The following is a 112,261-nucleotide window of genomic DNA, read 5'->3' as shown; positions in this document are numbered from 1 at the left end:
TCAGCGTGTGGCAACGGAACTCGGCCGTGTCGCGGAAGTAGGCCAGCGTGTCTTCGGCGATCTGGCCGTTCTGGCGCGCGCCCTGCAGGTGCGCGAAGCGCTGTGCCTCGGCCGGGTTGGCGTTGATGAGGCTGGCCGCGTGCTGGTAGAGCAGCCGCGCCTGGCCGATCAGGTCCAGGCTGTTGTTGGCCAGCGCCAGGTCTTCTTCGAGGACGGGGCCGTGGCCGCACCATTCGGCGTTGCGCTGGCCCAGCACCAGGGCGTTGTCGGCCAGGTGCAATACATAGTCCACTGGAGCCCCCACGCTCCCCGCTTCGCCCCGGCTTGCCGCTTCGAGCGGCGAGGCGCTTGGTTCGCTGCCCCCCGTGGGGGCGCTCGCTTGCTTGGGGCGGCCCTGCGCGGCGCTCGGTTCGGTTGCCGCCATCACATGTGCCCCACTTTTTCGGGGATTTCGTAGAAGGTCGGGTGGCGGTAGATCTTGTCGGCCGCCGGATCGAAGAAGCTGTCCTTGCTGTCGGGTTCGCTGGCGGTGATGGCGTTGGATGGCAGCACCCAGATGCTCACGCCTTCCTGGCGGCGCGTGTAGACGTCGCGCGCCATCTGCAGCGCGTGTTGTGCGTCACTGGCGTGCAGGCTGCCGCAGTGTTTGTGTTCCAGGCCCTGCTTGCTGCGGACGAACACTTCCCAGAGCGGCCATTCTTTCAGTGCGGGTGTCGATGCGGGCGCGTTCATGCGGCCTCCTTCAGGTTGCGGGCTTGCTGTTTGGCGGCGTGGGCCATGGCGGCTTCCCGCACCCAGGCGCCTTGTTCGTGGGCTTTCACGCGGGTGGCCAGGCGCTCCATGTTGCAGGGGCCGTTGCCGTTGACCACGGCCCAGAACTCGTCCCAGTCGATCTGGCCGTAGTCCCAGTGGCCGCGCGCCTCGTTCCACTTCAGGTCGGGGTCGGGCAGGGTCACGCCCAGCACCTCGGCCTGCGGCACGGTGGCGTCCACGAACTTCTGGCGCAGGTCGTCGTTCGAGATGCGCTTGATGCCCCAGCGCATGCCTTGCACGCTGTTGGGGCTGTCGGCGTCGGGTGGGCCGAACATGGCGAGGCACTTCCACCAGTAGCGGTTGACGGCGTCCTGCACCATGGCCTTCTGCTCGGCCGTGCCCTGCATCATCACCAGCAGGGCCTCGTAGCCCTGGCGCTGGTGGAAGCTCTCTTCCTTGCAGACGCGGATCATGGCGCGGGCGTAAGGGCCGTAGCTGCAGCGGCACAGCGGGATCTGGTTCATGATCGCCGCGCCGTCCACCAGCCAGCCAATCACACCCACGTCGGCCCAGTTGATCGTCGGGTAGTTGAAGATGGAGCTGTACTTGGCTTTGCCGCTGTGCAGGCCGTCGAGCATCTGTTCGCGGCTGGTGCCGAGCGTCTCGGCGGCGCTGTAGAGGTAGAGGCCGTGGCCGCCTTCGTCCTGCACCTTGGCGATCAGGATGGCCTTGCGTTTCAGGCTGGGCGCGCGGCTGATCCAGTTGCCCTCGGGCAGCATGCCCACGATCTCGCTGTGGGCGTGCTGGCTGATCTGGCGCACGAGGGTCTTGCGGTAGCCGTCGGGCATCCAGTCGCGCGGTTCGATCTTGCCGTCGGCGTCGATCACGGCATCGAAATGGGTTTGCAATGCGGCGTCTTCGGCGCTGGCCGGTGCCGCCACGGCCTTCAGGCCGGGCTTGGCCTCGCCGTCGGCGACCGAAAAAGATTGGGTGTACATGCGCGTCTCCTGACCCCGAAACCGGGTGTCGAGTGGGGGTGAGACGGCAGTATATGCAATTAACCGACCGATCGGTTGGTTAATTGCCCGGTGTGGACTCAGGGTTTATCCGGGGAGGGACTTTGCGCGAGGGGCAGGGTGCACAAGGCGTTCCTTTCCGTACAGTCGGATCCATGTCCCCCACTGACAGGCTTTTCCCTTTTTGCGCAGGCTCCTGGTCGCAACGCTGCGCCAGGTTCACGGTCGCGTTGCTGGCGGGGCTGACGGCGGGTGTGGGTCACAGCGGCCCGGCGGCGGTCAGCGGGACAACGGCCCAGTGGGTGTTTGTCGCGGACCGTGCTTCCGAAGATGTGCCTCTGGATGCCAGCACCGCTTGCGGGCTGCCGGGCTTTCAGACAACGCTGGTTCAGCGCCTCAACGCCGCGCGGGCCGTGGCCCGCTCCTGCGGGAACTCGGTCATGCCGGCTGCTGGCCCGCTGGTGTGGAATCAACGCCTGTTTGCAGCCGCGGCCCACCATGCCCGTGACATGGCCACCTGGAACTATTTCTCCCACACCAGCCGGGACGGGCGTTCCCTGGCCCAGCGGGTCGCGGCCGAGGGCTACCTCTGGACATCGGTGGGCGAGAACCTGGCGGGCGGGCAAGCCACGGTGGACGGCGTCATCGCCGGCTGGCTCTCCAGCCCCGGGCATTGCAGCAACCTCATGAGCCGCCAGTTCGAGGCGGTGGGCGTGAGCTGTGTGCGGCAAGCGCGCAGCCGGTTTGGCCACTACTGGGTCATGGTGCTGGCCCGGCCCTGAATCCCGGTGCCAGGGCCTTGGCGCCGCCGTGCGTCGGCTTCAGCCGCCGGTGTCGAGGGTCTGGCCTTTGCCGCGGCCCCGACCGAGGTGGGTCAGCAACTGGGGCAAGGCCACCTGCAGCGCCGCTTTCAGCGTGTGGGGCGGGTTGATGACGAACATGCCGCTGGCCGTGAGGCCGGGCCGGTCGTCCGGGCCGTGGGTGGGGTCCTGCCCGATGGCCAGCGTCGCGTTCAGCCAGGGCCGTTGCGCCTGGTTGCTCAGGGTCTTCAGCCGGCGCGGCAAATCGTGCGCCTCCGGGCGCGGAATGATCGGGTACCACACCAGGTAGGTGCCGGTCGGAAAGCGGCGGATGAGTTCCTGTATGCAGGCGCTCACTTTGCCGTAATCGCTCTTGATCTCGTAACTGGGGTCGATCAGCACCGCGGCGCGCTTGGAGCCGGTGGCCGACGGTGGCGGCGGGAGCAAGGGCTTGACGCCTTCAAAGCCGTCCTGCAGCGCCACGGCGATCTGGCGCCCCGCTTCGAGCTGGGCGATGTTGGCGTTGAGGGTGCGGCTGTCGGTCGGGTGCAGCTCGAACAATTTGAGCTTGTCGCGCGATTCGGTGCGCAGCAGCGAATGCAGCACAAAGGGCGAACCCGGGTAGACACGCAGCAGACCCGAGGGGTTGTAGCTGGCGATCAGGTCCAGGTAATCGTCGATCACCGGCGCGGCGGCCACGGGCGCGGCACCCGCCGGACGCAGGGCGGCCATCAGTTTGACCACGCCGTCCTTGGCTTCGCCCCCGGTCTCCGTGTAGTCACCGTCCAGACGGTACAGCCCGGCGCCCGCGTGTGTGTCGATCAGGGTGATGCCGGCCTCTTTCTGCATCAGATGGCGCAGCGTGGCGATCAGGGTGATGTGTTTGAGCACGTCGGCGTGGTTGCCGGCGTGGAAGGCGTGTCGGTAACTAAACATAGGGTCCGATGGTAGCGTCCCCGGGCGACCCGGTCACACGCCGTTCATCCGCAGCTTGCCAATCGGTGCCGATATTTCGTACAATGGAAAGCTTCGCAGCGAAACGCAAGGCTCCGCGACGAAGACCGCACACCGGGCAACCGGGGTGCAAAACCCCACCTAAGAGTGTTCCGACAGAGAACAACCGACCGTGGAAAAGAGCCGCCAAACCCTCCTTCAAAGAGAAAACTCATGACCAAAACGTTCAGCGCAAAAGCAGCTGACGTGACGCACGAGTGGTTTGTGATTGACGCGACCGACAAGGTCCTCGGACGAGTTGCCAGTGAAGTGGCTCTCCGTTTGCGCGGCAAACACAAGGCCATTTACACGCCTCACGTCGATACCGGTGACTACATCGTCATCATCAACGCGTCCAAAATCCGCGTGACGGGCACCAAGGCCCTCGACAAGATTTACTACCGTCACTCGGGTTACCCGGGCGGTATCTACGCCACCAACTTCCGCGACATGCAGGCCAAGCACCCTGGCCGCGCGATCGAGAAGGCCGTCAAGGGCATGCTGCCCAAGGGTCCGCTTGGCTACGCTATGATCAAGAAGCTCAAGGTGTACGGCGGTGCTGAGCATCCCCACACCGCCCAACAGCCGCAAGTGCTGGAACTCTAAAGGAGCCTTGAGATGATTGGTGAATGGAACAATGGCACCGGCCGTCGCAAATCCAGCGTCGCCCGCGTGTTTCTGAAAAAAGGCTCCGGCCAGATCGTGGTCAACGGCAAGGACATCCAGTCCTACTTCGGCCGTGAAACCTCGATCATGATCGCCAAGCAGCCGCTGATGCTGACCAACCACGCCGACACCTTCGACGTGATGGTCAATGTGCACGGTGGCGGCGAGTCCGGCCAGGCCGGCGCTGTGCGTCACGGCATCACCCGCGCCCTGATCGACTACGACGCGACGCTCAAGCCGAGCCTGTCGCAAGCCGGCTTCGTCACGCGCGATGCGCGTGAAGTCGAGCGTAAGAAGGTCGGTCTGCGTTCCGCACGCCGCGCCAAGCAGTTCAGCAAGCGCTAAAGCGCCTGGCTTCTGCCGCAAAAACCGCCTGCAAGCTTGTCTTGGGGCGGTTTTTGCATTTTGGGGTCGTGTGATCCGGGTTCTCAATTCCCAATCGAAAGGTGTCTGAATGAGGTTGCGTCTCCTGCGACGAAGACTCACGGTCAGCGCGCCCCGGGTGTCGGTGCGCAGCGCCATGCCCTGGCCCTTCCGCTGGCTGCTGGGTGCCGTGGTGCTCGGCTTTTCGGGCGCCCTGGCGCTCTGGGCTTTTGAGGTGGGCAAAGACATCGCCGGCCTGGACCGCAATGCCAAACAGGAACTGGAGCGCCTGCGCAACGAGGCGCAGGACCTGCGTGCCGAACTGGGCCGGGCGCAGTCCATCGCCAACACCTCTGAAAGCCTGCTAACGGCGGAGAAAGCGGCCCAGGAGCAACTGGTGCAGCAGATTCGCCAGCTGGAGGCGGACAACCAGGTGCTGCGCAGCGACCTGGGATTTTTTGAGCGCCTGATCCCGGGGTCGGGGAGTGGCGCACTGAACATTCGCGGCCTGCAGGTCGATCGTCTGGCGCAGAACCAGCTCAAGTGGCAGGTGCTGTTGATCCAGGCCACCAAGAACGCTCCCGAAGTCAGGGGCGTTCTGGAGGTGACTTTTACCGGCACGCTGGAAGGCAAACCCTGGTCAGCCATTCAGGAGCCGTCGCCGCAACCGGTGCTGATCAAGGGCTATCTGCGCCAGGAGGGGCTGGTGAACGTTCCCGAACAGGCCGTGGTAAAAACCGTGACCGCAAAAATCCTGCAGGACGGCGCGGTGTTGGCCCTGCACACCATCAAGCTGTAATCAACTGTCGTTTCGGAGAACTCCATGTTTGGCAAGAAGAAGCAACCCCCCATCAAAAGCCTGATCGCCCATGGAACGCGCATCGAAGGCCATGTGTTGTTCCACGACGGACTGCGGGTGGATGGCGAAGTGGTGGGCGACATCCGTGCCAGCGATGAACAGTCCAGCATCCTGGTGATCAGCGAATCGGCCAGCGTGACCGGCCAGATCCATGCAGACCACGTCATCATCAACGGCAGCGTCAAGGGCCCCGTGTTTGCGTTTGACCTGCTGGAACTGCAGCCCAAAGCCCGGATTGAGGGCGACGTGTCCTACAAGGCTCTGGAGATGCACCAGGGCGCCACGATATCGGGTCAGCTCAAACCCATGGCCGCAGGCCTGGAAGACAAACCCACATTGAAACTGGCGGCAAACAACGGCTGAGCGCAAACCCGAGCGATTTGCTATAGCATTGCTTCAGATGTGGACGAATGGCGTCCACCAGCCGCGTTCAGGAAGCCCCCCGGAAGCGGCCCAAGACCTATGTCAGGACACCCCATGAGCGCAGTTGCAGAAAACATCCAGACCGACATGCCAGCACCGCTGGTCTTCACCGACAGCGCCGCGGCCAAAGTGGCCGAGCTGGTGGCCGAAGAGGGCAACCCGGACCTCAAGCTGCGCGTGTTTGTGCAGGGCGGTGGCTGCTCGGGTTTCCAGTACGGTTTCACCTTTGACGAGGTGGTCAACGAAGACGACACCACCATGACGAAGAACGGTGTTTCGCTGTTGATCGATGCCATGAGCTACCAGTACCTGGTCGGCGCCGAGATCGACTACAAGGAAGACTTGGAGGGTGCCCAGTTCGTCATCAAGAACCCCAATGCCTCGACCACCTGTGGTTGTGGCTCCAGCTTCAGCGTCTGATCGGGCGCAGTCGAAGCGCCCGGCGCTTCCCGGCCAACAAAAAGCCCCGTCAGATTGACGGGGCTTTTTTATGGGTGCGACCCGGACTTCAGCGCCAGTTGCGATCCCATTGTTCGTTCTCGCGATCCCGGCGATGGCCGCGGTACACCTCCGGATACTGGCGTGTTCCACCGATGTAGACCACTTCGGGTTCCGCCGGGGGCGCCGGGCGGTATTGCATCTGCTGCCGCGGTGCGGGCGCGGCGATGACGGGTTGCACGTTCACATGGACGTAACGGCCCGGTTCTTCGGGCATCTGCACGTTGTAGCGCCGGCCAGCGTACTCATACTCCACGTCGTAGGCCACGGTCTGGTTTTCGTAGAAGGTCTGGGTGCTGCACTGCTGCACGGTCTGCGTGCGGGGCTGTCCGCGGCCTTCGATGTGGTTGCCGAGCACGGCACCACCGAACAGGCCGATGGCTGTGGCCACTGCGCGGCCGCTGCCACCGCCGATGGCGTTGCCCATGGCGCCACCGGCGATGCCGCCGATCAGCGCACCGGCGCCCGACTTGTGGCCGGGTACGGTCACGGTCTGGTTCTGGCACACCTCGCGCGGCGTCGCCACTTGCTGGATGATGGGTTTGCTGCTGAGCACGCGGGCGCGTTCATCCTGGGCCTGGACGGCACCGGCGCCTGCGAGGGCGATCACACCGGTGAGGACGGGGAGGAGGATGGAACGGTCAGGGGATTTCATGGAAAGCTCCTTGGTTGAGGAGCCTCCATCGTGCGGGGCTCGTGTCAAGCCGTTGCACAGCCTGTGTAAAGCTGCCGCCAGACATGTAACGTCTGGTGTCGGCTTCAAGCTTGCGCAGGAATCCCGAGCAGATCGCGGGCCAGCGCTTCGGCGACTTTGATGCCGTCCACGCCCGCGGAGAGGATGCCGCCAGCGTAGCCCGCGCCCTCGCCCGCCGGGTACAGGCCCCGGGTGTTCAGGCTCTGGCAGTCCGTCCCGCGCGTGATGCGCAGCGGCGACGAGGTGCGCGTTTCCACGCCGGTGAGCACGGCATCGGCCATGTCGTAACCCTTGATCTTGCGGCCGAAGACGGGAATGGCTTCGCGCATGGCCTCGATGGCGAAATCCGGCAGAGCGGGTGCGAGGTTGCCGAGCTTCACGCCTGGCTTGTACGACGGATCCACCGTGCCGAGCGCTGTGGACGGTGTCTGGGCCACGAAGTCGCCCACCAGCTGACCGGGGGCTTCGTAGGTGCCGCCGCCGAGCTCGTAGGCCCGGGCTTCCAGCTGGCGCTGCAGCACGATGCCAGCCAGCGGGTGCGTCTGGCCTTGTGCGGCCATGGCCTGGGCCTGTGTGGCGTAGCGCGCGCCATCGGCCTCACCGAAGGCGGCGGTCCATAGCGGCGCGTCTTGCGGAAAGGACTGCGGGAAGTCAGCCACGTCGATGCCCACCACCAGGCCGGCGTTGGCGTTGCGCTCGTTGCGCGAGTACTGACTCATGCCGTTGGTGACCACGCGACCCGGCTCGGAGGTGGCCGCCACCACGGTGCCGCCCGGGCACATGCAGAAGCTGTAGACCGCGCGGCCATTTTTCGCGTGGTGCACCAGCTTGTAGTCCGCGGCACCGAGCAGCGGGTGGCCGGCGTGGCGGCCCCAGCGCGCGCGGTCGATCACGCTTTGCGGGTGCTCGATGCGAAAGCCCACCGAGAACGGTTTGGCTTCGAGGAACACGCCCGCATCGTGCAGCAAGGCGAAGGTGTCGCGCGAGCTGTGGCCGAGCGCCAGAACGGCGCGCCGCGCGGGCAGTTCGGTGATCGCCCCGCTGTCCAGCTGCAGCACGCGCAGGCCAGTCAGTTGCTGCTGACCGCCATTGGAGGGTGCCAGCGTGAGGCCCACCACCTGCTGCTGGAAGCGGATTTCGCCACCCAGCGCGATGATCTTTTCGCGCATCGCCTCGACCACCTTGACCAGCTTGAAGGTGCCGATGTGCGGGTGCGCCTGGTACAGGATTTCGGGTGGCCCGCCAGCGTCCACAAACTCCTGCATCACCTTGCGGCCGAGGAAGCGTGGGTCCTTGATCTGGCTGTAGAGCTTGCCGTCGGAAAACAGGCCGGCGCCGCCTTCGCCGTACTGCACATTGCTCTGCGGGTTCAGCACCTTCTTGCGCCACAGGCCCCAGGTGTCCTTGGTGCGCTCGCGCACCGGCTTGCCACGCTCCAGCACGATGGGGCGCAGGCCCATCTGCGCCAGCGCCAGCGCGGTGAACAGGCCGCAAGGACCGAGGCCAACCACCACCGGGCGATCCGCCTCGTCGGCGGGCCAGCCGGTGGGCGCGTGACCGGGCGCGTGCCAGGCCATGTCGGGCGTGGGCTGGATGTGCGGGTTCTTCTCGTGTTGCGCCAGCAGGCTGGGTTCCAGCGCCGGGTCGGCCAGCGTCACGTCCACGATATACACGGCCAGCAGTTCGGCCTTGCGGGCGTCGAAGCTGCGTTTGAACACGTGCAGGTGGGCGATGCCGTCGGCCTCGATGCCCACCGCCTGGGCGGCGAGCCGGGCGAGGGCCTCGACCGGGTGCGGCGGCGGGATGCGGTCTTCGTCGGTTTCGGACGGTGCGTCGGAGGCGCGGCGGTGTTCGGCCGGCACGTCGGCCAGCGGGAGCTTGAGTTCGGAGAGTCGGATCATGATGAAGAGGGCTTGTGTTTATCAAGCAAAGGGTCCCTATTGTCGTCAAAGCCGCGACCGGTTTTGTGGTGCGCGAGGCCTCCGGTGGACTGTTGTAAATAAATCCGGGTAAAATAATAAAACCCGTATAAAATACGCGCCATGAACACCGTCACCACCGCCACCTGCACCGCTTTTCTGGGTCACCGCCGCGTCGCCAACGGCTCCTACGCCGAGGTGGACCAGGCGCTGCGCGCGCTGGACCTGAGCGCTGGAGGCCTGCTGGTGTTTGACGACGCCAGCGGCGCCCTGGTGGACCACCCCTGGCCAGCCGGCTATGCCCCCGCGCAGCCCGCCGGCGGTCCCCCGGACGAGTCCGAAGTGGTGACCGTCGCGCAGGGCGTGGGCCGGCCGCGTCTCGGCGTGGTGGCGCGCGAGGTCACGCTGCTGCCGCGCCACTGGGAGTGGCTCGCACAGCAACGTGGCGGCGCTTCGGCCGCTCTGCGCCGTCTGGTGGAAGAAGCCCGGCGATGCCAGGGCAATCAGGACGTGCAGCGCCAGGCCAAGGAACGGGTGTACCGATTCATGAGCGCCATTGGCGGTGGCCTGCCCGGCTTCGAGGAGGCTTCGCGTGCGCTGTTTGCGCAGGACAGCGAGGTGTTTGCCCGCCGCACGGCCCACTGGCCCGCCGACGTGAAAGCCTATCTCGCCTGGCTGGCCCGCGATGCATTTGCCGATCGTTCCCCGCCACCAGTTTCTGGACTTTGAAGGAGTTTTGCATGTCGACTGTGCACATTGTTTACGGCCCGCAAGGCGCTGGAAAGTCCACCTATGCCATGGCGTTGTGCGAACGCGAGCGAGCCATGCGGCTGTCCATCGACGTCTGGATGGCCGAGCTCTTCGGCCCTGACGTGCCGCAGCAAGGCACGATGGGCTGGATCATGACCCGCGTGGCACGCTGCGAATCGCGCATCTGGCAGACGGCCCGCGAGGTGGCGCAAAGAGGTGTTCCGGTGGTGCTGGACCTGGGCTTCATGAGGGCCAGTGACCGTACGCGCTTTGCCAGCCTGGCCGCGCAGGACGGTCTGCCGGTGCAGCGCCACTTTGTCTCTGCCGACGCTGGTGTGCGCCGAGCGCGCGTGCTGGAACGCAACCAGGTTCGTGGCGCCACATTTGCATTCGAGGTCACGCCCGCCATGTTTGACGCGATGGACCCGCATTTCGAGGTGCCGTCGATGGAAGAGCTCGCCGCCTCGTTCGTGCATTCGTCCTGATGCTTTCCTGATGTCCCGCAGTTCCCACACATGCAAAACCAACCTTCGGCGGCGCAACGACCCCTCTGGCGCATCTACCTGGTGTTTCTCGCGCCCATGGTGCTGTCCAACTTCCTGCAGAGCTTCTCGGGCACCCTCAACGGCATCTTCATCGGCCAGATGCTCGGCACCCACGCGCTGGCGGCGGTGTCGGGCATGTTCCCGATCTTCTTTTTCTTCATCTCGCTGGTGATCGGCCTGGGTGCGGGCGCGTCGGTGCTGATCGGCCAGGCCTGGGGCGCGCGCGAGCCCGAGAAGGTCAAGGCCATCGCTGGCTCCGCGCTGGCACTGGGCGCCTTGATCGGCATCGTGGCGGCGCTGCTGGGCAGTGTGTTTGCGCGAGAGGGCATGCAACTGCTGGGCACGCCGGCCGACGTGCTCGACGATGCCACCGCCTACGCGCGGGTGATGATGTTGCTGATGCCGCTGCTGCTGGTGGTCATCCTCTACACGCAGCTGCTGCGCGGCGTGAGCGACACGGTGACGCCGCTGCAGGCCCTGCTGCTGTCCACCGGCGTCGGTCTGCTGCTGACGCCGGCCCTGATCAAAGGCTGGCTGGGGCTGCCGCCCATGGGCATCCAGAGCGCAGCGCTGGCGGGCTTTGTGTCCCAGGCTGCATCGCTGGGCTTCCTGGTCTGGCGCCTGCGGGGCAAGCGCAGCGTGCTCGCGCCGGACCGGATGCTGCTCCAGTCCCTGCGGCTGGACGGCAAGATCCTGGCCCAGGTGATGCGCATCGGTCTGCCCACCGGGCTGCAGATGGTGGTGATCTCGATCTCCGAGCTGGTGATCCTGTCGCTGGTCAACGGCCATGGCTCGCAGGCCACGGCGGCCTATGGCGCGGTGACGCAGATCGTCAACTACGTGCAGTTCCCCGCGCTGTCCATCGCCATCACCGCGTCCATCCTCGGCGCGCAGGCCATCGGCGCGGGCCGGGTGGAGCGCCTGGGGGCCATCCTGCGCACGGGGCTGTGGATGAACGTGTGCGTGACCGGCTCGCTGGTGCTGCTGGGCTACGCGCTTTCAAACTGGTTGCTGGGTCTGTTCATCACGCAGCCCGAGGTGCTGGCGCAGGCCGAGCACCTGCTGCACATCATGTTGTGGAGCATGCTGCTGTTCGGCTTCCAGTCGGTGGTGGGCGGCATCATGCGCGCCAGCGGCGTGGTGCTGATGCCGGTGGCGATTTCCATCGCCTGCATCCTGCTGGTGCAGCTGCCGGTGGCCTACGGGCTGAACCAGCGCTTCGGGCTGGAGGGCGTGTGGATGGCCTTCCCCGTGACCTACGCGGCCATGCTGGCGCTGCAGACCGGCTACCACCAGCTGGTGTGGCGCTACAAGAAGATCGAACGCCTGGTTTGAAGGGTCGGCAGGACGATCCGCCGCCGGGCCGCCCCAAGGCGGATCAGCCCCCTCGGGGGGCAGCGACCCGCGCAGCGGTGGAGCGTGGGGGCCTTTCCATTGGATAATCGCTGGGTGAAGCGCGCCAGGCCGTCGCTGGCACAGCCCGCAAGGGAGCCCGAAAGGGAGTGCTGGAGGAACGTCCGGACTGCACAGGACAGCGTAGGAGGTAACACCTCTCCACCGACAAGCCGCAAGGCCCTAAGGTGAGGATCAGAGCAACAGAGACGAGCCGCTTCAGTGCGGGTGAAACGGGCAATCTCTACGCGCAGCAATACCAAATAGGCCAGCGTTGACGTGGTTCCGCGGAGCTGGCGGGTAGGTAGCACCGAGCCGGGTGGGTGACCCCCGGCCCAGATGAATGACGGTCACGTTCAGGGCAACCTGGGCGCACAAAATCCGGCGTATCGGCGCGCTTCACACTATTTTCAGATCCGGCGGTTCAACGGCCGCCGTCCACCAGCCAGCGCACAAAGCGCTCGGCCTCCTCGGCGCTCAGGCGCTCATGGGCCGGCACACCGCCAAACAGGTGGTGTTCGCGCAGATGCTCGATCTTTCCCTCGATCTGGGTTTCCTGCCCTTTGAGGGACGCGTACCGTTCAGCCAGCTGGGCGATGGTCGGCGCCTTGCCGCGTGGCGGTGAGCCGTGGCAGGAAAGGCAACCTTTGTCGAGGGCCAGGTTCATGCTGGCCAGCGCAGGCAGGGTTGTCAGGGCCAGGGCCAGTGCGATCCCCGTCGCGAGGCGGCCTGTGGCGTTTTTCATGCGTGCTCCCTGCATGGGTGATGCTCGCCAGTGGCTACAGGTTGAAGCCGCCCAGGCTCTGGATGCGCTCGACGTGCGCGAGCAGGGAGCGCTTGGCCACGGGCCACAGGCGCTCGGGCACGTCGTCGTAGGCGATCTTCACCCAGTCGTCCATCGTGCCTTCGGGCTTCGCCTGCATGGCGCGCGCCACCTTGGCTTCGCGCGCCAGGCGGTGGGCTTTCAGGTGCGCGATGGCCGCGCGGGCGCCGCCGTGTTCCGGTGCGCTCGGGTTGTCGGTCGTTCGGCGCAGGTCGCCGAGCACGTAACCGTGTGCGGGCAGGATGAAATCGACCCCATGTTGCTCGCAGAGTCGATCCAGCTTGTCCAGTGATTCGAGATACGCGCCCATGTTGCCGTCGGGCGGGTCGATCACGGTGGTGCTGCCGTTGAGGATGTGGTCGCCGCTGAACAGCAAGCCGTCTTCTTCGAGCAACAGACAGAGGTGGTTGGCGGCGTGGCCGGGGGTGTGCACCACCTGCAGCGTGTGCGTGGCGCCATCCTGGCCCTGCAGCACGATACGTTCACCGTCGGTTAATGCGCGCTCGGGCGTGAAGCGGCTGTTTTCGCGCGCCGTGGGCGCGCTGGGCCGGCCCAGGATGGCGGGCGCCTCGCGGCCTGCCGCCGTGCACAACCCTTGCAGCCGCGCCGCTCCCGGCGAATGGTCGGGGTGGGAATGGGTGCAGACGATGGCGCGGATGTCGCCGCCCGCGGCGCGCCAGAGGCGCTCGATGTGCTCCGGAATGTCCGGACCGGGATCGATGGCGATGTGGCCGCCTGCCGGGTCGCCCACCAGGTAGCTGTTGGTGCCCGGGCCGGTCATGAAGCCGGGGTTGGGTGCGGTGAGCCGTTGCACGTTCTTGAGCAGCGGCACCGGGCGCTCGGTCTGCCAGCCCAGTTCGTGCACGATCTGGCCGTCCGGGCAGACCAGGGTCAGTTCGCCGAACGGCGGCTCGTGCTCCATGTGGCGCGATTCGTGGCCGTTCATCAGGCCGGCGCGCGGGCAACTGGTGAACAGCGGTTCGTCGTTGATGGCACAGGCGTCGAGCACCGCTTGCACCGTCGGATAGGCCTGCAGCCGCTCCAGCGTGCGGATGGTCGGGAAGATGATGAAGAAGTCGCCCGTGGCATGGCGCGCCAGCGCGTCGGTCGGACGCACCCACACGGGTTCGAACTGCTCGGCCTCGTCGGCCACGGGTTGCTGGCCTGCGGGCATGCGCGCCACCAGAAAGGGCACGTCGAAGCGGCGCGGCAGGTCGCGGTCGGTGATCCAGTGGGCAAGCACGAACACTTCGCCACCCGACAGCGTGAGGCCTTGTGCCGTGCACTGGCCGGCAAACGGTGCCTGGCGGTCCAGCGCAGCAATCTCGTCGGTTCCGAGGTGAGAACCGTCGGTCCGACGGGCCAGCAGCACGCCCAGTTCCTCGAAGCTCTCGCGGATGGCGGCGATGGCCTGGGTCAGGTGCAAGTCGCTTTGCGTGGCGCGGCGGGTGGACTGGTTGTGCGCCAGCACGTCGGTGGCGTCGATGCCGCCGCCCGGGAACACGTAGGCGCCGGGCGCGAACGAGGCCGTCATCGAGCGGCGCGTCATGAGCACTTCGACGCCCTGGGGGCCGTCGCGCAGCAGCAGCACGGTGGCGGCAGGGCGCACGGAGGCGGGCGTGCGGGCGGGGTGAAGCAGTTGGGTGGGGCGGGCCATCCGGGCATTGTGCGTCAGCGGGCGTGAACCGGCTGTCACCTCCCGGGCAGGTTCAGGCCGCCTGGGTCGGCGCGAGCGCGAGCATCTCGGGTGACAGCCCCTGCCAGGCGATGTCGAAACCCGGGGTGCTGCGCGCCGGCGGCAGTGGTGGCGTGCGCAGCGCCCAGTGGGTGCCGGCGGTGACGCTGTCGATCACCGGCACGGGCACATCGCCCTGGATGGCGGTCGCCATGCCGGCCAGACCGGCGCCGCCGAGGATGACGGCCTGCACGCCGAGCTGGTGGGCCGCGTCGCGGCAGGCCTGGGCCAGCAGGCGGTGGGCGGCGGCCGGGTCGGCGGCGAGCTGTGCTCCGGTGGGCACCACGGTGTGGATGCCGGCGAGCTGTTGCGCCTGGCCGAGTGCTTGCGCGAGGCGCTGCAGCATCGGGCCCCAGCGCTCGCCACCGGTGACGATGGCGTAGCGGCCGTGGCGAGCGGCCTCGATGAAGGCGGCTTCGGCCAGGCCGGTGACCGGCGCCGTGCTGGACTCGCGCAGCGCCATCAGCCCCGGGTCGCCGAAGCAGCCGATCAGCACGGCGTCGGGTGCGGGTTCGGGGCTGGTCAGCGCGGCGGCCCAGGCGTCGAGCGCGGCGTGGGCGGCCACGGCGTAGCTCGCTTCGTCGGCGATGTAGGGCGCGCCGAAGCGCGCGGTCACGGTGCGGACCTGTACGTGCAGGCCGGCTGCGGTTTGCACATGGGTCTGCAGCAGCGCGCTCACGCGCTCCGAGGTGTTGGGGTTGATGACCAGCAGCTGTTTCATGTTCAGCCGAACAGTTGCAGCAGATCGGGCGTGGCTTCGCGCGCCGGTGCAAAGCTCAGTTGCGACTCCAGTCGCTCCAGGTGCTCGCGCATCAGGCGTGCCGCCTCGCGCGCATCGCGCAGCTTGAGCGCCGCGAGCAGGGCGCGGTGCTCCTGGCAGCCGCAGGCGGTGGCGTCTTCACGTGCCTGGCTGTGCGGCGCGCTGTAGGTCATGAGGATCAGCGAGGTGCGCGAGACCAGCTCGCGCAGGATGCGGCCCAGCGTACCGTGGCCGGCGTGGTCGGCGATGTGCAGGTGGAAGTCGCCCGAGAGGCGGATCGCACGGCGCATGTCGCCCGCAGCGCGCGCGGCTTCTTCGTCGCGGATGCAGCGCGTGAGGGTCTGCATGTCGGCCGCTGTGGCCACCGCCACGAAGCGCTCGACCAGCGTCGGCTCGATCAAACGCCGCACCTCGAACACCTCGCGCGCCTCCTGCTCGCTGGGCTGGGCGATGGACGCGCCGCGGTTGGGCGTGAGCGTGACCACCTGCTCGTTGGCCAGGCGCACCAGCACCGGCCGGATGCGCGTGCGCGAGACACCGAAGGCCTCGGCCAGCCGGTCTTCGACCAGCTTGGTGCCGGGCGGGAGCTGGTGGTCGAGGATGGCCGAGACCATGCGCTCGTAGATGTCGTTGTCCGACAGCGGCGCGAGGGCCACGTCGGCGGTCTTGCGGGCGCGGGTGGCGCTCATCCGGCGCGACCCTTCTTGTGCCGGCCCAGCAGCATGGCCAGACCCACGGTGACGCCGATCACCGCGAACGACACCACGGTGGTCACGGTGCCCAGCGCATAGATGGCCGGGGTGGTGACGGTGGACGTGAGGCCTTGCAGTTCCAGCGGCAGCGTGTTGACGTCGCCGATGGCCTGCGAGGTGCGGGCGATCTCGTCCCAGCTCAGCGTGAAGCCGAACATGCCGATGCCCACCACCGACGGCCCGATCAGCGGCAGCACCACGTGGCGGAAGGTTTGCCAGGGCGTGGCACCCAGGTCGCGCGCCGCTTCTTCGTACGCCGGGTTGAAGCGGTTGAACACCGCGAACATGATCAGCAGGCCGAAGGGCAGGGTCCAGGTGAGGTGCGCGCCGAGCGCCGAGGTGAACAGGCCGAGCGCGGTGCCGTACTCCTCCAGCGTGGTGGTGGCGCCCACCGCTTCAAGCAGCCACTTGAGGCCGCCGTCGAGCAGGCGGAACTGCAGGCCGATGCCCAGCGACACGATGATGGACGGGATGATCAGGCTGGCCACCGTCACGTAAAACAACGCGTTGCCGCCGCTCAGCTTCTTGCGGAACGCCAGACCCGCCAGCACCGAGAGCAACACGGTGAACAGCATCACCACGCCGCCGAGCATGAGCGAGCGCAGGAACGCCGCGCCGATGTCCACCGTGCCCAGGCCCTCGGCGAGCTGGCGGAACCAGTGCAGCGACAGACCCCGCAGCGGGAATGTGAGGCCACCCTCCGGGCCCTGGAACGAGAGCACGAAGATGACGAACATCGGGCCGTACATGAACAGCACGAAGAGCGCGAAGACGGCGGCCAAGGGCCAGTAGCCCGGCGCGCGCGATTCGGAGGAATGGGCCATGGTCAGAGTTCCTTCCGGATGTCGACGAGGCGCGTGAGGCCCCAGATGATCATCAGCACCACCGAGAGCAGGATCACCGCGTTGGCCGCGGCCAGCGGGAACTGCAGGTAGCTGGTCTGCACCTGGATGATCTTGCCGACCGAGGCGATCTGCTGGCCGCCCATGACACCGATGGTGACGAAGTCGCCCATGACGATGGTGATGACGAAGATGGAGCCGATGATGATGCCGGTCTTGCTCAGCGGCACGATCACGTTCCACAGCGTCTGCCAGCCGCTGGCACCGGCGTCGCTGGCTGCTTCGAGCAGGCTGCGGTCGATGCGCATCATGCTGTTGAAGATGGGCACGATCATGAACATGGTGTAGAGGTGCACGAAGGCCAGCACGACCGAGAAGTCGGAGAACAGCAGCCACTCGATGGGCTCGTCGATCAGCCCGACGCCTTGCAGCGACTGGTTGACCAGGCCGTTGCGCCCGAGCAGCGGCACCCAGGAAATCATGCGGATCACGTTGGACGTCCAGAACGGCACGGTGCACAGAATGAACAGCGCCGTCTGCATGCCCGAGGAGCGAACGTGAAAGGCCAGGAAATACGCCACCGCAAAACCCAGCACCAGGGTGATGCCCCAGACCAGCAGGCTGAACTTCAGCGTGGACAAATAGGTGGAGAGCGAAACGCAGAAATCACCGTGTTCGGTGAGCACGGAGCAGCCTTCGAAGATGGCGAAGTAGTTGCGCAGCGTGAACGCTGGGAGCAGCTCGTACTCGTTGAAGTCCCAGAAGCTGACCATCACGATCAGCCCCAGCGGAATGAGGAAGAACAGCACAAACACCAGCGTGAACGGCGCGGCCTGCCACCAGGCGTGCAGCGTGCGGTTCGGGCTGTCGGCGACCAGCGCCGCAGTGGAGGTGGAGGGACTGCTCATGGGTTCACGCAATCAAACAAAGATGGATGGGGGAGGGGAACTCGCGCGGCGAGCGCAGCGAAGCCCCCTCCAGGCCACCGCGGAACCGGCTTTGCCGGGCCGCCAGTGGTGCCCCCCTTTGGGGGGAGACGCCGCAGGCGGCGCGGGGGGGAATTCGTCACGCAGCGACGAATTCATTCCACTTCCTCACCATGTACTCGTTCTCATCCATCACAGCGTTCCAGCACGCAATGCCGCCCATGCGCGCTTCGTAGCTGCCGCCGTCGCGCACCGCGCCGGCTTTGGCCAGCACGTCGCCGTTCGGGCTCTTGATGTCCTGCGCGGCGGGCTTGCCTTCCATCCAGTAGGCCCACTCGTAGGCTTCCATCTTGGCCTTGGCGGTGTCGAGCACGGCGCTGTAGTAGCCCTGGCGGTTCAGGTAGGCGCCGGCCCAGCCGTCGAGGAACCAGTTGATGAACTCGTAGGCGCCGTCGAGCTTGCGACCACTCAGCGTGGCGGGCAGGCCGAAGCCGGCGGCCCAGGCGCGATACCCTTCTTTCAGCGGCTGGAAGTTGCAGGCGATGCCCTTGGTGCGCACGGCGGTCACGGCCGGGCTCCACATCGACTGGATCACCACTTCGCCCGAGGCCATCAGGTTGACGGATTCGTTGAAGTCCTTCCACAGCGCGCGGAACTGGCCGGCCTTCTTGGCTTCGATCAGGGTCTTGATCGTGAGGTCGATCTCGGCCTTGGTCATGTTGCCCTTGTCGGGGTACTTGTAGAGGCCCATGGCTTCGACCACCATGGCGGCGTCCATGATGCCGATCGACGGGATGTTCAGGATCGCGGTCTTGCCCTTGAATTCGGGGTTCAGCAGCTCGGCCCAGGAGTTGATGGGGCGCTTGATCAGGTCGGGGCGGATGCCCAGCGTGTCGGCGTTGTAGACGGTGGGGATCAGCGACATGAACTGCGTCGGCGATTTGGCGAAGACCTTGCTCTTTTCGCCTTCGAGGAAGATCACCTTCTTGGGCGCGGTGCCCTGGTCGCCCACGGCCTTGCCGGCAACGCTGCCAGTGGTGAACAGCGGGGTGATCTTGTCGGCGTTTTTGATCTTCTTGACGTCGATGCCCTTGAGGTTGCCGGTGGGCACGATCTTCTTCAGCGAGAAGTACTCGGTGTCGATCAGGTCGAAGCTGTTGGGCGCGGTGACGGCGCGCTTGGTCACGTCGTCCGTGGTCACGGCCACGTACTGGATCTTGATACCGGTGTCTTTTTCGAACTTGTCGCCGATGGCCTTGTCCTGGTTCACCGCGGTGCCCAGGTAGCGCAGGGTGATCTTTTCCTGGCCGATGGCCGGCGAGATGCCGCTGGCCAGGATGCCGGCCATGCCGGCGGTGCCTTGCAGCAGGCGGCGGCGCGACAGGCCGGTGAGGGTGTCGGTGTTGTCTTTGATCGAATTGGACATGGGTCGAGCTCCAGTGGGTTGGGTTGCGGGGGAGGAAAACGAGAGGAAAAAAGGAGGGCCGCGCGGGTTCAGGCCGCCGTGGCGACCGGCGCGTCGAGCACTGGCGGAAAGGTGTGGGCCTGCCAGGGAGCCCAGGTCAGGTTCACGCTGTCGCCGGGGGCGTAGGGCTGTTGCACGAATGCGGCTTCGGGCAGCATCACCGAGACGCTGTCGTCGGTGCCGTTCAGCTTCAGGCCCAGCAGCACATAGGTGCCCTGGTACTCCACGTCACTGATCGTCGCCAGCCAACCGCTGCCGCTGTGGGCGGGTGCAAGCTGGATGTGGTCGTTGCGAACAGCCACCTTGCCGTCGGTGGTGTTGAGCACGTTGTGGCCACCCATGAAGCGCGCCACGAACTCGCTGGCGGGCCGGTTGTAGACGGTGTGGGGCGGACCCACCTGTTCGATGCGGCCGTGGTTCATCACCACCATGGTGTCGGCCAGGGCCATCGCCTCTTCCTGCGAATGGGTCACATGGATGAAAGTCAGGCCCAGCTCCTTTTGCCAGTGGCGCAGCTCGGCGCGCATCTGGATGCGCAGGAAGGGGTCGAGCGCGGAGAGGGGCTCGTCGAGCAGCAACACGCGCGGCTGGGTGATCAGCGCGCGGGCGAGCGCCACGCGTTGCTGCTGGCCACCGGAGAGTTCGCCCGGTTTGCGTTGCGCCAGGTGGCCCATGGCCACGCGTTCCAGCAGGTCCTGCGCCTGTTTCAGCCGCGTGGTTTTGTCCACGCCCTTCATCTTCAGACTGAAGGCCACGTTGTCCAGCGCCGAGAGGTGCGGGAACAGCGCGAAGCTCTGGAACATCATGGCCGTGCCGCGCGCGGCGGCGGGCAGGCTGGTGATGTTGCGGTTCTCCAGCAGGATGTCGCCGCTGGTGGTGCTCTCGTGGCCGGCGATCATGCGCAGTGTGGTGCTCTTGCCGCAGCCCGAGGGGCCGAGCAGGCAGCAGTAGCTGTTGGGCGCGATGCGCAGATCGATGCTGTCCACGGCCACGCTGCCCTGGGCGTAGCGCTTGGTGAGTGCAATGAGTTCGACGGCGGCAGGCTGGGGTGTGTGGTCATCCATGACTGCCGTAGTGCATCAACCGTGCCAGTTGTTTTGTATGCAATGTGCACCGGATTGCATACAAAACAGCACAGACTTTGTGCGCAAAGTGGTCTGGGGGTGGGGCGGAGGGCCGTCGCGGTGCGTGTGCACCGGTGTGAAGCGCACCACGCTGCGGCGATGCGGCCTGCCGGTGCGCACCGCTCTGGACGGATAATCCGCCCATGCACATCCGGTTCACCAAAATGCAGGGCGCGGGCAACGATTTTGTCGTGCTCGACGAGACGCGTGGTCGTCTGGGCCTGACCCACGCGCAATACCGCTGGCTGGCCGACCGGCATTTCGGCGTCGGCGCCGACCAGATCCTCAGCGTGCGGCCTTCCCCCGGACCCGGGCTGGACTTTGAATACGTGATCCACAACGCCGACGGCGGCGAGGTCGAACATTGCGGCAACGGGGCGCGCTGCTTCGTGCGCTACGTGCACGACAAGGGCCTGACCACCGCCAACCCGGTGCGGGTGAAGGTGAAGCAGGGCGAGATCAGCCTGGCACTGAACGATGACGGCCGCGTCACGGTCGACATGGGCGCGCCGGTGTTTGCGCTGGAGCGCGTGCCGTTCGACGCCAGCGGCCTCGTTTCAACGACGATGGGCAATATCGAGCGCTGGCCGCTGGCCTTGCCCGGTGGCGGCGAGGCGCTGGTGTGTGTGCTGTCCATGGGCAACCCGCACGCGGTGCAGCTGGTGGACAACGTGGACACCACGCCAGTGCTGAGCCAGGGGCCGCTGATCGAGCTGCATGCCCGCTTCCCGGCCCGCGTGAACGCGGGTTTCCTGCAGATCGTCAACCGCGGCCGGGTGCGCCTGCGCGTGTTTGAGCGCGGCGCGGGCGAGACGCTGGCCTGCGGCACCGGGGCCTGCGCTGCTGTCGTGGCCGGTATCCGACTGGGCCTGCTGGATTCGACAGTCGATGTGCACACGCACGGCGGCGTGCTCACCATTCAATGGCAGGACACCCCGGCGCACGACGCCCCGGTGTTCATGACCGGCCCCGCCACCACCGTCTTCGAAGGCGAGATCGACGTACCCGACCTCGCCTGAACCCCCACCGAACCGAACCACCATGACCCATCAGTCCATCCCCCCGATCACCGAAGACGACATCGCCAACTACCTGGCCAACACGCCGGACTTCTTCGAGCGCCACGCCGATGTGCTGGGAACGGTGCAGCTCACCAGTCCGCACGGCAAGCGCGCCGTCAGCCTGCAGGAGCGGCAGGCCGAGATGCTGCGCGAGAAGATCAAGGGGCTTGAACTCAAGGCCGCTGAAATGATCCGCCACGGCCAGGACAACACGACCATTGCCGACAAGCTGCAGCGCTGGACGCGAGAGCTCTTGCTCACGCGCCTGGCCAGCGACCTGCCCGCCGTTGCGGCGCGCGGCATTGCCGACCAGTTCCTGGTGCCGCAGGTGGCCATCAAGGTCTGGGGCGTTGCGCCCGAGTTCGCGGCCGAGCCCTATGCACAGGGAGCCAGCGAGGACGTGATGGCGTTCGCCTCGTCGCTCACGCTGCCGTACTGCGGCGCCAACCCGGGGCTGGAGGCCGCGCAGTGGCTGGCCGACCCGGCTGCTGCGGCCTCGCTGGCCTTGATTCCCCTGCGCGCCGGGATCGCGCCCCAGGCTTTTGGCCTGCTGGTACTGGCATCGCCCGATGCCCAGCGTTTTTCGGCGGACATGGGCACCGACTTCCTGGAGCGCATTGGCGAACTCACCAGCGCAGCGCTCTCGCGCCTGCGACCGGTGATCCCGGCCACCACGGTCTGAGGACATGACCCCCACGCTGGTCACTTCGTGGCGTGCGCTGCCCACCGGGGGGACTGGCCTGCCTTGGGGCGGCCCGGCGGCAGTCAGATCCCACACATGAACGCCACCACCAGCGACGACGACGCCGCTCTGGTGCGGGCCTACCTGACCCATGTGCGGGTGGAGAAACGCCTCGCCGATCGCACGGTGGCGCTCTACACCCTCGACCTTGAAAAACTGGTGCAGCAGGCGCAGGCCACCGGTGTGGCGCTGCGCCGCGTGCAGAACGCCCACATCCGCCGCTGGGTGGCGCAGATGCACAGCGGCGGGCGCAGTGCACGCGGCATCGCACTCATTCTCTCGGGCTGGCGCGGCCTTTACGTCTGGCTCGGCCGCCAGGGGCTGATGGATCACAACCCGGTGCAGGACGTGCGTGCGCCCAAGGCCGGCAAGCCGCTGCCCAAGGCGCTGGGCGTGGACGAATCGGTGCAGCTGGCTTCACATGTCGAAGAGGCCGACGACCCGCGGCTCGAAGCGCGTGACCGCTGCATCACCGAACTGCTTTACGGTTGCGGCCTGCGCATCGGCGAACTGGTGGGGCTGGACGCGGTAGCGAGTGGCAGCGCGCGCGGCTGGATCGACGCTGAGGCCGGCGAGGCCCACGTGCTGGGCAAAGGCTCGAAACGCCGCAGCGTGCCAGTGGGCCGCGCCGCGCTCACCGCGCTGGAGCAGTGGATGGCTGTGCGCGGCGTCTGGGCGAAGGACGATCCGGCGCTGTTCATCGGCAGCCGAGGCCAGCGCCTGACGCCGCAACACATACGTGTGCGCCTGAAGCGGCGTTCCTTGCTGGCCGGGCTGGCCACACCGGTTCACCCGCACATGCTGCGCCATTCGTTTGCCAGCCACGTGCTGCAGTCCAGCGGCGACCTGCGCGCGGTGCAGGAACTGCTCGGCCACGCCAGCATCAGCACCACACAGGTTTACACCCGGCTCGATTTCCAGCACCTGGCGCAGGTGTACGACGCAGCCCACCCGCGGGCACAGGCGCGTGCCGGGGATGCTGGCGGCGATGGCCCTGCCAGCCCGCCCGCCGTGGGGGCACCACCGGTGCGCAAGCCCGGGCGCTGACCGGCCCGGAACGCCGGACCCGGATGGGTGAGCGGTAGGGCGGGTTATCCCTGTAGGATTTGCCGCCCCAGCCTTGACAATTGCTCCATAAGCAATTGCTTTATTTTTGATTTCAGGAGACCACCATGTTCAAGTTCCTCATTGCCTTCAAGTCGTTGCTGCTCGCGGCGGTCATGGCCACCTCGCTGTCGGCGCAGGCGGCTGATGATGTCATCAAGACCGTCTATCACATGAGTGAGGGCATTCCCCAGGCCTCGCGTGCGATCAACAACATCCGCAACCACCTGGCGGCCGATCCCAAAGCCAAGATCGTGGTCGTGACCCATGGCCTGGGCATCGACTTCCTGCTCGACGGCGCCACCAACCAGATGGAGCAGCCTTTTGCGGGTTCCATTGGCGAACTGGCGGCCAAAGGGGTGGAGTTCCGCGTCTGCAACAACACCCTGGTCTCGCGCAAGATCGACGCCGCCAAGGTGGCCATGGAAGCCAAGATCGTGCCGTCGGGTGTGGCCGAAGTCGCCAGGTTGCAGGCGCGCGAAGGTTTTGTGTACCTGCGTCCTTGACCTGGCCCTCCCCCGCCGCGCTGCGCGCGACCCCCTCAAGGGGGCAACGCGGTGCGGCCCGGCAAAGCCGGTTCCGCCGCGTTCTGGGTTCTGGCACTTCGCTTCGGAGATGTGTTAAATCCCCGAGCTGCCTGCCTCGGTAGGTACCTATCACTTCGCAGAACAGAGGGGTAGTCCACCCAGGGCACCGCCGGGCCGGCTTTGCCGGACGGCCAGTGCCGCCTCCTGGGGGGGTGACGCCGCAGGCGGCGCGGGGGGAGCCACAATCCCCACATGAAAACCATTCGACTCAAGCCCGGCAAAGAACGCTCGCTGCAGCGCCGTCACCCCTGGGTGTTTGACGGCGCTGTCGCCCGCGGTGGCGGCGATGCCGGGGAGACCGTGCGCGTCGAAAGCCACGAGGGCCAGTTCCTGGCCTGGGGTGCGTTCTCGCCGAACTCGCGCATCCGCGTGCGGGCCTGGAGTTTTGACGAGGCGCAACGCATCGATGCCGCCTTTTTTCGCGACACGCTGGCGCGTGCCATCGACCTGCGCACGCGTCTGGGCATCGAGAGCAACGGCATCCGCCTGGTTCACGGCGAGTCCGACGGCCTGCCGGGCCTGATCGTGGACCGCTACGGCGACACGCTGGTGGCGCAGTTCACGGCCTGCGGCGTGGAGCGCTGGAAGGCGGTGATTGCCGACGCGCTGATCGAACTCACAGGCTGCCCGCGCCTGTACGAACGCTCCGACACCAGCAGCCGCAAGCTCGAAGGCTTGCCCGACGCCACCGGCTGGCTGCGCGGCAGCGGCGACACCGCGCTGGAATTGCAGGAACACGGCTGGCGCCTGGGGCTGGACATCGCTCACGGCCACAAGACCGGTTATTACCTCGACCAGCGCGACAGCCGCCTGGCGCTGTACCAGTACACGAAGCGCCTGGTGTTCGCGCAGGTGCTCAACTGCTTCAGCTACACCGGCGGCTTCAGCGTGGCCGCGCTGGCGGGCGGGGCGGGGCACGTGACCAGCATCGACTCGTCGGGCCCGGCGCTGGAGCAGGCGCGCGCGAACCTGCTGCTCAACGGGCTGGACCCGGCGCAGGCCAGCTTCATGGACGCCGACGTCAACACCTCGCTGCGCCAGTTCGTGGCCGAGGGCCGATGCTTCGACGCCATCGTGCTCGATCCGCCCAAGTTCGCCCCCACGGCGGCACATGCCGAGCGCGCCGCCCGGGCCTACAAAGACCTGAACCGCCAGGCCTTCAAGCTGCTCACGCCCGGTGGCGTGCTGTTCACCTTCTCCTGCTCGGGTGGCATCGGGGTGGAACTGTTCCACAAGATCGTGGCCTCGGCCGGGCTGGACGCCGGCGTGGACGGCGCCATCCTGCAGCGCCTGGGCGGCGCCTGCGACCACCCGATGACGATCAACTTCCCCGAAGGCGAATACCTCAAGGGTCTGGTGGTGATGAAAAAGGCGTAGAACCAGCAGGTCGCATACACTCCCCCGCTGTCGCGTTCCCGTTCCCCCGTTGCAGGAGTTTTTCCCGCCATGTCCCTGATCCCCGCCACCATCCTCACCGGCTTCCTCGGCTCAGGAAAAACCACGCTGCTCAAGCGCGTGCTGACGGAAGCCCACGGCCAGAAGATCGCGGTGATCGAGAACGAGTTCGGCGAAGAGAACATCGACAACGAAATCCTGGTCGCCGACACGCAGGAAAACATCATCCAGATGAGCAACGGCTGCATCTGCTGCACCATCCGCGACGACCTGCGTGCCACGCTGCACGACCTGGCCGAAAAGAAGCGCAAGGGCGAACTGCAGTTCGACCGCGTGGTGATCGAAACCACCGGCCTGGCCGATCCCGGTCCGGTGGCGCAAACTTTCTTCATGGACGACGAAGTCGCCGAGCAGTACCTGCTGGACTCCATCCTGACCCTGGTGGACGCCAAACACGCAGCCGACCAGCTCAACGACCGCCAGGAAGCGCGCCGCCAGGTGGGCTTTGCCGACCAGATCTTCATCAGCAAGGCAGACCTGGTGGACAAAGACGAGCTGGATGCGCTGGTCCACCGCCTGAAGCACATGAACCCGCGCGCGCCGATGCGACCGGTGCATTTCGGCGAAGTGGCGCTCAGCGAGGTGTTTGACCTGCGCGGTTTCAACCTCAACGCCAAGCTCGACATCGACCCGGACTTCCTCAAGGCCGATGACGACCACGATCACGACCACCACGATCATGAGCATGGCGAGCAATGCAACCACCCCTCGCACCAGCACGGCCACGAAGGGCATGGCCACCACCACCATCACGACGACGACGTGAAGAGCTTCGTCTACCGCGCCACCCGACCCTTCAACCCGGCCAAGCTGGAAGACTTCCTGGGCGCCATCGTGCAGGTGTACGGTCCGCGCATGCTGCGCTACAAAGGCGTGCTGGACATGCAGGGCACCGATCGCAAGGTGATCTTCCAGGGCGTGCACCAGCTCATGGGCAGCGACCTGGGTCCGGCCTGGGCCGAGGGTGAGCCGCGTGTGAGCAAGATGGTGTTCATCGGGCTGGAGTTGCCCCAGGACATCCTGGTCCAGGGCCTGGACCAGTCGCTGGTGTGAGCCGGTGGCCGCCAGTTTCCACACACCGAACCCGACCGAACGTGCTGTTTGTCGCGCTTCTCCAACGCCTGGGCTTTCGATCGGATGCTGTGTCAGTGCCCACTCCGCCGTCATCGATACAATCGCCCCCCAAGTCGGGCGCCCAGCGCCCGGCCAGGCCTGCTTCAAGTCTGCGGGCTGCGCGCAGTCCGGCGGCGGACCGCAAACGGGGTATAACAACAAAGCAGCCGGCACCGCCGGTGGATGGTGCTGCGCCACGGACACCGGTTCGCGGCAGCGCACAACCCCAAGACCAGGCATTGACAGGCACTGAGAGGAGACACCTTGTGAAAGCCCCGGCTACCAGGACAGCGAAAACCACCCCAACCGCGACCAAGGCGGCCAAGGGGCGGGTATCGCCGGTGTCGACCCAGAAAAAGCCAGCCGTGCCCTCAAAATCCGTGCCCAAAGCGCCTGCCAAGGCCGTGACAAAAACCACCACCAAACCCGCTGCGAAGCCAGGGAGTGCGCCTTCGGCGGTCAGCAAGCCGGTCGCGAAAAAGGCTGCGCTGGTCAAGAAGACTTCTGTCGCCAAAGCTGTGACCGTGGTATCCACCAGCCGCTCGGCGACCCAGACAAAATCTGGCACCAAGGCCGTGGACACCCGGGCGGGCGCAGCGAAGCCTGCAGCCAAAATACCGGCGTCGGCGAAAGCCCTGGCCAAGGTGGCGCCGGCTGTGAAAGTCCGGTCAGAAACCAAGGCGGTCGCGCCTCCCGCGGCAACCGTCCCATCCAGCAAGCCCACCCGGCCCGTCGCCACGGTGGCGTCGGCGCCTGTTGCCAAGCGGCACCCTCCCGCTCCCGCACCCGTTGTGGTCGAATCGACGCCACGCCCTCTGGGCAAGCGCGCGGCCAAGAAGGTGATGATGGAGCAGATGACGCAGGCCGCGGTGGTCCCCACCCATGCACCCGATGCCGTCAAGGCGACCTTCTCCACCATGAACGAACGCGTAATGACCCCTCCCGTGCCATCCTCCATCCAGAAAGATCCCAAGCGGGTCAACAACTGGAAGAACCTGCCGGTTGAGCAGCTGACCGACCCGGACGTGCAGGCCATGCCCGACGACGAGTACATGAACGAGGTACAGCTGGCTTTCTTCCGCCGCAAGCTGTCCTTGCTCAAGGCCGACATGCTGGCCAATGCCGGTGAAACCACCGAGCACCTGCGTGAAGACACCGTGGTCGTTCCCGATCCCGCCGACCGCGCTACGATTGAAGAAGAACATGCGCTGGAACTCCGGACCCGCGATCGCGAACGCAAGCTGCTCAAGAAGATCGAACAGGCGATTGCCCGCATCGACTCGGGCGACTATGGTTACTGCGAAGAAACGGGTGAAGCCATTGGCGTGGCGCGCCTGATGGCCCGCCCGACCGCTAGTCTGTCGCTTGAAGCGCAGCAGCGGCGCGAACTCAAGCAGAAGATGTTCGGGGATTGACCCCCCGGTCTGGAACACTTTCCACCCTCAACCCCTCGGCGCTGAGCTCTCATGTCCAAGGACGACTCCAACGGCGGCTTCCTGTCCAAGGTGGTGAAGTTTGTTCGCCACCCGACCACGAGCTGGTGGGATCTGGACACCCGCAGCGTGGATCGCGAGAGCGAGTACAGCAAAGCGGCCCTGAAGGAAATGATCGAGCGCAAACGGCGCAACGACTTCGTGCGCAAGCGCGAGTTCGACATGCTGCGCAAGATCCGGAGCCGCGAAGGACCCAGTGAAGGCTGGCAGGGAGTTCGGCCCTCGTTCTTCCAGAGCAGCCTGCCGTCCAAGCCGGACGACAGGGCTATGACGCTCAAGAAGATCGACGAGATCGAGGCACAGATGTCGATGCAATGGTGGAAGACCAAGGGATCTGACTCCCATACCACCGGCTCCACCCTGAATTCGGGTGCCCACAGCACCGGGGGCACACCGCTGGATCGCAAGGGTGTTTCCACCAAGACCGACGCATTGGTCGATCCACTGGCCCGTCGTCGCGCTGTGCAGTACAACGAAACGGAGGCATCGCCTCTGATCGATCCGGCCTCGACTTTGCCGGCCCCATCACCATCCGCACCCGGTGCGGACTCCGGGATGGCCGCCACGCGCTCCGGAAGCCGAGCAGACAGCGTGCCAGCGGCGAACGCGCCAGCGCCAGCGCCTGCCCCTGCGGCCGCGCGCATCGGCCTGATGGCGCCCACACTGCGTGGCGAGCCGAGCGGATCGGGTCCGGCTTTTTCCGCGTCGCACTTCTTCGCGCTGGACGTTCATGAAATTGCCCAGGACCCGGAGGTGGAAGAAGCCGCCATCCGCTTTGCCAACGGCGACGATGCCGGGGCCGAACAAGGCTTGCTGGATACCCTGGGTGAGGCGCAGGGTGGCGAGGACCGTCTCGACAACTGGCTGGCCCTGTTCGACCTGTACCGGGCGACGGGCCAACTCGCTCCGTTTGAGAGCCAGGCGCTGGATTTTGTGAACCGTTTTGGCCGTTCGGCACCGCAGTGGGAGGACATGCTTGGGGCGGTTTCGGCCATGACCGGCAAGGCCTACAAACCATCGGTGACCAATGGTCGCGCGGTCTGGGCGTGCGAGCCCGAACTCGATGCGCACGCCGTGGGAACCTTGCAGAAAGTGCTGTTGCGGGCCAACCAGCCCTGGGTGCTGGATTGGGAACCGCTGGAGGCCGTTGATGTCAAGGCCGCCCGTGCACTGCTGGGCATCTTTACCCTTTGGGGTGATCAGGACGTGGAGCTGTGTTTCATCGGATCGAGCAAGCTGCTCGATCTGCTCAAGTCCCTGACGCCCTCCGGCCGGCGCGACGTGGAGCAGCTGTGGTGGGAGCTGCGCATGGCCGTGCTGCGGGTCATGGACCGCCCGGACGAATTCGAGTTGACCGCGCTGGACTTCTGCGTCACCTACGAGGTGTCACCGCCGGGGTGGGAGAAGTCACGTTGCCATTTCCGTGCCTTGTCGGGCGAATCTTCGGAGAGCGGCTCGTCCGTGCTGGGCGAAGTGGTCCTGGAACAGATGCCTTCGGTTTTTCCGGGAGACTCTGTGATGGAGAGTCTCAGCTCAGGGCTCAATCAGCTTGGTCTGGTGGAGCTGTCGGGTGAAATCAGGGGCGATCCCCAGGCCACACTGGAGAACCTGGAAAAGCGGTTGCAGGGCGCCGATGTGCTCATCATTTCCTGTCGCAACCTGATTCGAGTCGATTTTTCCGCAGCCGGCACCCTGCTCAACTGGGTCTCGGGCCACCATGCCGAAGGCCGCATGATCCAGTTCGTGGATGCGCACCGCCTGGTGTCCGCTTTTTTCCACGTCATCGGCATCACCGAATACGCCAAAGTGGTGGTGCGGAACGATTGAGCAGGACCCCCCCCCGCGCCGCCTGCGGCGTCACCCCCCAGGGGGCGGCACTGGCGGCCCGGCGGAGCCGGTTCCGCGGTGCCCTTGGAAAGACACCCCCTCGATCTGCCACCGGGCTTGTGAACCTTCTGGTCATCCCCATCTCTTGCTCATATGGAATCATTTCACGGAACCACCATCGTCTGCGTGCGGCGCGAGACGCCTGAAGGTGTGCAGGTGGCCATTGGCGGTGACGGCCAGGTCACTCTGGGCAACATCGTCGTCAAGGGCACGGCGCGCAAGGTGCGCAAGCTCTACCACGACAAGGTCCTGGCCGGATTTGCCGGTGCCACGGCGGACGCATTCACCCTGTTTGAACGCTTTGAGGCCAAGCTCGAAAAACACCAGGGTCATCTGGTGCGCGCCGCCATCGAATTGACCCGCGACTGGCGCACCGATCGCGTTTTGCGCCGGCTCGAAGCCATGCTGGCGGTGGCCGACCACAGTGCTGCGTTGATCATCACCGGCAACGGTGATGTGCTGGAGCCCGAGCACGGGGTCGTTGCCATCGGTTCGGGCGGCGCCTATGCCCAGGCCGCTGCCCGCGCCCTGACGCAGCACACGGCGCTGAGTGCCGAAGAGGTGGTGCGGCAGTCGCTCGCGATCGCGGGCGAGATCTGCATCTACACCAACATGAACCACACCATTGAAACACTGGATTGAAGCCATGAGCGCAGCGCAGGGCCGCCCCAAGCAAGCTCGCGCCCCCTCGGGGGGCAGCGAAGTACACGAAGTGACAAGCGTGGGGGCACCATGTCTTCCATGACCCCCCAGGAGATCGTCTCCGAACTCGATCGCTTCATCATTGGTCAGAAAGGCGCCAAGCGCGCGGTGGCCATTGCATTGCGCAACCGCTGGCGCCGCCAGCAGGTGGACGAGAAGCTGCGTCCCGAGATCACGCCCAAGAACATCCTGATGATCGGACCCACCGGTGTCGGCAAGACCGAGATCGCGCGTCGGCTGGCCCGACTCGCCGATGCGCCCTTCATCAAGGTCGAAGCCACCAAGTTCACCGAAGTGGGCTATGTGGGCAAGGACGTGGACGCCATCATCCGCGACCTGGCCGAGATCGCCGTCAAGCAGACGCGTGAGGTCGAGATGCGCAGCCAGCGCGTGCGTGCCGAAGACGCGGCCGAGGAGCGCATCCTTGATGCGCTGTTGCCACCACCGCGCAGCACCGGCGCCGAGCCAGTGGCCATTCCCGAAAGCACCGCACGGCAGTCCTTTCGCAAGAAGCTGCGCGAAGGTCAGCTCGATGACCGGGAGATCGAGATCGAGCTGGCGGAGCCTCGGCCCTCAATGGAAATCATGGGCCCTGCCGGCATGGAAGACATGGCCGAGCAGTTGCGCGGCATGTTCAGTCAGATGGGACAGGACAAGCGCCGCTCGCGCAAACTCAAGATCGCCGAAGCGATGAAACTCCTGGTTGACGAAGAAGCGGGCAAGCTGGTCAACGAGGAAGAGATCAAGGTGCGCGCCCTGCACAACGCCGAGCAGAACGGCATCGTCTTCATCGACGAGATCGACAAGGTGACCTCGCGCAGCGATACGGGTGGCGCCGAGGTGTCGCGCCAGGGCGTGCAGCGCGACCTGTTGCCGCTGGTGGAGGGCACGACCGTGTCCACCAAATACGGCATGGTCAAGACCGATCACATCCTGTTCATCGCCAGCGGCGCGTTCCACCTGTCCAAGCCGAGTGACCTGATTCCCGAGCTGCAGGGGCGTTTCCCGATCCGGGTCGAACTGCAGTCGCTGTCGGTGGACGATTTTGAAGCCATCCTGACCCAGACCCATGCCTCGCTGGTGCGCCAGTACCAGGCGTTGCTGGCCACCGAAGGTGTGACGCTGGAATTCACGCCTGAAGGCATCCGCCGCCTGGCGCAGATCGCCTGCGACGTGAACGAGCGCACCGAGAACATCGGCGCTCGCCGCCTGGCCACGGTGATGGAGCACCTGCTGGACGAAGTGAGTTTCGGTGCCACCGGGCTGCAGGGGCAGACGGTCCAGGTGGATGCGGCCTATGTGGACGGCCGCCTGGGCGAGCTCAGCCGCAATGAGGACTTGTCCCGCTACATCCTCTGAGGTCCACGGACTTCGCGAAACCGCGCTCGCCGTCCCGGCGACCGCGGTTTTTTTCTGGTTGGCGGAACGTGCCCGATGAGCGGCGCCGGGGCGTGCCACACGCCACCCGTCCCGTCCGTCGGGAATCCCCATGTGTAACAGGGCTTTCAAGCATCACATTCATAGGCCGCTGTAAGTGCTTGCTTTTGCTGCATTTTTAAGCAAGAAGTTGCTTCAAAATGTGTCCTAAGTGGTTGATTTCATTGGAAAAAATATCTGGCCACCGGCTTGCATGCGACGGATTTCCTGATAAAGTGGAAAAAAGTGCAATTAAGTGGTGAAAAGTGTTTTCCAAGGGCTGATCACGGTGTTCCAGGGTGCTTCCTCTCTCAGTCTCGATGCCAAGGGTCGGCTCTCCATGCCGACCCGGCACCGTGACGCCCTGAGCACGGCCGCCGGTCAACTCACGATCACCAAGCATCCGCACGGCTGCCTGATGGTATTCCCTCGCGACGAGTGGGAAAAGTTCCGTTCCCGCATCGCCGCCCTGCCCATGGATGCGCAATGGTGGCGGCGCATTTTCCTCGGTAATGCCATGGATGTGGAGATGGATGCGTCGGGCCGTGTGCTGGTGTCGCCCGAACTGCGTGCCGCCGCCGGCATTGCCAAGGACGCCGTGTTGCTGGGCATGGGTTCCTACCTGGAACTGTGGGATGCCCCGACCTACGCCGCCAAGGAAGCCGAAGCGATGCAGGCCGAGATGCCCGATGTTCTCAAGGATTTCTCGTTCTGAGGCCCCATGGTTCAAGACGCATGGCAACACCAGACGGTTCTGCTGCACGAGGCTGTCGACGCCTTGGGCATCCAGCCGGACGGGCATTATGTCGACGCCACCTTCGGACGCGGTGGGCACTCGCGCCTGATCCTGGAGAAGCTGTCAGCGAGCGGACGCCTCACGGCGTTCGACAAGGACCCGCAGGCCGTGGCGGCTGCGCAGGAACTGGCGGCCAGCGATGGCCGCTTTTCCATCCGGCACCAGGGTTTCTGCCATCTGGGCGAACTGGGGGCCAGCACGGCGGATGGGGTACTGATGGATCTGGGCGTGAGTTCGCCCCAGATCGACGACCCCGAAAGGGGTTTTTCTTTTCGTCACGATGGACCTCTGGACATGCGCATGGACACCACGCGCGGCCAGAGCGTGGCGCAGTGGCTGGAAACGGCCGAAGTCTCCACCCTCGCGGAGGTGATACGTGAATATGGCGAAGAACGGTTTGCTCAACAGGTTGCAAAGGCGATTGATCGTCGCCGACAGGAACGGGGCCCTATTCGAACCACCCGCGAGCTGGCCGAAGTCGTGGCTGGCGCGGTCAAAACCCGCGAGCCGGGCAAGGACCCTGCAACGCGCACATTTCAGGCTTTTCGGATTTTCATCAACGCCGAGCTTGAAGAGCTGCAACAAGCGCTAGAGGCCAGCCTGCATGTCCTGCGTCCCGGAGGTCAACTGGTGGTGATCAGCTTCCATTCGCTGGAAGACCGCATGGTCAAGCAGTTCATGGCGCGGCATTCGCGCGCCGTGGTGGACCGCCGCGTGCCCTTCGCCGAACCGGCCGAGATGCAGCTGGTCCAGGTGCGCCGCGTGATGCCCTCGGCCGCCGAAGTGCAGGGCAACCCGCGTTCGCGCAGCGCCGTGATGCGCGTGGCCGAACGCACGGAGGCACCGGCATGATCCGCCTGAACCTGATGCTGCTGGCCGCGGTGATGGTGAGCGCCTTCTATCTCGTGCACACCCAGTATGAGTTTCGCCGGCTCTACACCGCGGTGGACCGGGCCCAGTCGCAGTCGCGCCGGCTCGAAGCCGACCACGAACAGCTGCGTGTGCAGAAGCAGGCGCAGGCCACGTCGGCGCGTGTGCAGCAGATCGCCACACGGCAGCTGAAGATGCGGCCGGTCAATCCCGGCATCACGGAGTATGTGACGGTGCACGCTGCACCAGCGGTAGCGGTCGCCGGGGAGGGCCGGCCATGAGCCCGCGCGGCAGCCGCAGCATCAACTACAGCGCCAGCCCTTTGCTGGCGAGCAAGACGCCGGTCTGGCGCAGCAAGTTCATCGTCGCTGCGCTGGCGCTGGCGTTTGCCGGCCTGGGTGCTCGCGCGGCGTATGTGCAGGTGTTTGGCAACGACTTTTTCCAGCGCCAGGGCGAGGTGCGGTTTGCTCGCACCCTGGAACTGCCGGCCAACCGCGGTCGCGTGCTGGATCGCAACGGCCTGATCCTGGCGACCAGCGTCGTGGCGCAAAGCCTCTGGGCCATTCCCGAAGACGTGGACAAGGCCGATCCGAAGCTCCGGACGCTGGCCCGGTTGCTGGGCCAGCCCCTGTCCGAGCTGAAGAAAAAGCTGGCCAACGAGGACAAGACCTTTGTCTGGGTTCAGCGCCAGGTGGACGAGCCGGTTGCCAAGGAAATCGCCGCGCTGGGCATCAAGGGCATCTACCAGACCCGCGAATACAAGCGCCAGTACCCCGAAGGCGAGGCCGCGGCGCACGTGGTGGGCTTCACCAACGTGGAAGATCGGGGGCAGGAGGGCGTGGAGCTGGCCTTCAACAAGCAGCTGTCGGGCCGCAACGGTTCGCGCCGGGTGATCAAGGACCGCCTGGGCCGCGTGGTCGAGGACGTGCGCGATGTCGTGCCGCCGGTGGACGGCCCGGACCTGCAGCTCTCCATTGACAGCAAGGTGCAGTATTTCGCTTACCAGAAGCTGCGTGACGCGGTGCTCTCGCACAAGGCCAAGGCCGGCAGCGTGGTGGTGCTGGACACCCAGACGGGCGAGGTGCTGGCGCTGGCCAACTACCCGAGCTACGACCCCAACCGACGGGGCAAGCTCAGCGGCGAACAGCTGCGAAACCGTGTGCTGACCGACAGTTTCGAGCCCGGCTCCACGATGAAGCCTTTCATCGCGGCGTTGGCGCTCGACAAGGGGCTGGTCAGGCCGGAGACGCAGATACAGACCGCACCGGGCCGCATCATGATCGGTGGCTCCAGCATTGGCGATTCCCACCCGCATGGCATCCTGACGGTCAATGAAATCATCCAGAAATCGAGCAACGTGGGCACGGTCAAGATGGCCATGCAGATGCATCCACGCGAGATGTGGGAAATCTTTGCCCAGGCAGGTTTTGGCCAGAAGCCGCAGGTGCCATTCCCTGGCGCAGTGAGTGGGCGCCTGCGCCCTTACAAGACCTGGCGTCCGATCGAGCAGGCGACCATGAGCTACGGCTACGGGCTCTCCACCTCGCTGTTCCAGCTGGCGCAGGCCTACACCATCTTCGCGCGCGACGGTGAGTTGATCCCGGTCACGCTGCTCAGGGCCGAGATGCCGGCAACCGGGGTGCGCGTCTTCAGCGAGAAGAACGCGATCGCGGTGCGCAAGATGCTGGGCATGGCCACCAGTCCCGGCGGCACGGCCACGAAGGCGCAGACCATGGGCTATTCGGTGGGAGGCAAGACCGGCACCGCCCACAAGCAGGAAGGCAAGGGCTATGCGGCCAGGAAGTACCGCAGCTTCTTTGTCGGCCTGGCGCCGGTGGAAGCCCCGCGCATCGTGGTGGCGGTGATGGTGGACGAGCCGAGCAATGGGCAGTACTTCGGCGGTCTGGTGGCTGCGCCGGTTTTCAGCGAAACCGTACAGCAGACGCTGCGGATTCTTGGTGTGCAGCCCGACATGAACGTGATGCCACAGATCGTGACCGAGATCGTGGAGGAGTCGTTCTGATGCAGACGATCCAGCATCCCCAGGCCGTGGCCGGTTGGTTGCGCGAGCGCGTGCGTGGTCATCTGCAATGCGACAGCCGCGTTGTGCAGCCGGGCGATGGTTTTGTGGCCTGGCCCGGAGCCGCCACGGACGGGCGCCGCTACGTGGCGGGTGCGCTGCAGGCGGGCGCGGCCGCGGTGCTGGTCGAGCGCGACGGCGTGGAAGTCTTCGATTTCGACGATGAACGTGTGGCTGCCGTGCCCGGGCTCAAGTCCCAGGCCGGTCCGATCGCGAGTGCGTTTTATGCCGAGCCCAGCGCAGGGCTCGACGTGGTGGCATTCACCGGCACCAACGGCAAGACCTCCAGCGCCTGGTGGATGGCCCAGTTGCTGTCGGCCGTGGGCCGGCCCTGTGCGGTGGTGGGCACCCTGGGCGTTGGCCAGCCGCCGCTGGCGGGCGACGAGGGCCATGCCCTGGTGCCCACCGGTCTGACCACGCCCGATCCGGTGCTGCTGCAGGCGCGCCTGCGGGGCATGGTGGACGCGGGGCTGAAAGCCTGCGCCATTGAAGCCTCGTCCATCGGCCTGATCGAGGGCCGTCTCAACGCCACCCAGATCCGCGTCGCGGTCTTCACCAATTTCACGCAGGACCACCTGGACTTCCACGGCAGCATGGCCGACTACTGGGCCGCCAAGGCCGCCCTGTTCGACTGGCCGGGCCTGGCCCATGCGGTGCTGAACATGGACGATCCACAGGGTGCCTCGCTGGCGTCCTTGCTGCGGGGCAGGGGCCTGGACCTCTGGACGGTGGGCATCGAGGCCGTGGGCGTGTCAAGCACTCCGCGGGTTTTCGCACGTGACATCGGCTTCACCGACCACGGCATGCGCTTGACCGTGGGGGAGCGCAACGCGGCGGGTGGTGAGATCGAGTCCCACGGGTTGAGTCTGCCGCTGGTCGGCCGGTACAACGTGTCCAACCTGCTGGGTGTGCTGGCCTCGGCCCGCGCGCTCGGTGTGTCGCTGGCCGATGCGGTGCGTGCCTGCGATGCGCTCACGCCGGTGCCAGGCCGCATGGAGCAGGTGGCGGCCGCAGCGGGCCAGCCGCTGGTGCTGGTGGACTACGCCCACACGCCGGATGCGCTGGAAAAAGCCTTGCAGGCGTTGCAGCCGCTGGCGCAGCAGCGCGGCGGTGCCCTCTGGGTGGTGGCGGGTTGCGGCGGCGACCGCGATGCCGGCAAGCGCCCGCTCATGGCCGCCGTGGCCGAGCGCGAGGCGCAGCACGTGGTGTTGACCAGCGACAACCCCCGCACCGAAGACCCGCTGGTCATCCTGAAACAGATGGTGGCCGGGCTGTCCGAACCCGCCAAAGCGCTGCTCGAAGCCGACCGGGCCGCGGCCATCACGCAGGCTGTGCGGCGCGCCGCTGCCGGCGATGTGGTGCTGATCGCGGGCAAGGGCCACGAGGACTACCAGGACGTGATGGGTGTGAAGAAGCCGTTCTCCGATCTGGTGCAGGCGCGCGAGGCGCTCGCGCAGCGCGCCGCAGCGCGCCGCAGCGCCGGGAGCTTCCGCATGAAGAACTTGAACCAGCTGATGCTGCAACTCGGTGGCGCCCGTGCCGTGGGAGCGCCCGATGCGGCCATCCAGCGCGTTCACACCGACACCCGCAGCCTGCAGCCGGGCGACCTGTTTGTGGCCCTCAAAGGCGAACGCTTCGATGCGCATCACTTCCTGCCGCAGGCGCGCGCGGCCGGTGCCGTGGCCGCCATCGCGCACAGCGGTCTGGCGACTGCCGGCCTGCCCGGCGTGGAAGTGCCCGACACGCGCCTGGCGCTGGGCGAGCTGGCCCGCCTGTGGCGCGAGCAGTTCAGCCTGCCGTTGATCGCCGTGACCGGCAGCAACGGCAAGACCACCGTGACGCAGATGGTCGCGGCCATCCTGCGCGCCGCGGCCGGCGACGCTGCCCACGCCACGCAGGGCAACCTGAACAACGACATTGGCGTGCCGCTCACGTTGCTGCGCCTGCGCGAGACGCACCGGCTGGCGGTGATCGAACTGGGCATGAACCACCCGGGCGAAATTGCCTACCTGGCCGCGTTGACCCAGCCCAGGGTGGCGCTGGTGAACAACGCCCAGCGCGAACACCAGGAATTCATGGGCACGGTCGAAGCCGTGGCGCGCGAAAACGGGCAGGTGATCACGGCCCTGCGCAGTGGCGGTGTGGCCGTCTTCCCCAGCGACGACGAATACACCTGGGTCTGGCGCGAACTGGCCGCGGGGCAGCGCGTGCTGACCTTCAGCGACAGCGATGCGGCCGCCGATGTGCGAGCGCTCAGCGCCGACTGGTTGGACGGTGCCTGGGCCTTGCGCTTCACCACGCCGTCGGGCGCGCAGGCTTGCCGCCTGCGCATCGCCGGCCGGCACAACGTGCGCAATGCGCTGGCGGCGGCGGCCTGTGCGCTGGCAGCGGGTGTGTCGCTCGCCGACATCGGGCGCGGGCTGGATGCGTTCGAACCCGTGGGAGGCCGCTCGCGCGCGCTCTCGCTGGCGCTGCCGGACCGCCATGTCACCCTGATCGACGACACCTACAACGCCAACCCCGATTCCGTGGTCGCGGCCATCCAGGTGCTGGCCGAACTGCCCGGCCCGCGCCTGCTGGTGCTGGGCGACATGGGCGAGGTGGGTGAGCAGGGTCTCGCCTTTCATCTGGAGGTGTTGCGCCTGGCGCAGGCCAGTGGCATCGAGGCCGTGCATTGCGCGGGCGACTGGATGCAGCAGGCTGTCACCGCCCTGAACGCCGCCGGCGAAAACGCCCCCACCCACTGGAGCGACGTGCCCGCACTGGCCGTGCATGCGTGCGCCCTGGTCGCGGCCACGCCAGCGCCCGCGGTGCGCAGCGTGCTGGTGAAGGGCTCTCGATTCATGCGCATGGAGCGCGTGGTGCAGGGCCTGTTGGCCCTGACCGCGCCCGCGCCACAAGAACAAAAGGATTCCACCCATGCTGCTTAGCCTGACCCAATGGCTGCAGAGTCTCGGACCCGAATTCGGGTTCCTGCGGGTCTTTCAGTACCTGACCTTCCGCGCCGTGATGGCCGCGCTCACCGCGCTCATCGTCGGTCTGGTGGCGGGTCCGTTTTTCATCCGCCGTCTCGCTGCACTCAAGATCGGGCAGCCAATCCGCGAATACGCGATGCAGAGCCACATCAGCAAGGGCGGCACGCCCACCATGGGTGGTGTGCTGATCCTGTTTGCGATCGCCCTGTCCACGCTGCTGTGGTTCGACTGGTCCAACCGCTTCACCTGGATCGTGCTGCTGGTGACGCTGGGTTTCGGCGCCATCGGCTGGGTGGACGACTGGCGCAAGGTGGTCAACAAGGACCCCGAGGGCATGCGCTCGCGCGAGAAGTATTTCTGGCAGTCGGTGATCGGTCTGGTGGCCGCGTTCTACCTGGCCTTCAGCGTGGCCGAGACCAGCAACCTGCGCGTGCTGCAGCTGTTCTTCAACTGGGTGGCCTCGGGCTTCACGCTCGAACTGCCGCCGCGTGCCGGCCTGATGGTGCCCTTCTTCAAGGAAGTGGCCTACCCGCTGGGTGTGTTTGGCTTCGTGGTCATGACCTACCTGGTGATCGTGGGGTCGAGCAACGCGGTGAACCTCACCGACGGGCTGGACGGCCTGGCGATCATGCCGGTGGTGATGGTGGGATCGGCGCTCGGCGTGTTCGCCTACGTGACCGGCAGCGCCGTGTTCTCGCGCTACCTGCTGTTGCCGCACATTCCCGGGGCTGGCGAACTGCTGATTTTCTGCGCCGCCATGGCCGGTGCCGGTCTGGCCTTCCTGTGGTTCAACACCCACCCCGCGCAGGTCTTCATGGGCGACGTGGGCGCGCTCGCGCTGGGTGGCGCGCTGGGCACCATCGCCGTCATCGTGCGCCAGGAAATCGTGCTCGCGATCATGGGTGGCATCTTCGTGGTGGAGGCGCTGTCGGTGATGCTGCAGGTGAGCTACTTCAAATACACCAAGCGCCGCTTCGGCCAGGGCCGCCGCCTGTTCCAGATGGCGCCGCTGCACCACCACTTCGAGAAGAAGGGCTGGAAGGAGACGCAGGTCGTGGTCCGTTTCTGGATCATCACCATGCTGCTGTGCCTGGTCGGTTTGTCGACTTTGAAACTCCGATGAACGCGCTCAAAGACCAACACGTTCTCATCCTGGGCCTGGGCATCTCCGGCCTGGCGATGGCGCGCTGGTGCGTGCGCCACGGGGCGGTGGTGACGGTGGCGGACACGCGCGAGAACCCGCCTTCGCTGGCCGCGCTGCGCGCCGAGTGCCCGCAGGCCGCGTTCGTGGCCGGCCCGTTCGATGACAGCCTGCTGGTGCGCCAGCCCTGGGCCGTGATCGCGCGCAGCCCCGGCCTGCCGCCCGAACAGCTGGCACCGGCACGCGCCTGGGCGCAGCAACACGGTGCCGCCTTCGTCGGCGAGCTCGACCTGTTTGCGCAGGCGCTGCAAGACCTGTCGGCGCGCGAGCGCCTGCCCTACAAACCCCAGGTGCTCGCGATCACCGGCACCAACGGCAAGACCACCGTGACCTCGCTCACCGGCCTGCTGCTGCAGCGCTGTGGCCTGAACGTCGCTGTGGCCGGCAACATCGGCCCGGCGCTGCTGGACGTGCTGGGCGCGGCGCTGGACACCGAAGCGCAGGCCGAGGCCGCCGAACGGGCGGAAGCCGAAGCGGCACAGCAGGCCGAGCAGGACAGGCTGGACGCCCAGCCCGCCGCCGAACCGTTGGAGTCGTCGCCTGCCGGGGACGTTTCTGAGCCAGCGTCCGTCGAAGATGGCACCCGGCCCGTTCTGGAAAACCAGGACGAATTGCTGCCCGCTGACGCAGAAGATCCCTTGCCGGTTCCGGGCGAAGACGACGACGCGCCGTTGATGCTGGTGCCTCCGCCCATCGAGCCGCCGGCGCCCCCGCACCTGCCCGTGGTCTGGGTGCTTGAACTCTCCAGCTTCCAGCTCGACGGCACCGCCGGGGGCGCCTGGGACAGCGTGCCCACGGCAGCCACCGTGCTCAACATCACCGAAGACCACCTGGACTGGCACGGGTCGCTGGCCGCCTATGCGCGGGCCAAGGCCGCGGTGTACGGCGCGCAGGCGCTGATGCTGCTCAACCGCGACGACGCCCAGGTCATGGCCATGAAGCCGGGCAACGTGACCGTGAAGGTCGGCGGCCGCAACCGCCAGCAGCCGGCCCGGCCTTACGCCTCCTTCGGCCTGGAGACGCCCACGCGCCCGGGCGACTGGGGCATCGAGTCGGTCAACGGCATGACCTGGCTGGTGCGCGCGCTCGCGCTGGACGAAACCCGCAAACGCGGTCGTGCGGCGGACGAAGAGGAGGAGATCTACTTCCAGCGCCTGATGCCGGTGGACGCCCTGCGCATCCGCGGCCGCCACAACGCGGCCAACGCGCTGGCCGCGCTCGCGCTGGCCACCTCCACCGGTGCGCCGTTGGGTCCGATGCTGCACGGTCTGCGCGAGTACCGCGGTGAACCCCACCGTGTGGAGCCGGTGGCCATCATCAACGGGGTCGAGTACTTCGACGACAGCAAGGGCACCAACGTGGGCGCGACGCTGGCCGCCATCAACGGCCTGGGCGCTGACCGGCGCCTGGTCGTGATCCTGGGGGGTGACGGCAAGGGCCAGGATTTCACGCCCCTGGACCAGCCCCTGGCCCGCCACGCACGCGCCGTGCTGCTGATCGGCCGCGACGCGGCCGCCATCCGCGCCCAGGTGGCGCACGCCGCCGAGGAAGCCGGCATCCCCCTGCTGGACGCCAGCAGCCTGCCCGAGGCCGTCGCACTGGCGGCGCAGCAGGCGCAGTCGGGCGATGCCGTGCTGCTGTCACCCGCCTGCGCCAGCCTGGACATGTTCAAGGACTACAAGCACCGCGCCGCGGTGTTCGTCGAGGCGGTCGCGGCGTTGGCGCATGAACAGGGCGTGGAACTGGAGGGTGGGCTGTGAGCAACCGCCTGAGCGCCACCCTGAACAGCCTGCGCGCCGCGCTGGGCGGGCTGCTGCCGCGCCTGGTGGGCCTCGGCCCGGCCGGCGGTGACGGCTTGCCGGTGCGACTGTCCAACCGCACCTACGCGGGCATGCGCCAGGGCCAGGTTCGTGAACTCGGGTTCGATCAGCCGCTGCTCTGGGTCGTCGTGGCGCTGATGGCCTGGGGTCTGGTGATGGTGTACTCGGCCTCGATCGCCTTGCCCGACAACCCGCGCTTCGCCAACTACGCGCACACGCATTTTGTGGTGCGCCACGGCATCTCCATCATCATCGGCCTCGTGGCCGCGCTGATGGCCTTCCAGTTTCCGTTGCGCACCTGGGAAAAGCTCGCGCCCTGGCTGTTTGCGGGGGCGTTGCTGTTGCTGGTGCTGGTGTTGATTCCCGGCATTGGCAAAGGTGTGAACGGCGCCCGGCGCTGGATCTCGCTGGGCATCATGAACTTCCAGCCCTCGGAGCTGGGCAAGCTCGCTGTGCTGCTCTACGCGGCCGACTACATGGTGCGCAAGATGGAAGTGAAGGAGCGCTTCTTCCGCGCCGTGGCGCCGATGGCCGTGGCCCTCGCTGTGGTGGGCATGTTGTTGCTGGCTGAACCCGACATGGGCGCCTTCATGGTGATCGTGGTCATCGCCATGGGCATCCTGTTCCTGGGTGGTGTCAACGCCCGCATGTTTTTCCTGATCGCCCTGGTGGTGGTGGGTGCCTTTGCGCTCATGGTCATGGCCAGCGAATGGCGGCGGGCGCGCATTTTTGCCTACCTCGATCCCTGGAGCGCCGAACACGCGCTGGGCAAGGGTTACCAGCTCTCGCACTCGCTGATCGCCTTTGGACGCGGCGAGATCTTTGGCGTCGGCCTGGGAGGCAGTGTCGAAAAACTGCACTGGCTGCCCGAGGCCCATACCGACTTCCTGCTCGCGGTGATCGGCGAGGAATTCGGGCTGGTGGGGGTGTTGATCGTGATCGCCCTGTTCCTCTGGCTCACGCGCCGCATCATGCACATCGGCCGCCAGGCCATTGCGCTCGACCAGGTGTTTGCCGGTCTGGTGGCGCAGGGTGTGGGTGTGTGGATGGGCTTTCAGGCCTTCATCAACATTGGCGTGAACCTGGGTGCCTTGCCCACCAAGGGCCTGACCTTGCCACTGATGAGCTACGGGGGGTCGGCCATCCTGCTGGAGCTGGTTGCACTCGCGATCGTGCTGCGGGTGGATTATGAAAACCGCCAGCTCATGAAAGGTGGGCGGTCATGAGCAAGACGCCTTGCGCCCTGATCATGGCCGGCGGCACCGGTGGCCACATCTTCCCGGGTCTGGCGGTGGCCGAGGCCCTGCGAGAGCGCGGCTGGCGTGTGCACTGGCTGGGCGCGCCCGGCAGCATGGAGAGCCGCCTGGTGCCGCCGCGCGGTTTCCCGCTGGAGCTGATCGACTTCGGCGGTGTGCGCGGCAAGGGCCTGAAAACGCTGTTCCTGCTGCCGCTGCGCCTGTTGCGCGCCTTCTGGCAGGCGTTGCAGGTGGTGCGCCGCGTCAAGCCCGACGTGCTGGTTGGCCTGGGCGGCTACATCACCTTCCCCGGCGGCATGATGGGCACCTTGCTCGGCAAGCCGCTGGTGCTGCACGAGCAGAACTCGGTGGCCGGCATGGCCAACAAGGTGCTGGCCGGCATCGCCGACCGTGTGTTCACCGCCTTCCCCGGCGTGTTCAAGAAGGCCGAGTGGGTGGGCAACCCGCTGCGCGCCGGGTTCCTGCGCCAGCCGGCGCCCGAAGTGCGCTTCGCCGGTCGCAGCGGCCCCTTGCGCCTGCTGGTGGTGGGCGGCAGCCTGGGTGCCAAGGCGCTCAACGACACCGTGCCGCTCGCGCTGGCATTGATCCCCTCGGCGCAGCGCCCGCAGGTGACTCACCAGAGCGGCGAGAAACAGATCGAAGCCTTGCGCGCCAACTACACGGCCGCCGGTGTGCTGGCCGAACTCACGCCCTTCATCGACGACACGGCGCAGGCCTTTGCCGATGCCGACCTGATCGTCTGCCGGGCCGGTGCGAGCACCGTCACCGAGATCGCTGCCGTGGGCGCGGCGGCACTGTTCGTGCCCTTCCCCCATGCGGTGGACGACCACCAGACCAGTAACGCACGCTTCCTGTGCGACAGCGGCGGCGCCTGGCTGGTGCCACAGACCGAACTCACGCCCGCCTCGCTGGCGCAGAAGCTGCAGACCCTGCAGCGCGAACAATTGATGGAGATGGCCGGCAAGGCCAAGCAGATGGAAAAGACAAACGCCGTGGCGGCCGTGGTGTCCGCCTGCGAGCAACTCGCGAAGGTGAAACCGGCATGAAACACGCGATTCGCCACATCCACTTTGTCGGTATCGGCGGCAGCGGCATGAGCGGCATCGCCGAAGTGCTGCTCAACCAGGGCTACCGCATCTCCGGCAGCGACCTGAGCGAGAACGCCGCCACGCGGCGCCTCGTGTCCATGGGGGCCGAGGTGTTTGCCGGTCACGATGCGAAGTACATCGAAGGCGCCGACGCCATCGTCACCTCCACTGCGGTGAAGGAGGACAACCCCGAGGTGGTCGCCGCGCACGCCAAGCTGGTGCCGGTGGTGCCGCGCGCCGTGATGCTGGCCGAGCTGATGCGCATGAAAAAAGGCGTGGCGATTGCCGGCACACACGGCAAGACCACCACGACCAGCCTGGTCGCCAGCGTGCTGGCCGCGGCGAACCTGGACCCGACCTTCGTGATCGGAGGCCGCCTCAACAGCGCGGGTGCCAACGCCCAGCTCGGCTCCGGCGAGTACATCGTGGTCGAAGCCGACGAGTCGGATGCTTCGTTCCTGAACCTGCTGCCGGTGTTGTCGGTCGTCACCAACATCGACGCCGACCACATGGACACCTACGGCCACGACTTCGGGCGCCTCAAGGCTGCCTTTGTGGAGTTCCTGCACAAGATGCCGTTCTACGGTACCGCCGTGGTGTGCGTGGACGATCCGTCGATCCGCGAGATCCTGCCGCAGATCGCACGCCCCATCACGGGGTACGGTTTCTCGGAAGACGCCCAACTGCGTGCGGTGAACGTGCGTGCCGCTGGCGGCCAGATGCACTTCACGGTACAGCGCAAGAACGGCACCCAGATGCCCGACCTGGACGTGGTGCTCAACCTGCCAGGGGAGCACAACGTGCTCAACGCGCTGGCCGCCATCGGTATCGCGTTGGAGCTGGGCGTGCCCGATGCTGCCGTGCAGCAGGCGCTGGCCGAATTCAAGGGCGTGGGCCGGCGTTTCCAGCGCTACGGCGAAGCGGCCCTGCCATCGGGTGGCCAGGCAACCATCGTCGACGACTACGGCCACCACCCGGTGGAAATGGCGGCCACGTTGTCGGCTGCGCGCGGCGCTTTTCCGGACCGCCGTCTGGTGCTGGCCTTCCAGCCGCACCGTTTCAGCCGCACACGCGACTGTTTTGAAGATTTCGTGAAGGTGATCGGCAACGCCGACGCCGTGTTGCTGGCGGAGGTGTACGCCGCCGGCGAGGCCCCCATTGTCGCGGCCGATGGCCGTTCGCTGGCGCGCGCGCTGCGCGTGGCAGGCAAGCTGGAGCCGGTGTTTGTGGACGACATCGGCGCCATGCCGCAGGCCATCCTGGACAACGCGCGCGATGGCGACGTGGTGCTCTGCATGGGCGCGGGTTCCATTGGAGCGGTGGCCGGGCAGGTGGTTGAGTTGGCGCAGAAGGACAGGACATGAACGCAGGGGTGAAGACCGTGAACATCGACGTCAAGGCACTGGGCCAGGTGGCCGTGCTCATGGGGGGGCGATCGGCCGAGCGCGAGGTGTCGCTCATGTCGGGCACGGGCGTGCTGGCCGCGTTGCGCTCCAAAGGGGTGGACGCCCATGCTTTTGATCCGGCCGAGCGCGATCTGGGTGACTTGAAGCGTGAAGGTTTTGCGCGCTGCTTCATCGCGCTGCATGGCCGCTTCGGCGAAGACGGCACCGTGCAGGGCGCGCTGGAGCTGCTGGGCATTCCCTACACCGGCCCCGGCGTGATGGCGTCGGCGGTGGCCATGGACAAGCTCATGACCAAGCGCATCTGGCTGGCCGAAGGCCTGTCCACCCCGGCCTGGCGCCAGGTGCACAGCGCCGAAGAAGCCCGCGCCGCCTTTGCGGCCCTGGGCTCGCCGATGATCGTGAAGCCGGTGCGTGAGGGGTCCACCATCGGCCTGAGCAAGGTCCTGACGCTCGAAGCATGCGAGACCGCCTACGCGCTGGCTTCGGGCCAGGACCCGATGGTGATGTGCGAACAGTTCATCGCCGGCGACGAGGTCACCTGCCCGGTGCTGGGCACGGGCTCGACAGCCCGCGCGCTGCCGGTGATCCGCATCGTGGCGCCCGACGGTAACTACGACTACCAGCACAAGTACTTCACCGACGACACGAAATACCTCGTGCCCGCCGGTCTGCCCGAAGGCGAAGAGGCTGCCATCCAGGCGCTGGTGCTCAAGGCTTATCTCACGCTGGACTGCCGTGGCTGGGCACGCGCCGACGTGATGATCGACGCCGCCACCCGCAAGCCGTACCTGCTGGAGATCAACACCTCGCCGGGCATGACCGGGCATTCGCTGGTGCCGATGTCGGCGCGCGCCACCGGGCTGTCCTACGAAGACCTTTGCCTGAGCGTGCTGGCCGGCGCCTCGCTGGACAACCCGGCACAAGGACCAGGCTGAAAGAAACGCCATGACCCAGCCCGACCTGCCCCTGGACGTCAAGCTCATGACCATGGTGACCCACGCCCTGGTGATGGTGTTTGTCGTGCTGTGCCTGGGCGCGTTGGCCAACTGGGTGCTGCGCCACCCGGTCTGGGCGGTGCGGGCGATCGCGGTGCACGGCGAGGTGGACCACCAGAATGCGGTGAGCCTGCGCGCCCAGCTCGCGTCCCAGATGAGGAGCCGGCTGTCCGGTGGCCTGCTGGCGATGGACCTGCAACCGGTGCGGCAGATGTTCGAGGTCGTGCCCTGGGTGCGCCATGCGCTGGTGCAGCGCGAGTTTCCGAACCGGTTGCGCGTCACGCTGGAAGAGCACCGGGCGGTGGCCTGGTGGGGGCAGGCCGGTGCAGGGCAACTGGTCAACCACCTGGGCGAGATCTTTGATGCCAGCCCGGACGACGGCGACGGCCTGCCCGAGCTGGCCGGCCCCTCTGAGCGGGTGGCCGAAGTCTGGGCCCTGTACCAGTTGCTCAGTGCCGAGCTCAATCGACTGGACCTCGGCATCGAGCGGCTGGAGCTCAGCGAACGCGGCAGCTGGCGCGCGACGCTGGACAACGGCGCCCGCATGGAGCTGGGGCGTGGCACAACCGAAGAACTGCTGGCGCGTGCGCGACGCTTCACCGCCACCGTGAGCCAGCTCGCCGAACGCTACCCCGGCGCGGTGCAGTCCGTCGATCTGCGCTACCCCAACGGTTACGCCCTGCGCATGCGCGGCGTCACCACCGTGAACGAAGCAGACGCGAAACCTGCGAACAACACCCGGTAATCAAGAAAGCATCATGGCCAAGGAATACAAAGATCTGGTGGTTGGACTCGACATCGGCACCGCCAAAATCATGGTGGTGGTGGCCGAAGTGCAGGCCAACGGCGAACTCAAGCTCGCGGGCCTGGGGGTGTCGGCCAGCCACGGCCTGAAACGCGGCGTGGTGGTCAACATCGACGCCACGGTGCAGAGCATCCAGGCGGCCCTGAAAGAGGCCGAGCTGATGGCCGACTGCCGCATCGCCCGGGTCTACACCGGCATCACCGGCAGCCACATCCGCGGCATCAACTCCAGCGGCATGGTGGCGATCAAGGACCGCGAGGTCACGCCGGCCGACGTGGCGCGCGTCATCGAGACCGCCAAGGCGATCAACATCTCGACCGACCAGCGCCTGCTGCTGGTGGAGCCGCAGGAGTTCGTGATCGACGGCCAGGAAGTGAAAGAGCCCATCGGCATGAGCGGCATCCGGCTCGAAGCCAAGGTGCACATCGTCACCGGTGCGCAGAGCGCGGCTGAAAACATCATCAAGTGCGTGCGCCGCTGCGGGCTGGAGGTGGATCAGCTCATGCTCAACCCGCTGGCGTCCAGCCAGGCGGTGCTGACCGACGACGAGAAGGAGTTGGGCGTGGCCTTGGTCGACATCGGCGCCGGCACCACCGACGTGGCCATCTTTGCCGGCGGTGCGATCCGCCACACCGCGGTGATCCCGATCGCGGGCGACCTGATTACCAGCGACATCGCCATGGCGCTGCGCACGCCCACCAAGGACGCCGAAGACATCAAGGTCGAATACGGCTGCGCCAAGCAGTTGCTGGCCGACCCCGACACCCAGGTCGAGGTGCCCGGTCTGGGCGACCGCGGTCCTCGTCTGCTCGGTCGCCAGGCGCTGGCCGGGGTGATCGAGCCGCGGGTGGAAGAGATTTTTGCACTGGTGCAGCAGGTGGTGCGCGACTCCGGCTTCGAGGAGGTCCTGTCTTCGGGCATCGTGCTCACGGGCGGCAGTGCCGTCATGCACGGCATGGTCGAGCTGGGCGAAGACATCTTTCTGAAGCCGGTGCGCCGCGGCATGCCGCACTACGCGAGCGCCCTCTCCGACATGGTCGCCCAACCCCGGGCGGCCACGGTGATGGGCCTGCTGGAAGAAGCGCGCCTGGCGCGCGTCCGGGGCCACAAGGTCGCGCAGAAGGCGGGCTCCATGCAGAGCGCGCTGGAACGCATGAAAAACTGGTTTGTGGGGACTTTCTGATCATGAATCACACACACACGATGAGCGGTTTGTTCGGATCCCCTGCCCGCCCCGCGCGCCATGGCGCCGCGGGCCACTACCCGGTGCACCGATGTACGGAATGCACCGGGCCGCCTGGGTGATGCCGGGGCCGCGCCGCGGCCACCCCTCTGATCCATGCAACGAATTTTTATTGAAACAACGCCCGGCACCTCAGGTTCAAGGGCAACAACAGGAGAGAAAAATGAGCATCGAAATGATTGAAGTGGAAGAGTTCAACCTGGGCACCCAGATCAAGGTCATCGGCGTGGGTGGTGGCGGCGGCAACGCCGTGGAACACATGATCTCCCGCGGCGTGCAAGGGGTTGAGTTCATCTGTGCCAACACCGACGCGCAGGCCCTGGCGCGCAGCGCCACCAGCCGCACCATCCAGCTCGGCACCAGCGGTTTGGGCGCTGGCAGCAAGCCGGAAAAAGGCCGTGATGCGGCCGAACTGGCGATCGACGAAATCCGTACCGCCATCGACGGCGCCCACATGCTGTTCATCACCGCCGGCATGGGTGGTGGCACCGGCACCGGCGCGGCGCCCGTGATCGCCCGCGTGGCCAAGGAAATGGGCATCCTCACCGTCGGCGTGGTCACCAAGCCCTTCGACTGGGAAGGCGGCCGCCGCATGACCAACGCCGACAGCGGCCTGGCCGAGCTCGAAGCCAACGTGGACTCGCTGATCGTGATCCTGAACGAGAAGCTGCTCGAAGTGCTGGGCGACGACGTGACGCAGGACGAAGCCTTTGCCCACGCCAACGACGTGCTGAAAAACGCTGTGGGCGGCATCGCCGAGATCATCAATGAGTACGGCAACGTGAACGTCGACTTTGAAGACGTGCGCACCGTGATGGGTGAACCCGGCAAGGCCATGATGGGCACCGCGGTGGCCGCTGGCCCGGACCGTGCACGCATCGCCGCCGAAGAGGCCGTGGCCTGCCCGCTGCTCGAAGGCATCGACCTGTCGGGCGCCAAGGGCGTGCTGGTGCTGGTCACGGCGGCCAAGGGTTCGCTCAAGCTGTCCGAGTCCAAGCTGGCGATGAACACCATCCGCGCCTACGCTTCTCCCGATGCACACGTCATCTACGGCGCGGCCTACGACGACAGCCTGGGCGACGAGATGCGTGTCACCGTGGTGGCCACGGGCCTGTCCCGCCAGGGCGCCCGCCGCACCGCGCCGCCGCTGCAGGTGCTGCGCACCGGTACCGACAACGTGGCGTTCAACATCCCGACAGTGAACACGGCGGTGGGTGGCCAGGGTGCCGGACAGCCCGACTACAACTCCATGGCTGTGCCCAGTGTCTGGCGCACCAACCGCACCCAGGCGGCGGCCAAGGTGGATGCGCTGGCTTCGGGTGGCATGGACGATTTCGAGATCCCTGCTTTCCTTCGCAAACAAGCGGATTGATCGACGTAAAGCTACTGCGCCCTCCGATCTGACGCCTGCAGTGCTCGCCGTACGGGTGTACGGCTCCGCGCTTCAGCGTCACCTCGGAGCGCTCGCTACGCTTTCCGTTCGACCAATCTCTTTGGTGGTGTGCCCGGTTCAATCGCTGGGATAGCTTTCTCTGTCAACGCGAAACCGCTCGGAAAAATTAGAATCACCGGATGCTTGCTCAACGAACCCTGAAATCTCTCACCAAGGCGGTGGGCGTCGGCCTGCACAGTGGCCAACGGGTCGAGCTGACGCTGCGCCCGGCCGCGCCGGACACCGGCATCGTGTTCCGCCGCGTGGACCTGCCCGAGCCGGTGGAGATTCCGGTGAACGCCGATGCCGTGTCCGACACGCGTCTGGCGTCAACCATCGCCAAGGGCGGCGCCAAGGTGCACACCATCGAGCACCTGATGAGTGCCGCTGCGGGCCTGGGGCTGGACAACCTGTATGTGGACATCACAGCCGAAGAAGTGCCGATCCTGGACGGTTCTTCGGCCTCGTTCGTTTACCTGCTGCAGAGCGCGGGCATCGTGACGCAGAAGGCGCCCAAGCGCTTCATCCGGGTGACCAAACCCGTGGAGGTGCGCGAAGGGGAGGGCAGCAACCTCAAGTGGGCGCGGCTGGACCCGTACCACGGCTACAAGCTGAGTTTCGAGATCGAGTTCAACCACCCGGCGGTGAATTCCAGCGGCCAGCGGGTCGAGTTCGACATGGGCAGCGGCCGCTACGCGAGGGAGATCGCCCGGGCCCGCACCTTCGGCTTCACGCGCGATGTGGAGATGATGCGTTCCCATGGCCTGGCGCTGGGCGGCGGCCTGGACAACGCCATCGTCATGGACGATGTGAAGGTGCTCAACGCCGACGGTCTGCGCTACCAGGACGAGTTCGTCAAGCACAAGATCCTCGACGCCATCGGCGATCTCTACATCATTGGCAAGCCGCTGCTGGCCGCCTACAGCGCCTTCCGCTCGGGTCACGCCATGAACAACCAGCTGCTGCGTGCGCTGCTGGCCCGACCCGATGCTTACGAGATCGTGAGCTTCGAGCAGGAGCGTGAAGCGCCCACCGGCTTCGCGCAACTCGCTCCCGCCTGGTAAGCGCCAGCCGGCGCCCAAGGCTTCACCGAAAAACAAGCCATGCTGCTGTTTCGCTGGACCATCTTCATGCTCCTGCTGGCGGCCGGCGTGTCGTTCGCCTTCTACATCGGCACGGGGCAGGCGAGGTTTCGCCAGTACGGGATCGTGATCCTGAAATGGACGGTCATCGCAGCGCTGGGCTTTTTTGGTGTGCTGGTGCTGGAGCGCCTTCTCTGATGTGCTGAAAAGTCAAAGGCCATCCCGACGGATGGCCTTTGGCTTTCAGGTTTTGAGCCGGATTCAGTGGGCGCCGACGAAGCGGGTGCCTTCGAACGAACGGGACTCACCGCTGGTGCGGTACTGCGCCCAGGCCACCATCAGCATCAGCGTGGCAAAACCACCGGCGATCAGCACCGGGTAAGCGGCGAGGATGTCGGTCAGCGGGAACTTCCAGTTCAGCGGACGGCCAACGCCCAGCAACGCGGCGTAGAACCACGACACCGCCGACACCGAACCCGCGAACACGGCAAAGCTGCGCTGCGAGAACGACATGTTCAGCAGGGTGCCGGCCTTCTTCATCAGCGGCAGGACGCGGTGGTGCAGCAAGAAGCCATTGAGCGTCAGCAAGCAGACGACGGTGATCTTGGCTTGCAGCTTGGGGTTGGCGAAGTACTCCCAGCCTTTGACCGATGTGTCCAGCGCGATGATGCCCGCGCCGGTGGCCCAGAGTGCGACCAGGGCCAGGGCCACGGTGTTCTGCAGATCCTGCTGTTAGCGGCGATCTAAACCCGCGTAAATCTGGCGGCGGTAAATGGTGACGGAATCCGGTGGTCATTTGTGGCGGCGGATTCTGGTGGCGGCTTTCGGTGCTGAGTGCGCCACCAACAGCAAGGGCCCCGTCAGGGGCCCTTGCTGTTGGCGTGGGAGATTCGTCGTTGTTCAGAACGGCAACTCCGGGTCAAAGTCGTCCAGCGATTCACTGTGTCACGCGCTGCTCGCGCAGCAGGTTCTGGATGACCCGGCCGTAATGGGTCCAGACGCGATCGCGCAGATCATCAAGCAACTCCATCACCGCCAAGGCCTGCTCTGGTGTCCAGGTGTCGTCCACCGTGAAGGGCAGCCCATGGTGCAGTCCTGAAGGCGGGTGCCACGGCTTCATGCTGTTTCCTTCGACGGTTTGCGCTTTGCGGTGCGCGCCCGGGCGCGTTCTTGTGCCTCCTTGTGCCGGTACGACTGGCCCTTGATACCGACAATTTCGGCGTGGTGGACCAGGCGGTCCACGAGTGCGACCACGCAGGCCGCGTTGGGGAACACTTCACCCCACTCGGCAAACGATTTGTTCGTGGTGATCAGCGTGCTCTTGTGCTCGTGGCGCCGGCTGATCAACTCGAACAGCAGATCGGCATAGCGGCTGGAATACGACAGATACCCGACCTCATCAATGGCCAGGAGCTCTGGCCTGGCGTAGTGGCGCAGCCGGGTGCGCAGTGCCGAATCGCTGTCCAGACTGGCCAGCTCGCCCAGCAGCTTGCCGGCGGTGGTGAACAGGACGGTGTGTCCCTGCAACACCGCCTGGTGCGCAATGTTCTGCGCGATCGTGGTCTTGCCGACCCCGGAGGGCCCCACCAGGATGGCGTTGCTGGCGTTTTGCAGGAACTGCAGCGTCATCAGCTCGCTCACGCTGGCCTGGTCAATCTGCTCGGGCCAGCGCCAGTCGTAATCCACCAAGGGCTTGAAGCGCCCGATGCGCGCACTGTGCAGGCGCCGCTCCATGGATCGGCGGGTTCTCTCCTGCTCTTCCCAGTCCAGCAATGTGCCCACCCAGGGTTCGGTGCAGCAGGTACTCCAGTTGGCCAGCACCCCGTGCAGTTGCAACGCCTGGGCGCGGTGTTTGAGTGTGGCCGAATCAGTTGCTGGCATCGTCACTCTCCTGCGTGAGACGGTCATAGCTGTCCAGGCTGTGGGGGCGCACGGCGATGTCGCGCGCGCGCACCTGCGCGGACAGGGCCACGCCCAGCGGGGGCGGGGTTTGCTGCTGGCGCTGGCGTTGGCGTTGGTGTTGCAGCGCCAGACGAACCGCATGGGGGTGCGGCACACCGCGGCTCATGGCATCGGCGACGGCGGCCGTCATCTGCGTGCGTCCATGCACATCCAGGAGTTCCTGCAACTCACGGGCGATGCGTCCCAGCGGCTCACCCCGCTTGGCCGCCTCTGTCAGCAAATCCTGCACCTGAGGCAGCGCGTGCACCAGGCGGTCCGTGTCGCGATGGGCTCGCGCGGCTCGCTTGTGCTGCACCAGTTCCTGCACATGGGCCTCGATCTCGATCTGCTGAGCCTTGTCCCAGCAACGCGGGTGCGTGGCCAGTGCCTGCTGGCCGTCCAGAATACGCACCTCATGCAGGCTGGCGTGCACGCTCAGGCTGCGCTGTACGTGGGTGTGGGGGATGGAATAGTCGTTCAGGTCAAAGCGAACATAGGGTGTCTTGGCCGCTGTCACGCCGCGGATCTCATCGCAACAAAACGGTGTGACCGGGATGTCCATCAGGTGCGCCTTCTCTTGGTCAAAGGCCTGCTGCACCGACAGCTGGGAGTCCTCGGGGCAGCGCCGAGCGCTGGCTGCCCCGTTCACCCAGGCATCGGCCTGGGCATTGAGATCGTCGAGGCCGTCAAAGGTGCGTCCCTCGAAGAAGGCCGTGCGGATGTAGCGGATGGCCCGCTCCACGCGGCCCTTCTCATTGCCCCGGGCCGGGGCCACGGGCCTGGCCTCGAAGCGGTAGTGCGCCGAGAGTGCCAGCAAGGTGGGATTGAAGCGGATGGCCTGCCCCCTGCGTTCGAGCACCGCGCTCTTGAGGTTGTCGTACAAGACGACCCTGGGAACGGACTCCCAGGATTCAAAGGCCTGGACGTGGCCGCGCAGGAAGTTCTCCATGTGCGCGCCCAGGAAGAAGCGCAGGAAGATGCGTCTGGACCAGGACAGGACCATCACAAAGGCCATCAGGGGTCGCCTGGCTTGCCCGATCTGGATGTGGCCGAAGTGGCCCCAGTCGCATTGCCCCTGTTCACCGGGCAAGGTGCGCAGGCGCAAGTAGGCCTGTGCTGGGGGGCGTGGACGGTGCCTGGCGACGATGTGGCGAAAGTGGTCGGGGCGTCCCTCGTAACCGCGCTCGGCGACCATGGTGTGCAACCGGCTGGCCGTGAGGTTGGGGAACTGCTTCAGGGTCTCTTCAATAAAGGGCAGGTAGGGGCTCACGCCCGAGGTGCGTTGTGCGGGCACTATGGGGGCGGCGCCGGCCTGGGTGAGCACGCGCATGACGGTCTCGCGGTGCACGCCCAGCTGGGACGAGATCGTTCCCACCGGCCAGTGCTCGGCGTGGTGGTAGCGCAGGATCTGCGCCGTGAGTTCAGGTGAAATGGCCATGTGAGTCGGTACTCCATACGGATGGTTTCGATGGGCGACGAAAGCGGCAACGCAAATAGTCCAGGCGTACAAAATTCGAGACCGAACGGCCGCAAAACTGGCACTTGCAGCGTTGACTTGCGTCTGGGATCAGAGCGGTTGTTTCGCCGGGTGGGAGTACATCAGTGCAGGGCGGTGGTGGGCTACCCTGATGCGTCACTGTTTGCTGGCGCGCCCTCCATTGCCCCTGGCGTCTGGCGTGAGCGTGACGGCCCTTGCGGCTGTCCTGGTAGCGTTTGCCGGCTGCGCGCTGGGCGCCACTTCTGGCCTGGTGCGAGCAGGCCGCGCTGCAGTAGCGCTGGCCGCGGTCGCAGTGGCTGCAGATGAGCACAGGGCAGCGGCACAGGGCGCACACAAAGCGTCTGGGCGGTGGTGACGGCGCGGGCTGGGCAGTGGGCATGGGCGCTCCATTCCCATGCGTGAGCCCATGCTATGGACAGCCACGCCCGCTTCGTGAAATACTGACAGCGGCAACGGCGCCCTCCAAAGCGGTGGGTCTCGGGGCGCGACAGTGGGTTTACCGGAAAGTGACTGTCACTGTCGCGCCTGCTTCTTACACGGGTAGGCGATATGTAACGCAAAACACCAGCGCTGCGCCATACCCCTGCGCTGACTCATGCCCGCCATGCCACGGCCAAAGCAGGCACGCCCCCCCCCCGGCACACCTCAGTGCCCTGCAGAACGGGCACCCCCCATTCAACTCAAAGGAAGTTCAAGGCATTCAGCTGACTGAAGCGGGTGAACGCGTCTGGCTTGCTCCCGACACCAGATTTACGCGGAAACTGACAGCCGTTCACACCTGCAGGTGTTTCGGGTCCATGCGTTCGTGGGGATCGCCAGAGATGAGCTGTTTGACCATGGCAATGTCGCTCATGAGGATCAACCCGATGGCCGCGCAACAGGCGATCAGGTGGGCGTAGACGAGGGCCATTCGTGAAAATTCAAGTTCCATTTGAGGTATCCGGGTGAAGGGTCAAGGGCTGTCCCGACAGAAACGGGCTCCGGGGCCCGACGGAAGTTTGCATCGAAGCCTTGGCCGCTAATGTGCCTATCCAGGCCGTGGTCATCTGTGCGCAGTTGCAACGGTTGGTCCCGTTGTCATTGATATTTATCAATTTGTACAAAAGGGGCCCTCAGGGGGAAAACCCCCATGAAGCTGTTGTTTTCATCCCTCAGATGGGGGATGCTCTGGGGAGCGCAGATACTGTTGTTACGTCCATGTACGGTTCGTAACAACCGCGCACCATCTGGCCGCTGACGGCCTGTCCCCTGTTTTCAGTAGTTCCGGCCGCCTTTGTAAGCCGCATGGGTACGTGCCTGCAGGGGGGACACCTTGTTGATGGCCTGCATCGTGCGGCTGACCTGCGCATGGGTGATGGCCAGGCCCAGGGCGTCGGCCGCGTCCTTGCCGGGCAGGCCGGGCAACTGCAGCAGGCGTTTGACCATTTCCTGCATCTGCGCCTTGTCGGCGCGGCCGTAGCCGACCACCGCTTTCTTCAGCTGCAGGGCGGTGTACTCGGCCACCGGCAGGCCGTTGGCCACCAATGCCGTGAGACAGCAGCCGCGGGCCTGGCCCAGCAGCAACGTGGCCTGCGGGTTGACGTTGACAAACACGATCTCGCAGACCGAGGTTTCGGGCTGGTAGCGCTTGACCACCTCGCTGATGCCGTCAAACAGGATCTTCAGCCGCTCGGGCAGCAAGGCGCCGTCTTTCGGGCTGGTCTGGATGGTGCCGCTGGCCACGTAGTGCAGCGTGGCACCCTCGGCGTCGATGACGCCAAAACCGGTGCACTGCAGGCCGGGGTCGATGCCGAGGATGCGCATGGGTGGTGTGCCGTTTCAGCGTTCAGAGGTTGAAGGTCCAGCGCACGGAGTGGAAAAACACCGGAGCGGCAAAACACAGGGCGTCCACGCGGTCGAGCAGGCCACTGGCGCCGGTGACCGAGCGGCCGGCCGAACCCCAGTGGGTCACGCCGCGGTCGCGTTTGATGGCTTTCATGACCAGGTGCCCCAACGAACCGGCCATGCAGGCCACCAGCGCCATGGCCAGGGCCTGCAGAGGCTTGAAGGGTGTGAATCCGGCCAGGGCGACGCCCAGCAGGCCACCGGCGGCCAGGCCCGCTATCCAGCTGCGCCAGTGGAAACTGGCGCTGATCGCCGGTGCCACAGGGTCGCGCAGCCGCCGCGCCATCAGGTGCTGGACCAGCATGCAGGTCTGCACCACCAGCACCAGGAACACCACGAGGAATGCGGTCTTGCCGGCAAAGCGCGGGAAGTTGAGCCACAGCAGCGCCGGCACATGGCTCATGCCGTAGACGCAGACCATGATGCCCCATTGCAGCTTGGCGTTGCGCTCCAGAAAGCGTTGCGGGTCGTTGCCCAGCGCACTCACCACGGGGATGGCGAGGAACACATAGACCGGGATGAACACCGTGAAGAGGTTGAAGTGCTGGTTCCAGACCAGGGCGTATTGCAGCGGCAGCACGATGAAAAACGCCAGCACGAGGCTGCGGTGGTCACCGCGCCGGGTGGGCGAGAGGCTGATGAATTCGCGCAGGATGAAAAACGAGACCAGACCGAACAGCACGATGGCCACGCTCTCGCCGGCCGCCCAGCCGACCCAGAACACCAGCGTCATCAGCCACGAGTTGCGCAGCAGGGCCTGGTAGTCGTGCAGTCGTCGGGCGCGATCGCCGGTGTGGTCGTCGGCGTGCTGGCGTTCGCGCAGCGAGAGCAGCACGCCCAAGCCGCTGGCGATCAGCAGCAGGCCGAACAGCAGCACAAACATCAGGCTGACCTGCTGTTCGGGGGTAAGGCTGCGCAGGAAGGAACCCATCAGACCTCCCGCAGGGCCATGACGGCAGCGCGTGCGCGGTTCAGGAAATCGGCACGGGCTTCATCCGCCCCCAGGGCCATCGGCTCACCGAACGTCACCGAGCACAGCACCGGCACCGGGATCACCTCGCCCTTGGGCATCACCCGCTGCACGTTGTGGATCCACGCGGGCACCAGCACCACCTGGGGAAAGCGCCGGGCCAGGTTGTAGATCCCGGACTTGAAGGCTTGCGGATCTTCCGCATGGCCGCGCGTGCCTTCGGGAAAGAGGATCAGCGAGTCACCGCTCTCCAGGGCATCGACGAGGGGTTGCAACGGGTCCTCGTCACCCTTCTTTTCGCGCTCGACATAGACCGCGTTGAACACCTCGGTGGTGATCCAGCGCTTGAAGTTCGATGCCGTCCAGTAGTCGCGCGCGGCGATGGGGCGGGTGATGCTGCGAAGTTCCTGGGGCAGAGCCGCCCAGATCAGCACCAGGTCGGCGTGGCTCTGGTGGTTGGCGAAATAGATGCGCTGCTCCGCCTTGGGCGGGCAACCGTACCAGCGGGCCTGGGCGCCGGTGAGCAGGCGCACCAGGCCGAGCAGGAAGGTGCTCACGGCCTGGGCACGCCAGTTCATGAACACATCCCGGCACAGGGCCAGAGCAAAGCGACTGCGATGTCCGAACCCAGGGACACCGCGGAACTGGCTTTGCCAGGCCGCTGGTGTCGTCCCCCTGGGGGGAAGCCGCGCAGCGGCGCAGGGGGGCACATCACGGCGCCTGAACTGCGCCCATGCGCGCCACGATGGTGCTCGTGCGGCGGGCGAGGTAGGCCGAACCCTGCCGGGTTTCGAAGAACTTGGGGCTGGGCAGCATCACGGCCAGACGTGCCGCCTCGTAGGCGCTCAATTTGGCGGCGGGCTTCTTGAAATAGCGCTGGGCCGCGGCTTCGGCGCCGAAGACGCCTTCTCCCCACTCCACGCTGTTGAGGTAGATCTCAAGAATGCGCTGCTTGCTGAGCAGCGCGTCCAGCGTGAGCGCGAGCACCAGCTCCTGGCCCTTGCGCAGCAGGTTGCGTTCACCCGAGAGCAGCAGGTTCTTGGCCAGTTGCTGGGTGATGGTGGAGCCACCGATGACCTTGGGCGGCTTGATGGCCTTGATGGCGGCTTCGGCCGCTTCGGGCTTTTTGGCGAGCTTGCGTTCGAGCTGCGCGGTCCGTTTCTCGACCTGCTCCAGGCGTTTTTCGTTCTTGACCCAGGCCGCTTCGATCGCGCTCCAGTCCACGCCATCATGTTCCGCAAAGCCCGCGTCCTCGGACGCCATCACGGCCCGTTTGAGGTGCGGGCTGATCTGGTCATAGTCCACCCATTGGGCCGACCAGCGCCAGTCCTTGTCGGACCTGAGGCTCTGGCCAGCGACACGCCAGGCCTCCGAGCGCATGAAGGCAGTGCTTTGCGGATCGATCACCACCATCAGCGCGACACGCAAGACAAAAAACAGCTGCAGCGCCAATCCGGCCAGCACCACCCACAACAGCCAGCGACCGATCGATTTCATCACTGGCTGGACATCTGGGTTTGCAAAGTGGCGTCGCGCGTGAAACGGAAACGCGACACCACCACGATCTGGTCGGCCCGCTGGCGCATGGCTTCGTTGAAGCGACCAAAGCCGAGGCCGCGCACGATCGCCTGGGCACGTCGGTCCAGCGTGGTGTTGCCGGAGGTCTGCACCACCTCGGTGCCCAGCACGGTACCGGTGTGGTTCACCGTGATGACCATGGTGAGCTCGCCATAGAGCTTGCGACCCGCGGCTTCGGGGAAGTTGGTGGTCCCCCGGTCTTCGATCTTGCGGCGCAGTTCGTCGTAGTAGATCGCGTAGACCTCTTCGCGCGTGGCCGGGCTGACGTAGCGCTTGCGCGGGCGCTCGTTTTCTTGGTTGATGCGCTTTTCGATCTCGGCCAGCACCTTCACCAGCGCCCGGCGCTTGCGCTCGTGCTCAATGGTTTCCTGGCTGGTGTTGACGGCCTGCAGGTCTGGCGGTGGCATGTTGGCCAGTTGCTTGCGCACCTGGGTCAGGATCTGTTTTTGCCGCTCTTTGAGCGCTTCGATCATGCGCTCGTCTTCTTCGGGCGAGTCGCCGATGCGGGCCGTGGGGTTGGGCGGCAGGGGCGAGGTGGCCCGCCCTTTTTCCCTCTCGCCGCCACCGGCCAGCGAGGCTTGCGCAATGGCCTTGGCCTTTTCGGGCTTCTCGTCGCTCTTGGCGTTGACCAGAATGACTTCCAACGGCGTGTCCTGAAACACCCGGTTGAAACCCTCTGGGTCGACAAAGCGGACCGTCAGCAGCGCGGCGTGCACGGCGACCGAGATTCCCAGAGCGAGTTGCAGGGTGCTCAGTTGTTTGAGAAAGGCCAGGACCGGTTTCACGCGAGCATTATCCGTGCTGGTGGCTCATACCCCGGGCGCCTCGGCAGGGGTTTCGGTGCCAGTTTCCGGACCATCGACCTGCGTTTCGTCGACGTCGATGGCCAGCGCCAGCGGCGCGGCCAGTTCGTCGTCTTCGCCGTCCTCGGATTCGCTGCTGTCATCCACATTGTCGACCGGCAAGTCGAGTCGTTCGACCACCGTGCCGGACACGTCCAGCGTGATGTGATCGATGTCGCCCAGCCGCACGCGCACATGCGCACCGCGCGGCAGACCCTCGGCACCCAGCACCGGCAGCACCAGGGGCAGGGTGTCGGCGCGCACCAGGTTGTCCTTGATCAGCGTGGCGGTGAGCTCGCTGATGCCAGCCTGGCCCAGGTGCTTGAGCGTCCAGTAACGTTCCATGCCGTTCTGGAAACCGTTGTAGGCGGTGTAGGCGGCGTCGAAGCTGCTGATGATGGCAAACAGGTTGGCGTCTTTGGGCTTGAACGGCGCGGCGAGCGCAGCGGTCTTGCCGTGGCGCGCGCAGGCGATGATCTGCCACTGGTTGACCATGTCCACGTAACGGCGCAGGGGCGAGGTGCTCCAGGCGTAACTCTTCACACCAATGCCCGCGTGCGGCTGCGCCTTGGTGCCCATGCGCACCTTCACGCCAGGCGCCAGGCTGGCCTGGCTGCGGTAGATGCCGGGCACGCCGCAGTCGGCGAGCCAGTTGCCCCAGGTGCTGTTGGCCAGGATCATGGCCTCGGCCACCATCAGGTCGAGTGGCGCGCCGCGCTGTCGTGTGCCGATCACCACGGTTTCGTCGCCTGCGGGCTCGCTGCCCGTCACGCCTTCGAGTTTGAAGGTGTAGTCGGGCCGGTTGAAGTTTTCCGGTTTGCCGCGCACCACTTCGCGTTGCGCCTTGAGGTGGCACGCCAGGCGGAAGATGAAGGCCAGTTGCGGCTGCAGCTCTTCAATATGGGCCTCGGTGATCGCTGTACTGGCCGGCGCCTGGCCGGCCAACCAGTCTTCGGTGATCACGGTGTCGAGCTGGTCGTGGCGCAGGTTGTGCACGATCGGCACCCGCTCCAGCACGGTGTGGCTGTCCTTGGGCTCCAGCGTGGCCTCGTCGAAGCTGACGTAGAGCGACACGGCGGGACAGTTCCGCCCGGCCATCAGCGTGTAGGTCTGCACCACCTCGTCGGGCAGCATGGTGATCTTGTGGCCCGGCATGTAGACCGTGGACAGGCGGTTGCGCGCCACCTGGTCGATGGGGCTGTCGGGCAGCACCGCGAGACCGGGTGCCGCGATGTGGATGCCCAGCGTGACCGTGCCACTGCCCAGCCCCTGCAGCGAAAGCGCGTCGTCGATTTCGGTGGTGTGCGAATCGTCAATGGAAAAAGCCTGCACGGCGGCCAGCGGCAGCTCGTCGGCAATGGCGGGTGCCTGCAGCGCCGGGAAAGCCGTGCCCTTGGGGAACTGGTCGAACAGGAAGCGCTGCCAGTGGAACTGGTAGGCGCTGGCGATGGCGCCGGCGTTTTGCAGCAGGGTGAGCGGCGCCGTGTGGCTGTTGCGCGCCGCTTCCACCACGGCCTTGTATTCGGGCGCGTTCTTGTCCGGCTTGAACAGGATCTTGTAGAGCTGCTGGCGCACCGGCTCGGGGCATTGCCCGCTGGCCAGCTCGGCGGCCCAGGCTTCGATCTGCGCCTGCACCTGTTTCTTCTTCTCGATGCCGGCCAGCGCCTGCGCCAGGATCTCGGGCGGCGCCTTCTTGTAGCGGCCCTTGCCGGCGCGCCGGAAGTAGTGCGGTGCGCCTTGCAGGCAGAGCAGGGCCGCCACCTGTTGTTCGGTGCTGGCGCTGGCGCTGAAATACTCCTGCGCCAGTTCGGCAAACCCGAACTCGCCTTCGGGTGCGAATTCGTAGGCCAGCTCCAGCTCCATGGTCTCGGCCAGTGCGGTGGCCGCGGGCATCAGTTGGGCGGGGGCGGGTTTGTCAAAGCGCAGCAAGGCATTGGCGGACTTGACCTTGACCCGTTTGCCCGAATCCAGCTCCACCTGCAGGGAACTTTCGGCTTCGGACAGGAGGCGGCCGGTCATCAGTTTGCCGGCGTCGTCGAACAGAATGTGCATGGGCGGGATTGTCCCATGCGGGCGATGGACACTTCCCCGGCGACTCAGCCCACCAGCCGGAGAAACTTGAACACGGCCTCAATGTGGTCGTCAAAGTCGCTGATGGCGTGGTCGCTGCCGGGCAACAGGCGCAGCGCGCCACCGGCACAGAAGGCTTGCATCTCCCGCCAGTCCAGCACCTCGTCGCCCTGCGCCACGATGGCGAGCTGCCGCTGCGGTGTGGCCGGGTGCTGCGGTCCCAGGTGCTGAATGTCGGTCTCCAGCACACGCAACTCGTCCACGAAGGCGGGCTGGAAAAAGAAGCGCTCCTGCGGATCGTGCCAGGCCGTCTGTTCACCGATGTATTGCGCCAGATCGCGCGACGGGTGCACGGCGGGGTTGAGCAGCACCGCGCGGCAGCCGGTCTGCAGTGCCAGCCAGCGGGCGTAGAAGCCACCGAGTGACGAGCCCACCACGGCCATCTGCCCGCGCGGCCAGGCGGCGGTGCCTTCCCGGATCAGGCGGGTGGCAGCCGCAGGCGAGGGCGGCAGTTGCGGGCACCACCAGGTGACGCCCGGATGTTGCGTGTGCACCCGCTTGGCCACCTTCTGCGCTTTCATCGATTGGGGCGACGAGCGGAAGCCGTGCAGGTAGAGCAGGTGGGTGGTTTCTGGTGAAGGGGGGGTGGCGGGGGTCATCGCCGAAGGATAATCGGTGCCCATGGCCGTCGTCTTTGACAAACCCACCCTGCTGCAGCGCGTCGCCCCGATCTTTCAGGGCTTTGACGGTCCGCTGGTCTTTGCCATCCTGCTGCTCGCGGGCGCGGGGCTGATGACCATGTATTCGGTGGGTTTCGATCACGGCTCGCGCTTCGCCAGCCACAGCCGCAACATGATGCTCGCGGCCGGTGTGCTTTTTGTCGTGTCGCAGGTGCCGCCGCAGCGCCTGTTGGCGCTGGCGGTCCCGATGTACGTGCTCGGGGTGGCCTTGCTGCTGGCGGTGTTCCTGTTTGGCATCCAGAAAAAAGGGGCCCAGCGCTGGCTCAACGTGGGTGTGGTGATCCAGCCCAGCGAGCTCATGAAGGTGGCCATGCCCCTGATGCTTGCGTGGTGGTTCCAGCGCCGCGAGGGCCAGCTCAAGCCACTGGATTTTGTGGTGGCGGGCTTGTTGCTGGCGATACCGGCGGCGCTCATCCTCAAGCAGCCCGACCTGGGCACCACCTTGCTGGTGATGGCCTCCGGCCTGGCGGTCATCTTCTTTGCCGGGCTGAGCTGGAAGCTGATCGTTCCGCCGGTGCTGCTGGGACTGGTGGGGGTGGTCATCCTGATCGCGATGGAACCCCAGTGGTGCGCGCCCGATGTGGACTGGCGCGTCCTGCACGAATACCAGCGCCAGCGCGTGTGCACGCTGCTCGATCCGTTCAAGGATCCGCTGGGCAAGGGGTTCCACATCATCCAGGGCATGATCGCCATCGGCTCCGGCGGTGTCTGGGGCAAGGGCTTCATGCAGGGCACACAGACCCATCTGGAGTTCATTCCCGAACGCACCACCGACTTCATCTTCGCGGCGTTTTCCGAGGAGTTCGGCCTGGTGGGCACGCTGGGACTGATGGCGGCGTTCCTCTTCCTGCTGATCCGCGGGCTGATCATCGCGGTGGAAGCGCCAACCCTGTTCTCGCGTCTGGTGGCCGCTGCCATGACCGCCAATTTCTTCGTCTACGCCTTCGTCAACATGGGCATGGTGAGCGGCATCCTGCCGGTGGTGGGTGTGCCCTTGCCGTTCATCAGTTACGGCGGCACGGCGATGGTGACGCTGGGCGTCTGCCTGGGCATTCTGATGTCGGTGGCCAAGTCCAAACGCCTGATGCAGTCATGAGCCCCATGCGAGGGGTTCGCACCCCGTCGCCAGTGGGCGAAGGCGTTGCCATGCACCTGCCTGCTTGCCGGGTGGCGATCGTGGGCGCCGGGAACATGGGCGGCGCCATGGCCGCGCGCCTGTGTGAACTGGGCTGGCCCGTGGTGGTGTGTGACATCGACCCCGTGCGCCAGCAACAGGCGCTGGAAGCCGGCGCCTGCCTCGCCGACACCCCTGAGACGGCAGCCCGTGCGCTGGTGGCCGACGGCGTGTTGATCGTCTGCGTGGTGGACGCAGCGCAGTCGCATGACGTGCTCTTCGGTGCTGGCGGCGCCGCTGCTTCCCTGCACAGCGGCCAGGCCGTGATGCTGTGCCCGACCATCGCACCCCAGGACACCGAAGCGCTGGCAGCGGCCTTGTCCTCGCAGGGGCTGGACTGCATCGACGCGCCCATGTCCGGCGGACCGGCGCGGGCACGCGAGGGCAGCATGAGTCTCATGGTGGCTGCACCGGATGGGGTGCTGGAGTGCCGTGCGGCGCTGCTCGCCGCCCTGTCGTCCAGGGTGTTTCGCATCAGCGAGCGCATGGGCGATGGCGCCCGCACCAAGCTGGTCAACAACCTGCTCGCGGGCATCAACCTGGTGGGTGCCGCCGAGGTGCTCGCGCTGGCCGAACGCCTGGGGCTGGACTTGTCGACGACGCTGGACGTGATCGAACAATCCAGCGGCCAGAGCTGGATCGGCTCGGACCGCATGCGCCGCGCCATTGCGGGTGACCTGGCGCCGCGTGCGCATGTGACCCTGCTGGAAAAAGACACCCGGCTGGCGGTGGATGCGGCTCGGGCGGCAGGATTCAGTGGCCCGCTGGGTGACACGGCGGCCAGTGTTTTCGCCCAGGCCCACTCGGCCGGCATGGCCGGTCTGGACGACAGCGCCTTGCTGCAGCTGCTGCGGAAGACCGGGAGTTGATGCGTGCGCGCCGATCCTGGCGCGCTTGGTGCGCTCCAAGACCCCGCCACCAGCGCGCGAACGCTGTCCTTCTTACAATGGGCCCATGATTGCACGCGAACCCACCTTGGCCCGTTTGTCCAGCGCCCAGAGCCTCCTGCTCGATCCTTTTGGTTTGACACCCTCCCATTTGCAGCGCGCGCTGGGCGAAATCATGTCGCGTGGCGCGGACGATGCCGACCTCTATTTCCAGACCACGCGCAGCGAGGGCTGGAGTCTGGAAGAGGGCATCGTCAAGACCGGCAGCTTCAGCATCGACCAAGGCGTGGGCGTACGTGCCGTGAGTGGCGAAAAGACCGCTTTCGCGTATTCGGACGACCTCTCCTGGGCTTCGTTGCTGGATGCGGCGCACACCGTGCGCACGATCACGGCCCAGGGCCAGGACCGCAAGGTGCGCACGCCGGCCACCAAGGTGGCGAAATCGCGTTCACTCTACCCCGGTCTGGACCCGATCGGCACACTCGACAGCACCGCCAAGATCGCGCTGTTGGAGAAGGTTGAAAAACTCGCCAAGGCCAAGGACCCGCGCGTGGTGCAGGTCATGGCGGGCCTGGCGGCCGAACACGATGTGGTGCTGGTGGCGCGTGCCGACGGCACCATGGCCGCCGACGTGCGCCCGCTGATCCGCCTGTCGGTCACGGTGATCGCCGAACAGAAGGGCCGGCGCGAAGTCGGCTCCTCGGGTGGGGGTGGCCGCTTCGGTCTGGCGTATTTTGACGACGCCATGGTCCAGTCTTACGTGGACGAAGCTGTGGACGCAGCGCTCACCAACCTCGACGCGCGGCCCGCGCCCGCGGGTGAAATGACCGTGGTGCTGGGTTCGGGCTGGCCGGGCGTGCTGCTGCACGAGGCGGTGGGCCACGGGCTCGAAGGCGACTTCAACCGCAAGGGCTCCAGCGCGTTTGCCGGCCGCGTCGGCCAGCGCGTGGCGGCCAAGGGCGTGACCGTGCTCGACGACGGCACCATGGCCGACCGCCGCGGCTCGCTCAACGTGGACGACGAAGGCTGCCCGACGCAGAAAAACGTGCTGATCGAAGACGGCATCCTGCGCGGCTACATCCAGGACGCGATGAACGCACGTCTGATGGGCCTGAAGCCCACCGGCAATGGTCGGCGCGAGAGCTACGCCCATGTGCCCATGCCGCGCATGACCAACACCTACATGCTGGGTGGCGACAAGAGCCCCGAAGAAATCGTGGCCAGCATCAAGAAGGGCCTGTACGCCACCAACTTCGGCGGCGGTCAGGTCGACATCACCAGCGGCAAGTTCGTGTTCTCCGCCAGCCAGGCCTACTGGGTGGAAAACGGGAAGATCCTGTATCCGGTCAAAGGGGCCACGCTGGTGGGCAGCGGCCCGGAATCGCTCAAGAAGATCAGCATGATCGGCAACGACATGCGCCTGGACAGCGGTGTGGGCACCTGCGGCAAGGAAGGCCAGAGCGTGCCAGTGGGCGTGGGTCAGCCCACCTTGCGCATCGACGGGTTGACGGTCGGCGGCACTGCCTGAAGCTGCGGAGGCTGGGCGGGTTCCCAGCCTGCCTCGCTGGCCCCGCTGCGGCCGGTTTGATATCATTTGTTCATCGGGAAAAACAGCCTCCCGAGTTCCTTGCGGAATAGACGGTTTTCGTCCAAGTGCTGGCCACCACCTGATGTGGAGTGCCAACCATGGAAACCGTCGACACAAATCCCTCACACGCTGTCAGTCCTGCCGCGTTGGCGGCGCTGCTCGGGCAACCCGACACCCCCTTGATTCTCGACGTGCGGCGCCCAGAACGCTTCGCACAGAGCCTGCACCGGCTGCCGCTGTCCCAGCATGTGGCACCGGATGCGCTGGTCGGCTGGATGCAGCACAGACCGCCAGAGGCGGTGGTGCTGTATTGCGTGTACGGCCACGAAGTCAGCCAGAACGCCGCAGCGCAGTTGCGTGCTGCGGGCTGGGACGCGCGCTACCTGCTGGGGGGCATCGAAGGCGGTGAGCCCGGGGTGGATGCCCCCGACCTGCTGGCCAGCTGGCAAGTCACGCCAGCACCGCGGCTGCGCCAGCGCCCGGATCTGGGCGCTACCGGCGTGGGCCGTTCGCGCTGGATCACGCGCGAGCGCCCCAAGTTCGACCGCATCGCCTGCCCCTGGCTGGTGCGCCGCTTCATTGACCGCGAGGCCGAGTTCTTGTTTGTGCCCACGGGCGAGGTGCTGGAGCAGGCCGGGCGCCTGGACGCCATCGCCTTCGACCTGCCCGGTGCGCCCATTTCGCACGAGGGCGAACGTTGCAGCTTCGACAGTTTGCTGGGCGCGTTTGGCCTGGAGCTGCCCGCGCTTCAATCGTTGGCCCACATCGTGCGCGGGGCCGACATCGACCGCCTGGACCTGGCCGCTCCCGCAGCGGGCTTGCTGGCGGTATCGCTGGGCATGTCGCGCCGCCACGCCGACAACGATCAAGCCATGCTGGAGGCCATGATGCCGGTGTACGACGCGCTCTACGCCTGGTGCTGCGATCAACTGGGCGGCAACGCAGAAACCCACAACTGGAGACCGGCATGAACACCGCGCGCACCGTGAATTTCCGGGAGGCCTTGCGTTTCTGGTTCAAGCTGGGTTTCATCAGTTTTGGCGGGCCGGCGGGGCAGATCGCCGTCATGCACCGCGAGCTGGTGGAGGAAAAGCGCTGGATCAGCGAGCAGCGGTTCCTGCACGCGCTCAACTACTGCATGCTGCTGCCCGGGCCGGAGGCGCAGCAGCTCGCCACCTACATCGGCTGGTTGCTGCACCGCAGCTGGGGTGGTGTGGTGGCCGGCGTGCTGTTCGTGTTGCCCTCGCTGCTGATCCTGATCGGCCTGAGCTGGGTCTATGTGGTGTACGGCCAGGTGGCCTGGGTGGCGGGCCTGCTCTACGGCATCAAGCCGGCGGTGGCGGCGCTGGTGCTGCAGGCGGTGCACCGCATGGGCGGCAAGACGCTGCGGCATCCCCGGCGCGCGCCGCTGCTGTGGGCCGTTGCGGTGGGCAGCTTTGTGGCCATCGCGGTTTTTTCGGTGCCCTTTCCGGCCGTGGTGCTGGCGGCGCTGGCGCTGGGCTGGCTGGGCGGGCGCTGGGCGCCGGCGCAGTTTGCGCGCGCCGCCAGCGGGCACACCGCCGCGGTGACCGATGGCGTCCACGTGCTGGCGGTCATCGACGACCACACGCCCACTCCCGCCCATGCGCGCTTCAGCCGCGCGCGGCTGGTTCGCGTGCTGCTGACGGGGGCGGCTTTGTGGACGCTGCCCATGGGCGCACTGGTGGCCTGGCAAGGCTGGAGCGGCACGTTGCCTGCCATGGGCTGGTTTTTCACCAAGGCGGCGTTGCTGACCTTCGGCGGCGCCTATGCGGTGTTGCCTTATGTGTACCAGGGCGCGGTGGTGGAGCACGGCTGGTTGCTCGGGCCGCAGATGATCGACGGTCTGGCGCTGGGCGAAACCACGCCGGGGCCGCTCATCATGGTGGTGGCCTTCGTGGGCTTTCTGGGCGGCTGGGGCCAGCAGGTGCTGGGGCCGGACGCGCTGTTCCTCGGCGCAGCCCTGGCTGCGGTGGTGGTCACCTGGTTCACCTTTCTGCCTTCGTTCGTCTTCATTATGGCGGGTGGCCCGCTGGTGGAGCGCACGCACGGCAGGCTGCATTTCACCGCGCCGCTGACCGCGATCACCGCGGCCGTGGTGGGTGTGATCGCCAGCCTGGCGCTGTTCTTCCTGGCCCATGTGGCCTATCCGGCGGGCACCGCTGCGAACGGCTGGATGCGACCGGACTGGGTGGCGCTGGTTCTGGTGGCGGTGGCTGCGTTGGCGCTGATCCGGTTCCAGCAGGGTGTGATCCGCGTCATCGTGGCCTGTGCGTTGATGGGTTGGGCGCTGCGTGGCGTCGTCTGGGCCTGAAGTTGTCGGCGGGGTGTAAGACGCGTGTCAAGCCGCCTGTGCTACATTCCAAACTTATGCAACAGCGCTTCGCTTTCGGCTTTTATTTTTGGTTCTCAGTCCCCGGCGGACGAGAGGCGAAGCTGTAAGCGCATCACCGAATCTCGAAAAAACCGCCGGAGCCACAAGCCCGGCGGTTTTTTTTGTCCCTGTTTTTCTTCTTCCGTTTTCTTCGCAACCCCCACCGAGGAGCTCCCCGATGACCGCCAAAGCCACCCCCGCCAGAGCCGATGCCTGGCATTCGCGTCCCGCCGACAAGACCAGTCAGACCGACGACGAACGCATCAAGGACATCACCGTGCTCCCGCCTCCCGAACACCTGATCCGCTTTTTCCCCATCGGCGGCACGCCGGTGGAGACCCTCATCAGCCAGACGCGCAAATCGATCCACAACATGCTGCACGGACACGACGACCGCCTGCTGGTGGTGATTGGTCCCTGCTCGATCCATGACCCGGCCGCAGCGCTGGACTACGCGCGCCGCCTCAAGCCCTTGCGTGAGAAGTACGCCGACACGCTGGAGATCGTGATGCGCGTGTATTTCGAAAAGCCACGCACCACGGTGGGCTGGAAGGGGCTGATCAACGACCCCTACCTGGATCAGAGCTTCCGTATCGACGAAGGCCTGCGCATCGCGCGCCAGTTGCTGATCGAGATCAACCGCCTGGGCCTGCCGGCCGGCAGCGAGTTCCTCGACGTGATCTCACCGCAGTACATCGGTGACCTCATCAGCTGGGGCGCCATCGGCGCGCGCACCACCGAGAGCCAGGTGCACCGCGAACTGGCCTCGGGCCTGTCGGCACCGATCGGCTTCAAGAACGGCACCGACGGCAACATCCGCATCGCGACCGACGCGATCCAGGCGGCGGCGCGTGGCCACCACTTCCTCTCGGTGCACAAGAACGGCCAGGTCGCGATCGTGCAGACCAACGGCAACAAGGACTGCCACGTGATCCTGCGTGGCGGCAAGGCGCCCAACTACGACGCCGGCCACGTGGCCGCGGCGGTCAAGGAGCTCGAAGCCGCCAAGCTCGCCCCGCGCCTGATGGTGGACTGCAGCCACGCCAACAGCAGCAAACAGCACGAAAAGCAGCTCGATGTGGCGCGCGACATCGCAGCGCAAATCGCAGGCGGCTCGCGCAGCGTCTTCGGCGTGATGATCGAAAGCCATATTGAAGCCGGCTCACAGAAATTCACCCCCGGCAAAGACGATGTCAGCAAGCTGGCCTACGGTCAGAGCATCACCGACGCCTGCCTGGGCTGGTCCGATTCGCTGGAGGCGCTGGAGGTGCTCTCTGAAGCCGTGCAGGGCGCACGCCAGCTGAAGTCTTGATGCCGGGTTGGGGTGCCCTGGCGCATCCCGGCGTTGGTCAAGTCCTGTGTCGAACTGGACAGACTTGTGCAGTTTGCACGCCACGGACCGTTGTCGCCGTTCAAGGCCCTTGGTATTCTGGTCTCCGTGTCGGTGAGGAAAGCTGTAGCACCTTCTTGCGTCCGCGCGCACAGCGGACCGGGAGGCCAGGCCAGAGGTCATGGGGAGTTGGCGTGGAGCAACCGGTTTTGCGTCTGGGTCTGTTGGGATTTGCCGAACCGGTGGGCCTGCGGCTGCAAGCCTGGGCCGCCCAGGTGCATGAAGGCTGGCCGCAGTGGCGCAGTTGCGACCCCCATCTGGCCGACGCCTGGATGATCAATGGTGCGTCGGTCGACGTGCTGGGTCGGGACGAGGTGGTCATCCACCACCCGTTCGGCAGTAGCGAGCGCCTGACGCTCAACCGTGCCGAGGTGGATCGACCGCTCGCCTTTGCCACGCCCTTGCCCGAGGGTTTTGCCTCGGCCGAGTTTTTCGAGGCGGACGACGAACAGAGCGTGCGCCAGCGCCTGCAGCGTTTTGAAGCCTGGCTGCGGCCTCTGCGCAGCCAGTTTGCACTCGGGGCCGAAGTGGTGAAGCGCAACGGTCTCTACAAAAACGGGGTGCACATCGTGCACGACGGCAAACTGCTCGCGGTGATCGACTTTGAGCGCTGGGTGACCGGTTTGCTGATCCCGGCCCGTCCGGTGGATCTGGCCATGGCCGAGTGGGTGCAGCGCCCCGGGTTGTCGCGCGACATCCCGTCATCCTTCATCCGGCTGCCGTTGCACCGGGTCATGTGGACCTACGCCGTGCGCACGCGCCTGGATGTGTTGCCGGAGCGCTACCGCGAGAAGATGATCTATTTGCGGCGGGTGCCGCACGTGCCGGCGCGCTGGTTTGACCAAGTGCACCTGCTCATCATGCGAGAGCTGCTGGCGATCCCTGCCTGCTTTGACGTGCTGAGGGAGCGCACCGGCATCGAAGCGTACGAGTTGGCGCACCATCTGGCGGTGCTCTACCACGCGGGTGGTCTGACCACGGACGCCGACAGCGCGCGCCGGGCCGAGCCCGCTGCGCGGCGCGCGATGACAGCTTTGCAGTTCGATCAGAACGATCAAGAGAACGATCTGCGTTCGCGTGTGGGACTGACCGAACAGATGCCGCCCTCCAGCATTCTGCGCGAGGCGCCGCACTCGCCTTTGCGCGTCTCGACCGCGTCCGCACCTTACGGGGATGGGTCACCACCAACACCGGAGCGGTCCTGAGGGGTGGATGCTGGGCAGCCTCGACGCGCCAAGGCACAATCAGGTCTGACCATGACCCAAGATCCACACCGAGGAGTTGTCCGTATGCGCAGCCAAGTCACCGTGACCTGGGGTGAAACATCCACCTACCGCTTTGACCTGGAGGAGGTGCAGCCCATGCCGCACGACCAGGCCCGATCCTGGCTCGACGAACAGTTCACCACGCTGGGGTGTGAGCCGATCCGCCTGACCGGCAAGGTGCTGACGGCCGACAAGGTGTTGTGTGTGGCGCAGGCCGCGGGTGAAGAGCACTTTCGCGAAGCGGCCCACCGCGAATGGGCCATGACGTTCGCCCGTGCCACCAGCGCCGCGCTGGCCAAGCCGGTGGTGTCTGTGGATCTGGTGACGCAGTCGCTCGGCTACTGAAGCACCGCGCCGTTTCAGGCCGTCCCGAGGGCTGACAGCAGGCGGGCGTGGATGCCGCCAAAGCCGCCGTTGCTCATGCAGACCACGTGGTCTCCGTCGCGTGCGGTGGCCACCACTTGAGCCAGCAGTTCATCGATGGAGCGGGCCACTTGGGCACGTTCGCCCATGGGTTGAAGGGCTTCCGCGGCATCCCAGTCGAGACCACCGGTGTGGCAAAACGCCAGATCGGCCGAATGCAGGCTCCAGGGCAGTTGGGATTTCATGGTGCCCAGCTTCATGGTGTTGCTGCGCGGCTCGAACACCGCGAGGATGCGACCGCCCGACGTGAGCTTCTGATCCAGGCGGCGCCTCAGACCGTCCAGCGTAGTGCGAATGGCGGTCGGGTGGTGGGCAAAATCGTCGTAGACCGTGATGGCGCCGCCCGGTCGGGCGACGGTGCCACGCACTTCCATGCGGCGGCGCACATTCTCGAACCGGCCCAGCGCATGGGCCGCTGCGTCCGGCGCAACGCCGACATGCTGTGCCGCAGCGATGGCGGCGAGTGCGTTGAGCTGGTTGTGCACGCCGGTGAGTGCCCACTCCACCCGGGCCACGGTTTGACCCCTTTCCAGCACATCAAAGGCATGGGGTTCGCCAACCGCAGTGAAGTCGCTGACCGCGGCGCCAAAGCTGCGCACCTCGCTCCACAGGCCCTGGTGCAGCACCCGGTCCAGGCTTTCTTCGAGTCCATTGACCACCACCCGGCCCGAGCCCGGCACCGTGCGCACGAGGTGGTGGAACTGGCGCTCGATGGCCTTGAGGTCGTCGAAGATGTCCGCGTGGTCGAATTCAAGGTTGTTCAGGATGGCCGTGCGCGGGCGGTAGTGCACGAACTTGCTGCGCTTGTCGAAGAACGCAGTGTCGTATTCGTCGGCTTCAATGACGAAGAGGGGGTTGCGGGGCGGCTGCGCGCTCTGCTCCGTGTCCCCCGCCCGCGGCGCGGGCTCCTCCTTGATCTGCGCAGAGCGCACAGCCGCCCCGCCACCCAGTCTTGCAGATACACCAAAGTTCATCGGCACACCACCCACCAGAAAGCCCGGGTTCAGGCCGTTGGCCTCCAGGATCCAGGTCAGCATGGCCGTGGTGGTGGTTTTTCCGTGGGTACCGGCCACCGCCAGCACATGGCGACCCTGCAATACATGTTCCGCCAGCCATTGCGGACCGCTGGTGTACGGGGCGCCAGCGTCCAGGATGGCCTCCATCAACGGGAACTTCGGACTTCCATCGGGCAGGCGTCCCCGGCTCACCACGTTGCCGACCACGAACATGTCGGGTGCCAGCGCCATCTGGTCGGCACCGAACCCTTCGATCAGGTCGATGCCCAGCGCCTGGAGCTGGTCGCTCATGGGGGGGTAGACGCCGGCGTCACAACCGGTGACGCGGTGGCCGGCCTCGCGTGCGAGCGCCGCCAGACCGCCCATGAACGTGCCACAAATGCCCAGAATATGAATATGCATCGAGCGATTTTAGGGGGGCCAACCCTGGCGACTGCCAGACCAAAGCCGCCCAAGGCTGCATGGGTGCAGGTCAGCAGGCAAAATGCCCCGATGCAAGCTGATCGATCTGGTCCCACCGCTGAAATGGCCGCCGTGGCCGCGCGCCTCGTGGTGGAAGAAGGGCTCGAATACGCCGCGGCCAAGCGCCAGGCCGGCAAGCAGCTCGGCTTGCCCTCGCGGGGGCTCTGGCCCGACAACGAGATGCTGGATGCGGCGGTGCGCGAGCACATCGCCATTTTTTGTGCCGACACCCAGGCGATCGAGCTGCAGGTGTTGCGGCGGTTGGCACTGGTCTGGCTGGACCGGTTGGCGGGTTTCAGGCCGCACCTGGGCGGCGCTGTCTGGCACGGCACCGCCACCCGGCACAGCGATATCCATATCCAGCTGTTCTGCGACGACCCCAAAGCGGCCGAATGGGCCTTGCTCGATCGCCGGGTGGATTACCACACGGGCACGGTCATGGGCTGGCGCGGCGAGCCGGTGGATGTGTTGTCCCTGCGCGTGCGCTGTGAGGAACTGGGGCAATGGGTGCTGATCCACCTGCTCGTGTACGACCTTGACGATTTGCGTGGGGCGCTCAAACCGGACGGGCAGGGCCGCAAGCCGCGCGGAGACGCGCAGGCCTTGCGCGATTTGATGGCACAAGGAACTGAGGAAAATTCCGCATGAGCATGAATCGACGGACCGCGTGGATGTTGGGCGTGGCAGCGGCCGCAGGCGCGGCCGGGGCCGGGTTTGCGCTGTGGCGTCATCGGCCGCAGCCGGTGTTGTCCGACGCCGAGGCCGAGTTCTGGGCTTCGCGTTTTGAAGACCCCGATGGCCAGCCGCTGGTGATGGAGCGCTTTCGCGGCCAGCCCTTGCTGGTGAATTTCTGGGCCACCTGGTGCCCACCCTGTGTCGAGGAGTTGCCATTGCTCAATGCGTTCTACCGTGAGCACCAGGCACGGGGCTGGCAGGTGGTGGGACTGGCCGTTGACCAGGTGCCTGCGGTGCGCAGCTTCCTTCAGAAGTTGCCGCTGGTGTTTCCGGTGGGCATGGTCGGCTTTGCCGGCACCGAGCTCAGCCGGATCCTGGGCAATCCCGGTGGTGGCCTGCCCTACACCGTCGTGTTCGATTCGTCGGGCGTGGTGCTGCATCAAAAGGTGGGCAAAGTCAGCCAGGCCGATCTGGATTTGTGGGCGCAACTGGCTTGACAGATGGCGCGGGAGGGGGATACTTCCGCTCCAAAAAACGGGCACACATGCCGTTTGTCATGACGACTCAAATCTGGTGGAAAAAGGGATAAAGTCCCATAAATTGCAGCCAAACGTTCTTTTCTTCAGTTTGTTCATGGTGTCATGCGCCTGCGTTCCATGAGATCTGGAATGGAGCGCTTCGTGTACACTGCGACACCCCATTTGGCCAGCTGCATGCATGTTCAAGGGATTTGAATGCAATTGGTCGGATTTGACAGATTTTCGTTGGAGTAATCATGGATCTGAGAAAACTGAAGACACTGATTGACCTGGTGTCCGAGTCGAACGTGTCCGAGCTGGAAATCACGGAGGCCGAAGGCAAGGTTCGCATCGTCAAGAGCGCGCCGGTTGGCATGCACGCCCCGGTGACCTACACCATGGCCCCGGCGGTTCCGGCGCCCACCGTGGCAGCAACGCCGGCGGTCGAGGTGGCGGCAGCCCCCGCCGTCGTGGCGGCCGAACCTGCCGGGCACACCGTCAAATCGCCCATGGTCGGCACCTTCTACCGCTCGTCCAGCCCTGGCGCCAAGGCCTTTGTTGAAGTCGGAGACACGATCAAGGAAGGCGAAACCATCTGCATCGTCGAGGCGATGAAGATCCTCAACGAGATCGAAGCCGACAAGAGTGGCACCGTCAAGCAGATCCTGGTGGACAACGGTCAGGCGGTCGAATACGGCCAGCCCCTGTTTGTCATCGAATAAGCGGCCGGCCCATGTTCAAGAAAATCCTGATCGCCAACCGGGGTGAGATTGCCCTGCGGGTCCAGCGCGCTTGTCGTGAGATGGGTATCAAGGCGGTGATGGTCTATTCCGAAGCCGATCGCGATGCCAAGTATGTGCGACTGGCAGATGAGTCGGTCTGCATCGGCCCGGCGGCTTCGGGGCAGAGCTATCTCAACATGCCCGCCATCATCTCCGCAGCCGAGGTGACCGATGCCGAAGCGATTCACCCGGGCTACGGCTTCCTGTCCGAAAACGCCGATTTCGCTGAACGGGTCGAGCAGAGCGGTTTCACCTTCATCGGTCCGTCGCCCGAGTCGATTCGCCTGATGGGCGACAAAGTCTCGGCCAAACAGGCCATGATCCGCGCGGGGGTGCCCTGCGTTCCGGGTTCGGAAGGGGCTTTGCCCGACGATCCGGTGGTGATAAAGCGCACCGCGAAGGCGGTGGGCTACCCGGTCATCATCAAGGCGGCTGGTGGCGGTGGCGGTCGTGGCATGCGTGTCGTGCACACCGAAGCGGCACTGCTGCACGCGGTGCAGACGACCAAGGCCGAGGCCGGGGCCGCCTTCGGCAACCCCGAGGTGTACATGGAGAAGTTTCTCCAGAACCCGCGGCACATCGAGATCCAGGTGATGGCCGACACGCACCGCAACGCGGTGTACCTCGGCGAGCGCGACTGCTCCATGCAGCGGCGCCACCAGAAGGTGATCGAAGAAGCGCCGGCACCCGGCATCCCCCGCCGTCTGATCGAAAAAATTGGTGAGCGCTGCGCGGCCGCCTGCAAGAAGATTGGCTACCGGGGGGCGGGCACGTTCGAGTTCCTGTTTGAAAACGGCGAGTTCTATTTCATCGAGATGAACACCCGCGTGCAGGTGGAACACCCGGTGACCGAGTGGATTTCCGGTGTGGACATCGTGCGCACCCAGATCGCGGTGGCGGCTGGCGAGAAGCTGCCGTTCACGCAGCGCCAGATCCAGTTGCGCGGCCACGCCATCGAGGTCCGGATCAACGCCGAGGACGCTTACAAGTTCACGCCCTCGCCCGGCCGCATCACCACCTGGCACATGCCGGGCGGTCCGGGGGTGCGCGTCGATTCGCACGCCTACGCCAACTACTTCGTGCCGCCGAACTACGACTCCATGATCGGCAAGATCATTGTGCACGGCGACACGCGTGAGCAGGCCTTGGCGCGCATGCGCACAGCCCTGGCTGAAACCGTGATCGAAGGCATCAAGACCAACATCCCGCTGCACCGCGAGCTGATGGTCGACGCCAGTTTTGTGACCGGTGGAACCAACATCCACTACCTTGAAGAGTGGTTGTCCCAGCGTGAGAGGTAAGCCTCTCCCCCGAAGGGCCTTCGGCGCCTTCCCCTCAGGGGGAAACACCTGCGGCCCGGCAAAGCCGGTTCCGCGGTGTGCTCGGTAAGTCTCTCCTCATTTGTTGAGGTTTCGTTGACTGTTCGAAATTCACCCCATGTCCTCCCTGTATGAGTTGGTCTTGCTGGCCCCTGAAGCCGCGGTAGAGATGGTCAGCGACGCGTTGGTGGCGCTGGACGCCTTGAGCGTCTCGGTGGAAGACGCCGATGCCCTGACGCCGTCCGAGCAGGCGCTGTTTGGTGAGCCGGGCATGCCCGCGCCCAAGGCGGGCTGGAACAGCTCGCGGGTGGTGGCGCTGTTCCAGACCGAAACCGAGGCGCGCGAAGCGGCTGCGTTGCTGGTCGTTCAGGACTTCTTTGAAGGCTGTGAGGTGCTGGGTGTGCAGGCTGTGATCGAGCAGGACTGGGTGCGGCTGACCCAGTCGCAGTTCGATCCGGTGGAGATCACGCCCACGTTCTGGATCGTGCCGAGCTGGCACGAGCCGCCCGCCGAGGCGCAACAGGTGATCCGGCTCGATCCGGGCCTGGCGTTCGGTACCGGCACCCACCCGACCACGCGCATGTGTCTGCGCTGGACGGCGCGACAGGGTGCGCAGGGACAGCGCGTGCTCGACTACGGTTGTGGCTCGGGCATCCTGGCCATCGGTGCGGCCAAGCACGGTGCACGCGAGATCGACGCGGTCGACATCGACCCCGCTGCGGTCGAAGCCACGCAGCTCAACGCCGCGGCCAATCATGCCCAGCTGAATGCGGGTCTGCCCGACCGGGCACTGGGCGAATACGACCTGGTGCTGGCCAACATCCTGGCCACGCCGCTGAAGGTGCTGGCGCCGCTGCTTTGCAGCCATGTGCGCGAGGGTGGGCACCTGGTGCTGGCCGGCATTCTGGCGCGGCAGGCCGATGAACTGAGGGAGGCCTATGCCCCCTGGGTGACTCTGTCCGTCAGCGACGAAGAGGATGGCTGGATCCTGATGACCGCGGTCAAGGCCTGAGGCCTTGTGCGTCGTGATGCCTGACGTCTGCGTCATGATCGGCAGGCCAGTTGGGCATGGCCTGCCTGCAATAATCTTGGCATGAGTTTCACCACCCGTTGCCCGGCCTGCGGAACGATGTTCAAGGTCGTTCCCGACCAGTTGAAGATCTCCGACGGCTGGGTGCGTTGTGGCCACTGCGCCGATGTGTTCGACGCCACGCTGTATCTGCAGACCTGGGAGGCGCCCGAACCCAGGCCGCCGGCACCCGAGCCCGCGCCGGCAGAAGTACCACCCGGAACAACCCCCGTGCACCCGTTCGACAGGGGGCCTGCCTCTGTGCCATCGGAGGCGGTGAATGAGCACCCGATTCACGAACCGCAGAACACGGTCGTCGACGAGGCCATCCCGGAAGCTTCGGTGGTCTGGGATTCGTCAGACGCGGTCATCGAATGCGCCATCGGCCTTTCCGGTCAAACGTCACCAGCAGGGTGGCCTGTGTCGCCCGAAAACGAGGACGGCGACTGGCCGCTCGCGCCGCCAGCCGAGGAATGGTCGCCGCAGCAAGAGGCAGAGGACGCGTTGGCCTGGACAGCACTGCAGGCCCCTGTCGATCCGCCGTTTGACTCGCCCTTTGCACCGCTGGAAGCGGTGCGTGCGCTGGCTGAGCCGGGGCCGCTGGACTTCGAAGGCCGGCTGGAGCAGGCCAACACACCGGAGTCGCCGGCGGTGGCGGGCAGGGATGACGAAGCGGACTTTCAGGCAGAACTGGCGCGGTTCGCCGCCGCGGCGGCCGGAGCTTCACGGGCCGTTGAGGCGGAAGTCAAGGCACCACCGCCTGTGCCATTGCCCAAACCCGAGCGGGTACCGCTGGACGACGATCTGCAGGAGCAGGAGCAGGAGCAGGAGCAGGAGCAGGAGCAGGAGCAGGAGCAGGAGCAGGAGCAGGAGCAGGAGGCAGAGCCCGGCTTTGTGCTGCAGGCCCGACGGCAGGCATTCTGGCATTCCCCGGGTGTGCGCGCTGCGCTGCTGTTGCTGGCTGTGGCTTTGGCGGCGCTGCTCACGGCGCAATGGGCTGTGCAGGAGCGCGATCAACTCGCCGCGCGGCACGCTTCGTTGATACCCCTGCTGAACCTGTTGTGCAAACCCTCGGGGTGTGTGCTGCAGGCGCCACGAGACATTGACGCGGTGGTGATCGACAGCTCGACCCTGGTCCGTCGTCTGGGCAATTTTTACTCTTTCGACCTGGTGCTCAAGAACAGCGCCCTCACGCCCGTGGCCATGCCGGCGCTGGAACTCAGCCTCACCGATGCCGCCGACGCCGTCATCGCGCGTCGCGTCTTTCTGGCAGAGGAATTGCCTGGTGCGCCAGTGGTCTTGCCCGCCCAGGGTACGCAGGCTGTGAGTCTGCGCCTCTCGCTCGCCGAAGGCGGGGCGAGCGCGATGGCGGGTTACCGTGCACTCGTTTTTTATCCCTGAACCCTTCCACTCCATCCATGTCCATCCTCATCTGCGGCTCGCTCGCTTTCGACACCATCATGACGTTTGAGGGCCGCTTCGCCGAGCAGATATTGCCCAGCCAGCTGCACATCCTCAACGTGTCTTTTCTGGTGCCGGGCCTGCGCCGCGAATACGGCGGCTGTGCCGGCAACATCGCCTACGGTCTGCGCCAGCTGGGCTCGCCGGCCGTGCCACTGGCCATGGTGGGCAACGACGCACAGGACTACCTGGATCGCCTGCAGGGGCTGGGGGTGGACATCCGCTGCATCGGCACGACCTCGGACAACTACACCGCCCAGGCCATGATCATGACCGACCGTGACAACAACCAGATCACGGCCTTTCACCCGGGCGCGATGTCCGAGGCCCATGCGAACGCGGTGCCAGCCGACGCTGGCATCCGTCTGGCCATCATCTCGCCCGATGGCCGCGATGCCATGTTGCAGCACGCGCAGCAACTGCACGCCGCGGGTATCCCGTTCGTGTTCGATCCGGGGCAGGGTCTGCCCATGTTCAACGGCGAAGAGCTGACGCAGTTCATCGAGCTCGCGACCTGGGTCACCGTGAATGATTACGAGGGCAAGATGCTCAGCGACCGCACCGGTCTGAGCTTTGAGGCCATTGCGGCCCGGGTCCAGGGGCTGATCGTCACCCTGGGTGAGCACGGGTGTGAGGTCTGGGAGCAGGGTGGCAGGACCCTGGTGCCCGGTGTGAAAGCGGCCGAGGTGCTGGACCCCACGGGGTGCGGTGATGCCTTCAGGGCGGCCTTGCTGCACGGTCTGGCACAAGGCTGGCCGCTGCAACGCTGTGTCGAACTGGGCAACCGCATCGGTGCGGCCAAGATCGCCAGCCGTGGCGGACAGAACTACGCGCTGGCGGACTGATCGCCACGAACCAGAGATGAAAAAGCCCGGCGCTTTCGCGCCGGGCTCGACAAGTCATCGCAGGGATGACTTCAGGGTTTGCTGGACGTCGGGAACGGCCAGGCAGCCTGAGGGTTCAGCTTGGTTTGAGCTGCAGGTGCCGCAGGGGCTGCCGGCTTCTTGGCCGGCTCAGCTTTTTTTGCGGGGGCTGCCTTTTTCACGACGGCTTTTTTGGCCGGTGCAGCTTTCTTGGCCGGAGCGGCCTTCTTCGCTGGGGCTGCCTTTTTCACGACGGCTTTTTTGGCCGGTGCAGCTTTCTTGGCCGGAGCGGCCTTCTTCGCTGGGGCTGCCTTTTTCACGACGGCTTTTTTGGCCGGTGCAGCTTTCTTGGCCGGGGCGGCCTTCTTCGCTGGGGCTGCCTTTTTCACGACGGCTTTTTTGGCCGGTGCAGCTTTCTTGGCCGGAGCGGCCTTCTTCGCTGGGGCTGCCTTTTTCACGACGGCTTTTTTGGCCGGTGCAGCTTTCTTGGCCGGGGCGGCCTTCTTCGCTGGGGCTGCCTTTTTCACGACGGCTTTTTTGGCCGGTGCAGCTTTCTTGGCCGGAGCGGCCTTTTTAGCTGGAGCGGCTTTCGTTGCCGGAGCGGCCTTTTTGGCCGGGGCCTTTTTCGCAGTTGCCATTGTTTTCTCCTTGATCAAGTTGCAAAGAGCACTTCAGTCGGTCGTTGTGCCGAAGAAGTGATTCAAGGCCCTGGGGTCGTGCGGATGCATCCACGGATGACCCCAAAGCGTTGAATCCTGTGACAAAACCCTGACCCCAACGCTAAGGCGCAGGAAGCAGGGTTCTGAATGTTCAAAAAACATGTGATGGATGGTTGCGGCCCCGGGTGGTGACGGTGTCAGTCCCAGGAAAGCGCTCCACCAGACTGGTATTCGATCACGCGGGTTTCAAAGAAATTGCGTTCCTTTTTGAGATCGATCATTTCGCTCATCCAGGGGAACGGATTTTCTTCGTTCGGAAACATGGGCTCCAGGCCAATCTGCGTGGCGCGACGGTTGGCGATGTAGCGCAGATAGCCTTTGAACATGGAGGCGTTCATGCCGAGCACGCCGCGCGGCATGGTGTCTTCGGCGTAGCGGTACTCCAGTTCGACCGCCTGCATGAAGAGCGCCTTGATCTCGGCCTTGAACTCGGCTGTCCACAGCATCGGGTTCTCCATCTTGATCGCGTTGATCAGATCGATGCCGAAGTTGCAATGCATGGACTCGTCGCGCAGGATGTACTGGTACTGCTCGGCGGCGCCGGTCATCTTGTTCTGGCGACCCAGCGCGAGAATCTGCGTGAACCCGACGTAGAAGAACAGGCCTTCCATGAGACAGGCAAACACGATCAGGCTCTTGAGCAGGGTCTGATCGTTCTCGGGTGTGCCGGTGGCGAAGGCCGGGTCCATGATCGCTTCGATGAAGGGGATCAGGAACTCATCCTTGTCGCGGATCGACTGCACTTCGTTGTAGGCGTTGAAGATCTCGGACTCGTCCAGGCCCAGCGACTCCACGATGTACTGATAGGCGTGCGTGTGGATCGCTTCCTCGAAGGCCTGGCGCAGCAGGAACTGGCGGCACTCGGGCGCCGTGATGTGGCGGTAGGTGCCGAGCACGATGTTGTTGGCAGCGAGTGAGTCGGCGGTGGTGAAGAAGCCGAGGTTGCGCTTGACGATGCGGCGTTCGTCGTCGGTCAGCCCGTTGGGATCTTTCCAGAGCGCGATGTCTCGGCTCATGTTCACTTCCTGCGGCATCCAGTGGTTGGCGCAGGTGGCGAGGTATTTTTCCCAGGCCCACTTGTACTTGAACGGGACCAACTGGTTGACGTCGGTCTTGCCGTTGATGATGCGCTTGTCGGCTGCGTTGACGCGGTGTGTGCTCGGCGTGGCTGCTTTGGGTGCAGCGAAAGCGGGGGCCGAATTTGCCGCAGAGGACAGTGACGCTTGCACACCCGGCATGTGAGGTGGCAGGGGAATCGATGCGGGCTTCGAGGAGGGAGTAACTTGATCGTCCCAGGTCAACATAGTGGTGTCCAATTCAACGGATTATCGAAGTGTCGGCATGAAATGCAAAGGACTCATGCGCGTGGTGAATGTTTTGTGTTGCGGTGTCGCATCGAATGCGCGACCTTCAACACCACAGCACACACACGCATCACCGGCAGCGCTCACTGGCAGGCTTCACAACCGGGGTCGTCGATCGCACAAAACTTGATGTCGGTGGCGGGCTCTGCCGACATCGAAGTCGCAACGGGTGCGACCATCGAAGCATCGTTGCCGTGTATCGCTACGGCGTTGAGCTGACCGGTGCGCCCCGTTGATTTTTCAGCCTGCGTGGCAGAGGTTGTGCGCAGGTAGTAGGTGGTCTTGAGGCCGCGCAGCCACGCGAGCTTGTAGGTGTCGTCGAGCTTCTTGCCCGAGGCGCCGGCCATGTAGATGTTCAGGCTCTGCGCCTGGTCGATCCACTTCTGGCGCCGCGCCGCGGCTTCCACCAGCCACAGCGGTTCCACTTCGAAAGCGGTGGCGTACAGCGCTTTCACTTCTTGCGGCACGCGGTCGATGGAGCGCAGCGAACCGTCGAAGTGTTTGAGGTCCATGACCATCACGTCGTCCCACAGGCCCAGCCGCTTCAGGTCTTTCACCAGGTAGCCGTTGATGACGGTGAACTCGCCCGACAGGTTGGACTTGACCGAGAGGTTGCCGAAGCAGGGCTCGATGGACGCGTCCACGCCGATGATGTTGGAGATGGTCGCGGTCGGCGCGATCGCCACGCAGTTGGAGTTGCGCATGCCGTCGGTGGCGATCTTCTGGCGCAGCGCATCCCAGTCCAGGCTGCTGCTGCGGTCCACGTCCACATAACCACCTCGCTCGTGCGCCAGCAGGTCCAGTGTGTCGGGCGGCAGGATGCCCTGGTCCCACAACGAACCCTTGTAGCTGGCGTATCGGCCGCGCTCCCTGGCGAGTTCGGTGGAGGCCCAGTAGGCGTGGTAGCAGACCGCTTCCATCGAGCGGTCGGCAAACTCGACCGCGTCGTTGGAGGCATAGGGGATGCGCAGTTCGTACAGCGCGTCCTGGAAGCCCATGATGCCGAGACCGACCGGGCGGTGGCGCATGTTGGAGTCGCGTGCTTTCTTGACGGCGTAGTAGTTGATGTCGATCACGTTGTCGAGCATGCGCATCGCGGTCTTGATCGTCTTCTGCAGCTTCTGATGATCAACCCCACCATCTTTCAGGTGCATGAGCAGGTTGATCGATCCGAGGTTGCAGACCGCAGTTTCGGTGTCGCTGGTGTTGAGTGTGATCTCGGTGCAGAGGTTGGAGCTGTGCACCACGCCGGCATGTTGCTGCGGGCTGCGCACATTGCAGGCGTCCTTGAAGGTGATCCAGGGGTGGCCGGTCTCGAACAGCATCGACAGCATCTTGCGCCACATGTCGGTGGCGGGCAGCTTGCGGTAGGGCTTGATCTCGCCGCGGGCGGCCTTCTCTTCATAGGCGACGTAGGCCTTTTCGAAATCGGCGCCGAACAGGTCGTGCAGGTCGGGCACGTCGTTGGGCGAGAACAGGCTCCACTCGCCTTTTTCCATCACGCGCTTCATGAACAGGTCGGGAATCCAGTTCGCCGTGTTCATGTCGTGGGTGCGGCGGCGGTCGTCGCCGGTGTTCTTGCGCAGTTCCAGGAATTCTTCGATGTCCAGGTGCCAGGTTTCCAGGTAGGTGCAGACCGCGCCTTTGCGCTTGCCGCCCTGGTTCACCGCCACGGCGGTGTCGTTGACCACCTTGAGGAAAGGCACCACGCCTTGCGATTCGCCGTTGGTGCCCTTGATGTGTGCGCCCATGGCCCGCACGCGCGTCCAGTCGTTGCCCAGGCCGCCAGCGAACTTGGACAGCAGCGCGTTTTCCTTGATCGACTCGTAGATGCCGTCGAGGTCGTCGGGCACGGTGGTCAGGTAGCAGCTGGAGAGTTGCGAGCGGCGGGTGCCGCTGTTGAACAGCGTGGGCGTGGACGACATGAAATCGAACGAGGACAGGACCTCGTAGAACTCGATGGCGCGCGCTTCGCGGTCGATCTCGTTGAGCGCCAGGCCCATGGCCACGCGCATGAAGAAAGCCTGCGGCAGCTCGATGCGGGACTTGCGCACGTGCAGGAAGTAGCGGTCGTACAGGGTCTGCAGGCCAAGGTAGTCGAACTGCAGGTCGCGCTCGGGCTTGAGCGCCGCGCCCAGACGGGCGAGGTCGAACTGCTGCAGCTTCTCATCGAGCAGCTCGTTCTGCACACCCTTCTTGATGAACTGCGGGAAGTAGTCGGCGTAGCGCGCGCCCATCTCGGTGGAGGGCACTTCTTCACCGATCACCTCCTTGACGATGGTGTGAAGCAGCAGGCGCGCGGTGGCGTAGGTGTAGTCCGGGTCTTTTTCGATCAGGGTGCGCGCGGCCAGGATGGAGGCCTTGTAGACCTCTTCGATCGGCACGCCGTCGTACAGGTTGCGCTTGGTCTCGGCGACGATCGGGTCGGCCTTGACGTCTTTGCCCAGGCCTTTGCAGGCGTCTTCGATCAGGTGCTGCAGGCGGTTCAGGTCCAGCGGCACGCGCTGGCCGCCGTCCATCACGTGCAGCAGGGCTTCGGCGGGCTTCTGCGCTTCTGCCTGATGGGCTCGTTCCTGCGTGCGGCGTTCGCGGTACAGCACGTAGGCGCGCGCCACTTCGTGGTGACCGCTGCGCATCAGGCCGAGTTCGACCTGGTCCTGCACGTCCTCAATATGGAAGGTGCCGCCGGCGGGGCGCGAGCGCATCAGCGCGCGCACCACGTTCTGCGTCAGGGCGTCCACCGTTTCGCGCACGCTGGCCGAGGCCGCGCCCTGGGTGCCGTGCACGGCCAGGAAGGCTTTCATCAGCGCCACCGCGATCTTGCTTGGCTCAAAAGGCACGACCGCGCCGTTGCGGCGGATGATCTGGTACTGGGCAAAAACCGAGCTGGCGCTGTCGGGCATGGCAGCGCTGGTGGCACCAGCGGAAGGCATCGCGGACGCGGTGGCGGATGTGGGGGATTGGGCAGTCAGCATGGTTCCTCTTTCGTTTGTTTTGTGGCGGCGGCCAAGGCGCGCGGTGTCGGATGGCAGCGTGGTGGGGAGGCCGGTTCCGCGACAAATCCGTTGGCTTGATCGGGTTTGAGCAGAAAAATCAAGAGGGTCAAGAGCCAGTTGATCGGGCGACCGCAACGCGCAGAGCACACTATATCTGGTGTGTGGTGGGTGTTCAAGCCACTACCGGTAGTGTTTGTGAAAAAACTGCGACCGACGCGGTGGACCCCTTTCGTCAGACAAAAATGCCTGGGGTCTCCCGAACCGCTGCAACGTCAGCGAACGTCTGGTGACGGCTCAATGAGCCTTGCTGTCGGATTTTTTCTGCAGCAGGGATGCGGGCTGCCGGGAGTTTTGTCGTTGAAAGCGGCGCCCATGTTGCGCTGTGCAAACCACCAGCGTTTGGGAAACTTGGGACCTCAGGGGGTCATGCGGGTAGACGGACGCGTGTCTTGGGGAAAACACGCATCGGCCCAACCCAGATCTTGTTGTAACCGTGTCCAGTCGAAACCGCTGCCTGGGTCCTGCTTGCGGCCGGGGGCAATGTGCTCGTGGCCCGCCACGTGGGCGATCGGGTAACGCCCGCCGAGGCTGGCGCACAAGCGGGTCAGGCAGTCGTATTGCGCACTGGTGAAGGGTTCGCCTTCCTGACCCTCCAGCTCGATCCCGATGGAGTCGTCGTTGCAGTTGCCGCGGCCACGCCAGCAGGACGTTCCGGCGTGCCAGGCGCGTGCATCGGCGTCGACAAACTGCACGAGTTCGCCATCGCGGCGGATGAAAAAATGCGCCGAGACTTCCATGCCACGGATCTGCTGGAAGTAGGGATGGGTGTCCCAGTCGAGCTGGTTGGTGAAGAGTTGTTCCACTTCCGGGCCCCCGTAGACGCCGGGCGGCAGGCTGATGGAGTGGATGACGATCAGGTCGATCCGTGCGCCTTCGGGACGCGGGCCGAAATTGGGCGATGCGCAGCGGCGGGCGGCACCCAGCCAGCCGCCATTCCAGACGGTGGGCGACACGGACAGATCGCCGGCTTCAGGTTTCATCGTCACCGTCTGCGGGGGTGGTGATGCCGAGCCGCTGGATGCGGTAGCGCATCTGGCGCAGGTTCAGACCCAGACGTGCCGCGGCGGCTGTGCGGTTGAAATCGGTTTCCTTCAGCGCCTTGAGCAGAACCTGGCGCTCCTGCTCGTCCAGGTAGGTCTGCAGATCGGCCGGAATGCCTGCGGTCGGTGCCGAAACTGGTGTCGATGCTGCGAACGCTTCGACTGTTGTCGGGCTCTCCGGGCGCAACGCCATGTCGCTCGTATCGCCGAAATCTTCTGCCTGCAACACCGCACCGCTGCTGAGTGCCAACGCACGTTGCAGCAGGTTTTCCAGTTCACGCACATTGCCCGGCAACTCGCAGGTCTGCAGCCACGCCATCGCCGTGCTGGACAACGCGGGTACCGGCTGGCCCGACTCGCTGCAGATGCGTTTCAACAAGGCGTGGGCCAGCTCGGACAGGTCCTCGCGCCGCTCGCGCAGGGCGGGTGTGCGCAGACCGATCACGTTCAGACGGTAAAACAGGTCTTGCCGGAACTCACCGCTCTTGACGAGAGCGGCCAGATCGCGGTGGGTGGCGCTGACCAGGCGCACGTCCACCGCTTCTTCCTGCACGCCGCCGAGTGGGCGCACGCGCCGCTCCTGGATCACGCGCAGCAGCTTGGCCTGCATCTGGAGCGGCAGGTCGCCGATTTCGTCGAGGAACAGGGTGCCGCCCTTGGCCGCCTGGAAGTAACCTTCGCGGTCGTGGGTGGCGCCGGTGAAGGCGCCCTTGCGGGCACCGAAAAACTCGGCCTCGATCAGGTTTTCGGGAATCGCGCCGCAGTTGACTGCGACGAAGGGGCCGGTGGCCCGGTGGCTGCATTCGTGCACCGCGCGCGCCACCAGTTCCTTGCCGGTGCCCGATTCGCCCAGGATCAGCACGGGCGCCATGCTGGTCGCCACTTTTTCAATGCGGTTGCGGATCTGCACCATGCAGCCCGAGGCGCCGACGATGCGTTCGAGGGCCTGCACGCCGGCGGGCGGCGGCGGGGCGCTGCGCGGCATGGGTTCGCCCGAGGGCGGCCGCATCGCGGACGGGTACCGCTGGCTCTGCAGAGCGGCCGTCACCGCGGCACGCAGCTGCTTGAGGTCCACTGGTTTGGTGAGGTAGTCGAAAGCGCCGGATTTGAGCGCTTCGACTGCGTTCTCGGCCGAGCCGTAGGCGGTGATGACGATGCTCTTTTCAGTGCGCAGACCGGTGTTGAGTTCACGCAGCAACTCCAGGCCCAGACCGTCGGGCAGTCGCATGTCGGTGATCAGCACGTCAAAGTGGCGTTGCGCCAGCCACTCCCGGGCCTGGGTGAGGTCGGGGGCGGACACCACTTCATGACCTTCGCGCAGCAACGTCAGTTCGTAGAGGGTGCGCAGGTCCGGCTCGTCGTCGACGACCAGGATGGACGTGGGTGTGGGTGTGGTCATCTATCGGCAGGGGGAAGGGTCACCGCGTGGACAGGGACGGCGGGTCCGCCTGGGAGACGCCGGGGCGGGTCATGCCGGGCACCGAGTCAGCCACGGGGTAGGCTGGGCTTTGTTGTGCGGGCTGCCCGCTCGCTGTCGCGCTGGGCAGGAGCACAAAGAATTCGTTGCCTTCGCGCTGGTCGAGCCGGCTGCGCTGGTAGGCGATCTGCGCCCCGTAGCGCTCGCACAGTTCCCGGCAGATGTACAGGCCCAGGCCGCTGGAGCGGCTCTCCGAAGAAAAGAAGGGCTCGAACAGGTGGCGCAACACGCTGGCCTCCAGCGGTGCGCCATCGCTCCAGACCGACAGGCGCACGCGGTCTGTGCCGCCGGGCTGCGTGATGACGCGGATGGAAGAGCGCTGACCGCTGGCATGGCGCAGGGCGTTGTCCAGCAGGTTGATCAGCAGGCGCCGCAGGTGCTCGGGATCGAAGCTCACATGGGCTTGCGGCGCGTGCAGGTGCACGCCCAGGATGCCCTGAATCTGGTTCTGGCGGTTCCATTCGTGCGTGATCTGGCGCACGGTCGGATCCAGTGGCAGAGCCGACGCGTAAGCCCCGTCCTGAAGCGGTTGGGCGCGCGCCACGTTGAGGATGTCGTCCACGATGCGCGCGAGCCGCTGGGCGTTCTGCTCGATCATGCGCGTGAGCCGCTTCTGCCCGGGTTCGTTCACCTCTTCGTCGAGCAGCGCGTTGGCCTGGGTGATGGCCGACAGCGGGTTGCGGATTTCGTGCGCCACGGCCGCCGACATGCGACCCATGGCGGCCAGCTTCTCGGTGCGCACGCGGGCCTCGACTTCGCGCAGGTCCTCCAGGAACAGCACGCACAGCGCGGCCTGCGTCTGGCCCGGGGTGCGCGTGAGCCGGGTGCGGGCGAAAAACCGGTGCGAGGTGAATTCGTCGATGTCGATGCGCACCTCGGACTCCATGGGGTGCCCGAGCGCGAAGCTCTCGTTCACCAACTGGGACAGCCCTTCCCACCCGTGGCGTGCCGACAGCAGCAGTTTGGCCGCATGGGGGTAGTGCTCGCCCATGAGCATGGCCTTGGCCGCCGGATTGGCGTTGCGCACCACGCCGTGCGGGTCCACCACCAGCACGCCTTCGCTCAGGCTCTCGATCACCAGTTCGTTGACCTGGGCCTGCGTGCGGGCAGCGGCCTGGCTGCTCTGGGCCAGCACCTCTTCCCGGGCGAGTCTCACGGCGAGCTGGTTGGCCAGCAGGGCCACGATGAAGAAGCCCGTGCCCGTCAGACCCGACTGCAGGAAGCGCGAGGTGGACACCTCGCTGAGCAGCGGCGCACTCGCGGCTGCTTCACCGAGCAGGAACAGTGTGACGCTCGCGGCTGTGGCGAGCGCCAGCGTCATCGAACCCATGACCGCCGCCAGCAGGACTGGCAAGGCAAACAGGGGCGTGTAGTTGAGGCCCCCTTGCTGGAAGAACTGCAGCAGGCCGAACACCAGCAGGTCGACGCCAATGGTCAGTGGCCATTGCAGGCTGACCGCTTTCCCGGGGTTGTCGACACGCCACCAGACCATCATGGCCAGCGCAGCGGTGAGGTGCAGCGCGCTGATCAGCACCAGCCAGTCCGGGCCACCGCTGTGGTTGAGCAGCTCGAAGACCTGCAGCGCCAGCAAGACAGCGGCGATGAAGGCACGGGCCCGCATGAAGGCGCGCCACAAACGCTCGAAAGCGTGGCGCCGCTGTTCGCGCCCCAGCGATCCGTGCTCCTCATAGGGGGAGAACCAGGAGGGCGCGAAACTGGGGTGAAGGTCCTGGGCCATGTTCGTTCTTGCCTGGCGCACAGGCCCGTATCAGCTGCCCTGACGCTCGTGCGACGCGCGGTGTTCGGCGCAGCAGTAGGCGCCTCGGGGGCCTTTGATGGCCTCGTTCTCAGGCAGGTGTGCGCCACATTGCAGGCAGGCCACCATGGTCACTGGCGGGAGGGGCTTTCGGGGTGCAGGGGCTTGCGCACGGTCAGCGTCCTGCGAGCGGTTGTTGCGCCAGACCCAGAACGCCACCAGGACCACGGCCAGTACGAGCAGAAATTTCATGTCAGTTTTTCACGGCGCCGAAGCGCCATCCGCATCGCATGAATTGGTTCAACCCAGAGGCACCGCCGGGCCGGCTTTGCCGGACGGCCAGTGCCGCCCCCCTTGAGGGGGGTGACGCGAAGCGGCGCGGGGGGTGTTTCATCCTAGGCACGCTGCAGAACGACTTCGAGAACGAAGCGGGAGCCAGCATACCCGAGCAGCAGAAAGCCTGCGCCGACGTAGAGTGTGCGCACTGCGGTGCGGCCCCGCCAGCCCAGCCGCCAGCGACCGACCATCAAGACGCCCATGGTCAGCCAGGCCAGCACCGAGAAAGCCGTCTTGTGGTCCCAGACCCAGCCGTGGTCGAGCGAGCCCGAAAACCACCAGCCGGCCAGCAGCGTGGCGCTCAGCAGCGCAAAACCGGCCGCCACGAAGCGGAAAGTCAGCCGCTCCAGGGTCAGCAGTGGCAGGGTGGTGTCGGCCGCGGCGCCCAGGCGCATGGACCTTTCCGCCCGCTGCATCATCCAGGCGTGCACCACGGCCACGGCAATGAGCCCGTAGGAGGCGATGCCCAGCGCCCAGTGCAGCGGCAACCAGCTCGACCGCAGGGCCGGGTAGGGCGAGCCGGGGAATACCAGCGCCAGCAGCACCGCCACAGTGCCCAGCACGGCCAGCGTCCAGCGTGCGCGCATCTGGGGATAGAGCCGTGTCTCCACCAGATACACCGTCAGGACCAGCCAGGCGGTGACCGAGAGCGCGGGTGCGAAGCCAAAGCGGGGAGGGTGTTCGAGCAGGCCCGAGGCGAGCACGAGCAGGTGCAGCAGCCAGGCGATGGCCAGCACGCCGCGTGTCTGCGCTGCCGTCAGGCGCGGGTGGGCCCAGGCCAGCACGGCGTACGACAGCGCCGCCACCGCGGACAGCAGGGCGGCGGGCGGGTTCGTCGACAGGGCGGGCAGGAGGTTCATTGGTTCAGCGCGGTACTCAGCAGGCGCCACAGGGCACGGCTAAAATCATCTGCACAGTTTAACGGTCTTGCCCCGAACGAGTTCGCCGGGTACCGGCCAGTCCATCCGGGACGCGCGGGCCTCCCGTCCGACCCGTCGCCACCCTTCCCGGCGCCCACCAGCACACCCGAGCACACCATGGCATCAGCCCTCTCAGACCGCCTCTCACGCATCGTCAAGGAAATGCGCGGCCAGGCCCGCATCACCGAAGACAACGTCGCCGACATGTTGCGCGAGGTGCGCATGGCCTTGCTGGAAGCCGACGTGGCGCTGCCGGTGGTGCGCGACTTCATCGCCCGAGTGAAAGAAAAGGCGCTGGGCCAGGAGGTGATCGGTTCGCTGTCGCCGGGGCAGGCGCTGGTGAGCATTGTCAACCGCGAACTGGCCGCCACCATGGGCGAAGGCGTGTCGGACATCAACCTCGCGGCCCAGCCGCCGGCGGTGATCCTGATGGCCGGCCTGCAGGGTGCCGGTAAAACGACCACCACCGCCAAGCTGGCCAAACACCTGATCGAGAAGCGCAAGAAGAAGGTGCTCACGGTCTCGGGTGACGTGTACCGCCCGGCGGCCATCGAACAGCTCAAGACCGTGACCGCGCAGGCCGGCGCCGAGTGGTTTCCGAGCACGCCCGACCAGAAACCGGTGGACATCGCCCGCGCCGCGATCGATTACGCACGCAGGCACTACTTCGATGTGCTGCTGGTCGACACCGCCGGCCGCCTGGCGATCGACGAAGCGCTGATGCGCGAGATTCAGGAACTGCACGCGGTGCTCAACCCGGTGGAGACCCTGTTCGTGGTGGACGCCATGCAGGGCCAGGACGCGATCAACACCGCCAAGGCCTTCAAGGACGCGCTGCCGCTGACCGGCATCATCCTCACCAAGCTCGACGGCGATTCGCGCGGCGGCGCGGCGCTCTCGGTGCGCAGCGTCACCGGCGTGCCGATCAAGTTCGCCGGTGTGTCCGAAAAGATCGATGGCCTGGAGGTGTTCGACGCCGAGCGCCACGCCGGCCGGATTCTGGGCATGGGCGACATCCTGGCCCTGGTTGAGCAGGTCACGGCCGGCGTGGACATGGCATCGGCGCAGAAGCTGGCCGCCAAGGTCAAGAGCGGTGAAGGTTTTGACCTCAACGACTTTCTCGACCAGATCCGCCAGATGAAACAGATGGGGGGGCTCTCCAGCCTGATGGACAAGTTGCCCAGCGCCATGACCGCCAAGGCCGGTCAGGTGGACATGGACCGCGCGGAAAAAGACATCAAACGCAAGGAAGGCATCATCTGCAGCATGACGCTCAGGGAGCGCAGCAGGCCCGAGCTCATCAAGGCCACGCGCAAGCGCCGCATCGCTGCTGGTGCCGGCGTGCACGTGCAGGAGGTCAACCGGCTGCTCAAGGAATTCGAGCAGATGCAGGGCATGATGAAAAAGATGAAGGGCGGCGGCCTCATGAAGATGATGAAGCGCATGGGTGGCATGAAGGGCATGCCCAAGCTGCCCGGCATGGGTTGACCGAAGTCAAGTGAGGGGAATGGTCAGCGGCCCATACTCCCTGCCCATGCTGACTGGTATCGAAATGGCGCTGGCCTTGGCCTGCATGGTGATGGCTTTGTGGTTCCGCCCCTGGCGCATGCTGGCGGGTCCCTTGCTCACGCCCGCGCTGGCTGCGCTCGCCCTGTTGCCCTGGCTCTGGCTGTTGCCTCAGAAGATGCCGCAAGGCCTTCAGGTGCAGCTCTCGGGCGCCTGCCTGCTGGTTCTGATGCTGGGCTGGCCGCTGGCGGTGCTGGTGCTCTCGGGCGTGGTGCTGGCGGTGTGGCTGCTGGGCCACTCGGATCCGGCTGCCGCGCTGTCCCAATGGGTCTGGATCGGTCTGGTGCCGGCCACGCTGGCGCTGGGTATCGGGGCGCTGTTGCGCCGCTGGCTGCCGCCCAATCCTTTTGTCTACACCCTGGGGCGGGGCTTTATCGGCACCGCCGCGGCGGTGTTTCTTTCGGGTGTGTTGCTGGAAGCCGCCCAGCAGTGGGCTGGCGGTGCCCCGCACGAGCAGGCGCTGGTGGCGCGCTGGCTCATGGCCTGGGGCGATGCCTTTCTGACGGGCATGTTCAGCGCCATCTTCGTGGCCTTCGCGCCGCAATGGCTGGCGACCTGGTCCGACGAGCGTTATCTCCAATCACCGAAGCCCTGAACGCTGGCCGGGCAAGCCGCCCGGCTCGCCACCCGCGATCAGGCGGCTTTGAGCAGCGACAGGCGCGAGGCGTGGCGCCAGGCCCGGCGCAGCACGGCCGGTGACCACGACTCTTCCGGGATCAGCAAGGCGCCTCGGGCGCGCATCCAGGACCCGAGCGCGACGTGACCGGTGGCCACGGTGAACGGCACCGCCAGGAGCAGCGGCAGGGTCACCGGCAGCATCCAGACCAGGGCTTCGATGTTCAACGAGGCCACACCGAACACCAGCACGCCGATGACGGCTGCGATCGGAGCCAGCTGGGCGAACGCGCCGCGCCAGGCCACGCCGACCGCTTCCCGGGGCGGGGACTTCCAGTCGAGCTGGATGCCGGTGACGGCGACCAGCACGAACAGCGAGTGCGCCACCATGCGGATGGGCGCCTGAAGCAAGGCCAGGGCGCTCTCCAGCAAGGCGCTGGACAGCAGGATGCCGGCGCCGCCGAAGCCTTTTTGTTCGCCCTTGAGGAACACCGCCAGCAAGCCGAGCACGCGGGGCAGGAACAGCAGGCACAGGGTCCAGATCCAGAGACCCAGGCGTTCGCTGGACGTGTCGTACCAGCCCGGCAGCTGGCTCGGGTCGGCCACACACAGGGCGGTGCCGAAGGCCAGGAAGGCCAGCCACATCGGGGCCGACAGGTAGGACATGGCACCGATGGCGAACATGGAACGGTGCACGCGGTGGATGCCGGGTTCGGCCATCAGGCGCGAGTTCTGCAGGTTGCCCTGGCACCAGCGGCGGTCGCGCTGCAGCTCGCTCAGCAGATCGGGCGGCTGCTGCTCGTAGCTGCCGGTGAGGTCGGACACCAGCCACACGTGGTAGCCGGCGCGGCGCATCAGGGCCGCTTCAACGAAATCGTGCGACATGATGCCGCCGGACATGCCGCCCGTGCCCTTGATCGGGGCCAGCGCGCAGTGCTGCATGAAGGGTTCGACACGGATGATGGCGTTGTGGCCCCAGTAGTGGGACTCGCCCAGCTGCCAGAACTGCATGCCCAAGGTGAACAGACGGCCCGTGACGCGCGAACCGAACTGCTGTGCGCGCGCGTGCAGCGTGGCGTGACCGATGGCCTGGGTGGCGGTCTGGATGATGCCGGCGCTCGGATTCGCGTCCATCAGCTTGACCATGGACACCAGGCAGCTGCCGCTCATGACGCTGTCGGCGTCGAGCACCACCATGTGGTCGTAGTCCTTGCCCCAGCGGCGGCAGAAATCGGCCACGTTGCCCGCCTTGCGGTGGGTGCGGCGCTCGCGCAGGCGGTAGTACACCTCGATCGGTGGATGGCCGGGCTGCTCGGCCAGGGCCGCGCGCAAGGCTTCCCAGGCGCTGCGCTCGGCGGCGGCGATGGCTGGGTCGTAACTGTCGGACAGCACGAAGACGTCGAATTGCCTGGCGTGGCCGGTGCCGATGAGCGATTCGCAGGTGGCGCGCAGGCCGGCGAACACGGTGGCCACATCTTCGTTGCAGATGGGCATGATGATGGCGGTGCGTGCGTCGGGGTTCAGCGCGTGATCGCGCACCGAGGCAGCGGTGAGCGTGTGGCGGTCGCCGCGCAGCAGCACCCAGAAGCCCATGAGCGCGGTCACGAAGCCGGTGACGACCCAGGCGGACAACACGGCGAACAGCACCAGCTGGGCTGTTTGCAGCCAGGTGTTTTCGTCTTCCGGCTGGGCGCTGATGTACAGGCTGGCGGCCAGCGCCGTGCTCAGCAGCGTCAGCAACACGAACACCGTGCGGCGCCGGTTGGCCGCGATTTCCCAGGCCTGTGGTGTTGGTTGCTCGCTGGGGCGCACCTTGGGCGTGCGCGGTGGCAACCACTGGCTGGCGCTGGCCAGCACGGCGGTGCCGATGCTGTTCCAGAAGCCCCGCCAGGGGCGTGGCGCCATGGACCCGCGGTTGACCGGCGGGGCCGTCACCGCGTTCGGGTGGCGTTCCTCACGCAGCAGGCTGCGGCCGCTCAGGGGGGCGCTCACTCGGGCAGGAGTAGTTGTGTCCATGTTTCGCTCAGGGTGTCGTTCTGGTGTTGGAGAAAGGCGCGCAGCTCGACCGGGCGAGCCGGGTCGATGCGTTCCACGCGCAGGGTCACGCGCCAGGTGCGCGTGGCCGGATTGGGGTAGGCCAGGGCTTCGAGGACCCGGCCGTTGGCGTCGGCGCTCACCACCGCGCGCACCGGGGCGTCTGCGGGCAGGTTGTCCAGCGCCGGACCGGTGAAGTCGAGCACGTACTGGGGCTGGCGCGCCTGTTCGCTGACGCTCAGCTTGGTGTAGCCGTAGCCGCGGCGGCTCTGGGTGACCCAGGCGGAAGGGGGGCGCTGTGGCGTGTCGCCCTGCCAGGCCAGCTCGTAGGCGTACTCAAAGGGTTCGCCGGGCGTGGGCAGGGTGGCGGGCACCCAGTAGGCGACGATGTTGTCGTGTGTTTCGTCGGGCGTGGGCAACTGCACCAGTTCCACGCGGCCGGCACCCCAGTCGCCCAGCGGCTGGATCCAGGCGCTGGGGCGGCGCTCGTAGCGGGCTTCCACGTCTTCGTAGCTGGCGAAGCTGCGGTCGCGCTGCATCAGGCCGAAGCCGCGCGGCTGTTGCATGGCGAACGAACTCACCACCAGCTGGCGCGGGTTCTGCAGCGGGCGCCACAGCCACTCGCCGTCCCCGGTGACCATCATCAGGCCGTCCGAGTCGTGGACTTCCGGACGAAAGTCGGTGGCGCTGGGCTGGTTCTCGCCAAACAGGAACATGCTGGTCAGCGGGGCCAGGCCGAGCGTGTTCACCGGCGCCGAGCCTGGGCGCAGGTAAACCCGGGCGTGCACGGTCACGGTGGTCTGGGCGCCCGGACGCAGCACGAAGCGGTAGGCGCCGGTGCTGCGCGGCGATTCCAGCAGGGCGTAGACCGTGATCTGCTTCGCGTCCGCCGCCGGGCGCTCCAGCCAGAACTCGGTGAAGCGCGGGAACTCTTCGCCGCTGCCGCCCACGGTGTCGATGGCGAGGCCACGGGCCGACAGGCCGTACTGCTGGCCGGCGCCGAGCGCCCGGAAGTAGCTCGCACCGAGAAAGGCGACGAGTTCGTCTTTCTTGGCCGGTTCGTTCAGTGGGTGCAGCAGCCGGAACCCGGCAAAGCCGAGGTCGCCCCACTGACTGGGATCCACCACGTTGCGCCCGTATTCAAACAGTTCGCGCCGGAAAGGCAGATCCTTCACGCCTTCAGGTGTGATTTCGTGAATGCGAACGGGTTGTGTCTGGTACAGGCCGAGGTGGAAGTACTGGGCTTCGAAAGGCAGGCTTTGCGTGCGCCAGGTGGACTGGTCTTCCCGGAAGCGGATGAACCGCATCTGGTCGTAATCCAGGGCGGCGAGGTCCGCAGGCAGTTTGTCGCTGTTTGCGCTGTAGGGTGCCTGCGCGCGGGTCCGGGCCAGCTGGCTGAGGGTGTTCCAGTCAAAGCCCTGTGCCTGCGCGGAAGCCGCGGCCAGCATGGTGAGCAGCGCGATCAGCAGGGATCGGCTGCGCTGGATGCGGGGCGCTGGAAGCGGTCTGAAATCAATGGGCATGCCTGGATAAGGGCAAACCCTGTGCCAGGTCTGAAAAAACCTTTTAAATCAACTGGTTATGAATCGATTTTGATGTGATCGACCGGTTGGGCGTTTTCGGGAAGGTCCCGGATACCGGTTTTTGTCGTCGATCGGCGACAGGCAGGCGGGTGCTGGAAAAAAAACCGTGACAGATCAACGGTTTCTGGTTGTCACACATCGGCGACAGGGTCGCTGGGCTCGGTGCCCGCACCGGCGCCGGCATCGCTCTTGAACAGGCCCGGCGTGAGCGCGTGTTTTTGCAGCAGGCGGTAGAACTCGGTGCGGTTGCGCTGGGCCAGCCGGGCCGCATCGGCCACGTTGCCGTCGGTCATTTTGAGCAGCCCGACCAGGTATTCGCGCTCGAAGCGCTGCCGCGCGTCGGCGAAGCTGAGCACCTCGGCCGAGGGCGTGCGCAGGGCGCGCTGCACCAGCGCCAGCGATACCAGGGGCGTGGTGGACAGGGCGCAGACCTGTTCGACCACGTTGTAGAGCTGGCGCACATTGCCCGGCCAGGCGGACATCGTCAGCGCCTTGAGCGCCTCGGGCGCAAAGCCGGAGCTGCGCTTGCCGTATTTGGCGGCCAGTTTGGCCAGGAAGTGGTTGGCCAGCAGGGCGATGTCTTCGCGCCGCTCGGCCAGGGTGGGCAGGGTCAGCGTGACGACGTTGAGCCGGTAGTAGAGGTCTTCACGGAACTGGCCCATGGCCATGGCGGCTTCGAGGTCGCGGTGCGTGGCCGAAATGATGCGCACGTCCACCGGCACCGACTGGCTGGACCCCAGCGGGCGCACCGCGCGCTCCTGCAGCACGCGCAGCAGCTTGACCTGCAGGGCCGGCGGCATGTCACCGATCTCGTCGAGCAACAGGGTGCCGCCGTCGGCGGCCTGGAACAGGCCCTTGTGGTTGGCCACGGCGTCGGTGAAGGCGCCCTTCATGTGGCCGAACAGCTCGGATTCGAGCAGGGCCTCGGGAATGGCGCCGCAGTTGACGGCGATAAACGGGCGCTTGGCGCGCGGGCTGGCCCGGTGGATCGCGCGGGCGAGCAATTCCTTGCCGGTGCCGCTGTCGCCCCGCAGCAGCACGCTGGCGTCGGACTGGGCGACCATGCGGGCCTCGGCCAGCAGATCGGCCATGCGGTTGGAGCGGCTGACGATCTCGGCACGCCATTGTTCGTCGGCAGGGTGGCTCGGGCTGGCCGGTGCGCCCAAGGCCAGGGCCTGGGCGATTTTTTCCAGCAGTTCCCGGGCTTCGTAGGGTTTGGTGAGGTAGCCATAGACACCCCGCGCCGTGGCCTCCACCGCATCGGGGATGGTGCCGTGCGCGGTGAGCAGGATCACCGGCAGCGAGGGGTGGCGGGCCCGGATCTCGTCGAACAGCGCCAGGCCATCGCGCCCGGGCAGGCGCACGTCCGACAACACCAGCTGCGGGCGCTCGATGTCGAGCTGGCTCAGCGCGGCTTCGGCCGAACCGACCGCCGTGACCTGGTAGCCCGCCGCCCCGAGCCGCATCGACAGCAGGCGCAGCATATCGGCATCGTCGTCCACCACCAGCAGGCGCGCGCGCGCCGCGCCAGGCGCCGGGGACGGTGGGCTGACTGGCGTGCTCATGGCTTCGGTGCTCGCCCGGCACCACGCGGTGTCAGGCTGCGTTCGATGGCGCGCATGGCTTCGAGCCGGTCGCTCAGCACCTCGATGCGGCGCTGGCTGTCGCGCAGCTGCTGCGACAGCCGCTCCACGCTGTCTTCCAGGCGACGCTGATCGAGCAGGCGGGCTGCCAGCAGCCGGGCCAGCGGCTTGAGGGGCGCACTGTCCGGGGCCGGGTGGGCCATGACGCGCTGCAGCAGGCCCAGCGCGCGGGCCGTGTCGGCGGGCTGGTGGCTGTGCATCAGGACCAGCGCGAGCTGGATCTGGCGCACCGGCAGGTTGCCGGGTTCACCGAGCGCAGCCTGTTCCTGTGTCAGGCCGTTCGCTGGCAGACCCCGCAGACGGTCGGCGTAGGCGAGCACCGACTCCAGGGCTGGCGGTGTGAGGGCGTCCCCGGCCGGCGGGCTGTCCCGATCCCCGGAGGCCAGCGCGGGGGGCATCGGTGCCGGTGGGGTGGCCACTGCCGTGGTGGCGGTCGTGGGGGATGGTTCGATGGCGGGTACCGGCGGTGGTGCGGGAGCGGGCTCCGGTGTGGCGCAGGCGCTCAGGCACACGGCAGCGCTCAGGCACAGGGCGACGCGACGGGACCGGTTCTTCAGGTGGACGCGGCGGAACGCTCGCTGGAAGGTATCAACTGGCATGGGGCAATTCGATGCGGAAATGGGCGCCGTGGCGCGCGGGCAGCAACTGGACCCGGCCGCCGTGCGCTCCAATGTACTCGTGCACGATGGACAGGCCGATGCCGGTGCCCCTCACCGTGTCCGTGGGCTGGCGTTCGCCCCGGTAAAAAGGTTCAAAAACACGGTCGCGGTCGGCCTCGGCCACCCCGGGACCCTGGTCGATCACGTCGAGACAGGCCCGGCCCGCGTCGTCCTGCAGCACCAGGCGGACCAGTCCGCCATGGGGAGAAAAACGGATCGCATTCGACAGCAGGTTGCCGATGGCCGAGGCCATCTTCTCGCGATCCACCGGCAACACCATCGACGGACCTTCGGCGCGCACGCTGAGCTGGTGCGACTGCCAGCGCAGGCGCTGGGTTTCGATCTGTTCTTCCACCAGGGCCAGCAGGTCGGTGGGTTCGCGCTGGAGCTGGCGGGCTTCAAAAGCCGCGGCGTTGAAGCGCAGCAGCGCCTCGATCTGGTGTTGCAGCAACTGGGTGTTGTGCTGCAGGATGCTCACCACCTCGGCCTGGCTGGGGTTGAGCGGCCCGGCCACGCCGTCGCCCAGCACCGCCACGCCCTCGTGCAGCGAGGCCAGAGGCGTCTTGAGTTCGTGCGAGACATGGCGCAGGAAACGGGCCTTGTCGGCATCGAGTTCGGTGAGTCGAAGACGCAGCCACTCCAGCTGCTGGCTGACACGGCGCACATCGGGCGGGCCGGGGATGTCGATCGGCAGGTCGAGCCGGTTCTCGCCCAGGCCCACGATGGCTTTCTCCAGCCGCTGGAACGGCCGGGCCAGCCAGACGCCAAACCCCAGCGCCATCACGGCGGCCAGGGCGATGGAGCCCAGCACCTGTTGCGTCAACTGCCGGCGGCTTTTCTCGACGCGGTCCTGCAGCGCATCGTTGCGGTTGCCGATGATGGCCTGGACCTGCTGGGCAATCGCCGCGCTGTGGCCGTCCAGCTCGCGGAAGGCGCGGGCCACGGCGCGCTCGCGGTCGAGCGCGGTTTCCGGCGTACCGTCCAGCAGCGCCTCGACGTCGCTCAGCTGTTGCAGCCACTGGCGCGAGAACTCGGGCGGCAGTTCGTTGCTTTCGAGCCGGCGCAGGATGTCGCGGGCGTGGCCGGCCGCTTCTTCAAAACGTTGCCGCAGCTGGCGGTCACCCAGCACCAGCGCCTGCCGCGCGGCGCGCTCCATGGTCAGGCTGCGCTCGCTGAGCGACTGGGCCGCGGTGCTCAGTGCAATCGCCTGGGCGGTGCTTTCCCGGCTCTGCGCCATGCTCGCGTCGAGCGAAAACAGCGCTCGCAGGGCGGCCGCGCCCAGCAGCGCGCCGATGAGCACGAAGGCCACCAGCAGCAGCTGGGGAAAGGAAAACCGCAGCGTGGCCTTCAACACAGGGCGCCCCGGGTCGAGGGAGCGCTCATGGGAGCACCTTCGGAACGGCCCGGCGCGGCGCTCATGCGGTTTCGCGCACCATCACTTCACCGCGCAGCGAATGCGCAAAGGTCTCGGTGATGCGCACGTCGATCATCTGGCCCACCAGGCGGGTGGCGTTGGGGCCGGCGTCGAAGTTCACCACCCGGTTGCATTCGGTGCGGCCCATGAGTTCGGGCGCCTGCGGGGTCGATTTGCGTGACGGCCCTTCGACCAGGATGCGCTGCACTGTGTCCATCCGGCTGGCGCTGATGCGCGCCACGTTGGCTTCCACGGTGGCCTGCAGGTGTTGCAGGCGCTTGAGCTTCACGTTGTGCGGCGTGTCGTCGGGCAGGTTGGCCGCGGGCGTGCCCGGGCGCGGGCTGAAGATGAAGCTGAAGCTGATGTCGAAGCCGATGTCATCGATCAGCTTCATCAGCTTGCCGAAGTCTTCTTCGGTCTCGCCGGGGAAGCCGACGATGAAGTCGCTGCTCATGGCCAGATCGGGCCGGATCGCGCGCAGCTTGCGCACCGTGCTCTTGTATTCCATTGCGGTGTAGCCGCGCTTCATGGCCATGAGGATGCGGTCCGAGCCGTGCTGCACCGGCAGGTGCAGGTGGTTCACCAGTTTCGGGATCTTCGCGTAGGCCTCGATCAGGCGCGGCGTGAACTCGTTGGGGTGGCTGGTGGTGTAGCGGATGCGCTCGATGCCCGGGATGTCGGCCACATATTCGAGCAGCAGCGCGAAGTCGGCGATCTCGGCCGTGTCGCCCATCTTGCCGCGGTAGGCGTTGACGTTCTGTCCCAACAGGTTGACCTCGCGCACGCCCTGGTCGGCCAGGCCGGCGATCTCCACCAGCACGTCCTCGAACGGCCGGCTCACCTCGTCGCCGCGCGTGTACGGCACCACGCAGTAGCTGCAGTATTTGGAGCAGCCTTCCATGATCGACACGAAGGCCGAAACGCCGTCGACCCTCGCGGGCGGCAGGTGGTCGAACTTCTCGATCTCGGGGAAGCTGATGTCCACCTGCGGGCGGGCTTGTCTTTCGCGCCGGGCCAGCAGTTCGGGCAGGCGGTGCAGGGTCTGCGGACCGAACACCACATCCACATAGGGCGCGCGCTTGATGATTTCGGCGCCCTCCTGGCTGGCCACGCAGCCGCCGACGCCGATCAGCACACCCTTTTTCTTCAGGTGCTGCACGCGCCCGAGGTCGGAAAACACCTTTTCCTGCGCCTTCTCGCGCACCGAGCAGGTGTTGAAGAGGATCAGGTCGGCCTCTTCCACGTTGGTGGTGGGCTCGTAGCCTTCGGCGGCGTTCATCACGTCGGCCATCTTGTCCGAGTCGTACTCGTTCATCTGGCAGCCAAAGGTTTTGATAAAGACTTTTTTGCTCATGATCGTGGGGAAACGAAGGTGCGCGCTGCAGGGCGCGCGCCGGATGGGGTAGCAGGAAAAGCAGCGGCGGTCGCCGCGGCCAGAGGGGTCTTGGGACCGGACTCGTGGTGCCGTCAGTTGCCGGCGGCTTGTGCGGCCGTGGGCCGTTTCAGGGCGGCTTCAGCCTCGGTCAGGATCCAGACGTCGTGCACCAGGCCGTTGGGCTCCACGGTGTAGTTGACGAGCAGTTTCTGGTTCACCAGTCCGCCCGACATCAACAGCATGTTGTTGGTGCCCCGGATGCGGGAGCCGGGCGAGAGCTGGGCGGTTTTCCCGTCCAGCTGGATCACGGGGGGCTGCACCACGACCAGCGTGCCGCGCAGAGCCTTGTCCGGAAAGGTGCGCGGTTGGTTCTGGGCCAGGGCCGCGGGCGTCAGGCCGAAGGCCAGCAGGCCGATCGCGAGCGTGGTGGTGCGCCGGGCGGCGCGGAAGCGGGCAGAAAAGCAGCGGTTCATGGTATCGATCCAGAGGCTGTGGGTGGGCGGGGATGACCGCTCGCGCAAGGCAGGCGCGAGGCCTTGCATTCTCGCATGTTGGCCACGCCGCTGGAGGCGGTGCCACAACAGGTGACCAAGCAGGTGCTGGGCAGCCAGGGCTGGACGCCCGGCAAACACCGGGCCTGAAGCGCGGGCTTATTTCCAGCGGATCGGTTCGATGTGCACGCTGCCCCGCGTGCTGCTGAGCGTGAGCGCGCCTTCCTGCACGGTGGCCTGCAGCTGCATGCTGCGTTCGGCCATGGCCGCCAGCGCGGGCGCCACCTCGGTGGGCAGGCGCCAGACCTGCAGTTTCTCCAGTCGCGCGAGCTTGGTCTCGATGCCGCGCCACCAGACGTCGGCCGCCGAGCCGAAGGCGTACAGGATCACCGCATCGGCCTTGCTGCAGGCTTTGGACACCGGTTTGTCCTCGGGCTGGCCGACCTCGATCCAGATGCGCTTGCGGCCGGTGTAATCGGTCAGCGAAACATCGGGATCGTCCGGGTCCGACAGGCCGGCTCCAAAGGTCAGCGTGCCGTCGCCCTTGCAGGTGTCCTGCAGCTCGTGGGCGTGGATGGCCATGGCCGTCAGGCGCACCATCATGCGTTCGTCGGTCTCGCTCGGGTGGCGGGCAAGGGTGAGCGCGTGGTCGGCGTAGTAGCCGTGGTCGATGTCTGCGATCTGCAGGTTCGCCTTGAAGATGGTGGATTTGATGGCCATGAATCGGGCGGGCAAGAAAAAAGCGGACACCGTCGCCGGGGTCCGCTTTTCGTAATTCTGGTGGCGATAGGTGGACTTGAACCACCGACATCAGCATTATGAATGCTGCGCTCTAACCAACTGAGCTATATCGCCAACGCGGTCGGCATTGTAGCCCAATTCGAACCCCGAATAAGGGCGGGGTCAGCGCGGCGGGCGGTCAGGCCGGCTTTTTCACGTAAGACGCGCACCAGCCCTGGGCCGCCACCTGCCTGCCCGCGAACAACGGGCAAGGCCCGGCGTCCGCGCCGGCCGTGCCCTGGTACAGCCCGCAGTTGGCACAGGTCTGGCTGTCGGCATGGTTGGGGTATTTGGTTTTGTCGGCCCGTGCCGTGTCCGCAACATAGCCGAGCGCCACGGCAGCGGCGTCCGCCTCGTCGAGCATGGGACCGCCACTGGCCTCCGGGGCCATCGCTGGAGCGGCAGCCTCGGGTGCGGGGGGCGGTGGGGCGGCCATCGGGGCCGCGGCAGGAGCCATCTCGGGTGCAGCAGCGGGGGGTGTGGCCTGGTCCGAGCAGGCCGCGGCCAGCACGGCCCCGGAGGCGGGAATCATGAAAATGAAACGGCGGCGTGTGGTCATGGGGGTGTCTCCTGGAGTGGATCGGCGCGATCCACGCCCGCCGGGCTCAGACCCCAACGGTCATCGCTTGCCAGAGGCGTGGAGCCGAAGCCATTTATACGCCGGCGCCCCCGGGCGCCCTGTTACAGACTGTGTGCGTCCCAACATTGGCGCTCACTGGTGCTGGAACACCGCCTTGCGTTTGTTCACGAACGCGTCCATGCCTTCCTTCTGGTCGGCGGTGGCGAACAGCGCGTGGAACAGGCGGCGCTCGAACATCACGCCGTCGGCCAATGTGCCTTCGAAAGCGCGGTTGACGCATTCCTTGGCGGCCATCACAGATGGCTGCGAGAACTCGCAGATCATGAGCGCGGCGCCCAGCGCCTCGTCCATCAGCTTGTCCAGCGGCACCACGCGGCTCACCAGCCCGGCGCGCTCGGCTTCGGTGGCGTCCATCATGCGGCCGGTCAGGGCCATGTCCATGGCCTTGGCCTTGCCCACCGCACGCGGCAGGCGCTGTGTGCCACCAGCGCCGGGGATGATGCCGAGCTTGATCTCGGGCTGACCGAACCTGGCGTTGTCGGCGGCGATGATGAAGTCGCACATCATGGCCAGCTCACAGCCGCCACCCAGGGCGAAACCGCTGACCGCGGCGATCACCGGCTTGCGCACGCTGCGGATAGTTTCCCAGTTGCGGGTGATGTAGTCGCCCTTGTAGACGTCGGCGAAGGAGTAGGTCGCCATGGCGCCGATGTCGGCGCCGGCAGCAAAGGCCTTTTCACTGCCGGTGACGATCATGCAGCCGATGGCTTCGTCGCCATCAAACGCCTGGAGCGCGGCGCCCAGTTCGGTCATCAGCTGGTCGTTCAGCGCGTTGAGCTGCTTGGGGCGGTTCAGGGTGATGACGCCCACGCGGCCTTCGGTGCGCACGGTGATCAGTTCGGGGGTGGCGGTTTCGCTCATGGTGTTTCCTCGGGTGGTGTGTGATGATTGACGTAAACGTCAACTATAGCGGGCCGTCCGATACCGGGCCACCCAAGGGAAAACATTAACCGACCGATGGGTCGGTTAATGGTAGATTGCCGTTCCATCCCACCACCAGCGCTGCGGAACGACGGCGCCAGGAGACAGACACCCATGAACGCACCCGCCGCGGGCAGCACCGTTCTCTACGAAGAGCGTGGCGCCGTCGCCCTTGTCACGCTCAACCGCCCGGACGCCCTCAACAGTTTCACACGCCAGATGCACCGCGAGTTGTGGGCCGCGCTGGACCGCGCCGAGGCCAACCCGGTGATCCGCGCCATGGTCATCACCGGTGCGGGCCGTGGCTTCTGTGCCGGTGCCGACCTGGCCGAGTTCGACTTCGAGCCCGGCCCCGATCTGGTCAAACGCGCCGACCCCGGTCCGGTGATCGACCAGGCCTTCAATCCGACGGCGCGGCGCATCCAGTCGCTGCGTTTTCCGGTCCTCGCCGCCGTCAACGGCGTGGCCGCGGGCGCGGGCGCCTCGCTGGCCATGACCTGCGACATCGCGATCGCCGCACCCGGCGCGAGTTTCATCCAGGCGTTCAGCAAGATCGGGCTGATCCCGGACGCTGGCGGTAGCTGGTTCCTGGTGGAGCGTCTGGGTTTGGCGCGCGCCATGGCGCTGGCCATGACGGGCGACAAGCTGCCCGCCGCGCAGGCGAAAGAGTGGGGAATGATCTGGGACGTGCAGGACGATCCGCTGGCCTCCGCGCTGGCTGTTGCCGAGAAGCTGGCCGTGATGCCGACCAGGGCTCTGGTCGCCACGCGCGCGCTGCTGCGCGACGCCGGCACCCGCACACTGAACCAGCAGCTCGACGTGGAGCGCGACACGCAGTCGGCGCTGGGCGCCACGCACGATTACATCGAAGGCGTGATGGCGTTCCGCCAGAAGCGCCCGGCGCAGTTCAAGGGGGAATGAATGAGCATGACGCCGCAAGAACGCGCCGCCAAGGTCGGTGAATCCATGTTCGCCGTGGACGTGGCGGCCCGCGAGACCATGGGCATCGAACTGGTCAGCGTCGGGCCCGGGCGCGCCGTGCTGCGCATGGCCGTCAAGCCGCTGCACCTCAACGGCCACCAGATCTGCCACGGTGGCTTCATCTTCACGCTGGCCGACACCACCTTTGCTTACGCCTGCAACAGCTACAACCGGAACGCGGTGGCGGCGGGCTGCAGCATCGAGTTCCTCAAGCCCGGCCAGGACGGCGACGTGCTGACCTGCGAAGGCGTGGAGCAGACGCTGCAGGGCCGGCACGGCATCTATGACATGCGGGTGACCAACCAGAAGGGTGAGGTGATCGCGATGTTCAGAGGCAAGAGTGCGGTGATTCCCGGGCAGGTCTTTCCCGAAGAGGTGCAGGCATGAACCACTTCCCGCTGGAACCGATCGAAAAAGCCAGCATCGACGAGCTGCGGGGCTTGCAGCTCAAGCGCCTGCAGGGCACGCTGCGCCACGCCTACGCGAACTCGCCGGTCTACAAGGCCAAGTTCGACGAAGCCGGCGTACACCCGGACGACTGCCGTTCACTCGCCGACCTGGCCAAATTCCCTTTCACCACCAAGAAAGACCTGCGCGACAGCTACCCCTTCGGCATGTTCGCCGTGCCGCGCGAGCGCTGCGCGCGCATCCACGCCAGCAGCGGCACGACCGGCAAACCGACCGTGGTGGGCTACACGCTGAAGGACATCGACACCTGGTCCAACGTGGTGGCGCGCAGCATCCGCGCCAGCGGCGCGCGGCCGGGCGACATGGTGCACGTGAGCTACGGCTACGGCCTGTTCACCGGTGGCCTGGGCGCGCATTACGGCGCCGAGAAGCTGGGCCTGACGGTGGTGCCCTTCGGCGGCGGCCAGACCGAGCGCCAGGTGCAGCTGATGCAGGACTTCCGGCCCGACATCATCATGGTCACACCGAGCTACATGCTGGCCATCGCCGACGAATTCGAGCGCCTGGGCCTGGACCCGCGCGAGAGCAGTCTGCGCATCGGGATCTTCGGCGCCGAACCCTGGACCAACGACATGCGCGTGGCCATCGAAGCGCGCATGAACATCGATGCGGTGGACATCTATGGCCTGTCGGAAGTGATGGGCCCGGGTGTGGCCAACGAGTGCGTCGAGACCAAGGACGGACCGACGATCTGGGAAGACCACTTCTACCCCGAGATCATCCACCCCGAGACCGGCGAGCCGGTGGCCGACGGCGAGATGGGCGAGCTGGTGTTCACCAGCCTGACCAAGGAGGCGCTGCCCATCATCCGCTACCGCACGCGCGACCTCACGCGCCTGCTGCCGGGCACGGCGCGCACCATGCGCCGCATGGAAAAGATCACCGGCCGCAGCGACGACATGATGATCGTGCGCGGGGTCAACGTGTTCCCGACGCAGATCGAGGAATTGATCCTGAAACGACCCGAGCTCAGCGCGCACTACCAGTGTGTGCTCACGCGCGAAGGCCATCTGGACACCCTGTCGGTGGTGGTCGAGACGCGCCCGGGCCTCGCGCCCGAGAGCATCGAGGCGCGCTCCGCGGCCGAACGGCTGCGCCACGAGGTCAAGGTGTTCGTGGGCAGCAGCGTCGAGGTGGTGCTCAAGCCCGAGGGCGGCGTGGAACGCAGCCAGGGCAAGGCCAAGCGGGTGGTGGATTTGCGGCCGAAGTAGCGGCCCCCCGCGCTCCGCCGCTGCGCGGGTCGCTGCCCCCCCCAAGCGTCACATCGACTGCGTCGCTGCACCGGGGCTCCGCCGCTGGCCGGCGGCGGGTTGACTTGCGGTCAGACTGCCGAAGCCAGCCAGGATTTGAGCAGGCTGGCATCGCCCACTGCCAGCCGCATCGCCTGTGTGGGTTCCGGCCAGACCAGCGGGCAGCGCAGCAAGCGTTTGTCGCGCGCGATCAGCGCGGTCAGGCGCTGGCGCTGGCCGCGCAGCAGGGCCACCTCGTCGAGTTTCCGGATGCGCCAGGCTTCAGCCGGCTGGCCGCGTTTTGCAGGGGGCAGTTCCACGCCCAGCCATTCGTCGCCAGCGGCCATGCCGGCGGCCTCGGCCGCGCCGCCGCGCAAAACGGTCTTGAGCGTGAGGCCGCCCGATTCGCTCACGCGCAGCCCCAGCTGCTGGGCCAGCGGGGCCTTGTCGTTGATGACCTTGGCACCGTGCTGCTGCAGCAGCGCCCGCACGGGCAGATCGGACGTGCCGTGCACCCAGTCGCGCAGTTCGCGGTCGAAGGCACGCCCGCCCAGGCGCTTGAGGGCGCGGGCAAAGTCGGCCTCGCGCATCGGGCCGCCCTGACAGCTGAGCCAGAGCTCGCGCATCACTTCGTCGAGGTTGCTGTGGCCCTCGGCGCGCAGCGTGAGGTCGAAACACATCGCCACCAGCGCACCCTTGGTGTAGTAGCTCACCGTGGCGTTGGGCGTGTTCTCGTGGATGCGGTAGTACTTCATCCAGGCGTCGAAGCTGGCCTGGGCGGCGGTCTGCACCTGCTGGCCGGGCGTCTGTTGCACCTGGTTGACGGTCTTCATCACCAGCTGGAGGTAGGTGGCGTCGTCGATCAGGCCGGCGCGTCGCAGGATCAGGTCGTCGTAGTAGCTGGTGAAACCTTCGAAGAACCAGAGCAGCTCGGTGTAGTTTTCCTGGTTGTAGTCGTAGCGCTTGAACTCGGCCGGGCGCAGGCGCTTGACGTTCCAGGTGTGGAAATACTCGTGGCTGATCAGGCCGAGCAGGGTGGTGTAGCCGTCGGTGGCCTTGAGCGCCGGTGCTTTTTCATCCTTGACCAACAGCTTGGGCAGGTCGGTGCGCTGGCAGATCAGCGCGGTGCTGTTGCGGTGTTCCAGCCCGCCATAGCCTTCGCCGCTGGCGTGCATCATGAAGAGGTAGTTTTTGAACGGTGCTTCGCCGCCGGTACCGTGCCAGAAGCCGATCTGGGCCTCGCAGATGCGGCGCGTGTCGGCCAGCAGGCGTTCCCCGTCAAACCAGCCGCCTGCGCCGCTGACCACGAATCGGTGCGGCACGCCGTGGGCCACGAACTCGCCGCTCCAGAACGTGCCCAGCTCCACCGGGCAGTCGGCGAGTTCGTCGTAGTCCTGCGCGGTGTAGTGGCCGAAGCCGTTGCCGTCCACGTCGCTGGCGGTCAGACCGGTGGCGACCCGCCAGCCCGCGGGTGCCTGTCCGGGAACAAGTTCCAGGCCTTGCGCCTGGTCTTCCTGTCCGATCACCCGCAGGCACAGGCTGGTGGCGTTGAAGAAACCGCGCGTGCTGTCGAGGAAGGCGGTGCGCACCGAGGCATCGAACGCGTAGACCTCGTAGCGCAGCACGAGCGCTTGACCGGCTTCGGCCGTCACCTGCCAGCTGTTCTTGTCGAGCTGGCGCAGCGGTACCGGTTCACCGCCCTGGGTGGCCTGCAGGTGCTGCAGGTGTTGCGAGAACTCCCGCACCAGGTAGCTGCCCGGTATCCACACCGGCAGGCTCAGGCGTTGGCGCGGCGCCGGGTGATCGATCTCCAGCGTGATGGCGAACAGATGGGCTTGCGGGCTCAGCACCTCGACGCGGTAGCGGACGGCGGGCTTCTCTGCGGCTGTTGAGACCGCTTTGGCGCGCGGGGAGGTCCGACGGGGGAGGTTCATGGAAGTCCGTTCACAGGGCACCAGCGCCCACAAAACAACTGAGCACCGCCACCGCCGAGAGACGGAAGCGCAGGGTCAGCCAGGCCTGCAGGCCGGCGTGGGCGTAAAGCGTGCGGTCGGCCAGGTAGCTCAGCACCAGCACGAAGCCCAGCCAGGGCAGACCGGCGAACGGCGGCATGAGCACGCCGGGCCAGGCCAGCAGCGAGGGCACGATGCCCCAGAGAAAGTGGTTGCGCTGGGCGTGGTGCGGGCGCTCGGCGAGCGCCGCCGCATGCCGGCTGGCCAGCCAGCCAATGCCCCAGTGCACCCCGCCCAAGAATGACGCGATCAGCGCGGCGTAGCCCGCCATCGCGACCGCCACCCAGGCCTGCAGCGCGGCGTCCACCAGCCAGAGCAGGGCGGCCAGCAGCACAAAGGGGATCAGGCCGGCGTGGCCCAGGGTCCGCACCAGGGTGGTGTCGTTCGGGTCGTGCAGCACCGGCGGGGTCATCCAGCGCGCGGATCAGGGCTTGGCTTCGGCGAGCAGCTTCTCGACGCGGTCGGCGCCGATGGCGCCCGGCACGCGCGATCCGTCGGCAAAGATGATGGTGGGGGTTCCGGTGATGCGGGCCTTTTTACCGAACTCGAAGTTGCGGGCCACGGCAGCGGCATCGCATTTCGCGTCGGGCGGTGTCACGTCCTTGACCATCCAGTCGAGGAAGGCCTTGCCCTTGTCCTTGGCGCACCAGATGTTGCGTGATTTTTCGCCCGAGTCGGCGCTCAGGATGGGGTAGAGGAACACGTGGACCGTGACGTTGTCGATCTTGGTCAGGTCGCGTTCGAAGCGCTTGCAGTAGCCGCAGTTCGGATCTTCAAAGACGGCCATCTTGCGTTTGCCGTTGCCGCGCACGATGGTGAAGGCGTCCTTGAGCGGCAGGTCCTTGAAGGCGATGGCGGTGAGCTTTTCAACGCGCTGTTCGGTCAGGTCCCGCTGGGCCTTGGTGTCGATCAGCGAGCCCTGGATCAGGAAGTCGCCTTTTTCGTCGGTGTAGAAGATGTCGCTGTGGTTGATGCGCACCTCGTACAGGCCGGGCATCGGCGTTTTGGTGATTTCGTCGATGGCGGGCAGCTTGGGCAGGCGTTCGGCCAGGTTCTTGCGGATGGTGGCTTCCTGCGCGAACGCGCTCAGCGACAGCGCAGCGAGCAGCGCGAGCAGGGGGATCTTGGCGAGTTTCATAAAGTGGCCCGAGGGCATTCAAGGTTAAAAAGTCGGCAGGGCTGGCATCAGCCCGCCTGCCCCATGGCCTGGCGGGCCAGCCAGTGTTTCAGCGGGCCGAGGCGATCCACGCCCGTCATGCCCCAGTTGCGCAGGGCCTGTACGCGGCTGTCGGTCTGGGCAAACAGGCCAAACAGGCCGTCGGTCACCCAGCCCATGGCGTTCACATCGGCCTGCCGCGCGCGCTCGTAACGCCGCAGCAGCTTCAGGTCGCCCAGCTCGCGCCAGTACTCGCGCCCGTGCAGCACGCGGGCCAGTTCGGCGGCATCGGCCAGGCCCACATTGAGTCCCTGACCGGCCAGCGGGTGCATGGCGTGCGCCGCATCGCCCGCGAGCACCACACCGCCTTGCGGCGTGCGGGCGATCCAGCGCTGGGCTTTCGAGAGCTCCAGAGGCCAGGCCTGGGCCGGGCTTTCCAGTTGCATCTCGCCGAGCACCTGCGCACACCGCGTCTGCACCGCCTGCGCCAGCGCTTCGGGCGCGGCCGCCAGCCAGTGATCGGCCTGCTGTACTTCCAGTGACCACACCAGCGCCACAGAGTTCCCTTGCGCCCCCCCCAGCGGCAGCAGGGCCATGATCTCGCCGTTCTGGAACCACTGGCGGGCCACGCCGCCGTGTGGCTGGGCGCAGCGCAGGCGGGCGGCCACGGCCTTGTGCGGGTACGGGCGGACCTCGTAGGTCAGCCCGAGTTCATCGCGGGTGGCGCTGCGCTTGCCTTCGCAGATCACTGTGAGCGCCGCGGGCGGTGCTTCCGTCAGGCACTCGATGCCGCTTTGGAAATGCACGGCATGGGCCAGCCGTTGTTCCAGCGCCGGCACGTCCACGATCCAGGTCAGCGCCTCGCTGCCCTGGTCGATCGCTGAAAACTGCACCGCACCGCCGTTGTCGCCAAAGACCTGCATGCCGGTCACCGGCGTCACGGTCGGGCCGGTGTCGGGTGCGGGACTGCTGGTGGGCGCGGCGCTGTCTTCGGGCCAGGCGCGCACCGAGCGCAACAGGTCGCGCGCCGCGGTGTTGAGCGCGTAGGCGCGCACGTCGGGCAGGCCGGCCGCCGGTCGCGGGGCGCTGACCAGGGCCACGCGCAGCCGATCGCGGGCGAGCAAGAGCGCCAGGGTGTGCCCGACCACGCCGCCGCCCCGGATGGTGACGTCAAAACGCCGGTGGGCAGAAGAACGGTGGGAAGTGGGCGACATGGCGGGATTTTAGGAGCAGGGCACAATGCGCCCGATTCGCTCCGTCAAAACCCCCGTCCGCACCGGCCTGTACCGACCGCCGCTCCCGCCATGACCACACCCACCGACGTGACCGCCCGCATCGACCAGCTCTGGATCTACCCGGTGAAGTCCTGCGCGGGCATCTCGCTCACCGAGGCCGAGCTCACCGAGACGGGCCTGGCCTACGACCGCAGCTGGATGGTGGTGGACGCCCAGGGTGAATTTGTCACCCAGCGCGAGCTGCCGCGTTTGGCGCTGATCCAGCCGGCGTTCAAGCTGGGCCAACTGGTGCTGCGCGCACCCGGCATGCTGGCGCTGCACCTGGCCCTGGACGCCGCCGAAGCACCCTTGCGCGTGCGGGTCTGGGACGACGAAGTCGAGGCCTACGACATGGGCGACGTGGCGGCGCAGTGGTTCAGCGATTTCCTGGGGCCGGACGCGCCCATCGATCTGAAGCGCCTGCGCCTGGCGCGCTTCGACCCCGCGGTGCGCCGCCTGTGCAGCCTGAAGTGGACCGGTGGGCGCGAGTCCACCACCCAGTTCGCCGACGGTTTTGGTGTGCTGGTGACGAGCACCGCTTCGCTGGACGAACTCAATGCGCGGCTGGCGCAGGCCGGGCACGCGGCGGTGGAGGGGCGGCGCTTTCGGCCCAACATCGTGATTGGCGGTGTGGAGGCGCACGACGAAGACCGCCTCGGGCCAATGCACATCGCCACAGATGACGGCAGCGCCGTGCTGGAACCCGTGAAACCCTGTGCGCGTTGTCCGATCCCCAACATCGACCCGGTCACTGCCACCGCTTCGCCGGTGGTGGGCGACACCCTGCAGACCTACCGCGCCGACCCGCGCCTGGACGGCGCCGTCACCTTCGGCATGAACGCGATCGTGCTGGCGGGCGACGGCCAGGTGTTGCGTGTGGGTCAGAGCGTGTCGGCCGACTGGCGCTTCGATTGACCCCGCTGCCCGCGCGAGGTCATCGGCGGCGCCGAAACCGGCCGCCCCGCTAAAATCACCGGTTTCCCCGATCGACCCGAAAGTCCCCCATGAGCCTCCAATGCGGCATCGTGGGCCTGCCCAATGTGGGCAAGTCCACCCTTTTCAACGCGCTGACCAAGGCCGGCATCGCCGCCGAAAATTACCCCTTCTGCACCATCGAGCCCAACACCGGTGTGGTGGAGGTGCCCGATCCGCGGCTGGCCCAGCTGTCCGAGATCGTCCAGCCCGAGCGCGTGGTACCGGCCATCGTCGAGTTTGTGGACATCGCCGGTCTGGTGGCC

General features: G+C 66.2%; 106 protein-coding genes, 1 tRNA gene and 1 other RNA gene (2 of these 108 only partly in view). 58 read left to right on the top strand and 50 right to left on the bottom strand.

Translation table 11 applies throughout. The annotated features are described in order from the left end of the window. The 3 genes in view from paaC to paaA are tightly spaced (each overlapping or abutting the next) and all read right to left on the bottom strand, a layout consistent with a single transcriptional unit that may run on beyond the window. Nucleotides 1–424 carry the beginning of a 1,2-phenylacetyl-CoA epoxidase subunit PaaC gene (paaC, locus tag AC23D4_RS11970; protein WP_472888722.1) on the bottom strand. The gene continues 539 nt to the left of window position 1, outside the view, so the window shows 424 of its 963 coding nt (coding positions 1–424); it begins with the start codon at nt 422–424; its stop codon lies beyond the left edge, outside the window. Next, entirely contained in the window at nt 424–732 is a 309-nt protein-coding gene (gene paaB / locus AC23D4_RS11965) for a 1,2-phenylacetyl-CoA epoxidase subunit PaaB (protein ID WP_177132272.1), read from the bottom strand. The genes paaC and paaB overlap by 1 nt, the downstream gene beginning before the upstream one ends. Beyond that, entirely contained in the window at nt 729–1,751 is a 1,023-nt protein-coding gene (gene paaA / locus AC23D4_RS11960) for a 1,2-phenylacetyl-CoA epoxidase subunit PaaA (RefSeq protein WP_472888721.1), read from the bottom strand. The genes paaB and paaA overlap by 4 nt, the downstream gene beginning before the upstream one ends. Before the next feature lie 458 nt (nt 1,752–2,209). On the opposite strand from paaA, the gene AC23D4_RS11955 reads away from it, so the two are divergent. Beyond that, a complete protein-coding gene (locus AC23D4_RS11955) occupies nt 2,210–2,551 on the top strand; it encodes a CAP domain-containing protein (RefSeq protein ID WP_487623613.1) in 342 nt (113 codons plus the stop codon). 39 nt (nt 2,552–2,590) lie between these two features. Here the strand turns inward: AC23D4_RS11955 and AC23D4_RS11950 are convergent, their stop codons facing one another. Continuing rightward, nucleotides 2,591–3,505, bottom strand: coding sequence for a 23S rRNA (adenine(2030)-N(6))-methyltransferase RlmJ (locus AC23D4_RS11950; protein WP_472888719.1), 915 nt, complete (start codon nt 3,503–3,505; stop codon nt 2,591–2,593). Between the two features lie 231 nt (nt 3,506–3,736). Here AC23D4_RS11950 and rplM point away from each other — a divergent pair, with 231 nt between their 5' ends. The 5 genes from rplM to erpA all read left to right on the top strand — a co-directional run bounded on the left by rplM (nt 3,737) and on the right by erpA (nt 6,293). Further along, nucleotides 3,737–4,168 (top strand): 50S ribosomal protein L13, encoded by a 432-nt coding sequence (gene rplM, locus AC23D4_RS11945; RefSeq protein WP_472888718.1) that lies wholly within the window; start codon nt 3,737–3,739, stop codon nt 4,166–4,168. Between the two features lie 12 nt (nt 4,169–4,180). Further along, nucleotides 4,181–4,573 (top strand): 30S ribosomal protein S9, encoded by a 393-nt coding sequence (rpsI, locus tag AC23D4_RS11940; RefSeq protein ID WP_472888717.1) that lies wholly within the window; start codon nt 4,181–4,183, stop codon nt 4,571–4,573. A 109-nt stretch (nt 4,574–4,682) separates the two neighbouring features. Beyond that, nucleotides 4,683–5,390 carry a DUF6776 family protein gene (locus tag AC23D4_RS11935; protein WP_472888716.1) on the top strand — a complete coding sequence of 236 codons (708 nt, stop codon included), beginning with the start codon at nt 4,683–4,685 and terminating at the stop codon, nt 5,388–5,390. Between the two features lie 24 nt (nt 5,391–5,414). After that, complete coding sequence (locus AC23D4_RS11930; protein WP_305280265.1) at nt 5,415–5,813, top strand: bactofilin family protein; 399 nt, start codon at nt 5,415–5,417, stop codon at nt 5,811–5,813. 114 nt (nt 5,814–5,927) lie between these two features. Continuing rightward, a complete protein-coding gene (gene erpA, locus AC23D4_RS11925) occupies nt 5,928–6,293 on the top strand; it encodes an iron-sulfur cluster insertion protein ErpA (RefSeq protein ID WP_086121452.1) in 366 nt (121 codons plus the stop codon). 88 nt (nt 6,294–6,381) lie between these two features. On the opposite strand, the gene AC23D4_RS11920 is transcribed toward erpA, so the two are convergent. Both AC23D4_RS11920 and AC23D4_RS11915 read right to left on the bottom strand, forming a co-directional pair. Beyond that, complete coding sequence (locus tag AC23D4_RS11920; protein ID WP_472888715.1) at nt 6,382–7,026, bottom strand: glycine zipper 2TM domain-containing protein; 645 nt, start codon at nt 7,024–7,026, stop codon at nt 6,382–6,384. 104 nt (nt 7,027–7,130) lie between these two features. Next, a complete protein-coding gene (locus AC23D4_RS11915) occupies nt 7,131–8,966 on the bottom strand; it encodes an NAD(P)/FAD-dependent oxidoreductase (protein ID WP_472888714.1) in 1,836 nt (611 codons plus the stop codon). 141 nt (nt 8,967–9,107) lie between these two features. Between AC23D4_RS11915 and AC23D4_RS11910 the strand changes: the two genes are divergently transcribed. The 4 genes from AC23D4_RS11910 (at nt 9,108) to rnpB (ending at nt 12,076) form a co-directional block, all read left to right on the top strand. Further along, complete coding sequence (locus tag AC23D4_RS11910) at nt 9,108–9,713, top strand: DUF2239 family protein (RefSeq protein ID WP_472888713.1); 606 nt, start codon at nt 9,108–9,110, stop codon at nt 9,711–9,713. An 11-nt stretch (nt 9,714–9,724) separates the two neighbouring features. Further along, on the top strand, nt 9,725–10,219 hold the full coding sequence (locus tag AC23D4_RS11905; RefSeq protein ID WP_472888712.1) for a P-loop nucleotide/nucleoside kinase family protein: 495 nt from the start codon (nt 9,725–9,727) through the stop codon (nt 10,217–10,219). A gap of 30 nt (nt 10,220–10,249) precedes the next feature. Continuing rightward, entirely contained in the window at nt 10,250–11,614 is a 1,365-nt protein-coding gene (locus tag AC23D4_RS11900) for an MATE family efflux transporter (protein WP_472888711.1), read from the top strand. Nucleotides 11,615–11,730: 116 nt separating this feature from the next. Continuing rightward, nucleotides 11,731–12,076: RNase P RNA component class A (rnpB, locus tag AC23D4_RS11895), an RNA gene on the top strand. A 19-nt stretch (nt 12,077–12,095) separates the two neighbouring features. Here the strand turns inward: rnpB and AC23D4_RS11890 are convergent. The 8 genes from AC23D4_RS11890 to AC23D4_RS11855 all read right to left on the bottom strand — a co-directional run bounded on the left by AC23D4_RS11890 (nt 12,096) and on the right by AC23D4_RS11855 (nt 20,038). Further along, the gene (locus AC23D4_RS11890; RefSeq protein ID WP_472888710.1) at nt 12,096–12,416 is read right to left on the bottom strand and encodes a c-type cytochrome; all 321 of its coding nucleotides are present in this window, start codon (nt 12,414–12,416) and stop codon (nt 12,096–12,098) included. Nucleotides 12,417–12,450: 34 nt separating this feature from the next. Beyond that, the gene (locus AC23D4_RS11885) at nt 12,451–14,151 is read right to left on the bottom strand and encodes an MBL fold metallo-hydrolase (protein WP_472888709.1); all 1,701 of its coding nucleotides are present in this window, start codon (nt 14,149–14,151) and stop codon (nt 12,451–12,453) included. A 52-nt stretch (nt 14,152–14,203) separates the two neighbouring features. After that, entirely contained in the window at nt 14,204–14,950 is a 747-nt protein-coding gene (locus AC23D4_RS11880; protein ID WP_472888708.1) for an aspartate/glutamate racemase family protein, read from the bottom strand. Between the two features lie 2 nt (nt 14,951–14,952). Then, nucleotides 14,953–15,678 (bottom strand): GntR family transcriptional regulator, encoded by a 726-nt coding sequence (locus tag AC23D4_RS11875; protein ID WP_472888707.1) that lies wholly within the window; start codon nt 15,676–15,678, stop codon nt 14,953–14,955. After that, a complete protein-coding gene (locus AC23D4_RS11870; protein WP_472888706.1) occupies nt 15,675–16,565 on the bottom strand; it encodes an ABC transporter permease in 891 nt (296 codons plus the stop codon). The genes AC23D4_RS11875 and AC23D4_RS11870 overlap by 4 nt, the downstream gene beginning before the upstream one ends. A gap of 2 nt (nt 16,566–16,567) precedes the next feature. Beyond that, nucleotides 16,568–17,491 (bottom strand): ABC transporter permease, encoded by a 924-nt coding sequence (locus AC23D4_RS11865; protein WP_472888705.1) that lies wholly within the window; start codon nt 17,489–17,491, stop codon nt 16,568–16,570. A gap of 157 nt (nt 17,492–17,648) precedes the next feature. Further along, entirely contained in the window at nt 17,649–18,935 is a 1,287-nt protein-coding gene (locus AC23D4_RS11860; protein ID WP_472888704.1) for an ABC transporter substrate-binding protein, read from the bottom strand. A gap of 68 nt (nt 18,936–19,003) precedes the next feature. Then, the gene (locus AC23D4_RS11855; protein ID WP_472888703.1) at nt 19,004–20,038 is read right to left on the bottom strand and encodes an ABC transporter ATP-binding protein; all 1,035 of its coding nucleotides are present in this window, start codon (nt 20,036–20,038) and stop codon (nt 19,004–19,006) included. 203 nt (nt 20,039–20,241) lie between these two features. Here AC23D4_RS11855 and dapF point away from each other — a divergent pair, with 203 nt between their 5' ends. The 26 genes from dapF to AC23D4_RS11725 all read left to right on the top strand — a co-directional run bounded on the left by dapF (nt 20,242) and on the right by AC23D4_RS11725 (nt 50,905). Next, entirely contained in the window at nt 20,242–21,117 is an 876-nt protein-coding gene (gene dapF / locus AC23D4_RS11850) for a diaminopimelate epimerase (protein WP_472888702.1), read from the top strand. Between the two features lie 22 nt (nt 21,118–21,139). After that, nucleotides 21,140–21,841 (top strand): DUF484 family protein, encoded by a 702-nt coding sequence (locus AC23D4_RS11845; protein ID WP_472888701.1) that lies wholly within the window; start codon nt 21,140–21,142, stop codon nt 21,839–21,841. Between the two features lie 96 nt (nt 21,842–21,937). Continuing rightward, nucleotides 21,938–22,948, top strand: coding sequence for a tyrosine recombinase XerC (locus AC23D4_RS11840; RefSeq protein WP_472888700.1), 1,011 nt, complete (start codon nt 21,938–21,940; stop codon nt 22,946–22,948). Nucleotides 22,949–23,073: 125 nt separating this feature from the next. Then, the gene (locus tag AC23D4_RS11835; protein ID WP_370870197.1) at nt 23,074–23,511 is read left to right on the top strand and encodes a DsrE family protein; all 438 of its coding nucleotides are present in this window, start codon (nt 23,074–23,076) and stop codon (nt 23,509–23,511) included. 273 nt (nt 23,512–23,784) lie between these two features. Further along, entirely contained in the window at nt 23,785–24,969 is a 1,185-nt protein-coding gene (locus AC23D4_RS11830; RefSeq protein ID WP_472888699.1) for a class I SAM-dependent rRNA methyltransferase, read from the top strand. A 69-nt stretch (nt 24,970–25,038) separates the two neighbouring features. Beyond that, entirely contained in the window at nt 25,039–26,100 is a 1,062-nt protein-coding gene (locus AC23D4_RS11825; RefSeq protein ID WP_472888698.1) for a CobW family GTP-binding protein, read from the top strand. Nucleotides 26,101–26,525: 425 nt separating this feature from the next. Then, the gene (gene dksA, locus AC23D4_RS11820) at nt 26,526–27,575 is read left to right on the top strand and encodes an RNA polymerase-binding protein DksA (RefSeq protein ID WP_472888697.1); all 1,050 of its coding nucleotides are present in this window, start codon (nt 26,526–26,528) and stop codon (nt 27,573–27,575) included. A 51-nt stretch (nt 27,576–27,626) separates the two neighbouring features. Next, nucleotides 27,627–29,480, top strand: a complete 1,854-nt coding sequence (locus AC23D4_RS11815; RefSeq protein WP_472888696.1) for an STAS domain-containing protein — start codon at nt 27,627–27,629, stop codon at nt 29,478–29,480. A 153-nt stretch (nt 29,481–29,633) separates the two neighbouring features. Beyond that, nucleotides 29,634–30,182 carry an ATP-dependent protease subunit HslV gene (hslV, locus tag AC23D4_RS11810; RefSeq protein WP_472888695.1) on the top strand — a complete coding sequence of 183 codons (549 nt, stop codon included), beginning with the start codon at nt 29,634–29,636 and terminating at the stop codon, nt 30,180–30,182. A gap of 90 nt (nt 30,183–30,272) precedes the next feature. After that, nucleotides 30,273–31,601, top strand: coding sequence for an ATP-dependent protease ATPase subunit HslU (gene hslU, locus AC23D4_RS11805; RefSeq protein WP_472888694.1), 1,329 nt, complete (start codon nt 30,273–30,275; stop codon nt 31,599–31,601). 346 nt (nt 31,602–31,947) lie between these two features. Continuing rightward, a complete protein-coding gene (mraZ, locus tag AC23D4_RS11800; protein ID WP_472888785.1) occupies nt 31,948–32,373 on the top strand; it encodes a division/cell wall cluster transcriptional repressor MraZ in 426 nt (141 codons plus the stop codon). A 6-nt stretch (nt 32,374–32,379) separates the two neighbouring features. After that, nucleotides 32,380–33,306 (top strand): 16S rRNA (cytosine(1402)-N(4))-methyltransferase RsmH, encoded by a 927-nt coding sequence (gene rsmH, locus AC23D4_RS11795; RefSeq protein ID WP_472888693.1) that lies wholly within the window; start codon nt 32,380–32,382, stop codon nt 33,304–33,306. Further along, the gene (ftsL, locus tag AC23D4_RS11790) at nt 33,303–33,605 is read left to right on the top strand and encodes a cell division protein FtsL (protein WP_472888692.1); all 303 of its coding nucleotides are present in this window, start codon (nt 33,303–33,305) and stop codon (nt 33,603–33,605) included. The genes rsmH and ftsL overlap by 4 nt, the downstream gene beginning before the upstream one ends. Further along, complete coding sequence (locus AC23D4_RS11785; RefSeq protein WP_472888691.1) at nt 33,602–35,347, top strand: peptidoglycan D,D-transpeptidase FtsI family protein; 1,746 nt, start codon at nt 33,602–33,604, stop codon at nt 35,345–35,347. The genes ftsL and AC23D4_RS11785 overlap by 4 nt, the downstream gene beginning before the upstream one ends. Beyond that, nucleotides 35,347–38,334: a bifunctional UDP-N-acetylmuramoyl-L-alanyl-D-glutamate--2,6-diaminopimelate ligase MurE/UDP-N-acetylmuramoyl-tripeptide--D-alanyl-D-alanine ligase MurF gene (gene murF, locus AC23D4_RS11780; protein WP_472888690.1), complete on the top strand. Its 2,988-nt coding sequence runs from the start codon at nt 35,347–35,349 to the stop codon at nt 38,332–38,334. The genes AC23D4_RS11785 and murF overlap by 1 nt, the downstream gene beginning before the upstream one ends. Beyond that, the gene (gene mraY, locus AC23D4_RS11775; RefSeq protein ID WP_472888689.1) at nt 38,324–39,502 is read left to right on the top strand and encodes a phospho-N-acetylmuramoyl-pentapeptide-transferase; all 1,179 of its coding nucleotides are present in this window, start codon (nt 38,324–38,326) and stop codon (nt 39,500–39,502) included. The genes murF and mraY overlap by 11 nt, the downstream gene beginning before the upstream one ends. Beyond that, nucleotides 39,499–41,340, top strand: a complete 1,842-nt coding sequence (gene murD, locus AC23D4_RS11770) for a UDP-N-acetylmuramoyl-L-alanine--D-glutamate ligase (protein WP_472888688.1) — start codon at nt 39,499–39,501, stop codon at nt 41,338–41,340. The genes mraY and murD overlap by 4 nt, the downstream gene beginning before the upstream one ends. Nucleotides 41,341–41,369: 29 nt before the next feature. Continuing rightward, the gene (gene ftsW, locus AC23D4_RS11765; protein ID WP_472888784.1) at nt 41,370–42,626 is read left to right on the top strand and encodes a putative lipid II flippase FtsW; all 1,257 of its coding nucleotides are present in this window, start codon (nt 41,370–41,372) and stop codon (nt 42,624–42,626) included. Beyond that, nucleotides 42,623–43,702, top strand: a complete 1,080-nt coding sequence (murG, locus tag AC23D4_RS11760; RefSeq protein WP_472888687.1) for an undecaprenyldiphospho-muramoylpentapeptide beta-N-acetylglucosaminyltransferase — start codon at nt 42,623–42,625, stop codon at nt 43,700–43,702. Before ftsW ends, murG begins: the two co-directional genes overlap by 4 nt. Continuing rightward, nucleotides 43,699–45,108: a UDP-N-acetylmuramate--L-alanine ligase gene (gene murC, locus AC23D4_RS11755; protein WP_472888686.1), complete on the top strand. Its 1,410-nt coding sequence runs from the start codon at nt 43,699–43,701 to the stop codon at nt 45,106–45,108. Before murG ends, murC begins: the two co-directional genes overlap by 4 nt. Further along, nucleotides 45,105–46,085, top strand: coding sequence for a D-alanine--D-alanine ligase (locus AC23D4_RS11750; RefSeq protein ID WP_472888685.1), 981 nt, complete (start codon nt 45,105–45,107; stop codon nt 46,083–46,085). The genes murC and AC23D4_RS11750 overlap by 4 nt, the downstream gene beginning before the upstream one ends. A gap of 10 nt (nt 46,086–46,095) precedes the next feature. Next, entirely contained in the window at nt 46,096–46,890 is a 795-nt protein-coding gene (locus AC23D4_RS11745; protein ID WP_472888684.1) for a cell division protein FtsQ/DivIB, read from the top strand. 13 nt (nt 46,891–46,903) lie between these two features. Next, nucleotides 46,904–48,133, top strand: coding sequence for a cell division protein FtsA (gene ftsA / locus AC23D4_RS11740; RefSeq protein WP_305280347.1), 1,230 nt, complete (start codon nt 46,904–46,906; stop codon nt 48,131–48,133). Nucleotides 48,134–48,356: 223 nt separating this feature from the next. Continuing rightward, nucleotides 48,357–49,565 (top strand): cell division protein FtsZ, encoded by a 1,209-nt coding sequence (gene ftsZ, locus AC23D4_RS11735; protein WP_472888683.1) that lies wholly within the window; start codon nt 48,357–48,359, stop codon nt 49,563–49,565. Between the two features lie 200 nt (nt 49,566–49,765). Further along, complete coding sequence (gene lpxC / locus AC23D4_RS11730; RefSeq protein WP_177132143.1) at nt 49,766–50,689, top strand: UDP-3-O-acyl-N-acetylglucosamine deacetylase; 924 nt, start codon at nt 49,766–49,768, stop codon at nt 50,687–50,689. A 39-nt stretch (nt 50,690–50,728) separates the two neighbouring features. After that, on the top strand, nt 50,729–50,905 hold the full coding sequence (locus tag AC23D4_RS11725) for a hypothetical protein (protein WP_177132140.1): 177 nt from the start codon (nt 50,729–50,731) through the stop codon (nt 50,903–50,905). 63 nt (nt 50,906–50,968) lie between these two features. On the opposite strand, the gene AC23D4_RS11720 is transcribed toward AC23D4_RS11725, so the two are convergent. The 12 genes from AC23D4_RS11720 to AC23D4_RS11665 all read right to left on the bottom strand — a co-directional run bounded on the left by AC23D4_RS11720 (nt 50,969) and on the right by AC23D4_RS11665 (nt 62,173). Next, nucleotides 50,969–51,418: a hypothetical protein gene (locus tag AC23D4_RS11720; protein WP_472888682.1), complete on the bottom strand. Its 450-nt coding sequence runs from the start codon at nt 51,416–51,418 to the stop codon at nt 50,969–50,971. A 226-nt stretch (nt 51,419–51,644) separates the two neighbouring features. Further along, nucleotides 51,645–51,827 carry a hypothetical protein gene (locus AC23D4_RS11715; protein ID WP_305335885.1) on the bottom strand — a complete coding sequence of 61 codons (183 nt, stop codon included), beginning with the start codon at nt 51,825–51,827 and terminating at the stop codon, nt 51,645–51,647. After that, complete coding sequence (istB, locus tag AC23D4_RS11710) at nt 51,824–52,588, bottom strand: IS21-like element helper ATPase IstB (RefSeq protein ID WP_472888557.1); 765 nt, start codon at nt 52,586–52,588, stop codon at nt 51,824–51,826. Before istB ends, AC23D4_RS11715 begins: the two co-directional genes overlap by 4 nt. Further along, a complete protein-coding gene (gene istA / locus AC23D4_RS11705) occupies nt 52,575–54,086 on the bottom strand; it encodes an IS21 family transposase (RefSeq protein WP_472890610.1) in 1,512 nt (503 codons plus the stop codon). Before istA ends, istB begins: the two co-directional genes overlap by 14 nt. An 832-nt stretch (nt 54,087–54,918) precedes the next feature. Further along, nucleotides 54,919–55,056 (bottom strand): hypothetical protein, encoded by a 138-nt coding sequence (locus tag AC23D4_RS11700; RefSeq protein ID WP_487623612.1) that lies wholly within the window; start codon nt 55,054–55,056, stop codon nt 54,919–54,921. Between the two features lie 344 nt (nt 55,057–55,400). Further along, on the bottom strand, nt 55,401–55,949 hold the full coding sequence (gene ruvC / locus AC23D4_RS11695; RefSeq protein ID WP_472887720.1) for a crossover junction endodeoxyribonuclease RuvC: 549 nt from the start codon (nt 55,947–55,949) through the stop codon (nt 55,401–55,403). A 22-nt stretch (nt 55,950–55,971) separates the two neighbouring features. Next, nucleotides 55,972–56,961 (bottom strand): phosphatidate cytidylyltransferase, encoded by a 990-nt coding sequence (locus AC23D4_RS11690; protein WP_472887719.1) that lies wholly within the window; start codon nt 56,959–56,961, stop codon nt 55,972–55,974. Continuing rightward, complete coding sequence (locus tag AC23D4_RS11685) at nt 56,961–57,578, bottom strand: lysophospholipid acyltransferase family protein (RefSeq protein ID WP_472887718.1); 618 nt, start codon at nt 57,576–57,578, stop codon at nt 56,961–56,963. The genes AC23D4_RS11690 and AC23D4_RS11685 overlap by 1 nt, the downstream gene beginning before the upstream one ends. A 133-nt stretch (nt 57,579–57,711) precedes the next feature. Beyond that, nucleotides 57,712–58,497: a transglycosylase domain-containing protein gene (locus AC23D4_RS11680; RefSeq protein ID WP_472887717.1), complete on the bottom strand. Its 786-nt coding sequence runs from the start codon at nt 58,495–58,497 to the stop codon at nt 57,712–57,714. Then, the gene (locus tag AC23D4_RS11675; protein ID WP_472887716.1) at nt 58,497–59,363 is read right to left on the bottom strand and encodes an energy transducer TonB; all 867 of its coding nucleotides are present in this window, start codon (nt 59,361–59,363) and stop codon (nt 58,497–58,499) included. Before AC23D4_RS11675 ends, AC23D4_RS11680 begins: the two co-directional genes overlap by 1 nt. Nucleotides 59,364–59,387: 24 nt before the next feature. Continuing rightward, nucleotides 59,388–61,472, bottom strand: coding sequence for a ribonuclease catalytic domain-containing protein (locus tag AC23D4_RS11670; RefSeq protein WP_472887715.1), 2,085 nt, complete (start codon nt 61,470–61,472; stop codon nt 59,388–59,390). A 44-nt stretch (nt 61,473–61,516) separates the two neighbouring features. Next, the gene (locus AC23D4_RS11665; protein ID WP_487623611.1) at nt 61,517–62,173 is read right to left on the bottom strand and encodes a YqiA/YcfP family alpha/beta fold hydrolase; all 657 of its coding nucleotides are present in this window, start codon (nt 62,171–62,173) and stop codon (nt 61,517–61,519) included. Here AC23D4_RS11665 and rodA point away from each other — a divergent pair. From rodA to AC23D4_RS11625, 8 genes are all read left to right on the top strand, one after another. Then, nucleotides 62,172–63,326: a rod shape-determining protein RodA gene (gene rodA / locus AC23D4_RS11660; protein WP_472887713.1), complete on the top strand. Its 1,155-nt coding sequence runs from the start codon at nt 62,172–62,174 to the stop codon at nt 63,324–63,326. The genes AC23D4_RS11665 and rodA overlap by 2 nt on opposite strands. A gap of 50 nt (nt 63,327–63,376) precedes the next feature. Then, the gene (locus AC23D4_RS11655) at nt 63,377–64,273 is read left to right on the top strand and encodes an NAD(P)-dependent oxidoreductase (protein ID WP_487623610.1); all 897 of its coding nucleotides are present in this window, start codon (nt 63,377–63,379) and stop codon (nt 64,271–64,273) included. Between the two features lie 85 nt (nt 64,274–64,358). After that, on the top strand, nt 64,359–65,819 hold the full coding sequence (tldD, locus tag AC23D4_RS11650) for a metalloprotease TldD (RefSeq protein ID WP_472887711.1): 1,461 nt from the start codon (nt 64,359–64,361) through the stop codon (nt 65,817–65,819). A 158-nt stretch (nt 65,820–65,977) separates the two neighbouring features. Then, nucleotides 65,978–66,850: a chromate resistance protein ChrB domain-containing protein gene (locus AC23D4_RS11645; RefSeq protein WP_472887710.1), complete on the top strand. Its 873-nt coding sequence runs from the start codon at nt 65,978–65,980 to the stop codon at nt 66,848–66,850. Next, the gene (gene chrA / locus AC23D4_RS11640; RefSeq protein ID WP_472887709.1) at nt 66,847–68,211 is read left to right on the top strand and encodes a chromate efflux transporter; all 1,365 of its coding nucleotides are present in this window, start codon (nt 66,847–66,849) and stop codon (nt 68,209–68,211) included. Before AC23D4_RS11645 ends, chrA begins: the two co-directional genes overlap by 4 nt. A 238-nt stretch (nt 68,212–68,449) precedes the next feature. Next, a complete protein-coding gene (locus AC23D4_RS11635; RefSeq protein WP_472887708.1) occupies nt 68,450–69,583 on the top strand; it encodes a 3-deoxy-7-phosphoheptulonate synthase in 1,134 nt (377 codons plus the stop codon). 212 nt (nt 69,584–69,795) lie between these two features. Then, nucleotides 69,796–70,866, top strand: coding sequence for a hypothetical protein (locus tag AC23D4_RS11630; RefSeq protein WP_472887707.1), 1,071 nt, complete (start codon nt 69,796–69,798; stop codon nt 70,864–70,866). Between the two features lie 84 nt (nt 70,867–70,950). Next, nucleotides 70,951–71,271, top strand: coding sequence for a hypothetical protein (locus tag AC23D4_RS11625; RefSeq protein WP_177132091.1), 321 nt, complete (start codon nt 70,951–70,953; stop codon nt 71,269–71,271). Nucleotides 71,272–71,285: 14 nt separating this feature from the next. On the opposite strand, the gene mpl is transcribed toward AC23D4_RS11625, so the two are convergent. Next, nucleotides 71,286–72,767: a UDP-N-acetylmuramate:L-alanyl-gamma-D-glutamyl-meso-diaminopimelate ligase gene (gene mpl, locus AC23D4_RS11620; RefSeq protein ID WP_472887706.1), complete on the bottom strand. Its 1,482-nt coding sequence runs from the start codon at nt 72,765–72,767 to the stop codon at nt 71,286–71,288. A 90-nt stretch (nt 72,768–72,857) separates the two neighbouring features. Here mpl and AC23D4_RS11615 point away from each other — a divergent pair, with 90 nt between their 5' ends. From AC23D4_RS11615 to AC23D4_RS11585, 7 genes are all read left to right on the top strand, one after another. Beyond that, the gene (locus AC23D4_RS11615) at nt 72,858–73,475 is read left to right on the top strand and encodes a hypothetical protein (RefSeq protein ID WP_472887705.1); all 618 of its coding nucleotides are present in this window, start codon (nt 72,858–72,860) and stop codon (nt 73,473–73,475) included. Beyond that, nucleotides 73,472–73,999 (top strand): TlpA disulfide reductase family protein, encoded by a 528-nt coding sequence (locus tag AC23D4_RS11610; protein ID WP_472887704.1) that lies wholly within the window; start codon nt 73,472–73,474, stop codon nt 73,997–73,999. The genes AC23D4_RS11615 and AC23D4_RS11610 overlap by 4 nt, the downstream gene beginning before the upstream one ends. Nucleotides 74,000–74,277: 278 nt before the next feature. Next, nucleotides 74,278–74,742 (top strand): acetyl-CoA carboxylase biotin carboxyl carrier protein, encoded by a 465-nt coding sequence (gene accB / locus AC23D4_RS11605; protein WP_472887703.1) that lies wholly within the window; start codon nt 74,278–74,280, stop codon nt 74,740–74,742. 11 nt (nt 74,743–74,753) lie between these two features. Continuing rightward, complete coding sequence (accC, locus tag AC23D4_RS11600; RefSeq protein ID WP_305280408.1) at nt 74,754–76,103, top strand: acetyl-CoA carboxylase biotin carboxylase subunit; 1,350 nt, start codon at nt 74,754–74,756, stop codon at nt 76,101–76,103. 145 nt (nt 76,104–76,248) lie between these two features. Continuing rightward, the gene (prmA, locus tag AC23D4_RS11595) at nt 76,249–77,133 is read left to right on the top strand and encodes a 50S ribosomal protein L11 methyltransferase (RefSeq protein WP_472887724.1); all 885 of its coding nucleotides are present in this window, start codon (nt 76,249–76,251) and stop codon (nt 77,131–77,133) included. 81 nt (nt 77,134–77,214) lie between these two features. Beyond that, on the top strand, nt 77,215–78,591 hold the full coding sequence (locus AC23D4_RS11590; RefSeq protein ID WP_472887702.1) for a DUF3426 domain-containing protein: 1,377 nt from the start codon (nt 77,215–77,217) through the stop codon (nt 78,589–78,591). Between the two features lie 17 nt (nt 78,592–78,608). After that, nucleotides 78,609–79,496 (top strand): carbohydrate kinase family protein, encoded by an 888-nt coding sequence (locus AC23D4_RS11585; RefSeq protein WP_472887701.1) that lies wholly within the window; start codon nt 78,609–78,611, stop codon nt 79,494–79,496. 71 nt (nt 79,497–79,567) lie between these two features. Here the strand turns inward: AC23D4_RS11585 and AC23D4_RS11580 are convergent, their stop codons facing one another. The 8 genes from AC23D4_RS11580 to AC23D4_RS11545 all read right to left on the bottom strand — a co-directional run bounded on the left by AC23D4_RS11580 (nt 79,568) and on the right by AC23D4_RS11545 (nt 90,122). Beyond that, entirely contained in the window at nt 79,568–80,152 is a 585-nt protein-coding gene (locus AC23D4_RS11580; protein ID WP_487623740.1) for a histone, read from the bottom strand. 218 nt (nt 80,153–80,370) lie between these two features. Further along, nucleotides 80,371–81,537, bottom strand: coding sequence for a ribonucleotide-diphosphate reductase subunit beta (locus AC23D4_RS11575; protein WP_472887700.1), 1,167 nt, complete (start codon nt 81,535–81,537; stop codon nt 80,371–80,373). A gap of 143 nt (nt 81,538–81,680) precedes the next feature. Next, entirely contained in the window at nt 81,681–84,572 is a 2,892-nt protein-coding gene (locus AC23D4_RS11570; protein WP_472887699.1) for a ribonucleoside-diphosphate reductase subunit alpha, read from the bottom strand. A gap of 437 nt (nt 84,573–85,009) precedes the next feature. After that, the gene (gene ampD / locus AC23D4_RS11565) at nt 85,010–85,633 is read right to left on the bottom strand and encodes a 1,6-anhydro-N-acetylmuramyl-L-alanine amidase AmpD (RefSeq protein WP_472887698.1); all 624 of its coding nucleotides are present in this window, start codon (nt 85,631–85,633) and stop codon (nt 85,010–85,012) included. After that, entirely contained in the window at nt 85,623–87,092 is a 1,470-nt protein-coding gene (locus tag AC23D4_RS11560) for a sigma-54-dependent transcriptional regulator (RefSeq protein WP_472887697.1), read from the bottom strand. Before AC23D4_RS11560 ends, ampD begins: the two co-directional genes overlap by 11 nt. Nucleotides 87,093–87,111: 19 nt before the next feature. After that, nucleotides 87,112–88,908 carry a sensor histidine kinase gene (locus AC23D4_RS11555; protein WP_472887696.1) on the bottom strand — a complete coding sequence of 599 codons (1,797 nt, stop codon included), beginning with the start codon at nt 88,906–88,908 and terminating at the stop codon, nt 87,112–87,114. A 30-nt stretch (nt 88,909–88,938) separates the two neighbouring features. Continuing rightward, nucleotides 88,939–89,178, bottom strand: coding sequence for a PP0621 family protein (locus AC23D4_RS11550; protein WP_472887695.1), 240 nt, complete (start codon nt 89,176–89,178; stop codon nt 88,939–88,941). A 143-nt stretch (nt 89,179–89,321) separates the two neighbouring features. Further along, nucleotides 89,322–90,122: a cytochrome C assembly family protein gene (locus AC23D4_RS11545; protein WP_472887694.1), complete on the bottom strand. Its 801-nt coding sequence runs from the start codon at nt 90,120–90,122 to the stop codon at nt 89,322–89,324. Between the two features lie 177 nt (nt 90,123–90,299). Between AC23D4_RS11545 and ffh the strand changes: the two genes are divergently transcribed. Beyond that, the gene (gene ffh, locus AC23D4_RS11540) at nt 90,300–91,670 is read left to right on the top strand and encodes a signal recognition particle protein (RefSeq protein ID WP_472887693.1); all 1,371 of its coding nucleotides are present in this window, start codon (nt 90,300–90,302) and stop codon (nt 91,668–91,670) included. Between the two features lie 46 nt (nt 91,671–91,716). Beyond that, nucleotides 91,717–92,343 (top strand): hypothetical protein, encoded by a 627-nt coding sequence (locus AC23D4_RS11535; RefSeq protein WP_472887692.1) that lies wholly within the window; start codon nt 91,717–91,719, stop codon nt 92,341–92,343. A gap of 38 nt (nt 92,344–92,381) precedes the next feature. On the opposite strand, the gene mdoH is transcribed toward AC23D4_RS11535, so the two are convergent. From mdoH to AC23D4_RS11480, 11 genes are all read right to left on the bottom strand, one after another. Beyond that, the gene (gene mdoH, locus AC23D4_RS11530) at nt 92,382–94,379 is read right to left on the bottom strand and encodes a glucans biosynthesis glucosyltransferase MdoH (protein ID WP_472887691.1); all 1,998 of its coding nucleotides are present in this window, start codon (nt 94,377–94,379) and stop codon (nt 92,382–92,384) included. After that, complete coding sequence (locus AC23D4_RS11525) at nt 94,352–95,920, bottom strand: glucan biosynthesis protein G (protein WP_472887690.1); 1,569 nt, start codon at nt 95,918–95,920, stop codon at nt 94,352–94,354. The genes mdoH and AC23D4_RS11525 overlap by 28 nt, the downstream gene beginning before the upstream one ends. Before the next feature lie 191 nt (nt 95,921–96,111). After that, complete coding sequence (locus tag AC23D4_RS11520) at nt 96,112–97,545, bottom strand: sigma 54-interacting transcriptional regulator (RefSeq protein ID WP_472887689.1); 1,434 nt, start codon at nt 97,543–97,545, stop codon at nt 96,112–96,114. After that, nucleotides 97,542–98,222, bottom strand: a complete 681-nt coding sequence (locus tag AC23D4_RS11515; RefSeq protein ID WP_472887688.1) for a hypothetical protein — start codon at nt 98,220–98,222, stop codon at nt 97,542–97,544. Before AC23D4_RS11515 ends, AC23D4_RS11520 begins: the two co-directional genes overlap by 4 nt. Beyond that, a complete protein-coding gene (locus AC23D4_RS11510) occupies nt 98,212–99,633 on the bottom strand; it encodes a sensor histidine kinase (RefSeq protein ID WP_487623609.1) in 1,422 nt (473 codons plus the stop codon). The genes AC23D4_RS11515 and AC23D4_RS11510 overlap by 11 nt, the downstream gene beginning before the upstream one ends. Before the next feature lie 64 nt (nt 99,634–99,697). Next, on the bottom strand, nt 99,698–101,050 hold the full coding sequence (gene miaB / locus AC23D4_RS11505) for a tRNA (N6-isopentenyl adenosine(37)-C2)-methylthiotransferase MiaB (protein WP_472887686.1): 1,353 nt from the start codon (nt 101,048–101,050) through the stop codon (nt 99,698–99,700). Nucleotides 101,051–101,163: 113 nt separating this feature from the next. Then, a complete protein-coding gene (locus tag AC23D4_RS11500; protein ID WP_472887685.1) occupies nt 101,164–101,544 on the bottom strand; it encodes a hypothetical protein in 381 nt (126 codons plus the stop codon). 177 nt (nt 101,545–101,721) lie between these two features. After that, on the bottom strand, nt 101,722–102,282 hold the full coding sequence (locus tag AC23D4_RS11495; protein WP_472887684.1) for a YaeQ family protein: 561 nt from the start codon (nt 102,280–102,282) through the stop codon (nt 101,722–101,724). Nucleotides 102,283–102,340: 58 nt separating this feature from the next. Then, a tRNA-Met gene (locus tag AC23D4_RS11490) sits at nt 102,341–102,417 on the bottom strand. A gap of 64 nt (nt 102,418–102,481) precedes the next feature. Then, a complete protein-coding gene (locus tag AC23D4_RS11485; RefSeq protein WP_472887683.1) occupies nt 102,482–102,901 on the bottom strand; it encodes a high-potential iron-sulfur protein in 420 nt (139 codons plus the stop codon). A gap of 153 nt (nt 102,902–103,054) precedes the next feature. Next, the gene (locus AC23D4_RS11480) at nt 103,055–103,843 is read right to left on the bottom strand and encodes an enoyl-CoA hydratase (RefSeq protein WP_472887682.1); all 789 of its coding nucleotides are present in this window, start codon (nt 103,841–103,843) and stop codon (nt 103,055–103,057) included. A 174-nt stretch (nt 103,844–104,017) separates the two neighbouring features. Here AC23D4_RS11480 and AC23D4_RS11475 point away from each other — a divergent pair, with 174 nt between their 5' ends. Genes AC23D4_RS11475 through paaK form a run of 3 tightly spaced genes read left to right on the top strand, consistent with a single transcriptional unit; the run spans nt 104,018 to nt 106,563 of the window. Beyond that, nucleotides 104,018–104,824: an enoyl-CoA hydratase-related protein gene (locus AC23D4_RS11475; RefSeq protein WP_472887681.1), complete on the top strand. Its 807-nt coding sequence runs from the start codon at nt 104,018–104,020 to the stop codon at nt 104,822–104,824. Between the two features lie 6 nt (nt 104,825–104,830). Then, the gene (paaI, locus tag AC23D4_RS11470) at nt 104,831–105,271 is read left to right on the top strand and encodes a hydroxyphenylacetyl-CoA thioesterase PaaI (RefSeq protein WP_472887680.1); all 441 of its coding nucleotides are present in this window, start codon (nt 104,831–104,833) and stop codon (nt 105,269–105,271) included. Further along, nucleotides 105,268–106,563: a phenylacetate--CoA ligase PaaK gene (gene paaK, locus AC23D4_RS11465; protein ID WP_472887679.1), complete on the top strand. Its 1,296-nt coding sequence runs from the start codon at nt 105,268–105,270 to the stop codon at nt 106,561–106,563. Before paaI ends, paaK begins: the two co-directional genes overlap by 4 nt. Nucleotides 106,564–106,673: 110 nt before the next feature. Here paaK and AC23D4_RS11460 read toward each other — a convergent pair whose 3' ends face one another. Genes AC23D4_RS11460 through AC23D4_RS11445 form a run of 4 tightly spaced genes read right to left on the bottom strand, consistent with a single transcriptional unit; the run spans nt 106,674 to nt 110,963 of the window. Next, the gene (locus AC23D4_RS11460) at nt 106,674–108,515 is read right to left on the bottom strand and encodes a M61 family metallopeptidase (RefSeq protein WP_472887678.1); all 1,842 of its coding nucleotides are present in this window, start codon (nt 108,513–108,515) and stop codon (nt 106,674–106,676) included. 10 nt (nt 108,516–108,525) lie between these two features. Continuing rightward, nucleotides 108,526–109,005 (bottom strand): DUF3429 domain-containing protein, encoded by a 480-nt coding sequence (locus tag AC23D4_RS11455; protein WP_472887677.1) that lies wholly within the window; start codon nt 109,003–109,005, stop codon nt 108,526–108,528. A gap of 12 nt (nt 109,006–109,017) precedes the next feature. Further along, the gene (locus tag AC23D4_RS11450) at nt 109,018–109,731 is read right to left on the bottom strand and encodes a DsbC family protein (protein WP_472887676.1); all 714 of its coding nucleotides are present in this window, start codon (nt 109,729–109,731) and stop codon (nt 109,018–109,020) included. A gap of 47 nt (nt 109,732–109,778) precedes the next feature. Next, nucleotides 109,779–110,963, bottom strand: a complete 1,185-nt coding sequence (locus AC23D4_RS11445; protein ID WP_472887675.1) for an FAD-dependent monooxygenase — start codon at nt 110,961–110,963, stop codon at nt 109,779–109,781. 90 nt (nt 110,964–111,053) lie between these two features. Here AC23D4_RS11445 and AC23D4_RS11440 point away from each other — a divergent pair, with 90 nt between their 5' ends. Then, entirely contained in the window at nt 111,054–111,938 is an 885-nt protein-coding gene (locus AC23D4_RS11440; protein WP_472887674.1) for an MOSC domain-containing protein, read from the top strand. 89 nt (nt 111,939–112,027) lie between these two features. Beyond that, nucleotides 112,028–112,261: the 5' portion of a redox-regulated ATPase YchF gene (ychF, locus tag AC23D4_RS11435; protein WP_472887673.1), read on the top strand. The gene runs 858 nt beyond the window's last position; 234 of the gene's 1,092 nt are visible here — the first part of the coding sequence; it begins with the start codon at nt 112,028–112,030; its stop codon lies beyond the right edge, outside the window.

This window comes from Hydrogenophaga sp. L76, assembly GCF_057654755.1.
This window is presented reverse-complemented; position numbering and strand designations above follow the sequence as displayed.

Bases quoted from the DNA above. Each gene is read 5' to 3' on its own strand.
- ftsL (WP_472888692.1), top strand. From the start codon at position 33,303: ATGATCCGCCTGAACCTGATGCTGCTGGCCGCGGTGATGGTGAGCGCC.
- AC23D4_RS11685 (WP_472887718.1), bottom strand. From the start codon at position 57,578: ATGAACTGGCGTGCCCAGGCCGTGAGCACCTTCCTGCTCGGCCTGGTG.
- AC23D4_RS11680 (WP_472887717.1), bottom strand. From the start codon at position 58,497: ATGAAATCGATCGGTCGCTGGCTGTTGTGGGTGGTGCTGGCCGGATTG.
- mdoH (WP_472887691.1), bottom strand. From the start codon at position 94,379: ATGGACACAACTACTCCTGCCCGAGTGAGCGCCCCCCTGAGCGGCCGC.
- AC23D4_RS11555 (WP_472887696.1), bottom strand. From the start codon at position 88,908: ATGGCCCAGGACCTTCACCCCAGTTTCGCGCCCTCCTGGTTCTCCCCC.
- AC23D4_RS11840 (WP_472888700.1), top strand. From the start codon at position 21,938: ATGAACGCCACCACCAGCGACGACGACGCCGCTCTGGTGCGGGCCTAC.
- AC23D4_RS11745 (WP_472888684.1), top strand. From the start codon at position 46,096: ATGACCCAGCCCGACCTGCCCCTGGACGTCAAGCTCATGACCATGGTG.
- AC23D4_RS11475 (WP_472887681.1), top strand. From the start codon at position 104,018: ATGAACGCACCCGCCGCGGGCAGCACCGTTCTCTACGAAGAGCGTGGC.
- AC23D4_RS11440 (WP_472887674.1), top strand. From the start codon at position 111,054: ATGACCACACCCACCGACGTGACCGCCCGCATCGACCAGCTCTGGATC.
- dapF (WP_472888702.1), top strand. From the start codon at position 20,242: ATGCACATCCGGTTCACCAAAATGCAGGGCGCGGGCAACGATTTTGTC.
- AC23D4_RS11955 (WP_487623613.1), top strand. From the start codon at position 2,210: ATGCCGGCTGCTGGCCCGCTGGTGTGGAATCAACGCCTGTTTGCAGCC.
- AC23D4_RS11715 (WP_305335885.1), bottom strand. From the start codon at position 51,827: ATGAAGCCGTGGCACCCGCCTTCAGGACTGCACCATGGGCTGCCCTTC.
- AC23D4_RS11830 (WP_472888699.1), top strand. From the start codon at position 23,785: ATGAAAACCATTCGACTCAAGCCCGGCAAAGAACGCTCGCTGCAGCGC.
- AC23D4_RS11885 (WP_472888709.1), bottom strand. From the start codon at position 14,151: ATGGCCCGCCCCACCCAACTGCTTCACCCCGCCCGCACGCCCGCCTCC.
- AC23D4_RS11610 (WP_472887704.1), top strand. From the start codon at position 73,472: ATGAGCATGAATCGACGGACCGCGTGGATGTTGGGCGTGGCAGCGGCC.
- AC23D4_RS11445 (WP_472887675.1), bottom strand. From the start codon at position 110,963: ATGTCGCCCACTTCCCACCGTTCTTCTGCCCACCGGCGTTTTGACGTC.
- hslU (WP_472888694.1), top strand. From the start codon at position 30,273: ATGTCTTCCATGACCCCCCAGGAGATCGTCTCCGAACTCGATCGCTTC.
- AC23D4_RS11870 (WP_472888706.1), bottom strand. From the start codon at position 16,565: ATGGCCCATTCCTCCGAATCGCGCGCGCCGGGCTACTGGCCCTTGGCC.
- rsmH (WP_472888693.1), top strand. From the start codon at position 32,380: ATGGTTCAAGACGCATGGCAACACCAGACGGTTCTGCTGCACGAGGCT.
- paaI (WP_472887680.1), top strand. From the start codon at position 104,831: ATGACGCCGCAAGAACGCGCCGCCAAGGTCGGTGAATCCATGTTCGCC.
- AC23D4_RS11915 (WP_472888714.1), bottom strand. From the start codon at position 8,966: ATGATCCGACTCTCCGAACTCAAGCTCCCGCTGGCCGACGTGCCGGCC.
- AC23D4_RS11855 (WP_472888703.1), bottom strand. From the start codon at position 20,038: ATGGATGACCACACACCCCAGCCTGCCGCCGTCGAACTCATTGCACTC.
- istB (WP_472888557.1), bottom strand. From the start codon at position 52,588: ATGCCAGCAACTGATTCGGCCACACTCAAACACCGCGCCCAGGCGTTG.
- AC23D4_RS11635 (WP_472887708.1), top strand. From the start codon at position 68,450: ATGACCGCCAAAGCCACCCCCGCCAGAGCCGATGCCTGGCATTCGCGT.
- AC23D4_RS11725 (WP_177132140.1), top strand. From the start codon at position 50,729: ATGCTGCTGTTTCGCTGGACCATCTTCATGCTCCTGCTGGCGGCCGGC.
- AC23D4_RS11450 (WP_472887676.1), bottom strand. From the start codon at position 109,731: ATGAAACTCGCCAAGATCCCCCTGCTCGCGCTGCTCGCTGCGCTGTCG.
- AC23D4_RS11550 (WP_472887695.1), bottom strand. From the start codon at position 89,178: ATGAAATTTCTGCTCGTACTGGCCGTGGTCCTGGTGGCGTTCTGGGTC.
- AC23D4_RS11845 (WP_472888701.1), top strand. From the start codon at position 21,140: ATGACCCATCAGTCCATCCCCCCGATCACCGAAGACGACATCGCCAAC.
- AC23D4_RS11935 (WP_472888716.1), top strand. From the start codon at position 4,683: ATGAGGTTGCGTCTCCTGCGACGAAGACTCACGGTCAGCGCGCCCCGG.
- lpxC (WP_177132143.1), top strand. From the start codon at position 49,766: ATGCTTGCTCAACGAACCCTGAAATCTCTCACCAAGGCGGTGGGCGTC.
- ffh (WP_472887693.1), top strand. From the start codon at position 90,300: ATGGCATCAGCCCTCTCAGACCGCCTCTCACGCATCGTCAAGGAAATG.
- AC23D4_RS11455 (WP_472887677.1), bottom strand. From the start codon at position 109,005: ATGACCCCGCCGGTGCTGCACGACCCGAACGACACCACCCTGGTGCGG.
- AC23D4_RS11865 (WP_472888705.1), bottom strand. From the start codon at position 17,491: ATGAGCAGTCCCTCCACCTCCACTGCGGCGCTGGTCGCCGACAGCCCG.
- AC23D4_RS11655 (WP_487623610.1), top strand. From the start codon at position 63,377: ATGCACCTGCCTGCTTGCCGGGTGGCGATCGTGGGCGCCGGGAACATG.
- mraY (WP_472888689.1), top strand. From the start codon at position 38,324: ATGCTGCTTAGCCTGACCCAATGGCTGCAGAGTCTCGGACCCGAATTC.
- AC23D4_RS11515 (WP_472887688.1), bottom strand. From the start codon at position 98,222: ATGCCAGTTGATACCTTCCAGCGAGCGTTCCGCCGCGTCCACCTGAAG.
- AC23D4_RS11835 (WP_370870197.1), top strand. From the start codon at position 23,074: ATGTTCAAGTTCCTCATTGCCTTCAAGTCGTTGCTGCTCGCGGCGGTC.
- hslV (WP_472888695.1), top strand. From the start codon at position 29,634: ATGGAATCATTTCACGGAACCACCATCGTCTGCGTGCGGCGCGAGACG.
- tldD (WP_472887711.1), top strand. From the start codon at position 64,359: ATGATTGCACGCGAACCCACCTTGGCCCGTTTGTCCAGCGCCCAGAGC.
- AC23D4_RS11525 (WP_472887690.1), bottom strand. From the start codon at position 95,920: ATGCCCATTGATTTCAGACCGCTTCCAGCGCCCCGCATCCAGCGCAGC.
- ftsZ (WP_472888683.1), top strand. From the start codon at position 48,357: ATGAGCATCGAAATGATTGAAGTGGAAGAGTTCAACCTGGGCACCCAG.
- AC23D4_RS11785 (WP_472888691.1), top strand. From the start codon at position 33,602: ATGAGCCCGCGCGGCAGCCGCAGCATCAACTACAGCGCCAGCCCTTTG.
- AC23D4_RS11520 (WP_472887689.1), bottom strand. From the start codon at position 97,545: ATGAGCACGCCAGTCAGCCCACCGTCCCCGGCGCCTGGCGCGGCGCGC.
- paaA (WP_472888721.1), bottom strand. From the start codon at position 1,751: ATGTACACCCAATCTTTTTCGGTCGCCGACGGCGAGGCCAAGCCCGGC.
- AC23D4_RS11860 (WP_472888704.1), bottom strand. From the start codon at position 18,935: ATGTCCAATTCGATCAAAGACAACACCGACACCCTCACCGGCCTGTCG.
- AC23D4_RS11875 (WP_472888707.1), bottom strand. From the start codon at position 15,678: ATGAGCGCCACCCGCGCCCGCAAGACCGCCGACGTGGCCCTCGCGCCG.
- AC23D4_RS11920 (WP_472888715.1), bottom strand. From the start codon at position 7,026: ATGAAATCCCCTGACCGTTCCATCCTCCTCCCCGTCCTCACCGGTGTG.
- AC23D4_RS11485 (WP_472887683.1), bottom strand. From the start codon at position 102,901: ATGACCACACGCCGCCGTTTCATTTTCATGATTCCCGCCTCCGGGGCC.
- paaB (WP_177132272.1), bottom strand. From the start codon at position 732: ATGAACGCGCCCGCATCGACACCCGCACTGAAAGAATGGCCGCTCTGG.
- AC23D4_RS11460 (WP_472887678.1), bottom strand. From the start codon at position 108,515: ATGAACCTCCCCCGTCGGACCTCCCCGCGCGCCAAAGCGGTCTCAACA.
- murD (WP_472888688.1), top strand. From the start codon at position 39,499: ATGAACGCGCTCAAAGACCAACACGTTCTCATCCTGGGCCTGGGCATC.
- AC23D4_RS11665 (WP_487623611.1), bottom strand. From the start codon at position 62,173: ATGGGCACCGATTATCCTTCGGCGATGACCCCCGCCACCCCCCCTTCA.
- AC23D4_RS11900 (WP_472888711.1), top strand. From the start codon at position 10,250: ATGCAAAACCAACCTTCGGCGGCGCAACGACCCCTCTGGCGCATCTAC.
- AC23D4_RS11480 (WP_472887682.1), bottom strand. From the start codon at position 103,843: ATGAGCGAAACCGCCACCCCCGAACTGATCACCGTGCGCACCGAAGGC.
- AC23D4_RS11585 (WP_472887701.1), top strand. From the start codon at position 78,609: ATGTCCATCCTCATCTGCGGCTCGCTCGCTTTCGACACCATCATGACG.
- AC23D4_RS11590 (WP_472887702.1), top strand. From the start codon at position 77,215: ATGAGTTTCACCACCCGTTGCCCGGCCTGCGGAACGATGTTCAAGGTC.
- AC23D4_RS11950 (WP_472888719.1), bottom strand. From the start codon at position 3,505: ATGTTTAGTTACCGACACGCCTTCCACGCCGGCAACCACGCCGACGTG.
- erpA (WP_086121452.1), top strand. From the start codon at position 5,928: ATGAGCGCAGTTGCAGAAAACATCCAGACCGACATGCCAGCACCGCTG.
- AC23D4_RS11930 (WP_305280265.1), top strand. From the start codon at position 5,415: ATGTTTGGCAAGAAGAAGCAACCCCCCATCAAAAGCCTGATCGCCCAT.
- murF (WP_472888690.1), top strand. From the start codon at position 35,347: ATGCAGACGATCCAGCATCCCCAGGCCGTGGCCGGTTGGTTGCGCGAG.
- AC23D4_RS11645 (WP_472887710.1), top strand. From the start codon at position 65,978: ATGGAAACCGTCGACACAAATCCCTCACACGCTGTCAGTCCTGCCGCG.
- AC23D4_RS11905 (WP_472888712.1), top strand. From the start codon at position 9,725: ATGTCGACTGTGCACATTGTTTACGGCCCGCAAGGCGCTGGAAAGTCC.
- AC23D4_RS11700 (WP_487623612.1), bottom strand. From the start codon at position 55,056: ATGGCCCTCGTCTACGCCCACCTGATCGCCTGTTGCGCGGCCATCGGG.
- AC23D4_RS11815 (WP_472888696.1), top strand. From the start codon at position 27,627: ATGTCCAAGGACGACTCCAACGGCGGCTTCCTGTCCAAGGTGGTGAAG.
- rplM (WP_472888718.1), top strand. From the start codon at position 3,737: ATGACCAAAACGTTCAGCGCAAAAGCAGCTGACGTGACGCACGAGTGG.
- mpl (WP_472887706.1), bottom strand. From the start codon at position 72,767: ATGCATATTCATATTCTGGGCATTTGTGGCACGTTCATGGGCGGTCTG.
- AC23D4_RS11500 (WP_472887685.1), bottom strand. From the start codon at position 101,544: ATGAACCGCTGCTTTTCTGCCCGCTTCCGCGCCGCCCGGCGCACCACC.
- AC23D4_RS11625 (WP_177132091.1), top strand. From the start codon at position 70,951: ATGCGCAGCCAAGTCACCGTGACCTGGGGTGAAACATCCACCTACCGC.
- rpsI (WP_472888717.1), top strand. From the start codon at position 4,181: ATGATTGGTGAATGGAACAATGGCACCGGCCGTCGCAAATCCAGCGTC.
- accC (WP_305280408.1), top strand. From the start codon at position 74,754: ATGTTCAAGAAAATCCTGATCGCCAACCGGGGTGAGATTGCCCTGCGG.
- miaB (WP_472887686.1), bottom strand. From the start codon at position 101,050: ATGAGCAAAAAAGTCTTTATCAAAACCTTTGGCTGCCAGATGAACGAG.
- AC23D4_RS11880 (WP_472888708.1), bottom strand. From the start codon at position 14,950: ATGAAACAGCTGCTGGTCATCAACCCCAACACCTCGGAGCGCGTGAGC.
- AC23D4_RS11910 (WP_472888713.1), top strand. From the start codon at position 9,108: ATGAACACCGTCACCACCGCCACCTGCACCGCTTTTCTGGGTCACCGC.
- ampD (WP_472887698.1), bottom strand. From the start codon at position 85,633: ATGAAACCTGAAGCCGGCGATCTGTCCGTGTCGCCCACCGTCTGGAAT.
- AC23D4_RS11535 (WP_472887692.1), top strand. From the start codon at position 91,717: ATGCTGACTGGTATCGAAATGGCGCTGGCCTTGGCCTGCATGGTGATG.
- AC23D4_RS11615 (WP_472887705.1), top strand. From the start codon at position 72,858: ATGCAAGCTGATCGATCTGGTCCCACCGCTGAAATGGCCGCCGTGGCC.
- AC23D4_RS11545 (WP_472887694.1), bottom strand. From the start codon at position 90,122: ATGAACCTCCTGCCCGCCCTGTCGACGAACCCGCCCGCCGCCCTGCTG.
- AC23D4_RS11890 (WP_472888710.1), bottom strand. From the start codon at position 12,416: ATGAAAAACGCCACAGGCCGCCTCGCGACGGGGATCGCACTGGCCCTG.
- istA (WP_472890610.1), bottom strand. From the start codon at position 54,086: ATGGCCATTTCACCTGAACTCACGGCGCAGATCCTGCGCTACCACCAC.
- AC23D4_RS11495 (WP_472887684.1), bottom strand. From the start codon at position 102,282: ATGGCCATCAAATCCACCATCTTCAAGGCGAACCTGCAGATCGCAGAC.
- AC23D4_RS11750 (WP_472888685.1), top strand. From the start codon at position 45,105: ATGAACGCAGGGGTGAAGACCGTGAACATCGACGTCAAGGCACTGGGC.
- AC23D4_RS11580 (WP_487623740.1), bottom strand. From the start codon at position 80,152: ATGGCAACTGCGAAAAAGGCCCCGGCCAAAAAGGCCGCTCCGGCAACG.
- rodA (WP_472887713.1), top strand. From the start codon at position 62,172: ATGGCCGTCGTCTTTGACAAACCCACCCTGCTGCAGCGCGTCGCCCCG.
- accB (WP_472887703.1), top strand. From the start codon at position 74,278: ATGGATCTGAGAAAACTGAAGACACTGATTGACCTGGTGTCCGAGTCG.
- AC23D4_RS11575 (WP_472887700.1), bottom strand. From the start codon at position 81,537: ATGTTGACCTGGGACGATCAAGTTACTCCCTCCTCGAAGCCCGCATCG.
- ruvC (WP_472887720.1), bottom strand. From the start codon at position 55,949: ATGCGCATCCTCGGCATCGACCCCGGCCTGCAGTGCACCGGTTTTGGC.
- murC (WP_472888686.1), top strand. From the start codon at position 43,699: ATGAAACACGCGATTCGCCACATCCACTTTGTCGGTATCGGCGGCAGC.
- AC23D4_RS11570 (WP_472887699.1), bottom strand. From the start codon at position 84,572: ATGCTGACTGCCCAATCCCCCACATCCGCCACCGCGTCCGCGATGCCT.
- chrA (WP_472887709.1), top strand. From the start codon at position 66,847: ATGAACACCGCGCGCACCGTGAATTTCCGGGAGGCCTTGCGTTTCTGG.
- paaK (WP_472887679.1), top strand. From the start codon at position 105,268: ATGAACCACTTCCCGCTGGAACCGATCGAAAAAGCCAGCATCGACGAG.
- AC23D4_RS11825 (WP_472888698.1), top strand. From the start codon at position 25,039: ATGTCCCTGATCCCCGCCACCATCCTCACCGGCTTCCTCGGCTCAGGA.
- AC23D4_RS11670 (WP_472887715.1), bottom strand. From the start codon at position 61,472: ATGCACATTCTGTTCGACGACGCCGGCAAACTGATGACCGGCCGCCTC.
- ftsA (WP_305280347.1), top strand. From the start codon at position 46,904: ATGGCCAAGGAATACAAAGATCTGGTGGTTGGACTCGACATCGGCACC.
- AC23D4_RS11690 (WP_472887719.1), bottom strand. From the start codon at position 56,961: ATGGGTTCCTTCCTGCGCAGCCTTACCCCCGAACAGCAGGTCAGCCTG.
- AC23D4_RS11560 (WP_472887697.1), bottom strand. From the start codon at position 87,092: ATGACCACACCCACACCCACGTCCATCCTGGTCGTCGACGACGAGCCG.
- murG (WP_472888687.1), top strand. From the start codon at position 42,623: ATGAGCAAGACGCCTTGCGCCCTGATCATGGCCGGCGGCACCGGTGGC.